The 114,656-nt window shown below is 63.9% G+C and carries 109 protein-coding genes, 2 tRNA genes and 2 pseudogenes (2 of these 113 cut by a window edge); 49 read left to right on the top strand and 64 right to left on the bottom strand.

The window, feature by feature from the left end; genetic code table 11:
• A protein-coding gene (locus P9255_RS25235) for a pyruvate, water dikinase regulatory protein (RefSeq protein WP_309765014.1) crosses the window boundary here: on the top strand, nt 1-670 show its 3' portion. The gene continues 149 nt to the left of window position 1, outside the view; the window shows 670 of its 819 coding nt (coding positions 150-819); the start codon falls outside the window, past its left edge; the stop codon is at nt 668-670.
• Here P9255_RS25235 and P9255_RS25230 read toward each other — a convergent pair whose 3' ends face one another.
• From P9255_RS25230 to rpsB, 16 genes are all read right to left on the bottom strand, one after another.
• Nucleotides 671-1,450, bottom strand: coding sequence for an RNA methyltransferase (locus P9255_RS25230; protein WP_309765015.1), 780 nt, complete (start codon nt 1,448-1,450; stop codon nt 671-673).
• A 23-nt stretch (nt 1,451-1,473) separates the two neighbouring features.
• Entirely contained in the window at nt 1,474-2,187 is a 714-nt protein-coding gene (rnhB, locus tag P9255_RS25225; protein WP_309790599.1) for a ribonuclease HII, read from the bottom strand.
• Complete coding sequence (gene lpxB, locus P9255_RS25220) at nt 2,187-3,353, bottom strand: lipid-A-disaccharide synthase (protein ID WP_309765017.1); 1,167 nt, start codon at nt 3,351-3,353, stop codon at nt 2,187-2,189. The genes rnhB and lpxB overlap by 1 nt, the downstream gene beginning before the upstream one ends.
• 12 nt (nt 3,354-3,365) lie before the next feature.
• A complete protein-coding gene (gene lpxA, locus P9255_RS25215; protein WP_309765019.1) occupies nt 3,366-4,154 on the bottom strand; it encodes an acyl-ACP--UDP-N-acetylglucosamine O-acyltransferase in 789 nt (262 codons plus the stop codon).
• 54 nt (nt 4,155-4,208) lie between these two features.
• Nucleotides 4,209-4,673, bottom strand: coding sequence for a 3-hydroxyacyl-ACP dehydratase FabZ (gene fabZ, locus P9255_RS25210; RefSeq protein ID WP_040049534.1), 465 nt, complete (start codon nt 4,671-4,673; stop codon nt 4,209-4,211).
• A gap of 128 nt (nt 4,674-4,801) precedes the next feature.
• A complete protein-coding gene (gene lpxD, locus P9255_RS25205) occupies nt 4,802-5,881 on the bottom strand; it encodes a UDP-3-O-(3-hydroxymyristoyl)glucosamine N-acyltransferase (RefSeq protein ID WP_309765476.1) in 1,080 nt (359 codons plus the stop codon).
• 30 nt (nt 5,882-5,911) lie between these two features.
• The gene (locus P9255_RS25200) at nt 5,912-6,436 is read right to left on the bottom strand and encodes an OmpH family outer membrane protein (RefSeq protein ID WP_309765020.1); all 525 of its coding nucleotides are present in this window, start codon (nt 6,434-6,436) and stop codon (nt 5,912-5,914) included.
• Nucleotides 6,437-6,522: 86 nt separating this feature from the next.
• Entirely contained in the window at nt 6,523-8,835 is a 2,313-nt protein-coding gene (gene bamA / locus P9255_RS25195) for an outer membrane protein assembly factor BamA (protein WP_309765021.1), read from the bottom strand.
• 77 nt (nt 8,836-8,912) lie between these two features.
• On the bottom strand, nt 8,913-10,295 hold the full coding sequence (gene rseP, locus P9255_RS25190) for an RIP metalloprotease RseP (RefSeq protein ID WP_309765022.1): 1,383 nt from the start codon (nt 10,293-10,295) through the stop codon (nt 8,913-8,915).
• Nucleotides 10,296-10,302: 7 nt separating this feature from the next.
• Entirely contained in the window at nt 10,303-11,520 is a 1,218-nt protein-coding gene (locus P9255_RS25185; RefSeq protein ID WP_309765023.1) for a 1-deoxy-D-xylulose-5-phosphate reductoisomerase, read from the bottom strand.
• Nucleotides 11,521-11,538: 18 nt separating this feature from the next.
• Entirely contained in the window at nt 11,539-12,348 is an 810-nt protein-coding gene (locus P9255_RS25180; RefSeq protein ID WP_309765024.1) for a phosphatidate cytidylyltransferase, read from the bottom strand.
• Nucleotides 12,342-13,124, bottom strand: coding sequence for a polyprenyl diphosphate synthase (uppS, locus tag P9255_RS25175; protein ID WP_309765025.1), 783 nt, complete (start codon nt 13,122-13,124; stop codon nt 12,342-12,344). The genes P9255_RS25180 and uppS overlap by 7 nt, the downstream gene beginning before the upstream one ends.
• An 82-nt stretch (nt 13,125-13,206) precedes the next feature.
• Nucleotides 13,207-13,767, bottom strand: a complete 561-nt coding sequence (gene frr, locus P9255_RS25170; RefSeq protein WP_309765026.1) for a ribosome recycling factor — start codon at nt 13,765-13,767, stop codon at nt 13,207-13,209.
• A gap of 101 nt (nt 13,768-13,868) precedes the next feature.
• Nucleotides 13,869-14,582 (bottom strand): UMP kinase, encoded by a 714-nt coding sequence (gene pyrH / locus P9255_RS25165; protein ID WP_035969505.1) that lies wholly within the window; start codon nt 14,580-14,582, stop codon nt 13,869-13,871.
• Between the two features lie 246 nt (nt 14,583-14,828).
• Nucleotides 14,829-15,710 carry a translation elongation factor Ts gene (tsf, locus tag P9255_RS25160; RefSeq protein WP_309790797.1) on the bottom strand — a complete coding sequence of 294 codons (882 nt, stop codon included), beginning with the start codon at nt 15,708-15,710 and terminating at the stop codon, nt 14,829-14,831.
• A 134-nt stretch (nt 15,711-15,844) separates the two neighbouring features.
• On the bottom strand, nt 15,845-16,597 hold the full coding sequence (rpsB, locus tag P9255_RS25155; RefSeq protein WP_061124623.1) for a 30S ribosomal protein S2: 753 nt from the start codon (nt 16,595-16,597) through the stop codon (nt 15,845-15,847).
• 386 nt (nt 16,598-16,983) lie between these two features.
• Here rpsB and map point away from each other — a divergent pair, with 386 nt between their 5' ends.
• The 5 genes from map to P9255_RS25130 all read left to right on the top strand — a co-directional run bounded on the left by map (nt 16,984) and on the right by P9255_RS25130 (nt 23,164).
• Nucleotides 16,984-17,793: a type I methionyl aminopeptidase gene (gene map, locus P9255_RS25150; RefSeq protein WP_309765028.1), complete on the top strand. Its 810-nt coding sequence runs from the start codon at nt 16,984-16,986 to the stop codon at nt 17,791-17,793.
• Nucleotides 17,794-17,846: 53 nt separating this feature from the next.
• Nucleotides 17,847-20,432 carry a [protein-PII] uridylyltransferase gene (locus P9255_RS25145; RefSeq protein ID WP_309765030.1) on the top strand — a complete coding sequence of 862 codons (2,586 nt, stop codon included), beginning with the start codon at nt 17,847-17,849 and terminating at the stop codon, nt 20,430-20,432.
• 235 nt (nt 20,433-20,667) lie between these two features.
• Complete coding sequence (locus P9255_RS25140) at nt 20,668-22,059, top strand: hypothetical protein (RefSeq protein WP_309790598.1); 1,392 nt, start codon at nt 20,668-20,670, stop codon at nt 22,057-22,059.
• Nucleotides 21,978-22,709, top strand: a complete 732-nt coding sequence (locus tag P9255_RS25135; protein ID WP_309790597.1) for an rRNA pseudouridine synthase — start codon at nt 21,978-21,980, stop codon at nt 22,707-22,709. Before P9255_RS25140 ends, P9255_RS25135 begins: the two co-directional genes overlap by 82 nt.
• 218 nt (nt 22,710-22,927) lie before the next feature.
• Complete coding sequence (locus P9255_RS25130) at nt 22,928-23,164, top strand: hypothetical protein (RefSeq protein WP_309765032.1); 237 nt, start codon at nt 22,928-22,930, stop codon at nt 23,162-23,164.
• Nucleotides 23,165-23,290: 126 nt separating this feature from the next.
• On the opposite strand, the gene def is transcribed toward P9255_RS25130, so the two are convergent.
• From def to P9255_RS25105, 5 genes are all read right to left on the bottom strand, one after another.
• Complete coding sequence (gene def, locus P9255_RS25125; RefSeq protein WP_309765033.1) at nt 23,291-23,824, bottom strand: peptide deformylase; 534 nt, start codon at nt 23,822-23,824, stop codon at nt 23,291-23,293.
• Entirely contained in the window at nt 23,821-25,899 is a 2,079-nt protein-coding gene (ligA, locus tag P9255_RS25120; RefSeq protein WP_309765034.1) for an NAD-dependent DNA ligase LigA, read from the bottom strand. The genes def and ligA overlap by 4 nt, the downstream gene beginning before the upstream one ends.
• Nucleotides 25,900-26,098: 199 nt before the next feature.
• A complete protein-coding gene (locus P9255_RS25115) occupies nt 26,099-27,367 on the bottom strand; it encodes a cell division protein ZipA C-terminal FtsZ-binding domain-containing protein (protein ID WP_309765035.1) in 1,269 nt (422 codons plus the stop codon).
• A gap of 174 nt (nt 27,368-27,541) precedes the next feature.
• Complete coding sequence (gene smc / locus P9255_RS25110) at nt 27,542-31,057, bottom strand: chromosome segregation protein SMC (RefSeq protein ID WP_309765036.1); 3,516 nt, start codon at nt 31,055-31,057, stop codon at nt 27,542-27,544.
• Nucleotides 31,058-31,177: 120 nt separating this feature from the next.
• Nucleotides 31,178-32,143 (bottom strand): DMT family transporter, encoded by a 966-nt coding sequence (locus P9255_RS25105; protein ID WP_309765037.1) that lies wholly within the window; start codon nt 32,141-32,143, stop codon nt 31,178-31,180.
• Between the two features lie 222 nt (nt 32,144-32,365).
• On the opposite strand from P9255_RS25105, the gene dapC reads away from it, so the two are divergent.
• From dapC to cls, 6 genes are all read left to right on the top strand, one after another.
• Complete coding sequence (gene dapC / locus P9255_RS25100; protein WP_309765038.1) at nt 32,366-33,592, top strand: succinyldiaminopimelate transaminase; 1,227 nt, start codon at nt 32,366-32,368, stop codon at nt 33,590-33,592.
• Between the two features lie 39 nt (nt 33,593-33,631).
• Nucleotides 33,632-34,459 carry a 2,3,4,5-tetrahydropyridine-2,6-dicarboxylate N-succinyltransferase gene (dapD, locus tag P9255_RS25095; RefSeq protein WP_309790596.1) on the top strand — a complete coding sequence of 276 codons (828 nt, stop codon included), beginning with the start codon at nt 33,632-33,634 and terminating at the stop codon, nt 34,457-34,459.
• 1 nt (nt 34,460) lies between these two features.
• Nucleotides 34,461-34,820, top strand: a complete 360-nt coding sequence (locus P9255_RS25090; protein ID WP_309765040.1) for an ArsC family reductase — start codon at nt 34,461-34,463, stop codon at nt 34,818-34,820.
• 104 nt (nt 34,821-34,924) lie between these two features.
• The gene (gene dapE / locus P9255_RS25085; protein ID WP_309765041.1) at nt 34,925-36,064 is read left to right on the top strand and encodes a succinyl-diaminopimelate desuccinylase; all 1,140 of its coding nucleotides are present in this window, start codon (nt 34,925-34,927) and stop codon (nt 36,062-36,064) included.
• Between the two features lie 30 nt (nt 36,065-36,094).
• On the top strand, nt 36,095-36,985 hold the full coding sequence (prmB, locus tag P9255_RS25080) for a 50S ribosomal protein L3 N(5)-glutamine methyltransferase (protein WP_309765042.1): 891 nt from the start codon (nt 36,095-36,097) through the stop codon (nt 36,983-36,985).
• Nucleotides 36,986-37,103: 118 nt separating this feature from the next.
• Complete coding sequence (gene cls / locus P9255_RS25075) at nt 37,104-38,597, top strand: cardiolipin synthase (RefSeq protein ID WP_309790796.1); 1,494 nt, start codon at nt 37,104-37,106, stop codon at nt 38,595-38,597.
• A gap of 4 nt (nt 38,598-38,601) precedes the next feature.
• On the opposite strand, the gene P9255_RS25070 is transcribed toward cls, so the two are convergent.
• Nucleotides 38,602-39,093, bottom strand: coding sequence for a glutathione peroxidase (locus P9255_RS25070; RefSeq protein ID WP_309765043.1), 492 nt, complete (start codon nt 39,091-39,093; stop codon nt 38,602-38,604).
• Between the two features lie 153 nt (nt 39,094-39,246).
• Between P9255_RS25070 and P9255_RS25065 the strand changes: the two genes are divergently transcribed.
• Together P9255_RS25065 and P9255_RS25060 are read left to right on the top strand one after the other, a co-directional pair.
• Entirely contained in the window at nt 39,247-41,193 is a 1,947-nt protein-coding gene (locus P9255_RS25065; RefSeq protein ID WP_309765044.1) for an ATP-binding cassette domain-containing protein, read from the top strand.
• Nucleotides 41,190-42,221: pseudogene (locus tag P9255_RS25060) on the top strand (CaiB/BaiF CoA transferase family protein). The gene P9255_RS25065 and the pseudogene P9255_RS25060 overlap by 4 nt, the downstream one beginning before the upstream one ends.
• On the opposite strand, the gene P9255_RS25055 reads toward P9255_RS25060, so the two are convergent.
• From P9255_RS25055 to alr, 3 genes and pseudogenes are all read right to left on the bottom strand, one after another.
• On the bottom strand, nt 42,218-42,481 hold the full coding sequence (locus P9255_RS25055) for a DUF2866 domain-containing protein (RefSeq protein WP_309765045.1): 264 nt from the start codon (nt 42,479-42,481) through the stop codon (nt 42,218-42,220). The pseudogene P9255_RS25060 and the gene P9255_RS25055 overlap by 4 nt on opposite strands.
• A 151-nt stretch (nt 42,482-42,632) precedes the next feature.
• Entirely contained in the window at nt 42,633-44,021 is a 1,389-nt protein-coding gene (gene radA / locus P9255_RS25050; RefSeq protein ID WP_309765046.1) for a DNA repair protein RadA, read from the bottom strand.
• Nucleotides 44,022-44,070: 49 nt separating this feature from the next.
• Nucleotides 44,071-45,142 (bottom strand): annotated as a pseudogene (alr, locus tag P9255_RS25045) (alanine racemase).
• A 305-nt stretch (nt 45,143-45,447) separates the two neighbouring features.
• Between alr and lplT the strand changes: the two are divergent.
• From lplT to thiD, 4 genes are read left to right on the top strand one after another with little or no spacing between them, the layout of a single operon-like run.
• A complete protein-coding gene (lplT, locus tag P9255_RS25040; RefSeq protein ID WP_309765048.1) occupies nt 45,448-46,755 on the top strand; it encodes a lysophospholipid transporter LplT in 1,308 nt (435 codons plus the stop codon).
• Nucleotides 46,756-46,789: 34 nt separating this feature from the next.
• Nucleotides 46,790-47,605 carry a hydroxyethylthiazole kinase gene (gene thiM, locus P9255_RS25035; RefSeq protein WP_309790595.1) on the top strand — a complete coding sequence of 272 codons (816 nt, stop codon included), beginning with the start codon at nt 46,790-46,792 and terminating at the stop codon, nt 47,603-47,605.
• 1 nt (nt 47,606) lies between these two features.
• Nucleotides 47,607-48,254, top strand: coding sequence for a thiamine phosphate synthase (gene thiE / locus P9255_RS25030; RefSeq protein WP_309790594.1), 648 nt, complete (start codon nt 47,607-47,609; stop codon nt 48,252-48,254).
• A gap of 8 nt (nt 48,255-48,262) precedes the next feature.
• A complete protein-coding gene (gene thiD / locus P9255_RS25025) occupies nt 48,263-49,075 on the top strand; it encodes a bifunctional hydroxymethylpyrimidine kinase/phosphomethylpyrimidine kinase (protein WP_309765051.1) in 813 nt (270 codons plus the stop codon).
• 18 nt (nt 49,076-49,093) lie between these two features.
• Here the strand turns inward: thiD and P9255_RS25020 are convergent, their stop codons facing one another.
• From P9255_RS25020 to tsaB, 4 genes are read right to left on the bottom strand one after another with little or no spacing between them, the layout of a single operon-like run.
• The gene (locus P9255_RS25020) at nt 49,094-50,050 is read right to left on the bottom strand and encodes a DUF1853 family protein (RefSeq protein ID WP_309790593.1); all 957 of its coding nucleotides are present in this window, start codon (nt 50,048-50,050) and stop codon (nt 49,094-49,096) included.
• Nucleotides 50,050-51,168, bottom strand: coding sequence for a uracil-DNA glycosylase family protein (locus tag P9255_RS25015; RefSeq protein ID WP_309765053.1), 1,119 nt, complete (start codon nt 51,166-51,168; stop codon nt 50,050-50,052). Before P9255_RS25015 ends, P9255_RS25020 begins: the two co-directional genes overlap by 1 nt.
• Nucleotides 51,155-51,646 (bottom strand): ribosomal protein S18-alanine N-acetyltransferase, encoded by a 492-nt coding sequence (gene rimI, locus P9255_RS25010; RefSeq protein ID WP_309765054.1) that lies wholly within the window; start codon nt 51,644-51,646, stop codon nt 51,155-51,157. Before rimI ends, P9255_RS25015 begins: the two co-directional genes overlap by 14 nt.
• On the bottom strand, nt 51,643-52,461 hold the full coding sequence (gene tsaB / locus P9255_RS25005; protein WP_309790592.1) for a tRNA (adenosine(37)-N6)-threonylcarbamoyltransferase complex dimerization subunit type 1 TsaB: 819 nt from the start codon (nt 52,459-52,461) through the stop codon (nt 51,643-51,645). The genes rimI and tsaB overlap by 4 nt, the downstream gene beginning before the upstream one ends.
• Nucleotides 52,462-52,605: 144 nt before the next feature.
• Between tsaB and P9255_RS25000 the strand changes: the two genes are divergently transcribed.
• The 3 genes from P9255_RS25000 (at nt 52,606) to aceA (ending at nt 56,655) form a co-directional block, all read left to right on the top strand.
• The gene (locus tag P9255_RS25000; RefSeq protein ID WP_309765056.1) at nt 52,606-52,875 is read left to right on the top strand and encodes an acyl-CoA-binding protein; all 270 of its coding nucleotides are present in this window, start codon (nt 52,606-52,608) and stop codon (nt 52,873-52,875) included.
• Nucleotides 52,876-53,309: 434 nt separating this feature from the next.
• The gene (locus P9255_RS24995; protein ID WP_309765057.1) at nt 53,310-54,944 is read left to right on the top strand and encodes a DEAD/DEAH box helicase; all 1,635 of its coding nucleotides are present in this window, start codon (nt 53,310-53,312) and stop codon (nt 54,942-54,944) included.
• A 403-nt stretch (nt 54,945-55,347) separates the two neighbouring features.
• Nucleotides 55,348-56,655: an isocitrate lyase gene (gene aceA / locus P9255_RS24990; RefSeq protein WP_309765058.1), complete on the top strand. Its 1,308-nt coding sequence runs from the start codon at nt 55,348-55,350 to the stop codon at nt 56,653-56,655.
• Between the two features lie 90 nt (nt 56,656-56,745).
• Here the strand turns inward: aceA and P9255_RS24985 are convergent, their stop codons facing one another.
• From P9255_RS24985 to P9255_RS24975, 3 genes are read right to left on the bottom strand one after another with little or no spacing between them, the layout of a single operon-like run.
• Nucleotides 56,746-57,180 carry a universal stress protein gene (locus tag P9255_RS24985; RefSeq protein WP_250451246.1) on the bottom strand — a complete coding sequence of 145 codons (435 nt, stop codon included), beginning with the start codon at nt 57,178-57,180 and terminating at the stop codon, nt 56,746-56,748.
• 41 nt (nt 57,181-57,221) lie between these two features.
• Nucleotides 57,222-58,130, bottom strand: a complete 909-nt coding sequence (locus tag P9255_RS24980) for a DUF3800 domain-containing protein (RefSeq protein WP_309765059.1) — start codon at nt 58,128-58,130, stop codon at nt 57,222-57,224.
• Nucleotides 58,131-58,143: 13 nt separating this feature from the next.
• Nucleotides 58,144-59,049: a LysR family transcriptional regulator gene (locus P9255_RS24975; protein ID WP_309765479.1), complete on the bottom strand. Its 906-nt coding sequence runs from the start codon at nt 59,047-59,049 to the stop codon at nt 58,144-58,146.
• A 139-nt stretch (nt 59,050-59,188) separates the two neighbouring features.
• Between P9255_RS24975 and P9255_RS24970 the strand changes: the two genes are divergently transcribed.
• The 3 genes from P9255_RS24970 (at nt 59,189) to P9255_RS24960 (ending at nt 62,033) form a co-directional block, all read left to right on the top strand.
• Entirely contained in the window at nt 59,189-59,935 is a 747-nt protein-coding gene (locus P9255_RS24970) for a haloacid dehalogenase type II (protein ID WP_309765060.1), read from the top strand.
• Between the two features lie 63 nt (nt 59,936-59,998).
• Nucleotides 59,999-61,609, top strand: a complete 1,611-nt coding sequence (gene aceB / locus P9255_RS24965) for a malate synthase A (protein ID WP_309765061.1) — start codon at nt 59,999-60,001, stop codon at nt 61,607-61,609.
• Between the two features lie 163 nt (nt 61,610-61,772).
• Nucleotides 61,773-62,033 carry a DNA-binding protein gene (locus P9255_RS24960; RefSeq protein WP_309765480.1) on the top strand — a complete coding sequence of 87 codons (261 nt, stop codon included), beginning with the start codon at nt 61,773-61,775 and terminating at the stop codon, nt 62,031-62,033.
• A gap of 24 nt (nt 62,034-62,057) precedes the next feature.
• Here P9255_RS24960 and P9255_RS24955 read toward each other — a convergent pair whose 3' ends face one another.
• Together P9255_RS24955 and bamC are read right to left on the bottom strand one after the other, a co-directional pair.
• Complete coding sequence (locus P9255_RS24955; protein WP_309790591.1) at nt 62,058-62,348, bottom strand: putative quinol monooxygenase; 291 nt, start codon at nt 62,346-62,348, stop codon at nt 62,058-62,060.
• 474 nt (nt 62,349-62,822) lie between these two features.
• Nucleotides 62,823-64,028, bottom strand: a complete 1,206-nt coding sequence (gene bamC, locus P9255_RS24950; protein WP_309765063.1) for an outer membrane protein assembly factor BamC — start codon at nt 64,026-64,028, stop codon at nt 62,823-62,825.
• Between the two features lie 419 nt (nt 64,029-64,447).
• On the opposite strand from bamC, the gene P9255_RS24945 reads away from it, so the two are divergent.
• Together P9255_RS24945 and P9255_RS24940 are read left to right on the top strand one after the other, a co-directional pair.
• A complete protein-coding gene (locus P9255_RS24945) occupies nt 64,448-64,915 on the top strand; it encodes a DUF2844 domain-containing protein (RefSeq protein ID WP_309765064.1) in 468 nt (155 codons plus the stop codon).
• 17 nt (nt 64,916-64,932) lie between these two features.
• Nucleotides 64,933-66,210, top strand: a complete 1,278-nt coding sequence (locus tag P9255_RS24940) for a DUF3443 domain-containing protein (RefSeq protein ID WP_309790590.1) — start codon at nt 64,933-64,935, stop codon at nt 66,208-66,210.
• Between the two features lie 84 nt (nt 66,211-66,294).
• On the opposite strand, the gene pcaC is transcribed toward P9255_RS24940, so the two are convergent.
• The 6 genes from pcaC to P9255_RS24910 are packed head-to-tail and all read right to left on the bottom strand — an operon-like array spanning nt 66,295 to nt 71,478.
• The gene (pcaC, locus tag P9255_RS24935; protein WP_309765067.1) at nt 66,295-66,687 is read right to left on the bottom strand and encodes a 4-carboxymuconolactone decarboxylase; all 393 of its coding nucleotides are present in this window, start codon (nt 66,685-66,687) and stop codon (nt 66,295-66,297) included.
• Complete coding sequence (gene pcaD, locus P9255_RS24930; RefSeq protein ID WP_309790589.1) at nt 66,684-67,478, bottom strand: 3-oxoadipate enol-lactonase; 795 nt, start codon at nt 67,476-67,478, stop codon at nt 66,684-66,686. Before pcaD ends, pcaC begins: the two co-directional genes overlap by 4 nt.
• 40 nt (nt 67,479-67,518) lie before the next feature.
• Entirely contained in the window at nt 67,519-68,877 is a 1,359-nt protein-coding gene (locus P9255_RS24925) for a 3-carboxy-cis,cis-muconate cycloisomerase (protein ID WP_309765069.1), read from the bottom strand.
• Between the two features lie 4 nt (nt 68,878-68,881).
• Entirely contained in the window at nt 68,882-70,084 is a 1,203-nt protein-coding gene (pcaF, locus tag P9255_RS24920; RefSeq protein WP_309765070.1) for a 3-oxoadipyl-CoA thiolase, read from the bottom strand.
• A 28-nt stretch (nt 70,085-70,112) separates the two neighbouring features.
• Nucleotides 70,113-70,769, bottom strand: a complete 657-nt coding sequence (locus P9255_RS24915; RefSeq protein ID WP_309765071.1) for a 3-oxoacid CoA-transferase subunit B — start codon at nt 70,767-70,769, stop codon at nt 70,113-70,115.
• Nucleotides 70,770-70,785: 16 nt separating this feature from the next.
• Complete coding sequence (locus tag P9255_RS24910) at nt 70,786-71,478, bottom strand: 3-oxoacid CoA-transferase subunit A (protein WP_309765072.1); 693 nt, start codon at nt 71,476-71,478, stop codon at nt 70,786-70,788.
• A 243-nt stretch (nt 71,479-71,721) separates the two neighbouring features.
• On the opposite strand from P9255_RS24910, the gene P9255_RS24905 reads away from it, so the two are divergent.
• The 6 genes from P9255_RS24905 to P9255_RS24880 all read left to right on the top strand — a co-directional run bounded on the left by P9255_RS24905 (nt 71,722) and on the right by P9255_RS24880 (nt 76,640).
• Nucleotides 71,722-72,525, top strand: a complete 804-nt coding sequence (locus tag P9255_RS24905) for an IclR family transcriptional regulator (protein ID WP_309765073.1) — start codon at nt 71,722-71,724, stop codon at nt 72,523-72,525.
• 7 nt (nt 72,526-72,532) lie between these two features.
• The gene (locus tag P9255_RS24900; protein ID WP_309765074.1) at nt 72,533-73,456 is read left to right on the top strand and encodes a LysR family transcriptional regulator; all 924 of its coding nucleotides are present in this window, start codon (nt 72,533-72,535) and stop codon (nt 73,454-73,456) included.
• Nucleotides 73,457-73,515: 59 nt separating this feature from the next.
• Nucleotides 73,516-74,409, top strand: coding sequence for a LysR family transcriptional regulator (locus tag P9255_RS24895; RefSeq protein ID WP_309765075.1), 894 nt, complete (start codon nt 73,516-73,518; stop codon nt 74,407-74,409).
• Nucleotides 74,390-74,614, top strand: coding sequence for a hypothetical protein (locus P9255_RS24890; protein ID WP_309790588.1), 225 nt, complete (start codon nt 74,390-74,392; stop codon nt 74,612-74,614). The genes P9255_RS24895 and P9255_RS24890 overlap by 20 nt, the downstream gene beginning before the upstream one ends.
• Nucleotides 74,615-74,710: 96 nt before the next feature.
• Nucleotides 74,711-74,787: transfer RNA gene (locus P9255_RS24885), tRNA-Pro, on the top strand.
• A 119-nt stretch (nt 74,788-74,906) separates the two neighbouring features.
• The gene (locus tag P9255_RS24880) at nt 74,907-76,640 is read left to right on the top strand and encodes a DUF6538 domain-containing protein (protein WP_309790587.1); all 1,734 of its coding nucleotides are present in this window, start codon (nt 74,907-74,909) and stop codon (nt 76,638-76,640) included.
• Nucleotides 76,641-76,651: 11 nt separating this feature from the next.
• On the opposite strand, the gene P9255_RS24875 is transcribed toward P9255_RS24880, so the two are convergent.
• Nucleotides 76,652-78,085: a hypothetical protein gene (locus tag P9255_RS24875; RefSeq protein WP_309790586.1), complete on the bottom strand. Its 1,434-nt coding sequence runs from the start codon at nt 78,083-78,085 to the stop codon at nt 76,652-76,654.
• Between the two features lie 292 nt (nt 78,086-78,377).
• On the opposite strand from P9255_RS24875, the gene P9255_RS24870 reads away from it, so the two are divergent.
• The 3 genes from P9255_RS24870 (at nt 78,378) to P9255_RS24860 (ending at nt 81,099) form a co-directional block, all read left to right on the top strand.
• Complete coding sequence (locus P9255_RS24870; RefSeq protein ID WP_309790585.1) at nt 78,378-78,869, top strand: hypothetical protein; 492 nt, start codon at nt 78,378-78,380, stop codon at nt 78,867-78,869.
• 1,156 nt (nt 78,870-80,025) lie between these two features.
• Nucleotides 80,026-80,694, top strand: coding sequence for a recombinase family protein (locus P9255_RS24865; RefSeq protein ID WP_309790584.1), 669 nt, complete (start codon nt 80,026-80,028; stop codon nt 80,692-80,694).
• A gap of 150 nt (nt 80,695-80,844) precedes the next feature.
• Nucleotides 80,845-81,099: a hypothetical protein gene (locus P9255_RS24860; RefSeq protein WP_309790583.1), complete on the top strand. Its 255-nt coding sequence runs from the start codon at nt 80,845-80,847 to the stop codon at nt 81,097-81,099.
• A gap of 1,252 nt (nt 81,100-82,351) precedes the next feature.
• On the opposite strand, the gene P9255_RS24855 is transcribed toward P9255_RS24860, so the two are convergent.
• Nucleotides 82,352-82,678 (bottom strand): BRO family protein, encoded by a 327-nt coding sequence (locus P9255_RS24855; RefSeq protein ID WP_309790582.1) that lies wholly within the window; start codon nt 82,676-82,678, stop codon nt 82,352-82,354.
• 247 nt (nt 82,679-82,925) lie between these two features.
• Between P9255_RS24855 and P9255_RS24850 the strand changes: the two genes are divergently transcribed.
• The 9 genes from P9255_RS24850 to P9255_RS24810 all read left to right on the top strand — a co-directional run bounded on the left by P9255_RS24850 (nt 82,926) and on the right by P9255_RS24810 (nt 87,968).
• Nucleotides 82,926-83,675 carry a hypothetical protein gene (locus P9255_RS24850; RefSeq protein WP_309790581.1) on the top strand — a complete coding sequence of 250 codons (750 nt, stop codon included), beginning with the start codon at nt 82,926-82,928 and terminating at the stop codon, nt 83,673-83,675.
• Between the two features lie 71 nt (nt 83,676-83,746).
• Nucleotides 83,747-84,166 carry a hypothetical protein gene (locus tag P9255_RS24845; RefSeq protein ID WP_309790580.1) on the top strand — a complete coding sequence of 140 codons (420 nt, stop codon included), beginning with the start codon at nt 83,747-83,749 and terminating at the stop codon, nt 84,164-84,166.
• A gap of 78 nt (nt 84,167-84,244) precedes the next feature.
• Nucleotides 84,245-84,712, top strand: a complete 468-nt coding sequence (locus tag P9255_RS24840) for a hypothetical protein (RefSeq protein WP_309790579.1) — start codon at nt 84,245-84,247, stop codon at nt 84,710-84,712.
• Nucleotides 84,713-84,732: 20 nt separating this feature from the next.
• The gene (locus tag P9255_RS24835) at nt 84,733-85,059 is read left to right on the top strand and encodes a hypothetical protein (protein ID WP_309790578.1); all 327 of its coding nucleotides are present in this window, start codon (nt 84,733-84,735) and stop codon (nt 85,057-85,059) included.
• On the top strand, nt 85,052-85,225 hold the full coding sequence (locus P9255_RS24830) for a hypothetical protein (protein WP_309790577.1): 174 nt from the start codon (nt 85,052-85,054) through the stop codon (nt 85,223-85,225). Before P9255_RS24835 ends, P9255_RS24830 begins: the two co-directional genes overlap by 8 nt.
• Before the next feature lie 11 nt (nt 85,226-85,236).
• Entirely contained in the window at nt 85,237-85,566 is a 330-nt protein-coding gene (locus tag P9255_RS24825) for a hypothetical protein (protein WP_309790576.1), read from the top strand.
• On the top strand, nt 85,566-86,264 hold the full coding sequence (locus P9255_RS24820; protein ID WP_309790575.1) for a hypothetical protein: 699 nt from the start codon (nt 85,566-85,568) through the stop codon (nt 86,262-86,264). Before P9255_RS24825 ends, P9255_RS24820 begins: the two co-directional genes overlap by 1 nt.
• 53 nt (nt 86,265-86,317) lie before the next feature.
• Nucleotides 86,318-86,491, top strand: a complete 174-nt coding sequence (locus P9255_RS24815; RefSeq protein ID WP_309790574.1) for a hypothetical protein — start codon at nt 86,318-86,320, stop codon at nt 86,489-86,491.
• A gap of 664 nt (nt 86,492-87,155) precedes the next feature.
• Nucleotides 87,156-87,968: a hypothetical protein gene (locus tag P9255_RS24810; RefSeq protein WP_309790572.1), complete on the top strand. Its 813-nt coding sequence runs from the start codon at nt 87,156-87,158 to the stop codon at nt 87,966-87,968.
• Nucleotides 87,969-88,405: 437 nt separating this feature from the next.
• Here the strand turns inward: P9255_RS24810 and P9255_RS24805 are convergent, their stop codons facing one another.
• From P9255_RS24805 to P9255_RS24730, 16 genes are all read right to left on the bottom strand, one after another.
• Entirely contained in the window at nt 88,406-89,662 is a 1,257-nt protein-coding gene (locus tag P9255_RS24805; protein WP_309790571.1) for a hypothetical protein, read from the bottom strand.
• Between the two features lie 204 nt (nt 89,663-89,866).
• Nucleotides 89,867-90,142 (bottom strand): hypothetical protein, encoded by a 276-nt coding sequence (locus P9255_RS24800; protein ID WP_309790570.1) that lies wholly within the window; start codon nt 90,140-90,142, stop codon nt 89,867-89,869.
• 317 nt (nt 90,143-90,459) lie between these two features.
• Nucleotides 90,460-90,843 (bottom strand): MerR family transcriptional regulator, encoded by a 384-nt coding sequence (locus P9255_RS24795; RefSeq protein WP_309765077.1) that lies wholly within the window; start codon nt 90,841-90,843, stop codon nt 90,460-90,462.
• Nucleotides 90,844-90,926: 83 nt separating this feature from the next.
• Nucleotides 90,927-91,334: an integration host factor subunit alpha gene (locus P9255_RS24790; RefSeq protein WP_309765078.1), complete on the bottom strand. Its 408-nt coding sequence runs from the start codon at nt 91,332-91,334 to the stop codon at nt 90,927-90,929.
• A gap of 63 nt (nt 91,335-91,397) precedes the next feature.
• Nucleotides 91,398-93,830, bottom strand: a complete 2,433-nt coding sequence (gene pheT / locus P9255_RS24785; RefSeq protein WP_309790569.1) for a phenylalanine--tRNA ligase subunit beta — start codon at nt 93,828-93,830, stop codon at nt 91,398-91,400.
• A gap of 83 nt (nt 93,831-93,913) precedes the next feature.
• On the bottom strand, nt 93,914-94,927 hold the full coding sequence (gene pheS, locus P9255_RS24780) for a phenylalanine--tRNA ligase subunit alpha (protein ID WP_309765080.1): 1,014 nt from the start codon (nt 94,925-94,927) through the stop codon (nt 93,914-93,916).
• 192 nt (nt 94,928-95,119) lie between these two features.
• Nucleotides 95,120-95,479 carry a 50S ribosomal protein L20 gene (gene rplT, locus P9255_RS24775; protein WP_008350196.1) on the bottom strand — a complete coding sequence of 120 codons (360 nt, stop codon included), beginning with the start codon at nt 95,477-95,479 and terminating at the stop codon, nt 95,120-95,122.
• A 28-nt stretch (nt 95,480-95,507) separates the two neighbouring features.
• Nucleotides 95,508-95,705 (bottom strand): 50S ribosomal protein L35, encoded by a 198-nt coding sequence (gene rpmI, locus P9255_RS24770; protein WP_004191477.1) that lies wholly within the window; start codon nt 95,703-95,705, stop codon nt 95,508-95,510.
• 230 nt (nt 95,706-95,935) lie between these two features.
• On the bottom strand, nt 95,936-96,463 hold the full coding sequence (gene infC / locus P9255_RS24765) for a translation initiation factor IF-3 (protein ID WP_084592761.1): 528 nt from the start codon (nt 96,461-96,463) through the stop codon (nt 95,936-95,938).
• A gap of 47 nt (nt 96,464-96,510) precedes the next feature.
• Nucleotides 96,511-98,418 (bottom strand): threonine--tRNA ligase, encoded by a 1,908-nt coding sequence (gene thrS / locus P9255_RS24760; protein WP_309765082.1) that lies wholly within the window; start codon nt 98,416-98,418, stop codon nt 96,511-96,513.
• A gap of 299 nt (nt 98,419-98,717) precedes the next feature.
• A tRNA-Val gene (locus P9255_RS24755) sits at nt 98,718-98,794 on the bottom strand.
• Nucleotides 98,795-98,916: 122 nt separating this feature from the next.
• Nucleotides 98,917-101,151, bottom strand: a complete 2,235-nt coding sequence (locus P9255_RS24750) for a bifunctional (p)ppGpp synthetase/guanosine-3',5'-bis(diphosphate) 3'-pyrophosphohydrolase (RefSeq protein ID WP_309765481.1) — start codon at nt 101,149-101,151, stop codon at nt 98,917-98,919.
• A gap of 47 nt (nt 101,152-101,198) precedes the next feature.
• Nucleotides 101,199-101,552, bottom strand: coding sequence for a RidA family protein (locus tag P9255_RS24745; RefSeq protein WP_035967012.1), 354 nt, complete (start codon nt 101,550-101,552; stop codon nt 101,199-101,201).
• A 63-nt stretch (nt 101,553-101,615) separates the two neighbouring features.
• The gene (locus P9255_RS24740) at nt 101,616-102,536 is read right to left on the bottom strand and encodes an alpha/beta hydrolase (protein WP_309765083.1); all 921 of its coding nucleotides are present in this window, start codon (nt 102,534-102,536) and stop codon (nt 101,616-101,618) included.
• 167 nt (nt 102,537-102,703) lie between these two features.
• Nucleotides 102,704-103,345 carry a CoA transferase subunit B gene (locus tag P9255_RS24735; RefSeq protein WP_309765084.1) on the bottom strand — a complete coding sequence of 214 codons (642 nt, stop codon included), beginning with the start codon at nt 103,343-103,345 and terminating at the stop codon, nt 102,704-102,706.
• Between the two features lie 2 nt (nt 103,346-103,347).
• Complete coding sequence (locus tag P9255_RS24730) at nt 103,348-104,052, bottom strand: CoA transferase subunit A (protein WP_309765085.1); 705 nt, start codon at nt 104,050-104,052, stop codon at nt 103,348-103,350.
• Nucleotides 104,053-104,238: 186 nt separating this feature from the next.
• On the opposite strand from P9255_RS24730, the gene P9255_RS24725 reads away from it, so the two are divergent.
• The gene (locus P9255_RS24725) at nt 104,239-104,784 is read left to right on the top strand and encodes a LuxR C-terminal-related transcriptional regulator (RefSeq protein ID WP_309765086.1); all 546 of its coding nucleotides are present in this window, start codon (nt 104,239-104,241) and stop codon (nt 104,782-104,784) included.
• Between the two features lie 3 nt (nt 104,785-104,787).
• Here P9255_RS24725 and P9255_RS24720 read toward each other — a convergent pair whose 3' ends face one another.
• Entirely contained in the window at nt 104,788-105,234 is a 447-nt protein-coding gene (locus tag P9255_RS24720) for an acyl-CoA thioesterase (protein ID WP_309765087.1), read from the bottom strand.
• A gap of 74 nt (nt 105,235-105,308) precedes the next feature.
• Entirely contained in the window at nt 105,309-106,082 is a 774-nt protein-coding gene (locus tag P9255_RS24715) for an SDR family oxidoreductase (RefSeq protein ID WP_309765088.1), read from the bottom strand.
• 213 nt (nt 106,083-106,295) lie between these two features.
• On the opposite strand from P9255_RS24715, the gene P9255_RS24710 reads away from it, so the two are divergent.
• Nucleotides 106,296-107,969 (top strand): electron transfer flavoprotein-ubiquinone oxidoreductase, encoded by a 1,674-nt coding sequence (locus tag P9255_RS24710; protein WP_309765089.1) that lies wholly within the window; start codon nt 106,296-106,298, stop codon nt 107,967-107,969.
• A gap of 49 nt (nt 107,970-108,018) precedes the next feature.
• On the opposite strand, the gene aroC is transcribed toward P9255_RS24710, so the two are convergent.
• From aroC to P9255_RS24695, 3 genes are all read right to left on the bottom strand, one after another.
• On the bottom strand, nt 108,019-109,125 hold the full coding sequence (gene aroC / locus P9255_RS24705; RefSeq protein WP_309765090.1) for a chorismate synthase: 1,107 nt from the start codon (nt 109,123-109,125) through the stop codon (nt 108,019-108,021).
• Nucleotides 109,126-109,182: 57 nt separating this feature from the next.
• On the bottom strand, nt 109,183-111,135 hold the full coding sequence (locus P9255_RS24700; protein ID WP_309765091.1) for an MFS transporter: 1,953 nt from the start codon (nt 111,133-111,135) through the stop codon (nt 109,183-109,185).
• 204 nt (nt 111,136-111,339) lie between these two features.
• Nucleotides 111,340-111,792: a CBS domain-containing protein gene (locus tag P9255_RS24695; RefSeq protein WP_040049333.1), complete on the bottom strand. Its 453-nt coding sequence runs from the start codon at nt 111,790-111,792 to the stop codon at nt 111,340-111,342.
• A 228-nt stretch (nt 111,793-112,020) separates the two neighbouring features.
• Between P9255_RS24695 and P9255_RS24690 the strand changes: the two genes are divergently transcribed.
• The 3 genes from P9255_RS24690 to P9255_RS24680 all read left to right on the top strand — a co-directional run bounded on the left by P9255_RS24690 (nt 112,021) and on the right by P9255_RS24680 (nt 114,591).
• Complete coding sequence (locus P9255_RS24690) at nt 112,021-113,352, top strand: O-acetylhomoserine aminocarboxypropyltransferase (protein WP_309765482.1); 1,332 nt, start codon at nt 112,021-112,023, stop codon at nt 113,350-113,352.
• Complete coding sequence (locus tag P9255_RS24685) at nt 113,349-114,179, top strand: alpha/beta hydrolase (protein WP_309765092.1); 831 nt, start codon at nt 113,349-113,351, stop codon at nt 114,177-114,179. The genes P9255_RS24690 and P9255_RS24685 overlap by 4 nt, the downstream gene beginning before the upstream one ends.
• 91 nt (nt 114,180-114,270) lie before the next feature.
• Nucleotides 114,271-114,591: an Mpo1-like protein gene (locus P9255_RS24680; RefSeq protein WP_309765093.1), complete on the top strand. Its 321-nt coding sequence runs from the start codon at nt 114,271-114,273 to the stop codon at nt 114,589-114,591.
• 19 nt (nt 114,592-114,610) lie between these two features.
• Here P9255_RS24680 and P9255_RS24675 read toward each other — a convergent pair whose 3' ends face one another.
• Nucleotides 114,611-114,656, bottom strand: partial view of a YihY family inner membrane protein gene (locus P9255_RS24675; protein ID WP_309765094.1) — the 3' portion only. It continues 1,262 nt past the right edge of the window; 46 of the gene's 1,308 nt are visible here — the last part of the coding sequence; its start codon lies beyond the right edge, outside the window — the gene reads right to left on this strand; it ends in the stop codon at nt 114,611-114,613.

Raw genomic sequence — 114,656 nt, 5'->3', positions numbered from 1 at the left:
GAAGATCAACGAGGCGGTATCGCTCGATGGCCGCCGTCCGATCGTCTTCACGACGCTCGTCGACAGCGAGTCCAATGAGATCGTAAAGCGCTGCAATGCGCTCGTGCTCGACATGTTTCAGACGTTCATCGAGCCGCTCGAGCACGAACTGGAAATCAAGTCGACGCACGCGATGGGCCGCGTCCACCAGAACGCCGATACCGAGGAATACAAGAACCGCATCGAGGCGATCAACTTCTCGCTCGCTCACGACGACGGTCAGTCGAATCGCAATCTCACCGAAGCCGATGTGATTCTGGTCGGCGTATCGCGCAGCGGCAAAACGCCGACGAGCCTTTATCTGGCGATGCAATACGGCGTGAAGGCGGCGAACTATCCGCTGATTCCCGAGGACTTCGAGCGCGGCAAGTTGCCGACGCCGTTGCTGGATCATCGGGAAAAGATGTTCGGGCTGTCCATCGACCCGCAGCGCCTCGCCGAAATCCGCAACGAGCGCCGGCCGGGCAGCAAGTACGCTGCGCTGGAGAATTGCCGCTACGAGATCAACGAAGCGGAAAGCATGATGAAGCGCGAGGGTATCAAGTGGCTCTCGTCAACGCACAAGTCGATCGAGGAAATCGCCACGACCATCCTGCAAGAGATCAAGCCCGAGCGGCCTTCCTACTACTGATCAGGCGCGCTGCTGGCGGCACTGCTCGAAAAGACAGATCGCCGCCGCAGCCGCGACATTCAGCGACTCCATGCCCCCCGGCTGCGGAATGGTCACGCGATGCGTCACGGCATCGCGCCAGACCTGCGACACGCCCGCGCCTTCGTTCCCGAAAACCCAGGCAAGCGGCGGCGACAGATCGCAATCGTAGATGGCGACGGCGCCGTGCGAATCGGTGATGGTGACCGGCACATCGAGGCGCGCGATCAGGCCGGACGGCCCGACGTCCTCGAAGATGTCGAGCAGGAAGTGCGCGCCCATGCCCGAGCGCAGCACCTTCGATGACCACGCATACGCCGTCCCCGGCGCGCAGAACACGCGTGTCACGCCGGCCGCTGCCGCGCTGCGCAGAATGGAACCGACGTTGCCCGCGTCCTGAACGCCGTCGAGAATCACGCAGGTTTCGCTCACGCGATCGGGCAACGCCGCGCCGATCTTCTCGACGAGCAACAACATGCCGACGCCGTGCACGACGCTTGAAAGCTGGCCGAAAAGCGCATCAGGCAAAACGACCACTCGCCTTTCTTCGATGCGCGCCACGATTTCACGCGCTTCGGCATGCGTCAGCGCGCCTTCGGTGACGACGCACGTTTCCGGCTGACCGGCGGTATCGAGATAAGCGGCGGCGAGATGCAGCCCTTCGAGCAGTGCGTGGCCGCTGCGCCGCTGTTGTGCGGTAGAGCCGGCGAGCGCTTTCAGGCGCTTGTAGAGCGGGTTGTCCCGCGAAGTGATGGATTTCACGTTGAATTCGGTCGCGGTCGCGGTCAGAACGCTAGCGCGTCCGAGTCGCCGTCTTGCGTCTCGGCGGCGTGCAGCACTTCGGGCGCGATGTCCGGCAGCACGGAGCCGAAGAACAAGGCATGCGCTTCACGCACAGGCGCAAACGACCGGCGATGATGCTCGCACGGCCCATGTTCGCGCAGCGCCTTCAGATGCTGCGGCGTGCCGTAGCCCGAATGCGCAGCGAAACCGTACACGGGATACGTCTCGTGCAACTCGACCAGCATGCGGTCGCGCGTGACCTTCGCAAGAATCGACGCGGCCGAGATCTGTTTGACGAGCGCGTCGCCGCCGATCACGGCCTCGCTGCGAATCGACAGCGTCGGGCAGCGGTTGCCATCGATCTTGACGAGCGTCGGCGCGACGGCCAGCCCTTCGACCGCGCGCTTCATCGCGAGCATGGTCGCGTGCAGGATGTTGATGGTGTCGATTTCCTCGACGCTCGCCGACGCGATGCAGAAAGCCAGCGCGCGATCGACGATCTTCTCGTACAACTCTTCGCGCTTTTTCGCGGTCAGCGCCTTGGAATCGTCGAGGCCGTTGATTCGGGGCCTGGCGGGATCGAAGATCACCGCCGCCGCCACGACCGGTCCCGCGAGCGGGCCGCGCCCGGCTTCATCGACGCCGCAGATGAGGTCCAGCGGCGAGCTGAAGTCGAGCCCGCTTTGCGCTTTCTGTCGACTGGCCTGAGTCGCCATTACCGCGCCCCTCGCGTTTCCAGCACCCGCGCGACCGCTTCAGCCGCTCGCTGCGACGTGTTCTGGCGCAGCGCGATGTGCATATCGGTGAAGATGTCGGTCAGCGTACGGCGGTTCGCGTCGTCGTTCAACTGTTTCAGCGTCGCGTCCGCGAGTGCTTCGGGCGTCGCGAAATGCTGCAGGATTTCCGGCACGACGAAGCGCCCCGCCAGAATATTCGGCAAGCCCACGTAAGGCAGGTAACCCTGCCGCTTCATGATCTGGCCGGTGAGCCAGGGCACCTTGTACGAGATGACCATCGGCTTTTTAAGCAGCGCCGCTTCGAGCGTCACCGTTCCACTTTTCACGAGGATGGCGTCGGCGGCGGTCATCGCGGTTTGCGCGCGGCCATCGGTAATGGTCAGCGACAGATGCGGATGCGCCTCCACGAGCGGCTGCAGCAGTTCGCGCAGCGCGGGGTTCGCCGCGGGCATCAGGAAACGCACGCCCGGCTCCCGAAGCTGCATCAGTTCCATGGCGTCGAAGAACGTCGGGCCGATCAGCGCGATTTCCGAGCGCCGGCTGCCCGGCAACACGGCAATCACCGGCCCGCCTTCTGCGATGCCCAACTCGCGCCGCGCACCCGCGACGTCCGGTTCCAGCGGAATTTCATCGGCGAGCGGATGGCCGACATACGTCGACGCCACGCCCGCCTTCTGCAGCAACGCGGTTTCGAACGGAAAGACGCACAGCATGTGATCGACCGCTTTCACGATCTTTTTGATGCGCCCGCCGCGCCACGCCCAGATGGACGGACACACGAAATGGACGGTCGGGATGCCCGCTTCGCGCAACGGCTGCTCGAGCCCGAAATTGAAGTCGGGCGCGTCCACGCCGATGAACACCGACGGCGGCTCCGCAAGCAATTGGCGCTTCAGTTCGTTGCGAATGCCGAGGATCTCGGGGATGTGCCGCAGCGCTTCGACATAGCCGCGCACGGTGAGCTTGTCCATCGGCCAGTGCGCTTCGAAACCCGCCGACGTCATGCGCGGCCCGCCGATGCCGCTATACCGCGTGTCGGCCGGCAAGCACTCGTGCAGGCCCTTCAGCAGCGATGCCGCGAGCAGATCGCCGGAGGGCTCGCCCGCGACCATCGCGATTCGCGGGGCAGTGGTGATCAACGTCATCGAAATACGCGTTCAGCGGATGATGCCGCGCTGCGACGCCGCGATGAAGTCTGTGAAAGCCTTGACGGGCGCATCGCCCTCGCCGCCCGCCACGCTCAGTTCGCGAAGCTGCGTCTTCGCCTCTTCGAGCGACAGGCCGCTCTTATAGACGATGCGATACGCCGAGCGCAGCGCCGAGATGGCCTCGGGCGTGAAGCCGCGCCGGCGCAGACCTTCGACGTTGATCCCGTGCGGTTCCGCCTTGTTGCCGGCGGCGATCACGAACGGCGGCACGTCCTGCACGAGCGCGGAAGCGCCGCCCAGCATCGAATGCGCGCCGATCCGCACGAACTGGTGCACGCCCGACATGCCGCCGACGATCGCGTGATCGCCAACAGTGACGTGCCCCGCCAGTTGCGCGTTGCTCGACATGATGACGTTGTTGCCCAGCCGGCAGTCGTGGCCGACGTGAACATAAGCCATGATCCAGCAATCGTCGCCGATGGACGTCAGGCCCTGGTCCTGCACCGTGCCTGTATGCAGCGTCGTGAATTCGCGGATGGTGTTGCGGTCGCCGATTTCCAGACGAGTCGGCTCGTCCCTGTACTTCATGTCCTGCGGACGCCCGCCGATCGACGCGTAATGGCCGATGCGGTTGTCCCGTCCGATCATCGTGTGGCCTTCGATCACGCTATGCGACCCGACGGTCGTGCCCGCGCCGATGACGACGTGCGCACCGACGATCGCGTACGGTCCGATCTCGACGGAATCGTCGATCTGAGCGCCCGGCTCGATGATCGCGGTGGGGTGAATGGTGGTCATGCGCCTCGCCTCTCAATGCTGTGTTGCGTATGCTGTCCGTCCGCTTGCGCTGCTTCAGGCGCTGGCGTCCGTATTCTTCACGGTACACATGAGTTCGGCTTCGGCGGCGGTCACGCCATCCACTTCGGCGCGCGCCTTGAACTTCCAGATGCCTCGCATGTACCGCTCGAAGTTGACGTTCAGGATCAGCTGATCGCCCGGTTCCACGACGCGCTTGAAACGCGCGCCGTCGATGCCGACGAAGTAGTAGAGCGTGGTCGTCGGGTCGTGCGGCTCTTCGGCGAACGTCAGCAGCGCAGCGGTTTGCGCGAGTGCTTCGAGAATCAGCACGCCGGGCATTACGGGCCGCGTCGGGAAATGCCCCTGGAAAAACGGCTCGTTGATCGTGACGTTCTTCAACGCTTTGATGCTCTTGTGCGGCTCGAGTTCGAGCACGCGATCCACGAGCAGGATCGGATACCGATGCGGCAGCAGCGTGAGGATCTTGTGAATGTCGAGGTTGATTTTTTCTGTGCTCATGGTCGTTCTGCTCGCGCGTGTCTTGCGCGGTAGTGACTGCGGGCGTCGAACGCCCGCATGAAATTCGTACTTGCCGGGCAGCTCCGCCAAACCGGCCTGTCCGGTTGCTTCCCGAATCTGCCGGGCGCTCAGGCTTCGCCGGTTTTCTTGTCGGCCAGCGCCGTTTCGAGCGCCTTGATGCGGTCGCGGAGCTTATCCAGATTGCGCACCAGCGCGGCGCTCTTGTTCCAGTCCGCATGGCTGACGGCCGGGAATGCGCTCGTGTACATGCCGGGCTTGGTCAGAGACTTCGATACGCCCGATTGCGCCGTGACGATCACGTAATCCGCCAGCGTCACGTGACCCGCAATGCCCACTGCCCCGCCGATCATGCAATGCTTGCCGATGTTCGTGCTGCCCGCGATGCCCGCGCAACCCGCGATGACCGTGTACGCGCCGATACGGCAGTTATGGCCGATCTGCACCAGGTTGTCGATCTTCACGCATTCTTCGATGACCGTATCCGCCATGGCGCCGCGGTCGATCGTCGTGTTCGCGCCGATTTCCACGTCGTCGCCGATCTGCACCGCACCGACTTGCGGGATCTTCACCCAGCTTCCGGTGCGCGCATCGCCTTCGCCGACGAAATCGGGCGCGAAGCCAAAACCGTCCGCGCCGATCACCGCGCCGGCGTGCACGATCACGCGCGCGCCGAGCTTGCAACCATGATAGACCGTGACGTTCGGATACAAATGGACGTCGTCGCCGAGCCTGACGCCAGCGCCGACGGATACGCCGGCGTCCAGCCTGACGCGTTCGCCGACGACCGCACCGGCTTCGACCGTCACATGCGGGCCGATTACCACGCTTGCCGCCACCTTCGCGGCGGGATCGACGAATGCGCTCGGATGGACGCCCGGTTCAACCTTCGGTGTCGACAACTCGATGAACGCCTGCGCCACGCGCGCGAAATAGGCGTAAGGATTCGGCGTGACGATGAAGTTGCTGCCTTCACGCGGCGCCGTCAGTTTGTCCAGGTCCGCCCGCGAGATGAGCACTGCGCCCGCGCGGGTCGACTCGACCTGCGGCAGGTACTTCTGATTCGCGAGAAACGCGAGTTGCGCCGGGCCAGCCTTGTCGAGCGGCGCAAGGCCCTCGACGCGATGCGCGCCCTGGCCCACGACTTCGCCGCCAAAGCGCCTGACCAGTTCGTCGAGCGTGATCGCCATGCCTGATGCCATGCGTATGAAGACTCCTCGTCAGTTCGGGCTCGTGCCGCCGCCCTGGCTCGTGGCCGCGAGCGCCTTCAGCACCTGATCCGTGATGTCGATGCGCGGACTCACGTACACCGCCTCCTGCACGATCAGGTCGTAGTGCTGCTGCTCTGCGATCTGCTTGATGACCTTGTTCGCGCGATCCAGCACCGCCGCGAGTTCCTCGTTGCGGCGCTGATTCAGGTCTTCGCGGAACTCGCGCTGCCGGCGCTGAAAGTCCGCGTCGAGCTGGGCGAGATCGCGCTGGCGCGCTGCGCGGTCGGTCGGCCCCATCGACGGGCCATTCTTGTCGATGTTGTCGGACATCGACTTGAGCCGCTGCGCCATGTCCTGCAAAGCTTTGTCCCGCTTGGAGAATTCCTGCTCCAGCTTGGACTGGGCGGCCTTCGCAGCCGACGACTCGCGCAGGATGCGGTCGGAATTCACCGCAGCGATGCGCGCTTCCTGCGCGTTCGCTTTCGCGACCGCACCGAGGCCGAGAAACATCGACAACGCAAGCGCCAGCGTCATGTGTTTCGAGAGCTTACCGGTTCGCAAAGTGTTCCTCACGTTACGTCGAAATGAATGAAGTCCGCGTTCTCAACGGGTGCCGGCGCTTAGAACGCCGTACCGATCTGGAACTGGAACTTCTGATACTGGTCGCCATCGTGTTTCTGCAGCGGGAAGCCGAGGCTCAGCTTGAGCGGGCCGATCGGCGAGATCCACGCAAGACCCAGACCGTAGCCGTAGCGCAGGCCGTTCGCGCCGGTGCTCGTGCCACCCTGGTTCGGATCGCCCCATACGTTACCGGCGTCGAGGAAGGTGAACACGCGCAGCGTGCGGTCATAGCCCGTACCCGGCAGCGGGAAGGTCAGCTCGATATTGCCCACCGCCATGCGCGAGCCGCCGATCGGGTCGTTCGTCTTGCCGTCGCGCGGCCCGAGCGAACTCGGCGAGTAGCCGCGCACGGAGCCGATACCGCCCGCGTAGTAGTTCTTGAAGATCGGGTACGTCTGACCTTGCAGGCCCTTGCCGTAGCCGCCCTGCAAGTTGAAGCCGAGCACGAAGCCGCGCGCGAACGAGTAGTAATACTGGAACTGCGCGTCGAACTTCGCGTAGGTCGTGTTGCCGAGCGGCGTGCCGTATTCGGCGTTCGACTGCAGATAGTAACCACGGCTCGGCACGAGCGCGCTGTCGCGATTGTCGCGCGACCAGCCGACCGTCAGCGGATAATTGTTCACTACGCGACCGAATTCCTTCACGTAGTTGATATACGACTGCGGCGTGGACGAATCGGTGTCCATCGTGTTCTGTTCGGCGCCGACGCCGAAGAACACCGTGTCCTGCTCGGAAAACGGGATGCCGAACTTCGTGTCCGCGCCCATCGTCACGATCTTGAAACTGGAATCCGTCGAGTAGTAAAGCGGCTGATAAGTGCGGTAGTAAGCGTCGGTGATGCGCTTGATGCCGTCGATCGTGAAATACGGATCGACCTGCGTGACCGTCAGCGTGCGGTACGTCTTCGCCGTGTTCACGTTCACCGCGAGGCTCGTACCGGAGCCGAACACGTTGTCCTGGGAGACGCCCGCCGACAGCACGACCTTGTCCGTCGACGAGAAACCCGCGCCCAGCGTGATCGCGCCGGTCGGCTTTTCGGCCACCTTGACGTCGACATCGACCTGGTCGTTCGTGCCTTCCACAGGCGTCGTGGTGACGTCCACGTCCGTGAAGTAGCCGAGACGGTTCACACGATCCTTCGACAGCGCAAGCCGGCTCGAGTCGAACCACGAGCTTTCGAGCTGGCGCATTTCGCGGCGCACCACTTCGTCACGAGTGCGCGTATTGCCGACGATATTCACACGCCGCACGTACACGCGGCGGCTCGGCTCGACGTTGAGCGTGAGCGCGACGGTGTGATGCGCCTGGTCGATTTCCGGCTGCGCGTTGACCTGCGCGAACGCGTAGCCGTATTCGCCGAGCTTGTCGACGATCGCCTTCGTGGTCGCCTGCAGCTTCTCGGCCGAGAACAACTGCCCCGACTTCACCGTGATCAGCTTGTTCAGTTCCGCTTCGCGGTCGAGCAGGTTGCCCGACAGTTTCACGCTGCTGACCTTGTACGGCTCGCCTTCGTGCACGGCGACCGTCAGGTACATGTCTTTCTTGTCCGGCGAGATCGACACCTGCGTGGAGTCGATGCTGAACTCGAGGTAACCGTGATTCAAGTAATACGAGCGGACGTTCTCGAGGTCGCCGGTCAGCTTTTCCTTCGCGTAAAGGTCGCTCTTCGTGTACCACGAGAACCAGTTCGGCGTGGACAGCTGCATTTCGCCGAGCAGCGTGCCCGTGCTGACCGCCTTGTTGCCGACGAAGTTGATCTGCCGAATCTTCGCGCTCGGGCCTTCGGCGACCGAGAAGAGAATCGACACGCGATTGCGGTCCACCGGCGTGACCGTGGTGGTCACTTCCGCCGCGTAGTAGCCGCGCGTCAGGTACTGGCGCTTCAGTTCCTGCTCGGCCTTGTCGAGCAGCGACTTGTCGTACGAGCGACCCTGCGACAAACCGACCGAGCGCAGCGCCTTCGTGATGGTGTCTTTATCGAACTCATGAAGGCCCGAGAACTCGATGTTCGAGATGGCCGGCCGTTCCTGCACCTGCACGACCACCACGTTGCCCTCGGTGGCGATCTGCACGTCGTTGAAGAACCCCGTTGCGTACAGTGCGCGAATCGCTTCGGAGGCCTTGTCGTCGGAGAACGTCTCGCCTTGCTTGATCGGCAGATAGGCGAATACGGAGCCCGGCTCGATGCGTTGGAGACCTTCGATCCGGATATCCTGCACGACGAACGGCGTGGTGGCGTGAGCCGCCATGCCCGTTGCGGCGAGCGCCGCGGCCACAGCCGACTTAGGAACAAAGCGATGAGGTTTGAACAACGTGCTTCCCCAGTATTTAAAGCTGCATTCGTTCCGGCGGTCGCTCGTATCGCGACGCCAGAGATTATCAAAATGGATCAAAAACGGATGAGGCGTGTCAGGTCGTTGAACAGCGCGATCATCGACAGAGCGACGATGCAGACGAGGCCCGCCCGTTGCAGGACCAGCTGCCAGCGATCGGACACCGCCTTGCCGGTAACGGCTTCAACCAAATAATATAACAGATGCCCACCGTCCAAAACGGGAATCGGTAACAAGTTCAACACACCGAGACTGATGCTGACGAGGGCCAGGAAAGAAATAAATGCCGTCGCGCCGAGACGCGCGCTCTTTCCGGCGTAGTCCGCAATCGTCACCGGCCCCGACAGATTCTTGAGCGACGCCTCGCCGATGATCATCCGCCCGAACATGCGCAGCGAATAGACACTGATGTCCCAGGTGCGGTTCACGCCCAGACGCAGGCTTTCGAGCGGACCGTAGCGCACGTCGACGGTCGGCAACTGATTGGCGAGCGCAGCGCCGATGCGGCCGATGTCCCGCCCCGTCGATGCATCGCGCTTCACGTCCGGCACGATCTGCACCGTATCGCGCCTGACCTGGCTGCCTTCGCCGCGCTCGATGACGAGTGCCACCGGCTTGCCGCCGTGCGCCTTCACGTAGTCGATGAAGCGCGTCGCGTTGTCGACCGGACGGCCGTCGACGGCGCGCAGCTTGTCGCCAGCGGCGAGCCCGCTTTTCTGCGCCGCACTGCCCGCCTCCACGCCCGCGACCGTCAGCGTGCCGCCGCCCGGCGTGAAGCCGAGCTTGTCCATGAAGTCCTGCTCGGCGTCCGCTTCGGTGATGCCTGTCACGGTCAGCGGGAAATCGAACGTGCCCTCGTGCGTCTTCGCGGTCAGCACGATGCGCCGATGATCGAACGAAGCGTCGAGCAGCTTCCAGCGCAGATCGGACCACGAACGAATGGGCTGCGTCTCGCCGCCTTGCGAATCGCGCATCGAGACGATCTGCTCGCCGCCCTCGAAGCCGGCGCGCGCGGCGGCCGTATCGGAGGCCGGCGCCGAAACGATGGCCTGCGGCTCCGTGACGCCGCCCGCGAAAACCGCGGCGAACAGCGCGATGGCCAGCAGGAAGTTCGCGACCGGCCCCGCCGCGACGATCGCGATGCGCTTCGACACCGGCTGGCGGTTGAACGCGCGCGGCAGGTCTTCCGACGGAATGCTGCCTTCGGTTTCCCGTTCGTCGAGCATCTTCACGTAACCGCCGAGCGGCAGCGCCGAGATGGTCCACTCGACGCCGGTCTTCTTGCTGACCCAGCGCACGAGCGGTTTGCCGAAGCCGACCGAGAAACGCAGCACCTTGACGCCGCACATTCGCGCGACGCTGTAGTGACCGAATTCGTGGACGACGACGAGCACGCCTATCGCGACGACGAAGGCGACGATTTCGGTCAGAAAGTTCATGACGGCCTCAATGGGCGATGGGTTCGGCGCCTGGCGCGCTCGCAGTGAGCGCTTCGACGAAGCCGGACGCGAGACGGCGGGCGTTCGCATCGGCGGCGAGCACGTCGTCGAGCGACGCGGCGCTGGCGTTCGGCAACGCGTTCAGCACGCGTTCGACTACACCGCCGATCGCCATGAAACCGATGCGGCGCGCGAGGAAGGCTTCCACGGCGATTTCGTTCGCCGCGTTCAGCGCCGCGCTGGCAATCCCGCCGGCCTCGAGCGCCTCGATGGCGAGCGCGAGACACGGAAAGCGCGCGAAGTCGGGCTTCTCGAACGTGAGCGACGCGATCTGCGCCAGATCGAGCGGCGCGACGCCGGAATCGACGCGCTCCGGATACGCGAGCGCATGGGCGATCGGCGTACGCATGTCGGGATTGCCGAGTTGCGCGAGCACGGAGCCGTCCGCGTAGGACACCATCGAATGGATCACGCTCTGGGGATGGATCAGCACGTCGATGCGCGAGCCCGGCAGATCGAACAGCCAATGCGCCTCGATGACCTCGAGACCCTTGTTCATCATCGTCGCCGAATCGACGGAAATCTTGCGGCCCATTGCCCAGTTAGGGTGCTTGCAGGCCTCGTCCGGCGTGACGTCGACGAGGGTTGCGGGTTCGCGGGTGCGGAACGGGCCGCCCGACGCGGTCAAAATGATCTTCGACACGCCGCCGTGCAGTTTCGCCTCGCTGTCCGTGCACACGGGCAGGCACTGAAACACGGCGTTGTGCTCGCTGTCGACCGGAAGCAGGATCGCGCCGTTGTCGCGCACTGCGTCCATGAAAATCTGGCCGGACATGACGAGCGCTTCCTTGTTCGCGAGCAGGATGCGTTTGCCGGCGCGGGCCGCGGCCAGCGTGGGCGCGAGGCCCGCGGCGCCGACGATGGCCGCGACGACCGTATCGCATTGCGCCGCGCGCGCGACTTCGACGAGCGCATCCGGGCCGTGCGTCACCTCGGTCTTGCTGCCCGCCGCGCGCAACGCCGCCGCGACGCGCGCAGCCGTTTCGGCGTCGCCGACGACGGCCACTTCCGGCTGAAAGCGCAGGCATTGGGCGACGAGTTTGTCGCCGTTACGGTGGGCGGTGAGCGCATAGACCGAGAACCGGTCCGAGTGCCGCGCGACGACGTCGAGCGTGCTGTCGCCGATCGAGCCCGTGGAACCGAGCAATGTAAGACGTTTTTGCATGGAATCTTCTCTGGCCGATCAGCCGAGCATCAGCAAGGCAATCGGCAATACGGGCAACAATGCGTCGATGCGGTCGAGAACGCCGCCGTGACCCGGCAGCAGGCCGCTCGAATCCTTGACGCCCGCCTGACGCTTCAGCAGCGATTCGAATAGATCGCCGACCACGCTGAACACGACCAGCACGGTCAGCGCGACGAGCGCGCGAACCCAGCCGAGATGGCCGACGAAAGCCGTGAACAAGGTGGGCGCGTAGGCGCCGGTGGCGGCGGCGATCGACCCGATCACCATGACGGCGACCCAGCCGCCGAGTGCGCCTTCCCAGGTTTTGCCGGGGCTGATCGACGGCGCGAGCTTGTGACGGCCCAGCGCTTTTCCGGCGAAGTATGCGCCTATGTCGGCCAGCCAGACGACTAGGAGAAGCGATAGCACGAACGCCACGCCCTGCATGCGCGCCTGAACGACCGCATGCCAGCAGGCGACGAACACGACGATTCCTGCGAACAGAAGGAACCCGCGCCACGCGCCTGCGGCCAGCACCGGCTTGCGGGAAAGCGCATACGGTCCCGCGAGCACCCAGAAGATCGCGGCCATCTGGAAGAGCGGCTTCGGTACGACGACGTAGGCGCTGAAAATCAGCGCGAGTCCCGCGACGAGCGCATACGCGACCGGGCCGGCGCCGTTGAGCTTGAGGAGCCGCCCCCATTCCCAGGCTGCGAACACGACGACGAAACCGATCAGCGCCGCGAACGCCCCGATGGGCGCGAACAGCGTGACCGGCACGAGGACCGCGAGCAGGACGATTGCCGTGATGACACGGGTCTTTAGCATGAAAGGGTGTCGGCCTTCTGCGATTGGGAAGCGAGTTGCGCGCTCGTGCGTCCGAAGCGGCGCTCACGGCCGCCATACGAAGCGATCGCGCGGTCCAGCGCGGCGGCGTCGAAGTCGGGCCAGTAGATGTCGGTGAAATAGAACTCGGTGTACGCGAGCTGCCACAGCAGAAAATTGCTGATGCGCTGCTCGCCGCCCGTGCGGATGAAGAGATCCGGCTCGGGTGCATAAGCCATCGCAAGATGCTCGGCGAACGATTCATCGTCAACGCGCGCCGGCGCGCCTTGTTCGAGCGATTGCGCGATGAGCTTCTTCGTCGCCTGCATGATGTCCCAGCGTCCGCCGTAGTTCGCGGCGATGGTCAGCGTGAGGCGCGTATTGCGTGCGGTCTTGGTTTCGGCGCGCTGGATAAGCGCGCGAATGCGGTCGTCGAACATGGAGACGTCGCCGACGACGCGCAGACGAATGCCGTTTGCGTGCAGCTTGCCGATCTCGCGCTCGAGCGCGGTGACGAACAGGCGCATCAGAAACGAAACTTCGTCGGTAGGACGGCGCCAGTTTTCCGAACTGAACGCGAACAGCGTGACGAACTCGACGCCACGCCGCGCGCAGCTTTCGACGGTGGCGCGCACCGCATCGACGCCGCGCGTATGACCGGCGACACGCGGCAAACGCCGTTCGGTCGCCCAACGGCCATTGCCGTCCATGATGATCGCGACGTGGCGCGGGACAGCCGCGACATCGGGCACGCGAACGGTAGAGCTGGTATAGGTCATGGCCGCTGAATCTTGTTATCGACGGGGGTGAAACGCCAGCCCTGGATCACGAGAGCCGGAGCTGGCAAGACCGGCTACGGCCTCACACCGTCATGATTTCGGCTTCTTTCGTCTGAACGAGCTTGTCGATTTCGGCGACGAACTTGTCGGTGAACTTCTGGACGTCATCGCTTGCGCGGCGCTCGTCGTCTTCCGAGATTTCCTTGTCCTTCACGAGCTTCTTCAGTTGCTCGTTCGCATCGCGGCGCAGATTGCGCACGGCGACTTTCGCGGACTCGCCTTCGCTCTTCACGACTTTCGTCAGCTCGCGGCGGCGCTCTTCGGTCAGAGCGGGCATCGGGACGCGGATCAGGTCGCCCTGGGTCGCCGGATTCAGGCCGAGATCCGATTCGCGGATGGCCTTCTCGATGACCGGCACCATCTTCTTTTCCCACGGCTGCACGCCGATGGTACGGGCATCGACGAGCGTCATGTTCGCGACTTGCGAGATGGGCACGTTCGAGCCGTAGTAATCGACCTGGATGTGATCCAGCAGGCCGGTGTGCGCGCGGCCCGTGCGAATCTTGGCGAGATCGGCCTTGAATGCTTCGATCGACCGCTGCATCTTCTGGTCGACGCCCTTTTTAATGTCAGCCACACTCATTTGAACCTCCAAAACCTTGGTTTACTGGCGATGCAGGCGCCTTCGCGATCTTCCGGCGCGTTTCCACGCCGGGTGCGGGCGGCGCCCGGTTACGCAAGAGTTTACACGTGGACGAGCGTGCCTTCGTCGTCGCCCTGCACGATGCGCTTCAGCGCGCCCGGCTTCGTGATGGAGAACACGCGGATCGGCAGCTTCTGGTCGCGGCACAGCGCGAATGCGGTAGCGTCCATGACCTGCAGATTGCGGCCGATCGCCTCGTCGAAGCTGATCGTGCTGTAGCGCGTGGCGCTCGGATCCTTCTTCGGGTCGGCGGAGTATACGCCATCGACCTTCGTCGCCTTCAACACCACTTCCGCGCCGATTTCCGAACCGCGCAGCGCGGCGGCGGTATCCGTCGTGAAGAACGGGTTGCCCGTACCGGCGGCGAAGATCACGACCTTGCCCTCTTCGAGCTGGCGAATGGCGCGGGGGCGGATGTACGGCTCGACCACCTGATCCATGCGCAGCGCCGACTGCACGCGCGCCTCGATGCCCGCGTGGCGCATGGCGTCTTGCAGCGCGAGTGCGTTCATCATCGTGGCGAGCATGCCCATGTAATCGGCGGTCGCACGGTCCATGCCGGCTGCACCGCCCGCGACGCCGCGAAAAATGTTGCCGCCGCCGATCACGACGGCCAGCTGTGTTCCCAACCGCACCACTTCAGCGACGTCCGCCACCATCCTTTCGATCGTTGCGCGATTGATGCCGAAGGCATCGTCGCCCATGAGGGCTTCGCCGGAGAGTTTGAGGAGTACGCGTTTGTAGGCTGTGGGCATATGAGGTTCCGATCGCGCCGAGGAGGGTTGCAACAACGTAGAACTGTAGGGGTGAAACGTTACTTACCGCAAGCGGGCCGGATCGGGCAGACGGGCGCGGCGCATGCGGGAAAAACCGAATATGCCGCGCCCGCCGCTCGCTGCGAACCGGATCGCAAAATTTCGATGCGGCGACAAGTCGCCGCCGGTACAACAGGTGATGCACGGCGCGCGCGCTTTCGACGACGCGCGCCCGGGGCTGCGTACTTAGCCCTGCTTGGCAGCTGCGACTTGCGCTGCGACTTCAGCCGCGAAGTCGTCCTGACGCTTTTCGATGCCCTCGCCCACCACGAACAGCGCGAACTTCTGCACCGAAGCGTTGGCTGCCTTCAGCATCTGCTCGATGGTCTGCTTGTCGTTCTTCACGAACGGCTGGTTCAGCAGCGACACTTCCTTCAGGTACTTCTGGATCGAACCGTCGACCATCTTCGCGACGATTTCAGCCGGCTTGCCCGACTCGGCTGCCTTCTGCTCGGCGATGCTGCGCTCCTTGGCGATCAGATCGGCCGGCACTTCGTCCGACGACAGCGACACCGGCTTCATCGCGGCGACGTGCATCGCGACGTCCTTGCCGACTTGCTCGTCCGCGCCCGTGAACTCGACGAGCACGCCGATGCGCGTGCCGTGCAGGTACGCGGCCAGCTTGTTCGCGGTTTCGAAACGCACGAAGCGGCGGATCGACAGGTTCTCACCGATCTTGCCGACGAGCGCGAGACGCACAGCGTCGACCGTCGTGCTTTCCAGCGGCAGCGCCGACAACGCGGCGACATCGGCCGGGTTGCTCTTCGCGACCAGTGCCGCGACGCCCTTGCCGAATGCCATGAAGTCGTCGTTCTTCGCGACGAAGTCGGTTTCGCAGTTCAGCTCGACGAGCACGCCCACGCCGCCCTCGACGTGCGCGACGACGATGCCTTCGGCCGTCACGCGCGACGCGGCCTTGCTCGCCTTGTTGCCGAGCTTCACGCGCAGCAGCTCTTCAGCGCGCGCCATGTCGCCGTCGGCTTCGGTCAGGGCCTTCTTGCATTCCATCATCGGCGCGTCGGTCTTCGCGCGCAGTTCTGCCACCATGCTTGCGGTAATTGCCGCCATCATTCGCTCCTTGAGTCTGTTTGATACGTGCCGCCGGCAGAAAACGCCCACGGCTGAAGTGCTTCGGAATCGCGCCGGCTTAAAAAAAAGGGGCCTTTCGCAAAGCCCCCTTTTGTACCGGCCACAGGGCTCGATTACGCCTCTGCGTTGACCTCGACGAACTCGTCGCCTTCGCCGTTGCGCACGGCCTGAACGACGTCGTTCACCGCATTGGCGCGGCCTTCGAGGATGGCGTCAGCCACGCCTTCGGCGTACAGCGCGACGGCCTTCGACGCGTCGTCGTTACCCGGGATCACGTAGTCGATGCCTTCCGGCGAGTGGTTCGTGTCGACCACGGCGATGACCGGAATGCCGAGCTTCTTCGCTTCCGTCACGGCAATCTTGTGGTAGCCGACGTCGATGACGAACATTGCGTCAGGAATGCCGCCCATGTCCTTCACGCCGCCGATCGACTTTTGCAGCTTGACCATTTCGCGTTCGAACAGAAGCGCTTCCTTCTTGCTCATGCGCTCGGTTTCGCCCGATTCCAGCGCCGCTTCCATGTCCTTCAGGCGCTTGATCGAGACCTTCAGCGTCTTGAAGTTGGTCATCATGCCGCCGAGCCAGCGGGCGTTGACGAAAGGCATGCCAGCGCGCGCTGCTTCCTGAGCGATGGTGTCGCGCGACTGGCGCTTCGTGCCGACGAAAAGGATCGTGCCGCGGTTCGCTGCCAGCTGACGCACGTACTTCAGCGCGTCGTTGTAGAGCGGCAGGGTCTTTTCGAGGTTGATGATGTGAATCTTGTTGCGATGACCGAAGATATAGGGGGCCATCTTCGGGTTCCAGAAGCGCGTTTGGTGACCGAAGTGGACACCGGCTTCCAGCATTTGACGCATCGTGACTGCCATGAAATTCTCCGCGAGGGTTGGGTCTTAAGCCGGCTGCCGCATCCCGCGCTGCATTGAACGCGCGAGACACCCTGGGTGCGCCGGCTTGAGTTTCGAAAAAGCGTCGAGGCGATATGAACCGCCGCCAACGCTCCAAGCCTTCGGTTCGTGCGTATATCCTGCCGACAAGCAAGCAGAGCGCGGACCGAGACTTAGCCCGTGAGTATAGCATGTGAGGATTGCGAGGCTCAAGCCACGCGACGACCGCCGCGGCATGCGCCACGCCCCCTGCGGACTCGCCGCGCGCGGGTCCGATCGCGCTGCGTCCCCTATCTCAAAGGTGCGATAATGCCGGTTTGGCGGTTTCCGCCCGCCTTTCACGCAATCCGCGCATCCCGAGCCAATCCATGTCCATTACGCTGAAAAACGATCACGATATCGCGCAGATGCGCGTCGCCTGCCGGCTCGCCAGCGAAGTGCTCGATTTCATCACGCCGCATATCGTTCCGGGCGTGACCACCGAAGAACTCGACCGCCTTTGCCACGACTACATGGTGAAGGAACAGGGCACGGTGCCGGCCCCGCTCAATTATCAGCCGCCGGGTTATCCGCCCTATCCGAAGGCCACCTGCATCTCGGTCAACGACGTGATCTGCCACGGCATCCCGAGCGAGAAGGTGCTCAAGAACGGCGATGCGCTCAATATCGACATCACCGTCATCAAGAACGGCTATTTCGGCGATACGAGCCGCATGTTCATCGTCGGCGAAGGGTCCATTCTCGCGAAGCGCCTCGTGCAGACGACGTTCGACTGCATGTGGCTCGGCATCGACCAGGTGCGCCCGGGCGCGCACCTCGGCGACATCGGCCATGCCATTCAGAAGCACGCCGAAGCACAGGGCTACAGCGTGGTGCGCGAATATTGCGGTCACGGCATCGGCCAGGTGTTCCACGAAGAGCCGCAAGTGCTGCATTACGGGCGTCCTGGCACGGGCATCGAGTTGCAGGCGGGCATGATCTTCACCGTCGAGCCGATGATCAACGCCGGCCGCCGCGATATCCGCACGATGCCCGACCAGTGGACCGTCAAGACGCGCGATCGCAGCCTGTCGGCGCAATGGGAACATACGGTGCTCGTCACGCCGGGCGGCTATGAAGTGCTGACGGTATCGGCCGGGACGCAGGCGCCGTCGCAACTCATCGCGGCCACGGCCTGATCCTGCCTCTTCGCTGAATCTCGCTGCTCCCTCCACGCCGACCGAATCGACTCATGAGCGCCACTGTCGCCGCCGCCACGCCCTGCGAAACGCTGCGCACCGCCTACAAGACGGCGAAGGCCGCGCTCATCGAACGCTTCAAGGTTGCCACCGGCGTCGAACCGCTGATGCACGCGCTCGCCCGCACGACCGACGACGCCCTCAAGGGCGCGTGGGCGGCTTGCGAGATGCCGGCGGACGCCGCGCTCGTCGCGGTCGGCGGTTATGGGCGCGGGGAGCTCGCGCCCTACTCCGACGTCGATATCCTCGTGCTCCTGCCCGATGCCGCCGCGCACGCCGATGACGCCGGGCTCACCGCGCGCGTCGAGCGATTCATCGGCATGGCGTGGGACCTCGGACTGGATATCGGCAGCAGCGTGCGGTCGGTCGAGCAATGCATCGCCGAAGCGAGCAACGATGTCACGGTGCTCACGTCCCTGCTCGAAGCGCGGCGCATCTGCGGCGACGCTCAGCTCTTTCAGCGCTTTTCCGAACGATACAAAGAGACGCTCGATCCCCGCGCATTCTTCCAGGCGAAGGTGCTGGAAATGCGGCAGCGTCACGCCAAGTTTCAGGACACGCCGTATAGCCTCGAGCCGAACATCAAGGAAAGCCCCGGCGGGCTGCGCGATTTGCAATTGATCCTCTGGATCACGCGCGCGGCAGGCTTCGGCTCGAGCTGGCGCGAGCTCGATGCGCGCGGCCTCGTCACCGAACGCGAAGCGCGCGAACTGCGCCGCAACGAAGCGTTCCTGAAGATGCTGCGGGCGCGCCTGCACGTGGTGGCGAAACGCCGTCAGGACATCCTCGTTTTCGACCTGCAGACGCCGCTCGCCGAGAGTTTCGGCTTCAAGGCGACGGCGGCCAAGCGCGCGAGCGAGCAGATGATGCGCCGCTACTACTGGGCGGCCAAGGCGGTCACGCAGCTCGCGACCATCCTTATTCAGAACGTGGAGGCCCAGCTTTTCCCGTCGACATCGGGCATTACGCGCGTGCTGTCCGACCGGTTCGTCGAGAAGCAAGGCATGCTCGAAATCGCCGACGACCATGTCTTCGAGCGCGAACCGCACGCCATTCTCGAAGCGTTTTTGCTGTACGAGCAGACGCGCGGCGTGAAGGGCTTGTCGGCGCGCACGCTGCGCGCCATCTACAATGCGCGCGAGCTGATGGACCGCAACTGGCGACGCGATCCCGAGAACAGGCGTCTCTTCATGGAGATCCTGAAGCAGCCCGAAGGCATCACGCACGCGCTGCGGCTCATGAACCAGACGAGCGTGCTGGGGCGCTATCTGATCAACTTCAGGCGCATCGTCGGGCAGATGCAGCACGACCTGTATCACGTCTACACGGTCGATCAGCACATTCTGATGGTGCTGCGCAATCTGCGCCGGTTCGCCATCGCCGAACACGCGCACGAGTACCCCTTCTGCAGCCAGTTGATGGGCAACTTCGAGCGCCCGTGGATTCTCTACGTCGCCGCGCTGTTTCACGATATCGCGAAGGGCCGCGGCGGCGATCATTCGACGCTCGGCATGGTCGACGCCCGCCGCTTCTGCCGCGAGCACGACATCGGCCGCGAAGATACGGAACTCGTGGTGTGGCTCGTGCAGCAGCATTTGACGATGAGTCACGTCGCGCAGAAGCAGGATACGAGCGATCCCGAGGTCATCAAGCAGTTCGCGTCGGTCGTCGGCACCGAGCGGCGGCTGACCGCGCTGTACCTGCTGACCGTTGCCGACATTCGCGGCACGAGCCCGAAGGTCTGGAACAACTGGAAAGGCAAGCTGCTCGAGGACCTGTTCCGCGCGACGCTCGCCGTGCTCGGCGGCGCCCAGCCGGACGCGCATTCGGAGCTCAAGTCGCGCCAGGAGTCGGCGCTCGCGCTCCTGCGGCTGGAAACAGTGCCGGAAGGCGCGCAGCGGCGCTTGTGGGAGCAGCTCGACGTCGGCTATTTCCTGCGGCACGATCCCGCCGATATCGCGTGGCAGACGCGCGTGCTGTATCGGCACGTCGAAAGCGAGCAGCCCATCGTGCGCGCCCGCCCCTCGCCGATCGGCGCGGCGCTGCAGGTGCTCGTGTATGTGAAGGACCGGCCGGACCTGTTCGCCGGCATCTGCGCGTACTTCGACAGGAACGGCCTGTCCGTGCTCGATGCGCGCATCACCACGACGCGACATGGCTACGCGCTCGATAACTTTCTCGTGGCGCATCCGGAGCACGATGGCAGTTACCGCGACATCGCCAATCTCGTCGAACAGCAACTCAGCGCACGGCTGACGGACGAAAGCATTCTGCCGGAACCCTCGAAGGGCCGCGTCTCGCGGCTCGTGCGCACTTTCCCGGTCACGCCGCGTGTGGATTTGCGTCCCGACGAGCGTGGCCAGTACTACATCCTGTCCGTGTCGGCAAACGACCGGCAGGGCCTTCTTTATTCCATCGCGCGCGTGCTCGCGCAACACCGGATCGGCGTCCAGGCGGCGCGCATCAACACGCTCGGCGAACGTGTCGAAGACGTGTTCTTGCTCGATGGCAAGAGCCTGTCGTCCAACCGTACCCAGATCCAGGTCGAAACCGAACTGCTGCGCGCGATCGCAGCCTGAGACTTTATGCGCGTCAAACTGACAGCCAAACATCCGCGTCCGACATCGGCGACGCGATCGCCGGTCCGCTCCGGCAGTTCCATCGGACGCAAGCCCGTGCGCGAGATAGCGCCGGATGAGGCGCTTGTGAAGCGCGGGAAGCCTGCGCAGGCGCGGGCGGGTTCTGGGGATCGGGGTCCGCGCGGTGACGAGCGACGCGGATCTGGTTCACGCGGTGATGACTTGAGACCCGGCTTTGGCGATCGGTCTTTCAAACCGCGTGGCGATGACTCACGTCCGGGCTTCGGCGATCGTGGTCCGCGTGGCGACGAGCGTCGGTCTTTCAAACCGCGTGGCGATGACTCACGTCCGAGCTTCGGCGATCGTGGTCCGCGCAGCGACGAGCGTCGCCCGTTCAAACCGCGTGGCGATGACTCGCGTCCGAGCTTCGGCGATCGGGGTCCGCGTGGCGACGAGCGTCGCCCATTCAAGCCGCGTGGTGATGACTCACGTCCGAGCTTCGGCGATCGGGGTCCGCGTGGCGAAGAACGTCGCCCGTTCAAACCACGTGGCGATGATTCACGCCCGAGCTTCGGCGATCGTGGCCCGCGCAGCGACGAGCGTCGCCCGTTCAAACCGCGTGGCGATGACTCGCGCCCGAGCTTCGGCGATCGTGGCCCGCGTGGCGACGAACGTCGGTCTTTCAAACCGCGCGGCGATGATTCGCGTCCGGGCTTCGGCGATCGTGGCCCGCGTGGCGAAGAACGTCGCCCGTTCAAGCCGCGTGGCGATGACTCGCGTCCGAGCTTCGGCGATCGTGGCCCGCGCAGCGACGAACGTCGCCCTTTCAAGCCGCGTGGCGATGACTCGCGCCCGAGCTTCGGCGATCGTGGTCCGCGCAGCGACGAGCGTCGCGCGTTCAAACCGCGTGGCGATGACTCCCGCCCGAGCTTCGGCGATCGTGGCCCGCGCAGCGACGACCGCCGCCCGTTCAAACCACGCGGCGATGACTCGCCCCCGAGCTTCGGCGATCGTGGTCCGCGTGGCGAAGAACGTCGCCCATTCAAACCGCGTGGCGATGACTCCCGCCCGAGCTTCGGCGATCGTGGCCCGCGCAGCGACGAACGTCGCCCTTTCAAGCCGCGTGGCGATGACTCGCGCCCGAGCTTCGGCGATCGTGGCCCGCGCAGCGACGAACGTCGCCCGTTCAAACCGCGTGGCGATGACTCACGCGCGAGCTTCGGCGATCGTGGCCCGCGCAGCGACGAACGTCGCCCGTTCAATCCGCGTGGTGATGACTCCCGCCCGAGCTTCGGCGATCGCGGCCCGCGCGATGACGACCGCCGCCCATTCAAAGCGCGCGGCGATGACTCACGCCCGAACTTCGGGCAACGCAACGACGACCGCCGCCCATTCAAAGCGCACAGCGACGACTCCCGCCCGAGCTTTAGCGAGCGCAAACCGCGCGCCGACGACCACCGCACGCGCGACGCCGATTCCCCCACACTGCAAACCGGCAACGCCCCCCGCCCCCATCACGACGGCCTCGTCCGCCTGTCGAAAGTCATGTCCGAACTCGGCCTGTGTTCGCGTCGCGAAGCCGACGAATGGATCGAGAAAGGCTGGGTGCTGGTCGATGGCGAAGTGATGGACACGCTCGGCACGCGCATTCGCCCCGGTCAGAACATCGAAGTCCTGCCGGCCGCGCATTCCGCGCAGTCGCAACTCGTGACCATCCTGCTGCACAAGCCCGTCGGCTACGTGTCGGGACAAGCGGAAGACGGCTATGAACCGGCGGTCACACTCGTCAACCCGTCGAATCACTGGGACGAGGACCGGTCGGGCATCCGCTTCACGCCAGGCCATCTGCGCACGCTCGCGCCGGCCGGACGGCTCGACATCGATTCGACCGGGCTGCTCGTGCTCACGCAGGACGGCCGCATCGCGAAGCAACTCATCGGCGGACATTCCGAAGTCGACAAGGAGTACCTCGTACGCGTGCAATACGGCGAGCACACTACCGACATCGACCGTCAGTTCCCCGACGAAAAACTCGCGCTGCTGCGACACGGCCTCGAACTCGACGGCGTGCCCCTCAAAACCGCGCAAGTCAGCTGGCAGAACGGCGAGCAACTCCGCTTCGTGCTGCGTGAAGGCAAGAAGCGGCAGATTCGCCGCATGTGCGAGCTGGTCGGGCTCGAAGTGGTCGGACTGAAGCGCATCCGCATGGGACGCGTGACACTGGGCGCGCTGCCGCCCGGACAATGGCGCTACCTCGGCCCGAACGAGAGTTTCTGACGCCTGGCCCATGTCGCAACGTCGCGAATCCGCGACGCTCGACGACAAAAACGGCGCGATCGGTCATCCGGTCGCGCCGTTATTTTTTGTTCGCATTTTGGCTAAAGAAAATGGCTCGTCGATCCGTTAGGCAGACAACGCGCGAGGACGCATCGTCCGGTGGACGCGCAAGGCTTCAGCAAAGCATCCGGCAATGAACGGCAAGGAGGATATTCGCCATGGCAGTTGAGATCATCGTTCGCGAAACGAAAACCGGTCTGGAAATCGTCAGTGGCCGGCGACGGCTCCACGCGCTGCTCGCGCTACAGGATGAAGTCGTCGTAACGAGTCCTGGCATCGGCGAAATGGTGATCGCCCGGTTGCCCGATGGCCGTCTGCAAGGGTCCGCCAAACCGGAGCATGTCGCGCTGTTTCGCCGGCAGGACACGAGCGGCAATCGGAGAACGTTCGCGTAATAGAAAACCCGCTCGTAAGGAGCGGGTTGCATCGCTTCGACCGCCATGCCGGTTGTACGCCGGTTGTACGCCGGTTGTACGCCGGTTGTACGCCGGTTGTACGCCAGTTCTACGCCGGCTCGTTAGTCAGTCGTCGCGCGACGGATCGAGTCCCGGAAACAGCACGTCCGTGAAGCCGAACTTCGAGAAGTCCGTGATGCGCATCGGATACAGCTTGCCGATCAGATGATCGCACTCGTGCTGCACCACGCGCGCATGAAAGCCATCGGCGAGCCGCTCGATTGCGTTGCCGTACTGATCGAAGCCCTGATAGCGGATCATCGAATACCGCTGCACCGCGCCGCGCAGCCCCGGCACGGACAGGCACCCTTCCCAGCCCTCCTCCATGTCGTGCCCGTTCGGCATGATGATCGGATTGATGAGCACGGTCTCCGGCACCGGCTGCGCTTCGGGATAGCGCTCGTTGTACCCGAAGCCGAAGATGACCACCTGCAGGTCGACGCCGATCTGCGGCGCCGCAAGACCCGCGCCGTTGGCGTCGCGCATCGTGTCGAACATGTCCTGCACGAGCGTGTGCAGTTCCGGCGTGTCGAAATGTTCGACAGGCTGAGCGATGCGCAAAAGCCGCGGATCGCCCATTTTCAGGATTTCTCGGATCATGGAGTGACTCCTTCCAATAGCTTCTTCATGCCGTCTTCGTCGAGAACGGGAACCCCGAGTTCCTCCGCTTTCGCGAGCTTGCTGCCCGCTTCCGCGCCCGCCACGACGTAGTCGGTCTTTTTCGATACGGAACCGGCCACCTTCGCGCCGGCCGCTTCCAGCATTTCCTTCGCTTCCTCGCGCGACAGCGTGGGCAGCGTACCCGTCAGCACGACCGTCCTGCCCGCCAGCACGCCCTGCGGCGCACGCGGCGCGGGCGGCCCTTCCGGCCACGACACCTTCACGCGCAACTGCTCGATCACGTGCTGGTTATGCGCCTCGCTGAAGAAATTGTGAATGGCCTCGGCGACGACCGGGCCCACGTCGTTGACTCCCAGCAATTGCTCGACGGACGCCGCGATGATCGGGTCCAGCGAGCCGAAGTGCTTCGCCAGATCTTTCGCCGTCGATTCGCCCACATGCCGGATGCCGAGCGCATAGATGAAACGCGCGAGCGTCGTGTGCCGCGCCTTGTCGATCGAATCGAGCAGGTTCTGCGCGGATTTGTCGGCGAAGCGGTCGAGCGCCGCCAGCGTCGAGAAACCGAGATTGAAGAGATCGGCGGGCGTGCGTACCAGATTCTGTTCGACCAGCTGGTCGATGATCTTCTCCCCCAGCCCGTCGATGTCGAGCGCGCGGCGCTGCGCGAAGTGCCAGAGCGCCTGCTTGCGCTGCGCCGGACAGAACAGGCCGCCCGTGCAGCGCGCGATCGCTTCGTCCGGCAGGCGTTCGATCTTCGAGCCGCACACCGGACATTCCGTCGGCATCACGAATTCCCGCGCGTCGTCGGGACGCCGGTCGAGAATCGCGCCTACCACTTCGGGGATGACGTCGCCCGCGCGCCGCACGATGACCGTATCGCCGATGCGGATGTCCTTGCGGCGCACTTCGTCCTCGTTGTGCAGCGTGGCGTTCGTGACCGTCGCGCCGCCGACGAAAATCGGCGCGAGGCGCGCGACCGGCGTGATTGCGCCCGTGCGGCCGACCTGCACGTCGATGGCGAGCAGTTCCGTCAGGGCTTCCTGCGCCGGAAACTTGTGTGCGAGCGCAAAGCGCGGTGCGCGCGAAACGAAACCGAGCTTGTCCTGCTCGTCGCGACGATTGACCTTGTACACCACGCCGTCGATGTCGTACGGGAGCTTGTCGCGCTTCTCGCCTGTCTGACGAAAGAATCCGAGCAAGCCCTCCGCGCCCTCGACGACCGCGCGCTCGGCATTCACCGGCAGCCCCATTTCCTTGTACCAGTCGAGCAGCGCCGCGTGCGTGTCGGGCATGTCCGCGCCGTCCAGCACGCCGATTCCGTACGCGAAAAACGACAGCGGCCGCTGCGCCGTCATCTTCGGGTCGAGCTGACGCAGGCTGCCCGCCGCCGCGTTGCGCGGATTCGCGAACTCGCGCTGACCGGCGTCGCGCTGGCGTGCGTTGAGGCGGTCGAAGTCACGCTTGAACATCAGCACTTCGCCGCGCACGTCGAGCCGCTTCGGCACGTTCCTGCCCTTCAGCGTCAGCGGAATCGAGCGGATGGTGCGCACGTTCGCCGTGACGTCCTCGCCCGTTGCGCCGTCGCCGCGCGTCGATGCCTGCACGAAGCGGCCGTCGTCGTAACGCAGCGAGATGGCGAGACCGTCGAACTTGAGTTCGCACGCGTACTGCACCGGCGCCGCGCCCAATGCATCCGATACGCGCTTGTCGAATGCCGCGATGTCCTCGTCCGCGAAGCCGTTGTTGAGCGACAGCATCGGCACGTCATGGACGACGGGCGCAAAGCCTTCGGCGACCTGTCCGCCCACGCGCTGCGTCGGCGAATCCGGCGTCACGAGATCCGGATGCTCGGTCTCGATGCCCTGCAGTTCCTTGAACAGCGTGTCGTATTCGGCGTCCGGCAGTTCCGGCTGGTCGAGCACGTAGTACGCGTAGTTCGCGCGTTCCAGTTCCGTGCGCAGCCACGCGGCGCGCTCTTCGGGCCGGTCGGCGCTGGGCACGGCGGCTCCGGAGTTCGCGGTGGCGGCGGATTCGGCTTGGGTCTTGGCGGACATGCGGCTTCTTGTAGAGAAAGGTAAGTCAGTCGATCGCCCGGTCGATTGTCTCAGAAGATCGGAAAATCGTGGCATCGGCCGGACGGCATAGGACGATTGAACGTGCGCTTGCACGCATCAACGGAAAGCGCCCCGTGGAAGGGGCGCGATCGATTCGGAAGCGCGCGCCGCCGATGCAGCGCGTCGAGGACAGAAACGCCTACTGGCTGAAAAGCCGGCGCGTGGCCGCCGAACCCGCCGGAATGCCTGCCTGTTCGAGCTTGGCGTAGAGCGTCATCAGCTGCTTTTCGATGGCGAGCAACGCCGATTCCGGCAACGGCCGGCGCTGATCGTCAACGACGCGCGCCCCGATGCGCTCGGATAGCGACTTCGCGTAATCGCACATCAGGCGGAACGGCAGGATGTCCTCGTCGGCGACGGGCACGTCGAGCACGAGCGTGATCATCTGCCCGCCCTTGTACGTAAGGTCGTCGCGCAGGAAATTGGTGTCGCCGAACTGGAGCATGAACACGGGGTTCTGCTTTGCGTCGAGCTTGACGAAGCGCGTGCCGTCGCGCGACAGCAGCAAGCCGTCCTGCGACGCGACCGCCTGCACGTAGTTGGCCGACCACGGCGCGCCGTCCGAGAGAATATTGATGGACAGTTGCGCGTCGCACTGGGCGGCGAAGGCGTCGAGTTCGCGCGCCATGCCGACGGTTTCCATCATGTCGGGGAATTCGGGTGCGCCATCGACGGCGTCGGCAAGGCGCTGCACGCCGGTCACGAACTCCGAGAACTCCAGTTCGTTGAGCGGGCCGCTGCGATTCGCGAGTTGCGCCGCCGCGCGCAGTTCGTCGTAGCGCACGCCGTGGCGCAACAGCTCCCACGTGCTCTCGCCTTCCGGCTTGCCTTCGATCGTCACCGGCTTCGTTCCCGCGCGGCGCAGCCGCTGCGCGAGCGGAATGACGCGATCCCCCGCGACGGGCGCGGCGAGCCGAACCGGCACCACGCAGTCGATGCGCCGGTCGACGACCGCAGGCGGCGCCGAAGAAATGGTCGTCGCGGCGGGCATGACCGGTTCGTTGCGCTCGTCTTCGTCGATGATGGCCGATTCGTCCGCGACGCCGTTGGCGGAGGTCGCCTCGGCCTGCAGATCGACGGGCGTATCCGCGGGTGCGACGGGCGGCGTCACGGCAGCGTGCGTTTCTTCCGATGCCGCCACGCCGCCGAAACTCGGCTCGACGCGCACGTCGCGCGGCGCTTCGTCAGGCGCATCGCCCGCGACCGGTTCGCGACGCGCCGGGCGCACCGGCTCGATGAACGGATGCTCGTCGTCGGTGTCCTGGCGCGCGAGCGCATCGGCGGTTTCGTCAGGCATCGGACGCGGCATCTTGCGCCGCACCTTCGCGCTCTGCCACGCGTTGTACACCACCACACCGCCGACCACCACGGCTCCTGCTCCGATCAACCCGAGTGTCAACTCGTCCATGCACGCTCCACAATCTTTTGAGTTAGGAAGCGCCGCGCGATCTGTCGCACGCATCTGCCGCGTTCCGGCTTTCGCCGCCGCCTGCCCGATGCACGCCACTCCGCGCCTGCGCGCCTGGCCGGGTCATCGCCCGGCCGCCGTTCAACCATTCAAAATTCGCATGACGCTGAGGCGTCAGCCATTCTGCGCAAAGCCCGCAGCGGCTTCCATGTCCACCGCGACGATGCGCGATACGCCCTGCTCCTGCATCGTCACGCCGATCAATTGCTGCGCCATCTCCATCGCGATCTTGTTGTGCGAGATGAACAGGAATTGCGTCTTGGCCGACATCGCCCGCACGAGGTTCGCGAAGCGTTCGGTATTGGCGTCGTCGAGCGGCGCGTCCACTTCGTCGAGCAGACAGAACGGCGCGGGATTCAGCTGGAACATCGCGAAGACGAGGGCCGTCGCGGTGAGCGCCTTTTCGCCGCCCGAAAGCAGGTGAATCGTCGAATTTTTCTTGCCGGGCGGCTGCGCCATCACCTGCACGCCGGCATCGAGGATTTCGTCGCCGGTCATGATGAGCTTCGCCTGACCGCCGCCGAAAAGACGCGGGAACAGTTCGCCGAAGTGACGGTTCACTTCGTCGAACGTGCCTTGCAGCAACGCGCGCGTTTCCTGGTCGATCTTCTGGATCGCGTCTTCCAGTGTGCCGATGGCGTCGTTCAGGTCGGCCGATTGCGCGTCGAGGAAGTGCTTGCGCTCGGTGGCCGCCGCGAGTTCTTCCAGCGCGGCCATGTTGACCGGACCGAGCGCGATGATCGCGTTGTTCAGGCGCGTGACTTCGCCCTGCAGATACGACGGCTTCATGTCCGGCGTGAGCTTCGCCTGCAACTCCGCTTCGTCGACGCCCGCCGCCTGCAGTTGCTCGACGAACTGTTCGCCGCTGATGCGCGCCGCCTGTTCCTTCAACTGCAGTTCGTTGATCCTGTCGCGCAGCGGCTGCAGCGAGCGTTCCGCGAAAAGACGCTGTTCGTCCGCCTGACGCAGCCGCGCCGTGAGATCGTCCAGTTCGATGCGCGCCGCATGAAGCGCTTCCTCGCGCGCCGCGCGCACTTCGAGCGCATCCTGTAGACCGGTTTCGGCCGTCTGCTCGTTGATGGTCTCGAGTTCCGCACGCGCATCTTCCAGCGCGCCGGCGACGCGTTCACTCTGATCCTGCGCCGTCTCGATGTTGCGCTCGTACTCGGCGATCTTCGCGGCGAGACCGCGCACCGCGAAGCTCGCGTCGCTCGCGGCGCGTTCCAGCTCGCGCAGTTCGTGGCGCGCGCCGGTGAGCGCTTCGTCGAGCGATTCGAATGCGAGCTGGTTGTCTTCGAAGCGCGCCTGCAATTGCGCGATTTCCGCGTCGTGCTGCTCGAACGCGGCTTCGGATTCGGCCCGCAGCGCGCGCTGTTCGTCGATCTGCGCGGCGATTTCTTCCAGTTCCTCGCCGATCTGCGTGCTCCGCTGCGTATAGCGTTCGTGCGCCTGCGCGAGCTTCAGCACGTCGAGTTGCAGCGCATGCACGCGCTGCGTGGCGCGCTCGGCGGCGGAGCGGGCATCGGCAAGTGCTTGCGATGCCTGCGTATGCGCGGCGTCGGCGCGAACCGCATTACTCTTCGCTTCGTCGGCGAGCAGCGTCTGCGCGCGCGCCTGCCGCGTGAGATTTTCGATTTCCTGCGCGCGCGCGAGCATGCCGGACTGCTCGGAATCGGATGCGTAAAGCTGCACGCCGACCCGCGTTACCGTATGCCCCGCCTTCACGACGAACGCGCCGCCGTCCGGCAGCTGATTGCGCATGGCGAGCGCCTGCGCGATGTCATCCGCGATGAACGTCGCGCCGAGCCACTCGTTGAGCACCGCGCGCAAGCCCGGATCGTCGATCCGCACGAGCGACAACAACGGCCGCAAGCCCTGCGGCGCGTCGAGCGGCTTGCCCGCGACCGGCGGCGAATAGAACGCGAGCTTGGCGGGAGGCGCATCGGTGGCGAACGCCTTCACCCAGTCGAGATTCGACACTTCCAGCGCCGCGAGCCGCTCGCGCAGCACCGCTTCGAGCGCCGCTTCCCAGCCCGCTTCGACATGCAGCTTCTTCCACAGACGCGGCAGCGCGCCGAGTTCGTGCTTGTCGAGCCACGGCTGGATCTTGCCCTCGGTCTGAACGCTTTCCTGAAGCTGTTTCAACGCGCCGAGGCGCGCTTCGAGCTGGTGAATCTGCGCGCTTTCCGCCTGCACGCGCTCTTGCGCCGCACGGCGTTCGCCGTCGAGGCGCGGCAGGGTTTGCTGGGCATCGGCGAGACGCGCCTGCGCTTCGGCCAGCACTTCTTCGTTCTCGGCAAGCTGCATGCGCAGTTCTTCGAGCTGCGCTTCGTCGGGCGCGTCGAGACCGCTCGCTTCGTTCTTCAGACGTTCCTGGCGCTGTTGCAATTGCTGAAGCTGCTGATCCGCGTTGCGCTGATGCGCCGCCTCGAGTTTCAGCGCCTGTTCCGCCCGCGCGATGCCCGCGCGTTCCTCGTTCAGTTGCGCCTGCGCATCGCGCCAGCGGGCTTCGAGCTCCGGCAATGCGTCGTGCTTGGCGGCGGCGTTTTCCTGCGCGATGGCGGCCTTCTCTTCGCCTTCGGCCAGCGCCTCCGATGCAGTCTCGATTTCGTCCCGCGCCTTTTGCGCCTGCATCTGCCATTGCTCGCGCTGCGCGGCGAGCGCGGCGATCTGCGCCTGCACGCGATTGCGCGACTCGACGATGAATTTGATCTCCGCTTCGAGCCGGCTCACTTCGGCGTTGGCCTCGTAGAGCGCGCCCTGTGCGCCCTGCATCGCGTCGCTCGCGCTGTAATGGGCGACACGAAGCGTTTCCAGCTGCGCTTCGACTTCACGCAGACGCGCGGTCTGCGCTTCGAGCTCGACCTGCGCTTCGCGAATGGCGCGCTGCTGCCGCTCCGCCTCGTTGCCGGCTTCGTTCTTGCGCAGCAGCCAGAGCAGCCGCTGCTTCTCTTCGCCTTCGGCCTGCAGTTCCTTGTACTTGGTCGCGACGATCGCCTGCCCTTCGAGCTTCTCCAGATTCGTCGTCAGTTCGCGGACGATATCCTCCACGCGCGTGAGATTCTCTCGCGTGTCGTGCAGGCGGTTCTCCGTTTCGCGGCGCCGTTCCTTGTACTTCGACACCCCCGCGGCTTCCTCGAGAAACACGCGCAGTTCTTCCGGCTTCGCTTCGATGATCCGCGCGATCATCCCCTGCCCGATGATCGCGTAGGCGCGCGGACCGAGGCCCGTGCCGAGGAAGATGTCCTGGATGTCGCGGCGTCGCGCGGGCAGGTTGTTGATGTAGTAACTGGACGTGCCGTCGCGCGTGAGCACACGCTTCACGGCGATCTCGCCGTACGCGCTCCACTGGCCGGCGGCGCGGCCATCGGCGTTATCGAAGATGAGTTCGACGCTCGCGCGGCTGCCGGGCTTGCGCGCGGTCGATCCGTTGAAGATGACGTCCTGCATCGACTCGCCGCGCAATTCGGATGCGCGCGATTCGCCGAGCACCCAGCGCACGGCGTCGATGATATTGGACTTGCCGCAGCCATTCGGCCCGACGACGCCGACCAGCTGGCCGGGGACCTGGAAATGCGTGGGATCGACGAAGGACTTGAAACCAGCGAGTTTGATCGAAGTCAGACGCACGGCGATATCGCTGTTTGAAGTGGATGACGGAGGATGAAAGGCAGACAGGCGGCAGCGCCCGTCGCGTGTGATCGTGTCATGCCCGCGAGAGCCTTTCCGCCCGGTCGCGAGCGGACACCATCATACCATCGCGCGTGTCGATTTCTTTTCGCCTGGCGGGTCTTGCGGCCGCGCCGGCGATGCTTCATCGCCCTTTCGCGCCTGCCGATGCACCCACGCCGACAGCAAGCACGCGGCCACGATGCACGCCCCGCCCGCCCATTCGCGCGGCCCCGGCGCCTCGCCCGCGAAGAGCCACGACGACAGCGCCGTCACGACCAGTTCGAACAGCATGATGATCGACGCGCGATTGGCCGGCACGCGCGCAAGCCCGATCTGCACGATGACGTTGTTCACCGCGAGCACGGCGCCCAGCCCGATCACGATGAACGCGACCGTACCCATCTGCGATGCGGCGGGCGGCGCGGGCATCGGCTCGAAAAGGCTCGCCACGCTTGCGACGACAGCCGCGCCGCCGAAGATCACCGCCGTGCGCATTTCGGGCTTCATGCGCGGCATCGTCCGCGTGATCCTGACGACGAGCACGTTGCTCATTGCGAAGCCCATGCCGCCCATCAGCCCCGCCCACTCCGCGAGATTCGCGGGCAGCGGCAAGCCGAGCGCGGGCGACCAGAGCATCGTGACCGCGCCCGCGAGCGAGAGCAACGACAAGGCGGCGTCCGCGCGCGTCAGGCGATCGTTCAGGATGAAATGCGCGAACACCGCCGTCCATGCGGGCGTCAGATAAAAGAGCAACAGCACGCGCATCACCTGACCGTGAATCGCGCCCCATACGAAACCGACGCTCGTCATGCCCGCCGCGAGGCCGAGCGCGACGAGCAGCCAGTGCCAGGAAATCGTGCTGATCGAGCGGCGTCTGAGCAAGAGGACGCACAGGCACGCCGCGCCGCTCGTCGTCGCGCTCGCGAGGGTGCCGGTGAGCCCCATCGACGCAAGCACGCGCATCGGATACCAGACGAGGCCCCAAACGGACGCGCCGAGCATGATCGCGAGCGTCGGCAGCGCGTCGTGCAGACGGCGGGTCATGGGCGGGCTCGTCGGGTGGAATGCGGGATCGTCATGCTGTGTCGTTCGTTGCCCTGCAGCCCTTTGCTGCAAAGGCGCGGGGTATAATCGTGCGCTTCATCGATGTCTCTATCGTGCCGCCGCAGCGGGTCGTCCAATGGCCTGTTCTCGCCGGCGTGCATGGCGCTGCGCCGCCGCCCCGACCATCCGTTCACTCGTCGCTCATCGCTTACCGGTCACGCCGTGAATCCACTTCTTCAGAAACTCCAGCCGTATCCGTTCGAAAAGCTCCGCGCGCTCTTCAAAGGCATCGAGCCGCGCGCCGGATTCACGCCGATCAGCTTCGGCATCGGCGAGCCGAAGCATCCGACGCCAGCGCTGATCCGCGACGCCGTCGTGAATTCGCTCGACGGCCTCGCCGCCTATCCGCCGACGCTCGGAAGCGAACCGCTGCGCGAAGCCATCGCCACATGGACGAAGGCGCGCTACGGTCTCGCATCGCTCGATCCGGCCACGGAGGTGCTGCCCGTGTCGGGCTCGCGCGAAGCGCTGTTCGCGCTGGCGCAGGCCGTCATCGACAGCCGCAGCACGCCTGAACTGCGCGAAGCCGAACCGCCGATCGTACTCTGTCCGAACCCGTTCTATCAAATCTACGAAGGCGCGGCGCTGCTCGCGGGCGCCGAGCCGTACTTCGTGAACAGCGATCCGGCGCGCAACTTCGCGTGCGATTACTCCGCCGTGCCGGACGGCATCTGGGCGCGCACGCAACTCCTCTATGTCTGCTCGCCGGGCAATCCGACGGGCGCGGTGCTGACGCTCGACAACTGGCGCGAGCTCTTCGCGCTGTCGGACAAGCACGGCTTCGTGATCGCGTCCGACGAATGTTATTCGGAGATCTACTTCGACGAAGCGCATCCGCCGCTCGGCGCTCTGGAGGCCGCGCGCCTGCTGAACCGCGGCTTCGAGCGCCTCGTGATGCTGTCGAGCCTGTCGAAGCGATCGAACGTGCCGGGCATGCGCTCGGGCTTCGTCGCCGGCGACGCCGCCATCCTCAAGCAATTCCTGCTGTATCGCACGTATCACGGCGCGGCGCTGTCAACGGTTTTCCAGCGTGCAAGCATCGCCGCCTGGCAGGATGAAACGCACGTGCGCGACAACCGGGCGATGTATGTGAGCAAATTCCGGACGGTGACACCCATGCTCGCGGAAGTGCTCGACGTCCGTCTGCCCGATGCCGCGTTCTACCTCTGGGCCGACGTTTCGCGCACCGGGCTGTCCGATACCGGGTTCGCGGCGCGTCTCTACGCCGACTATAATGTGACGGTTCTGCCGGGCTCCTATCTCGCTCGTCCGGCGCATGGCATGAATCCCGGCGAAGGCTTCGTGCGCATCGCGCTCGTGGCGGGGACCGAGGAATGTGTCGAAGGCGCCCGCCGCATCGTCGAATTCTGCCGCACGCTCAAGTCCTGACGGGCGCTGCCGGTCCATCACTCCATCCTTGAAATCACTATGTCGCAACAACTTCAGAGCATCATCGACAACGCCTGGGAAAACCGCGCCGAGCTTTCGCCGAAAGCGGCGCCGGCCGAAGTCCGCGACGCGGTCGCGCACGCCATCGAACAGCTCGACAAGGGCGCGTTGCGCGTGGCCGAAAAGCGCGACGGCGAGTGGGTCGTCAATCAGTGGCTGAAGAAGGCGGTTTTGCTGTCGTTCCGCCTGGAAGACAACGCGCCGATGGCCGCCGGTGGTTACTCGCAGTTCTACGACAAGGTGCCTTCGAAGTTCGCCGGCTACACCGCCGAGGACTTCGCGGCGGGCGGCTTCCGCGTGGTGCCGCCGGCCATCGCGCGCCGCGGCTCGTTCATTGCGAAGAATGTCGTGCTGATGCCGTCGTACACGAACATCGGCGCTTACGTCAACGAAGGCACGATGGTCGACACCTGGGCCACCGTCGGCTCGTGCGCGCAGATCGGCAAGAACGTGCACCTGTCGGGCGGCGTGGGTATCGGCGGCGTGCTGGAGCCGCTCCAGGCGAACCCGGTCATCATCGAGGACAACTGCTTCATCGGCGCGCGCTCGGAAGTGGTGGAAGGCGTGATCGTCGAAGAGAACTCGGTCATTTCGATGGGCGTGTACCTCGGCCAGTCGACGAAAATTTACGACCGCGAAACAGGCGAAGTCACGTATGGCCGAATTCCGGCCGGTTCGGTGGTGGTCGCGGGCAATCTGCCGTCGAAGGACGGTTCGCACAGCCTCTACTGCGCGGTCATCGTGAAGAAGGTCGATGCCAAGACGCGCGCGAAAGTCGGCCTGAACGAACTGCTGCGAGGCGACTGAGTTGGCCAAGACGACTGTCGTGTACGGCATTCCGAACTGCGACTCGGTGAAGAAGGCGCGCGTGTGGCTGGAAGAGCGCGGCGTGCCGTTCGAATTTCACGACTTCAAGAAAGCCGGCGTGAACGAGAAACTGCTTCAGGACTGGTTGAAGGACGTGCCGCTCGATCAGCTCATCAACAAGCGCGGCACGACCTGGCGCGGGCTGTCGGACGTCCACAAGGCCGAAGCCGACACCACGGCCGGCGCCATCGCGCTGATGATCCACAAGCCGTCGATCATCAAGCGGCCGGTCATCGTCGTGAACGGCCGCGTGAAGACGCTCGGCTTCTCGGCCGAGCAGTACGAGACGCTCTTCGCGTAATGCGTGGCGATGGCTCTCACGGACGCCATCGCTCGCCTCGATACAGAACCGCTTGCCGGCCGCCGCGCCGGCATTTTTTTGTCTTTCCAGACGCAGGTCCAACCATGTCCGGCACACTCTCCCTTACCGAAGCCCTGATCGCACGCGCGTCCGTCACGCCCGACGATCGCGATTGCCAGTCGCTGATGACCGAACGTCTGTCCGCTGCCGGCTTCGTGTGCGAAACCATCGCGTCGGGCGGCGTCACGAACCTGTGGGCAGTCAAACGCGGCGCGGACGGCGCTGCGGGCAAGCTGCTCGCGTTCGCCGGACACACCGACGTCGTGCCGACCGGCCCCGTCGAGCAATGGAACTCACCGCCCTTCACGCCGACGCATCGCGACGGCAAGCTCTACGGGCGCGGCGCAGCCGACATGAAGGCGTCGCTGGCGGCGTTCGTCGTGTCGAGCGAAGAGTTCGTCGCGAAGCATCCGGCGCATCGCGGTTCGATCGCGCTGCTCATCACGAGCGATGAAGAAGGCCCCGCCACCGACGGCACCGTGAAGGTCGTCGAGGCGCTGCAGGCGCGCGGCGAGCGACTCGACTACTGCATCGTCGGCGAGCCGACTTCGAACGAAACGCTCGGCGACATGGTCAAGAACGGACGGCGCGGCTCGATGACCGGCAAGCTCACGGTAAAGGGCGTTCAGGGGCACATCGCGTATCCGCACCTTGCGAAGAATCCGATTCATCTGCTCGCGCCGGCGCTCGCCGAACTCGTCGCCGAACGCTGGGACGACGGCAACGAATACTTTCCGCCGACCACGTGGCAGGTCTCGAACCTGCACTCGGGCACGGGCGCGACGAACGTGATTCCCGGCCATGCCGAGCTCATATTCAACTTCCGGTTCTCGACGGCGAGCACGGTCGAGCGCCTGCAAAGCCGCGTCCACGCGATTCTCGACAAGCACGCGCTCGACTACGATCTCAAGTGGTTCGTCAGCGGCCTGCCGTTTCTGACGCCGCGCGGCGCGCTGTCCGACGCGCTCGAAAGAGCGATCCGCGAGGAAACCGGTGCACAGCCCGAACTGTCGACCACCGGCGGCACCTCGGATGGCCGCTTCATCGCGCGCATCTGCGAGCAGGTCGTGGAATTCGGCCCGCCGAACGGCAGCATCCATAAAATCGACGAACATATCGAAGTGCGATTCATCGAGCCGCTGAAGAACGTGTATCGCCGCGTGCTCGAAGAACTGATCGCCTGAATTCATTCGCACAACAACAAGGAGCCTTCGATGGCGCTACCCTTTCTCACCGTGCGCGACCTGCTGCGTTTCGGCGTCTCGCGCTTCACCGAAGCGGGCCTCTCGTTCGGCCACGGCTCGACCAATGCCTATGACGAAGCCGCGTATCTCATCCTCCACACGCTGCATCTGCCGCTCGACACGCTCGATCCGTTCCTCGACGCGCGCCTGCTCGACAGCGAAATCGACGCCGTGATGCAGGTGATCGAACGCCGCGCGAAAGAGCGCGTGCCGGCCGCCTACATCACGCAGGAAGCGTGGATGCACGGTCATCGCTTTTATGTCGATGAGCGCGTGATCGTGCCGCGCTCGTTCATCGGCGAATTGCTGCAGGACGGCTTGCAGCCGTATGTGGCCGATCCCGACCACGTCACGCGCGTGCTCGAACTGTGCACCGGCTCCGGTTGCCTCGCGATTCTGGCCGCGCAGGCCTTCGAAAACGCCGATATCGATGCAGTCGACATCTCCGCCGATGCGCTCGCGGTCGCGCGCCGCAACGTCGACGACTACGGCCTGCAGGATCGCGTGACGCTGCACGAAGGCGATCTTTACGCGCCGCTGTCCGGCGCGCGTTACGAGGTCATCATCACGAATCCGCCGTATGTGAACGCCGGCGCGATGCAATCGCTGCCCGCCGAATACCGCCACGAGCCGGAACTCGCGCTCGCGGGCGGCGAGGACGGCATGGACATCGTGCGGCGCATCGTGCGCGACGCGAGCAAGTGGCTGACCGAAGACGGCGTGCTCGTCGTCGAAATCGGCAACGAGCGTGCGAACGTCGAGGCTGCGTTCGGCGGCCTCGATCTCGTCTGGCTTTCGACAAGCGCCGGCGACGACAACGTGTTCCTCGTTCAGGCAGCCGACCTGCCTGCGCAAGCCTGACGCGCGACGCGTTTCGGACCAGGAAGGTTGGGTAAGATGACGCATCGCCGCCGACGCGGCGCTCGTCATCCCGGTCCGCGCGCCCGAGCGCGGAACGTATCGAACCTTACGCATGCCTATGCAAGCAGCAGACTGGCTCCACGTCGGCACGCTCGTGATGGCCGCGCATGTGCTCGGCGTGATCGCCGCCGTGCACGCGGTCATCCATACGCGCACGTCTCAAGGCGCGGTCGCGTGGGCGGTATCGCTCGTCGCGATGCCGTATCTCACGCTCATCCCTTACCTGTTCCTCGGCCGCAGCAAGTTCGCCGATTACATCGACGAGCGGCGGCTCGAAGTCGAAATATTGCGCCATCGCACGAAGCCGGCCGAGTGGGAATCGAAGGAGCGCAGCGACGCGCCCGAAACAGGCATGGCGCTGCTCGATTCCCCGGGCGCGCGGGGCGAGCTCTCGCCGGGTCCGGCCGAGTATCTCGGCAATCCGACGATTCGCACGCTCCAGCGTCTGTCGGGCATGCCTTTTCTGCGCGGCAATTCGGTGCGCGTGCTGGTCGACGGCGACGCCACGTTCTCCGCGATTCTCGAAGCGATCGAAGCCGCCGAGCGTTATATCGTCGTGCAGTTTTTCATCGTGCGCGCGGATGCGCTCGGCGACATGCTGCGCGATGCGCTCATCGCGAAGGCGCAAGCGGGCGTGCGCGTCTACTTTCTCTACGACAGCATCGGCAGCTTCGATCTCCCGCATCGCTACGTGCACGCGCTGCGTGCGGGCGGCGTCGAGGCGCATCCGTTCGCGACCAAGCGCAAGTTCGTGCATCGGTTTCAGATCAACTTCCGCAATCATCGGAAGATCGTGGTCGTCAACGGCAAGCGCGCGTTCGTCGGCGGGCACAACGTGGGCGTCGAATATCTCGGCGGCAATCCGCGGCTTTCGCCGTGGCGCGATACCCACGTGGAAGTGCGCGGCCCGGCCATCACGAGCATCCAGTTCGTCTTCACCGAAGACTGGTACTGGGCGACGCAGCGCCTTCCCGAACTCGGTCCCGCGCCGCACACCGGCGACAACATGCACTGCATGGTGCTGTCGAGCGGCCCTGCCGACAAGCAGGAGACCTGCTCGCTCTTTTTCGTCGAGGCGATCAACGCGGCGCGCGAACGCATCTGGATCACGTCGCCCTATCTGATCCCCGACGAAGCCGTTTTTTCCGCGCTACGGCTCGCGGTGATGCGCGGCGTGGACGTGCGCATCCTGATTCCGAGCCGGCGTGATCATCACGTGGTGTTCGCGGCGTCGCGGCTTTATGCGTACGATCTCGTGCAGGCCGGCGTGCGCATCTTCCGCTACAAGCCGGGCTTTCTGCACCAGAAAGTCGTGCTCGTGGACGATATCGCCGCGTCGGTCGGCAGCGCGAATCTGGACAACCGCTCCTTCCGCCTAAACTTCGAGATCACCGTGCTGACCGTCGATCACGACTTCGCACGGCAGGTGGAAAGCATGCTGCTCGTCAACTTCGCGCACGCGTATGAGATCGACGACACCGATTATCTCGGCTTCCCGTTCTGGCATCGGATGGCGATGCACGTCGCGCGGCTGTTCTCGCCGATACTCTGACGCGCTACAGCAGCTTCTCGATGTCCGCCGCAATGGCCTCCGGCTTCGTGATCGGCGCATACCGCTTCACGATGTTCCCCTTCCGATCCACGAGGAACTTCGTGAAGTTCCACTTGATGGCCGCAAGCCCGAGCACGCCCGGCTCCTTCTCGGTCAGGTACTTGTAGAGCGGATGCGCGTTCGCCCCGTTGACCTCGATCTTCGCGAACATCGGAAAGGTCACGCCGTAGTTCTTCTCGCAGAATCCCCCGATCTGCGCCGCATCGCCCGGTTCCTGCTTGCCGAACTGGTTGCACGGAAAGCCGAGGACCTCGAAGCCGCGCGACGCGAGCCGCGCGTACAACTCCTGCAGTCCCTTGTATTGCGGCGTGAAACCGCATTCGCTCGCCGTGTTGACGATCAGCAGCACCTTGTCGCGGTACGTGTCGAGACCGACGGTCGCGCCGTCGAGCGTCTCCGCCGTGAAGCCGTAGATGCTGTCGGAAGTTGAACGCATGGCATGTTCCCCGCTGAAAGTTTGAATTCAGGCGATGCTACTACCGCCCGCGATCGGCCGCCATTGGCCGAACGGACGATCCGTTGGCGGCGGCGCGGCCGGTCTAAAATAGCGCTTTCCTCTCAAGCCCGCGCCCTTCGCCGCCATCCCGACGTGATCCGCTTCAACCAGTTCAGCCTGTCCCGCGGCACGAAGCCGCTTTTCGAAGAGACGAGCTTCACGCTCAATCCGGGCGAGAAAGCCGGTCTCGTCGGCGCGAACGGCGCAGGCAAGTCCACGCTCTTCGCCGTGCTGCGCGGCCAATTGCACGCGGACGGCGGCGACTTCTCGATGCCGCCGTCCTGGCGCATCGCTCACGTCGCGCAGGAAACGCCGGCGGTGGATCGCACCGCGCTCGACTACACGCTCGACGGCGACACGCACTTGCGGGCGATCGAAGCGCGCATCGCCGCCGCGTCCGCTGCGCACGACGGCGCCGAGGAAGCCGAAGCCCACGCCGCTTTCGCCGATGCCGACGGCTACACCGCCCCCGCACGCGCCGAAACGCTGTTGCTGGGCCTCGGCTTCACGCTCGCGCAGACGCGCGAACCGGTTTCGAGCTTCTCGGGCGGCTGGCGCATGCGCCTGAATCTCGCGCAAGCGTTGATGTGTCCGTCCGACCTGCTGCTGCTCGACGAGCCGACCAACCACCTCGACCTCGACGCCATCGTGTGGCTCGAAGACTGGCTGGCGCGCTATCCGGGCACGCTCGTCGTGATATCGCACGACCGCGAATTCCTCGATTCCGTTTGCAACGTCACGCTGCATTTGGAAAACCGGCAGGTGAAGCGCTACGGCGGCAACTATAGCCAGTTCGAGATTTTGCGCGCTCAACAGCTCGCGCTGCAGCAGAGCGCATTCGAGAAGCAGCAGAAGACCGTGCAGCATCTGCAGAGCTTCATCGACCGCTTCAAGGCCAAGGCGACGAAGGCGAAGCAGGCGCAGAGCCGGGTGAAGGCGCTGGAGAAGATGGAACTGATCGCGCCGGCGCACGCGAGCTCGCCGTTTACGTTCGAGTTCCGCACGCCCGATGCCGCGCCCAACCCGATGATGGTCATGGAAGGCGTGCGCTGCGGCTATCACGGCGATGACGGCGCGGAAATTCCGATCGTCGAAGGCGTCACGCTGTCGATCCAGAGCGGTCAGCGCATCGGCCTGCTGGGTGCGAACGGTCAGGGCAAGTCGACGCTCATCAAGACGCTCGCGGACACGCTCGAACCGCTGTCCGGTCACGTGCGTCAGGGCAAGGGCCTGCAGATCGGCTACTTCGCGCAGCATCAGCTCGAAACGCTGCGTCCGGACGATTCCGCGCTTCAGCATCTCGCGCGCCTCGCGCCGGACACACGTGAGCAGGAGTTGCGCGATTTTCTCGGCAGCTTCAACTTCTCCGGCGACATGGCGACCGCGAAAATCGCGCCCTTCTCGGGCGGCGAGAAGGCGCGGCTCGCGCTCGCGCTCATCATCTGGCAGAAGCCCAATCTGCTGCTGCTCGACGAACCGACCAACCACCTGGACCTCGAAACGCGTCACGCACTGACGATGGCGCTCGCGCAGTTCGAAGGCACGCTGATCCTCGTGTCCCACGACCGGCATCTGCTGCGCGCGACGACCGACACGTTCATGCTGGTCGCGAAGCATCGGCTGAGTCCGTTCGATGGCGATCTCGACGACTATCGCGACTGGCTGCTGCAGCACGCCGCCGAAACGCGCGCGGCGGCGAAGGAAGCGAGCGGCGCATCGTCGGCGGTGGGCGTCGCGCAGGACAGTGCGGTCAATCGCAAGGAGCAGCGCAAGCAGGAGGCGCAGGAACGGCAGAAGCTGTCGCATCTGAAGAAGCCGCTGCAATCGCGCATCGCGAAGATCGAGAAGGAAATGGATGCGCTGAACGCGGAGAAGTCGACGCTCGATGCGTTCGTCGCCGATCCCGCCAGCTACGACGCCGCGCTAAAGGCGAAGCTCACCGAGACGATTCGCCGTCAGGGCGAAGTCAGCGCACGGCTCGAGACGCTGGAACTGGAGTGGCTCGAAGCGCACGAGGAACTCGAACAGATCGGTTCATGACGCCTCCGCCCGCCCTCGCCGGCCTCCGTGTACTCGACCTGACGCGCCTGCTGCCCGGTCCGGTCGCGACCTTGCGGCTCGCGGAACTGGGCGCGGACGTGCTCAAGATCGAGCCGCCGGGCGAAGGCGACTACGCGCGCACGATGTTGCAGACGGAAGCCGAGCGCCGAAGCGGTACGCCGAGCGCGTTCTATCGCATCGTGAATCGCGGCAAGCGGACGGTCACGCTCGATCTCAAGACCGAAGCGGACCGCGCGAAGCTGATCGATTTGGTGCGCAATGCCGATGCGCTCGTCGAGAGCTTTCGGCCATCGGTGATGGCGCGGCTGGGCGTCGGCTATGACGTCCTGCGTCAGGTGAATCCCAAGCTCGTCTATTGCGCGATCACCGGCTTCGGAAGCAACGGCCCGTTCGCGGACAAGGCAGGCCACGATATCGACTACATGGCGTATGCGGGCGTGCTCGATCAGCTCGCCGCGCCGGATGGCACGCCCGTCGCGCCGAATTTTCAGCTGGCGGACTTGCTGGGCGGCGCGCTTTGCGCCGTGACCGAGATGCTTGCGGCGCTCTGGCATGTCGCGCGTGGCGGCGAAGGACGTCGGGTCGATGTTTCCATGACCCACGCGGTTCACGCACACAACGTGATGGCGCATGTCGCGCTCACTCGCGGCGACGACGCGAGCACGCGCGCGGGCGCCGGCTTGCTGAACGGCGGCGTGCCGTGCTACGACGTGTATCGCACGCGGGATGACCGGTTCATCGCGGTCGGCGCGCTCGAACTGAAGTTCTGGCAGACGCTGTGTCACGCACTCGGCCGCCCCGAGTGAGCCGCGCGGCACTGGAGTCTGGGACAGGCAATCGGTGGCGCGGACGCGAAGGAACTGTCGGCGCAAGCGGCGGCGTGCTTTCGCGAGCGCACGCGCGACGAATGGATCGCGCTGCTGGAGCCGCTCGACTGCTGCGTCGCGCCCGTGTTGACGCCGGCCGAAGCGGCGGCGCATCCGCTCTTCGCGGATAGGCAAGCCTAACGGCGCGGCAAGGTCTGACGCGGCTGACTTTCGTCGTCAACGAGCACATGCTTGCGCCCGGTCACGTGACGGCGGATGACGGCGACGACTTCATCTTCCGTGACATCCGCAGCCACGGCGCGCCGCGAAATCTGTCCCTCGCCGTCGATCCATTCGATGATCCGGCACCCGCTGCCCCACGGCTGCTGCAAGGGCGCCGACACGCGACATCCCCGCAGATGGAACGCGGGCTTGGCTCGCGTTGATTTGGCGTGCTTCAAGGCGTGGTCCTCTCGATGCTTGCGGCCGCTCCTGTCCACGAAGCTGCCGGGTCCCTGGCCAGAAGAGCATAGGCAAACGAAACCCGCCTTGGGTTACACGCGATGAGGGGTTTTTTACGGCTCGTTACGCCGGCGCCGATCCGTCGGCGCGTTACTCGAGGTCGCGCACGCGGTCGATCGCTTCCTCGATGCGATCCACGGCGATGACCTTCAGTCCGTCGATCGCCTGCTTGGGCGCGTTCGCCTTCGGAATCAGCGCGACGGAGAAGCCGAGCTTGGCCGCTTCCTTCAGGCGATCCTGCCCGCGCGGCGATGGGCGGATTTCGCCCGCGAGCCCGACTTCGCCGAACGTGATGAGACCCTTCGGCAGCGGCTTGTTGCGCATGGACGAATGAATCGCGAGCAGCACGGCGAGGTCGGCGGCGGGTTCCGTGATCTTGACGCCGCCCACTGCATTGAGAAACACGTCCTGATCGAAGCACGCAATACCCGCATGCCGATGCAGCACCGCCAGCAGCAGCGCGAGCCGGTTCTGTTCGAGGCCGACTGCGAGCCGCCGCGGATTGGGCACGTGCGCGGTATCGACGAGCGCCTGCACTTCGACGAGCAGCGGCCGCGACCCTTCCTGCGTCACGAGCACGCACGAACCCGCGACGCTCTGCTCGTGCTGCGACAGGAAAAGCGCCGACGGATTCGCGACGCCGCGCAGCCCTTTCTCCGTCATCGCGAATACGCCGAGCTCGTTGACCGCGCCGAAGCGGTTCTTGAACGCGCGCACGAGCCGGAACGACGAGTGGGTATCGCCTTCGAAGTACAGCACCGTGTCAACGATATGCTCCAGCACGCGCGGGCCAGCGAGACTGCCCTCCTTCGTGACGTGTCCGACCATGATGATCGACGTCCCCGTCTGCTTCGCGATGCGCGTCAATTGAGCCGCGCATTCGCGCACCTGCGCGACCGAGCCGGGCGCGGACGTCAGCGCTTCGGAGTAAATGGTCTGAATGGAGTCGATGACGGCGACTTCGGGACGCTGTTCATCGATGGTCGCCTGAATCTTTTCGAGCTGAATCTCGGCGAGCAGGCTCAGATCGGCCACGGCGCTGTCGTTTCCGCCGATCAACCCGAGCCGCTGCGCGCGCAACGCGATCTGCGCACCGGACTCCTCGCCGCTCACGTAGAGCGCCGGACGCTCGCGCGCGATTTCAGCGAGCGACTGCAGCAGCAGCGTCGATTTGCCGATGCCCGGATCGCCGCCGATCAGCACCACGCCGCCGGGCACCAGCCCGCCGCCGAGCACGCGATCGAACTCGCCGACGCCAGTCGTGAAGCGCGGCACGTCCGACGCTTCGATGTCGGCGAGACGCTGCACCGCCGAACTCTTCGCGAGCGCCTGGAAGCGATGCGCCGACGGCGCCTGCTCCACTGATTCCACCAGCGTGTTCCACGCTCCGCACGCCGCGCACTGCCCTGTCCACTTCGGCGCCTGCCCGCCGCACTCGCTACAGATGAAGAGCGTTTTCGCCTTTGCTGCTTTCGCCACGTATTGCCTTGTCAGAGATTCGATTCGTTCCCGCGCCCACCGGCGCTGCTTACTCGGCCCGCACCGGCACGCGCTGCGCGATCGCGCACATCAGCTCGTAGCCGATGGTGCCGCACGCGCGCGCGACATCGTCGATCGGCAGGTTGGTTCCCCACAACTCGACGCGCGAGCCGATGCCCGCGTTCGGGCACGGCGTCAGATCGACGGTGAGCATGTCCATCGACACGCGGCCGACGAGCTTCGTCATCACGCCGTCGAACGATCACCGGCGTGCCTTCTGCCGCGATCCGCGGATAACCGTCCGCATAGCCGCACGCCACCACGCCGATACGCATCCCCTTCTCCGCGCGAAACGTCGAGCCGTACCCGACGCTCTGGCCCGGCTGCACCGTCTGCACGGCGATGAGTTCGGACGAAAGCGTCATGGCGGGCTTGAGGCCGGTCCCGGCGATATCGGCCGTCACACCCGACGGCGACGCGCCATACAGCATGATGCCGGGCCGCACCCAGTCGAAGTGCGCGGACGGATGCCACATCACCGCCGCCGAATTGGACAGGCTGCGCGCCCCCGCGATACCTTCCGCACCGCGCTCGAACGCCTCCAGTTGATGCGCGATGCCGCGCTCGCTGTCGGCATCGGAAAAATGGGTCATCAGCGTGATCTGGCCGATGCCCTGGCAGGCGCGCGCCCGCTCCCAGGCGGCGCGAAAACGCTCCGGCGTGTAGCCGAGCCGGTTCATGCCGCTATTCATCTTCAGCTGAATGTTGACCGGCTTCGACAGGCGCGCCATCTCCAGCATGCGCAGCTGTTCGTCGCAATGGACGGCCGTGGTCAGGCTGTAGCGGTCGATGACATCGATGTCCGTCGGCCTGAAGAAGCCTTCCAGCAGAAGAATCGGTCCTGCCCATCCCAGTTCCCGCAACTTTGCCGCCTCTTCGAGGTCCAGAAGGCCAAAGCCGTCCGTTGCGCGAAGTCCGGGGAACGCTCGCGCGAGTCCGTGGCCATACGCATTGGCCTTGACGACAGCCCAGATCTTGGATTTCGGCGCGAATTTGCGCGCGACGGCGAGGTTGTTGGCGAGTGCAGGCGTGTGAATGGTTGCTGAAAGGGGGCGCGGCATGAGCGTTTGGGTGGAATCACGGTTCGGGCGGAAAGACGAGAAGCATACGCCAGCGAAGCGAGCGGCCGCTTCGTCGATCAAGACGCCTTGTGAATCAGGACCTTATAAAAAATCCCGGGCGCGGGCGCCTTGACGGATCAGGCGGTTCGCGCGCGATCGAGATTACCGCTAGTCAGAATGCGCCTATTTTCGTGTTATAAAGCCCTGCGCACAACCCATTTCGAACGGCATAAGCCCGAACGCATGACAGCAGCACGAGCAGCGTCCGGGGCGGATCACCCGCAGTGAGGAAAGCTTCGGATCAGATGAAAAAAGGTTTTTACACCATCATGGCCGCGCAGTTTTTCTCATCGCTGGCCGATAACGCACTACTGATCGCTGCCATCGCACTGCTGAAAGACCTTCACGCGCCGAACTGGATGACGCCGCTGCTGAAGCTGTTCTTCGTGCTGTCCTATGTGATCCTCGCGGCATTCGTCGGCGCTTTCGCGGACTCGCGGCCCAAGGGTCATGTGATGTTCGTGACCAATACCATCAAGGTCGTCGGCTGCATCACGATGCTGTTCGGCGCGCATCCACTGCTCGCGTATGGCATCGTCGGCTTCGGCGCGGCGGCCTATTCGCCCGCGAAGTACGGCATTCTCACCGAACTCCTGCCGCCCGACCGGCTCGTGGCGGCGAACGGGTGGATCGAAGGCACGACGGTCGGCTCGATCATCCTCGGCACGGTCATGGGCGGCGCGCTCATCAGTCCGCATATCGCGAGTCACCTGCTGAGTCTGCATATCCCGCGTATCACCACGCCCGCCGAAGCCGCGATGCTCGTAATCATGCTGATGTACGTGATCGCCGCCATCTTCAATCTGCGCATTCCCGATACCGGCGCGCGCTATCCGAAGCAGGAAACGCGGCCGATAAAGCTCATCACGGATTTCGCCGACTGCTTCCTCACGCTCTGGCGCGACAAGCTGGGCCAGATTTCGCTTGCCGTCACGACGCTCTTCTGGGGCGCGGGCGCGACGCTGCAGTTCATCGTGCTCAAATGGGCGGAAGTGTCGCTCGGCATGACGCTCTCGCAGGCGGCCATCCTGCAGGCGGTGATCGCGGTCGGCGTGGCGGCGGGCGCGGTGCTCGCGGCGGCGCGCGTGCCGCTCAAGCGCTCGCTGTCGGTGCTGCCGGTCGGCATCATGATGGGCCTCGCCGTCATGCTCATGGCGTTCTACACGCGGCATCTGTTTCCGGCGCACTGGGGCATCTACTTCGGCAAGATGCACTTCCCCGGCTATCTGCTCGTCGCGTATCTGTTCCTGATGATCGTCGGCGGACTGTCGGGCTTCTTCGTCGTGCCGATGAACGCGCTGCTGCAGCATCGCGGACACGTGCTGCTCTCGGCCGGACACTCGATCGCCGTGCAGAACTTCAACGAGAATCTGTCGGTGCTGGTGATGCTGTGCCTGTACGCGGTGCTCGTGTGGCTCGACATGCCGATCCAGTTCGTCATCGTGATGTTCGGCTCGTTCGTGTGTCTGATGATGTACTTCGTCATGCGCCGTCATCAGGCGAATCAGCGCGCGTTCGATTCCGTCGCGCTGATCGGCGAGGCGCGGCACTGACCGCTCGCGCGCCGTCGGCTAGTCTTTACTCATCATGCAATCAGCCGATCTCTTCTCGTTCGTCACGCGCGTGCGCGATACCGCGCCGCTCGTGCATTGCCTGACGAACCTCGTCGTCACGAACTTCACCGCGAACGTGCTGCTGGCCGTGGGCGCCGCACCGGCGATGGTCGTCGCGCGCGAGGAAGTCGCCGAATTCGCACCGGTCGCCAATGCGCTCTCGGTGAACCTCGGCACGCTCGATGTGCCGCAGTCGCGCGCGATCCGCGCCGCCGTCAACGCCGCCAACGGCGCCGGCAAGCCGTGGGTGCTCGATCCCGTCGCCGTGGGGCCGCTCGCGTTTCGCACGGAGTTCGCGCTCGAATTGCTCGATGCGAAGCCGGCGGTGATTCGCGGCAACGCGTCGGAAATCATCAGCCTGTCGGGCGGAACGGCGAGCGCGCGCGGCGTGGACAGCACCGCCGCGACCGATGCGGCGCTGGAAGCCGCGCAAATCCTCGCGCTGAACACGCAGGCGGTCGTCGCCGTGACGGGCGAGACCGACTACATCACCGATGGCCGCCGCGTGACCGGGCTGTCGAACGGCTCGCCGCTGATGACGCGCGTGACCGGCGTCGGCTGCGCCCTGTCCGCGACGGTCGCCGCATTCGCGGGCGTGGCACGCACGCGCGACGAGCATTTCATCGCGACGGTCGCGGCCATTGCCTATTCGACCGTGGCCGGGGAACTCGCCGCCCGCGACGCGGCGTTGCCCGGCAGCTTTGCGGTAGCGTATCTGGATCGCCTCGCGTCGCTGGACGCGCACGCGTTCGACACGACGCTCGTACAGCGCGACGTCGCGCTTTCATGACATGCGGCATTCCTTCGATCTTTCGCTTTATCTGGTGCTCGATCCGGTGCAATGCGGCGGTCACGGGGCGGCGCTCGACGTCGCGCGCGCGGCGCTGGAAGGCGGCGCAACGGTCGTGCAGTTGCGCGCGCCGCAGTGGCACAAGCGCGCGTGGCTCTCGCTCGCGCTCGACCTCTTGCCGCTGACGCGCGCGCACGGCGTTCCGCTCGTCATCGATGATCACGTCAACGTCGCGCTTGCCGCCGGTGCGGATGGCGTGCACATCGGCCAGCGCGATCTGCCGGCGGACGTCGCGCGGCGGCTGATGGGACCCGGCGCGCTGATCGGCCTGTCGGTATCGAATCTGGCGGAAGTCGCGCACGCGAACCAATTGCAGGGCGTGGTCGATTATCTCGGTGCGGGACCGGTGTACGCGACCCCCACGAAAACCGACGCTTCCGCGCCGTGCGGCATCGGCGGCCTCGCCGAAATGTGCCGTGAAGCGCGCTTTCCGACCGTCGCGATCGGCGGCATTCAGGCGCGCAACGCCGCCGACGTGATGCGGGCGAAACCGGCTGGCCTTGCTGTCGTATCCGCGATCTGCAAGGCGGCGAATCCGCGCGAAGCCGCCGCGGCATTGCGCGCGACGATCACCCGCGCACGAACCTGATTCTTCCGATGACTTCGACGAAACGCATTCCCAACGCGCTCACCATCGCCGGCTCCGACTCGGGCGGCGGCGCGGGCATTCAGGCCGACCTCAAAGCGTTCTCGGCGCTCGGCGCATACGGCGCGAGCGTCATCACGGCGCTGACCGCGCAGAACACGCGCGGCGTGACGGCGGTCCATGCGCCCGATCCCGGCTTCGTCACGGCCCAGCTCGACGCCGTGTTCGACGACATCCGCATCGATGCGGTAAAGATCGGCATGCTGGCGAACGCGGGCATCGTCCGCGCGGTGGCGGATGCGTTGCGGCGGCATCGTCCGATGCATGTCGTGCTCGACACCGTGATGATTTCGAAGAGCAATCACGCGCTGCTCGCGCCGGAAGCCGTCGCCGCGCTGCGCGACGAACTGCTGCCCCTCGCGACGCTCGTCACGCCGAATCTGCCGGAAGCGGCGGCCTTGCTCAGCGTCGAAGCAGCGACCGATGAAGACGCGATGGTGCGCCAGGGCGAAGCATTGCTCGCCGCCGGCGCGCGTGCGGTGCTGATGAAGGGCGGGCATCTCACGTCTTCCGACAGCCCCGACTGGCTGATCGAGGCTTCGGGCGCGCTGCGGCTTTCCGGCGCGCGCGTCGCGTTGAAGAACACGCACGGGACGGGATGCACGCTCTCGTCGGCGATCGCCGCGCTGATCCCGCAGACCGATGATCTGGCGAGCGCGACCGCCGAGGCGAAGCGCTATCTCACCGGCGCGATCGAGGCGAGCGCGCGGCTCGACGTGGGACATGGCGTGGGCCCGGTCCACCATTTCTATCGATGGTGGTGAGCGCCGGGCCGATGGCGCTCACAGCGCCGACGCCGCGAACGCCCTCGCCCGCTCCGGCCAGTCGTCCGGCACGATGAAGCCGCGCGATTCCTCCGTCCAGCCGCCCGCGCCGTCGCGGATGTAGGACGCCACCATCGTCGGCGCGTCAGCCGCTTGCAAGCGCGTGTGGATCGCGGCGGATTCGGCTATCAGCGATCCGGCGTCACCGGCGCGCAGGCGGCGCGAGGCAAGCCAGGCAAGGCGCGGCTGCACGACCCAGGCGCGCGCATCGTCGATTGCGTCGTGACGGGCACGCCATTCCGACGCCGTCAGCCACCAGCCGCGCACGTGCCGCGCGCCGACTTCGGGCGCGGGGAGCACGGTGTCGTCGTGGTAGAAAAGCCGGCCCTTGATGAACAACTGCGCGTCCCACGGCCCGCCGAGCCCGAGCGCCGCGAATTCCGCGCGCGAGGTCAGCCCGAGCTGATGAGTAAGCAGCCGCGCGTACTTGAGGTCGAAGCGGTCCTGCAGATTCGGCCCGACGTAATCGGAAAGCCGGGCCGTCCGTGTCGCGCCATCGCCGATATGCAGGTAGAACTTCACGGCCAGTTCCCAATGCAGCCGCGCGCCGCCCGCCGTCTGGAGCAGGAAATCGCATTCGCCAATGGTGCGCCGCTGCCTTCTCAGCGGCACGTTCGCCGCGATCAGGCGCGCGGCGGGACCGTGCGCCAGGAAAAACTCGAGCAGGCTCTCGGCATAGATGCCGAGGCGCGTCAACCTGGGATTGCGTGAGCGGACGTGCAGCGCATCGGGGGCGGCGTCGAGCGCCTGCAGCCATTCGAGCGTCGCATCGCGGTCTGCCGGCGATGCGAACGGCTGAGCGAGTTCAGCGCCGGCTTCCCCGGCGCGCAGCAGATCGGGGGCAAAAAGCAGCCACGCCAGGTCACGCACCGTCGCGTCCTCGAATCGATCGACGAGACGCGACAGCCCGCTCATCAACGCGCGCCCTTCCCGGCTCCCGGTTGCACGCCGAGCGCGGCGAGCGCGTCCTGATACGTCTTGCGCGCGAGGCACAGATCGGCCCATGCCTTCGCCTTGTCCGGCAAGCTGCGCAGCAGATACGCCGGGTGATACGTGACGACGACCGGCACCCCGCGATACTCATGCACCCGCCCGCGCAGCGACGCGATGCTGCCATCGCTCTTCAGGAGGCTCTGCGCGGCGAAACGCCCCAGCGCGACGATCACTTTCGGCTTCACGAGTTCGACCTGACGTTGCAGATACGGCTCGCAACGCGCGACTTCGTCGGCTTCGGGATTGCGGTTGCCGGGCGGCCGGCATTTGATGACGTTGGCGATATAGACATTCGATTCACGCGACAACGCGAGCGAGCGCAGCATGTTGTCGAGCAGCTTGCCCGCCTGTCCGACGAACGGCTCGCCCTGCTTGTCTTCGTTTTCGCCGGGCGCTTCGCCGATGAGCATCCAGTCGGCCTCGCGGTCGCCGACGCCGAAGACCGCGTTCGTGCGGCGCTCGCATAGGCGGCACCTTTCACACGTCGAGACGCGGTCGGCGAGCGTAGTCCAGTCGAGGGTACGAACGTCGTCGGCGGGTTCGGGCGCAGCGGGCGGCGCGAAAGACGGCGCGTCGTCGGTCCAGGGAAGGTCGTCGTAGGCTTCGAAGGGCGGCGCATCGAAGTCTTGCGGCGCGGCTTCCGGTTGCTTCGAACCGGATGATCGCGGCGCGGCTTCGTCGGCGGGCCGGTCGACGGGAGGCTCGTTCGCGGACCGGCTCGCCGGCGAATCGACGCCGTGCGTATCCGCCGATCGCACTGATTGCACCGGCGCCCGCTGCCCGGCCGCCGTTTGCGCGGGAACGTCTGCGAGCGTCGATGGCGTTCGCTCGAAGCCGCCTGCGTCCACCGGTGGCGAGGCCTCCGCGTGCGAGCCGCCGGCATCCGCCGATACGCGCGACGAACGCGTGACCGCTTCGCTTTGCTCGCTCGCCGGCTCAGGCGACGTTTCGCGCGGCGCCGAAACCGACGCGCCCGTACGCCGCCGCACCCACACCGGTCCGAATCCCAATTCCTCGACCAGCAGTTCATCGAGCGCCATGCGCATTCTCCTTGAACGAAAGACGCATGACGATTGCGTCCTCGCGCGACCGATGCCGCGCGGGATAGTAATTCTTGCGCCGCCCGATGGCCGTGAAGCCGAAGCGTTCGTAAAGCTGAATCGCACGCGGATTCGACGGCCGCACTTCGAGCAGCATCCCGTCCAGCTTTTCGGCGTGCGCGATGCGCACCGCCTCGCGCAGCAGCGTCAGCCCTGCGCCCGCGCGCTGGGCCGCCGGCGCGACGCACAGATTCAGCAAATGCATTTCGTCGACGACCGGCATCAGCACGCAATAGCCGATGAGCGTGCCCGTCACATGACGAAGACATACGCCGTAGTAACCGTTGCGCAACGAATCCTGAAAATTGCCGCGGCTCCACGGAAATTCATACGCGAGCCTCTCGACGGCGGCGACTTCGTCGAGATCCGCTTCGGTCATCGGCGTGAGATACCGATCCGCGAGCAGCACGCCGCTCACCGCAGCGCCTCCTCGCGGGCCGCGCCGGCGTCTCCCTTGCCTGCGGCGGCGCGTGCCTCCATCCGCTCGGCCGTCGTCTGTGCGACCTTGTTGCGCACGTAGTCGGGCGCGGCCAGTTCCGGCGCGACTGCACGCCCGGCGCGCAGCGCGCGCAAAGCCAGCAGCGCGACCGGCAACGCGTGAGGCAGCGCGTTCGTGTCGACATGCGCAGCCGCCGCGAGCGCCGGCAGGCGGTCGCCGAAGGCTTCGGCCGCATTGCCCGCAAGCGCGAAAGGCGCATCGGGAAGCGGCAGCGCGGCGGGCGCATCGAGCGATGCCGGATGCACGATGCGCCAGTCGGCGCCCGCGGCATCGGCGTGCAATTCGTAGTCCGCCCAGTACACCTCGTCCATCCGCGCATCGAGCGTGGCGAGCACACGCGGCGGCAGCAAAGGGTCGCGCAAGCGCGCGGCTTCCGCGCACGCGAGCAGCGTGCTCACCGGCGCTACCGGCACGTTCAGTCCGAACGCGAGGCCCTGTGCGACGCCTGTGGCGGTGCGAAGGCCCGTGAACGAGCCCGGCCCTGCGCCGAAGGCGATCGCACTGCAATCGGACAGGTCGAGGCCGGCTTCATCGAGCAACTCCCGCACGGCGGGCAACAGGCGCGTGCTCGATACCGCGCCGGTCGCTTCGTGGCGGAACCACACGCGCGTGGCGCCGCTTTCGTAATGCGGCGCGGATCGGCAGGGATGTTGCGCGGCGGGATCGTCGAGCAGCAGCGCGACGGAACAGAATTCCGTCGAGGTATCGAGGGCGAGCAGGATGGTGCGGGTCATGGCCGACATTGTAATGCGGGACGGGCCATGCTTTTGCACGATGCTTGCGGGCGGCGCATCGGCGATTCGAGGAAAGCCTCGACAGGCGCAGCGCGTATCGCTTGCTAAGATCGTCGGCCAATCACGATGCAAAGGACCCGACGCATGACCGACATCGACCAGCAATTCGCCCAGGCTCAGATCGACGTAAAGGAATTGCCCGAGCGTCCCGGCAATCTCACGCTGCTGCGTCTTTACGCGCTTTTCAAGCAGGCGAGCGTCGGCGACGTGCAAGGCGAAAAGCCCGGTTTCACCGACATCGCCGGGAAATACAAGTATGAAGCGTGGTCCGCCCTGAAGGGCACGCCCGCCGATACGGCCAAGCAGCACTACGTCGAGCTAGTCGAATCCCTGAAGCGCGGCGACGCGAGCTGACGCGATATTTCTGAATTCGCGCCGTCGATGCCCGCCGATGGCGCGGGAATGCGTCAACATGTGGCGCGGTGCAGCAAATTCCGATATACTGCTGTTCAAGCAGCGTGACTGTGAGCTGCATGCATAAAGCATGCGGCACACAGGAAGCCGCTTCGTAGCGTTTCGCTCCAATCCAGTTTAGAAACTGTCCCTTCCCTGCTAGGCCGTAGCGCAGTTTGCGCGCTGTTTGTTCCGCGGCCCGTCATGCATCAGGCTGACGTCAGTGCTCCCCGAGCCTGCCGTATCCGATACAGCTTCTAACAACATTACTCGCCTTTCCGTTGCGCGAGTTGCCCCCGTTTTTCGATTTGCTCGCTGTTTCTTCGCTCGCTGAATCCAACGACTTGGGTATGCCGATTGGCGCCGACGCCTTATCTTCCGTTTCAAGGATCGACATGACTTCGAGTATCACCCCTAGCCCGTTGGACAACATCGCAGCACAGACGCTCGGCATCGCGCCCATCGTGGATGCAGCCGCAGCAACCGCAGCCCCGGCCGTCGAAGCGCCCGCCGGCCCGACCTTCGAATCCCTCGGCCTTTCCGCCGACATCGTCACCGCCCTGACCGCCGCCGGCTATCAGTCGCCGACGCCCGTGCAGCAGCGCGCGATTCCCGCCGCGCTCGCCGGCCGCGACCTGCTCGTTTCGAGCCCGACCGGCTCCGGCAAGACCGCGGCGTTCATGCTGCCGGCCATCGAAAAGTTCGCGCAACTCGAAAAGCTCCAGGCGCAACAACCGCGTCAGCCGCGCGATCCGAACGCGCGTCCCGGCCGCCGTCCGCAGCCGGTTGCACGCCCGCAACTGCTCGTGCTCACGCCGACGCGCGAACTCGCAATGCAGGTTTCCGCCGCCGCGACCACGTACGGCCGTCACCTGCGCCGTCTGCGCACGGTCAGCATTCTGGGCGGCGTCGCCTACGGTCAGCAATTGATGCTGCTCGCGAAGAACCCGGAAATCCTGGTGGCGACGCCGGGCCGTCTGATCGACCATCTGGAACGCGGCCGCATCGACCTGTCGAACCTCAACATGCTCGTGCTCGACGAAGCCGACCGCATGCTGGACATGGGCTTCATCGAAGACATCGAGACGATCGTCGCCGCTACGCCGGCCACGCGTCAAACGCTGCTTTTCTCGGCGACCATCGACGGCAAGATCGCGTCCCTCACGGGCCGTCTGCTCAACGACCCGGAGCGCATCGAGATCGTGCAGAAGCTCGAAGCGCGCAGCAACATCGCGCAGACCGTGCATTACGTCGATGACCGGGATCACAAGGATCGCCTGCTCGATCACCTCTTGCGCGATGCCGGCCTCGATCAGGCCATCGTGTTCACCGCGACGAAGAGCGACGCCGATCTGATCGCCAATCGTCTCGCCGATGCCGGTTTCGAATCGGCCGCGCTGCACGGCGATCTGCCGCAAGGCGCGCGTAACCGCACGATTCGCGCGCTGCGCGAGCGTCGCGTGCGCGTGCTGGTGGCAACGGATGTCGCCGCGCGGGGTATCGACATCCCCGGCATCACGCACGTCTTCAACTACGATCTGCCGAAGTTCGCGGAAGACTACGTGCACCGCATCGGCCGTACGGGCCGCGCGGGACGCAGCGGCACGGCGGTGAGCCTCGTGCATCACGCCGAGACCGGTGCGCTGAAGCGGATCGAGCGCTTCGTGCGCGCGCCGCTGCCGGTGAACGTCGTCGTCGGTTTCGAACCGCGCAAGTCGCCGCCGAAAACCGGCTTTGGCGGTCGTGGCCGTCCGGGTGGCGGTAACGGCGGGCGCCGTTTCGGCAGCGGCAGCAGCAACGGCGGTGGCCGGGGCTACGGTGCGGGCAACGCCAGCGGTTACGGCAACAAGCCGAGCACGGGTTCGCGCGAAGGCGGCTATCGTGACGGCGGCTATCGCGGCGCGAGCAGCGGAGCCGGCGATCGTGAAGGCGGTTATCGCGGCGGCAATCGTGATGGCGGCTACGGCCAGCGCGACGGCTACAGCGCGCGCCGGAACGACGGCCCGCGCGCACCGCGTCGTGGCAATTAAGCGCTGATCGCGTGAAGCAATAGCAGGTGGCGTCACACGCCGCCTGGCGCTGCAAGAAGAAACCGATGCCTCGCGCATCGGTTTTTTTTCGTCCGTCGCCATATTTCACGATGCGCAACGGCTTTTTGTTTCGCAAAAGCCTTGCTGCGCGGCACAACCGTAAATCTTGCAGGATGGGAAAAGCCGTTTCTCAATGCAAAATCTGAGCCGTAAGTTGCTGTTTCGACAGTGCTATTTTCTCGTTCGATTTCTCCAGGCAACGCTGTTCCGTATCGTCGCGCGCGCTTAGACTCTTATATAAGAGTTGAGCAAATGCGGGCCGCCAAGTGCGGCGCCTGACTGCTCGAATCGCGCGAAGCATCGATACCAGTTCGTCGTACAGCCAATCTAAAGGAGAAACGCCATGACCTCCCGTCAGCAACAAGCTCAGCAACTCCATCAGCAATGGGAAACCGATCCGCGCTGGAAAGGCATCAAGCGCGGTTATTCCGCCGAGGACGTCGTGCGTCTGCGCGGCTCGGTGCCGGTCGAGCACACGCTTGCGCGTCGCGGTGCGGAAAAGCTGTGGTCGCTGATTCACCACGAGCCGTTCGTCAACGCGCTCGGTGCTCTGACGGGCAATCAGGCGATGCAGCAGGTCAAGGCCGGCCTCAAGGCCATCTACCTGTCCGGCTGGCAGGTCGCCGGCGACGCCAACATCGCGGGCGAAATGTATCCGGACCAGTCGTTGTATCCGGCGAACTCGGTGCCGCTCGTTGTGAAGCGCATCAACAATACCTTCACGCGCGCCGATCAGATTCAATGGTCCGAAGGCAAGAATCCGGGCGATGAAGGCTATGTCGATTATTTCGCGCCGATCGTCGCCGATGCGGAAGCGGGATTCGGCGGCGTGCTGAACGCGTTCGAACTGATGAAGGCCATGATCGAAGCCGGTGCCGCGGGCGTGCACTTCGAGGATCAACTGGCGTCGGTCAAGAAGTGCGGCCACATGGGCGGCAAGGTGCTCGTGCCGACGCGCGAGAACGTCGCGAAGCTGGTCGCCGCGCGTCTCGCTGCGGACGTGTGCGGCACCCCGACGCTGCTCGTCGCGCGCACCGATGCCGAAGCGGCGGATCTCGTGACGTCCGATATCGACGACAACGACAAGCCCTTCCTCACGGGCGAGCGCACGGTGGAAGGCTTTTATCGGACGCGGCCCGGGATCGACCAGGCGGTATCGCGCGGTCTCGCCTACGCGCCCTACGCCGATCTGGTGTGGTGCGAAACCGGCAAGCCCGACCTCGAATACGCGAAGCAGTTCGCCGAAGCGATCCACAAGGAGTTCCCCGGCAAGCTGCTGTCGTACAACTGCTCGCCTTCGTTCAACTGGAAGAAGAATCTCGACGACGCGACCATCGCCAAGTTCCAGCGCGAACTCGGCGCGATGGGCTACAAGTTCCAGTTCATCACGCTCGCGGGCTTCCACGCGCTCAATTACGCGATGTTCAATCTGGCGCATGGCTATGCCCGCACGCAGATGAGCGCGTTCGTCGAATTGCAGCAGGCCGAGTTCGCCGCCGCCGACAAGGGTTTCACGGCGGTGAAGCATCAGCGCGAAGTGGGCACCGGCTACTTCGACGCGGTCACGCAGACGGTCGAGCGCGAAGCATCGACCACCGCGCTGCATGGATCGACGGAAGACGAGCAGTTCTTCGACAAGAAAGTCGCATAAGCGACTGCAGGTTGAATCAGGGAGAGCGGTGAAAACAGCGGCGGCTGTGACGCGGCAGTACGAGGTGCGTCGCGGCCGCCGCTCGAAACATCACCGGTACACGATGACGGGAATCTTGGTGTGCGTGAGCACGCGCTGCGTCTCGCTGCCTATCAGCAGGCTTCCGAGCCCGCGCCGGCCGTGCGAAGCCATCAGGATAACGTCGCAGCCGTTCTGCTCCGCCGCGTCGATGATGCCGATGTACGGCGCCGCTTCGATGCTCGTGACGCTTGCGCACGGCACGCCGGCGCCTTCGGCCGCGCGTTCGACGGCGCGCAGGTGGTCCCGCGCTTCGCGTTCAGCGCGCGCGTGGAAGTCGTCGGGCGGCTCGACGGCGACATCGGCGAATGGCGAGTATGGATACTGAGGCAGGCACGCGTAGGCGGTGATGCGCGCGCCGACGGATTGCGCGAGATCGATCGCGCCGTCGATGGCCTTTTGCGACAACTCCGAGCCGTCGGTCGGCACGAGGATGTGCTTGAACATGGCGTCCTCCTTCGGAACGTCGGGGCACGCTTCAATTGTAGTCAGGCAGCGCATTCCGCGACAGCTTCCGATGCGCTGGCAGGTGCGGCATCGGGAAACAGGTAAAGGCCGTGCGCGACACCGCCGTCGCTGTCGAAACGGTGCTTGATGATGTCGTAGAACTGGTGGTCGTCGTATTCGTGAGAGCGAAAGAGCGCGAAGGCGACGAGATCGGCGAGTTGAATCAGGCGCGAAGAGCGGGAGTCGAGAAACACCGGCACTTCGGCATAGTTGCGCGTCTTGCCGTACGTGTGGCCGATGTACTTGAAATCGCGCGCCAGCGTCTGCACGCGCCGCTCCGTCGACGACTTGTCGAACAGGATCAGCCCCCGCTGGGCGTCGCCATGCTTGCGATAACGGCGGAGCAGAAACAAATCGAAGCGATTGGCGAGTTGTTCGAACGCTAGTTCGACCGCGTCCTGCTTTTGGAGCGATGCTTTGCTGATGATCGCTCCGAAGAGCCGGACATTGGCAGGAGACTGCGCCTCGATGCCGTCATTGAGCGCGTCTTTCATCGCCTGAACGCGGTCGCGCAAGGGAAAGCGCTTCCAGCCGTCACGCCCTGAACGCATCGGTGAGCCGTGGAGCTCGAGCAAATGAGTGTTCATCGGCTCGAAGCGCTCCGCGATGGCGTTGAGCTTTTGCTCGATCCAGTGTGTCGTCCCGCTCGAATGCGCAGACGCCGGCGAGAACGAAATATCGATGCTGCGGATCAGCAGCCGAACCCGATTCGTCAAGATAGAGCAGATGCATAGGAATCCGTAGCAAGGACGCTGAAACAGAAACGGGCCACCTGCAGGTAGCCCGTTCCGAGATAGGTAAGACGGGTGGAACAATCGCCCAGGCGCATCGATTAATGGTCGACACTCCCGCCTCAGAAGCAAGTGTATCAGAAGACCGGCCCCGATCAACTAGCCGGACGGCCTACTCGCCCCAATACCCGGACGCGTGATACGTATGTTTGAGCAAATCGAGAAACAGGCGCACTCGCAACGGCAAATGCCGCCGCTGCGGAAACACCGCATGAATGCCGATAGGCGGCGCGGCGAACGCGTCCAGCACGCTCACGAGCCGTCCCGCGTGAATATCCTCCCCCACTTCCCACCAGGACCGCCACGCCAGACCGCGCCCTTCCAGACACCACTCGTGAAGCACCGCCCCATCCGAGCATTCCATCGTGCCGGAGACCTTGATCGTCACCACCTTGCCGTCGTGCTGAAACATCCAGCCGCGCTGCTGGTTCGCCGATGCTCCCAGCGCCAGGCAATTGTGATGCGCGAGCGCCGCCAGATTCGCCGGCTTGCCGCGCTTCGCGAGATAACCGGGCGACGCCACGCAGACGCGCCGGTTCTCGCCGAGCTTGAGCGATACGAGCGACGAATCCGGCAGCTCCCCGAGACGCACCGCGCAATCGAAGCCTTCGTTGACGAGATCGACCATGCGGTCGGTCAAATCGAGGCTCACGGAGACATCCGGATGCAGCGTCGTGAACTTCGGCACCAGCGGCGCGACGTGGCGTCTGCCGAAGCCGGCCGGCGCGGACACGCGCAGGTGCCCGCTCGCCTTCACGCCGCCCGCCGAGACGCTCGCTTCCGCGTTCTGCATGTCGTTGATGATGCGCTGACAGTCTTCGAGAAACGCCGATCCTTCGAACGTGAGCGTGATCTTGCGCGTCGTGCGCACGAGCAACTTGACGCCGAGCCGCTCTTCGAGCGCATCGAGCCGCCTGCCGATGACGGCCGGCGCGATGCCTTCCGCCTGCGCCGCAGCCGAAAGGCTGCCCTTCGCCGCCACAGCCGCGAACGTCTCGATCTGCTTGAACCGATCCATGCCTTTTTCTTCGTCGTCTTCGATGCCCGCGTAGAGATTAGATATCGAAAAGTGAAAGATCAAGTGATTCCGCGATGCTTTTTCACTCACTTCGATCACCAATAGAATTCGTCCCGACCTCTTCCAGGAGTGCAAGGCTATGTCGGCCATAACGACACACGCATCGTCATCCCGTTCGACCGCAGTTCCCCGAGCCGTTATCTTCGACGCCTACGGCACGCTGTTCGACGTGCATTCCGTCATCGCCGCCGCCGAGCAGCTGTTCCCCGGCAACGGCAACATGCTCTCGCAGCTTTGGCGGCAGAAGCAGATCGAATACACGCAACTGCGCACGCTCGCCGATCCTGCCGGCAGTCATTACGCGCCGTTCCGGGACATCACCATCGATGCGCTGCGCCACGCCGCGGCGCGCCTCGGTCTCGCGCAGTCGCTCACGAGCGCTGCCGAGAAGCGCCTGATGGACGAATACGCGTGCCTGTCCGCGTTCCCCGACGTGCTTCCCGCACTAAACACGCTGCGCAATCGCGTCTGCCTTCCGCTCGCGATCCTGTCCAACGGCAATCCGCCGATGCTCGACATCGCCGTGAAAAGCGCCGGCATGACCGGTGTCTTCGATCACGTCCTGTCCGTCGATGCCGTTCGCGCGTACAAGCCCGACGCCCGCGCCTATGAGCTCGGCACCCGCGCCTTCGGCATCACCGAAGCGGCGGCGCGCGAGATCGTGTTCGTGTCGTCGAATGGATGGGACGTCGCCGGTGCGGCGTGGTTCGGCTACACGACGTTCTGGCTCAATCGCACCGCCCTGCCCGTCGAGAACCTCGGCGTCGCGCCGCATCGCACGGGACGCGACATGAGCGAGCTTGTCGCGTTCATCGAAGGCGCGTGAGAAACGCATCGCCACAAAGTAAAACCCCAAGCAGAACCGTCTGACCGACCAAGGAGAAAACACATGACGCAACCGTCGAATCCGCTCTCGCTGCCCGAAGGCGTGGCAATCTCGGCCGATATCCAGCCCGGCTTCGAAACGATCCTCACGCGGGAGGCGCTCGCTTTCGTCGCGATGCTGCATCGCCGCTTCGAGCCGCGTCGCCAGGAACTGCTCGCGGCGCGCGTCGAACGGACAAAGCGGCTCGATGCAGGCGAGCGCCCCGGCTTCCTCGAAGCAACGAAGGCCATTCGCGAAGGCGACTGGACTGTCGCGCCGCTGCCGCGGGATCTGCAATGCCGTCGCGTCGAGATTACGGGGCCGGTGGAGCGCAAGATGATCATCAACGCGCTCAACTCCGGCGCTGATTCGTACATGACCGACTTCGAGGACTCGAACGCGCCCGTTTGGGAAAACCAGATCGCCGGCCAGATCAACCTCGGGGAAGCCGTGCGCCGCACGATCTCGCTGGATCAGAACGGCAAGTCGTACAAGCTGAACGACAAGGTGGCGACGCTGATCGTGCGCCCGCGTGGCTGGCATCTCGATGAAAAGCACGTGACCGTCGACGGCCAGCGCGTTTCCGGCGGCATCTTCGACTTCGCGCTCTTCCTGTTCCACAACGCGCACGAACTGATCGCGCGCGGCAGCGGCCCGTACTTCTATCTGCCGAAGATGGAAAGCCATCTCGAAGCGCGCCTGTGGAACGACATCTTCATCGCGGCGCAGGAAGGCATCGGCATCCCGCGCGGGACGATTCGCGCGACGGTGCTCGTCGAAACCATCCTCGCCGCGTTCGAGATGGACGAGATCCTGTACGAGTTGCGCGAACACAGCTCCGGGCTCAACGCGGGCCGGTGGGACTATATCTTCTCGGCGATCAAGAAGTTCAGGAACGATCCCGACTTCTGCCTCGCGGACCGCTCGCAGATCACGATGACCGTGCCCTTCATGCGCGCCTATGCGCTGCAATTGCTGAAGACGTGCCACAGGCGCAACGCGCCGGCGATCGGCGGCATGGCCGCGCTGATTCCGATCAAGAACGATGCCGCCGCGAACGACAAGGCGATGGGCGGCGTGCGCGCCGACAAGGCTCGCGACGCCACCGACGGCTACGACGGCGGCTGGGTCGCGCATCCGGGCCTCGTGCCTGTCGCGATGGAAGAGTTCGTCAAGGTGCTCGGTGAAGCGCCCAACCAGATCGGCAAGCAGCGCGACGACGTGCAAGTGACCGCGCACGACCTGCTCGATTTCCGTCCCGAAGCGCCGATCACCGAAGCGGGCCTGCGCAACAACGTGAACGTCGGCATTCACTATCTGGGTTCGTGGCTCGCGGGCAATGGTTGCGTGCCCATCCACAACCTGATGGAAGACGCCGCGACCGCCGAGATTTCGCGCTCGCAAGTGTGGCAATGGATTCGCTCGCCGAAGGGCAAGCTGGACGACGGCCGCAAGGTGACGGCGCCGATGGTGCGCGAGATCGTCATCGACGAACTGGAGAAAGTGAAGCTGAGCGTCGGCGGCTCGGGCAGCGATACGAAGCCGTATGAGCGCGCAGCGAAGATCTTCGAAACGATGTCGACGTCCGACGAGTTCACCGACTTCCTGACTTTGCCGCTGTACGAGGAAATCTGATCGCGCTTTGGACGCACCGTGATGAAACGGCCCGCGAGTTCGCGCTCGCGGGCCGTTTGTTCATCCGACGCGCGCCCACGGATGGAGCACGGCGTGTGCTACATTGCGCATCGTCTTTTTCAACGATTCAACCGTGGAGCGCACTCACCGTGCGAACGACAGCATGAGCAATATCCAGCTCGATATCGAATGGACCGAAGCAGCATCGCGCAAAATCGAAAAGCTGATGCCGCGCAATGCCAATAAAGACGCGTTTCTCGCGTTGCCGCCGATCGAATGCCTCCCGATGGAAGGCGACGTGCTTTTTCTGGGACCGGATGGAAAGCAGCAGCCTTTCATCGTCGCGGAACGCCAGTATCACCATGACGGCGAAGCGGACTGGACCATCATCCTCATTCTCGACGTCCCGCAGTCAACGCATTGAGCGCGCGGCGTTCGCGCTGCGTCGTCAGAGCAGCCTGGTCGACACGTGCACTTCGCCATGCTCGACGAACTTGGGCGACCGGGCGCGAAACGCCTGGATATGCGCCGTCTTGCCGTGCTCTTCTAGCGCGGCTTCGCTGGCCCAGCGCTCGACGAAGATGAAGCGGCGCGGCTCCTTGATGTCCCGATGCAGATCGTACTGAAGCGCGCCGGGCTCCCGGCGCGTCGGCTCGACATTCGCTTCGGCGAGTTGTCTGAGTTCTTCTTCCTTTCCCGGCTTGGCGACGAAAATAGCGACGACGGCGACTTCTTCCACGAGCGGTTCTCCCTGTTTTCAGTAAACGTTAAAAGCGAAGCATAAACGTCCGCCATAAAGTCTGCCTGAAACGCATATCGCAGGTTAAAAGAAAAAGCCCGCGCTTGGTTAAAGCGCGGGCAAAAGCCGTCGCCCTACGAGGATAGGCGACGGGGCCATCGGGGCTCGCGCGCGAGCCGTTGTCCGGGAAAGGTGTATCGATCACGGCTTTATCAGGGCCGTGCGGCGCAGTCGTCTCGCCATGCACGCAATGTAATGGTCGCGCGCCAATTTTTATAAGCTATTGCGCACATTCGACGATAGAAACAATCGTCAGCGCAATAAATGTGTGCGGTTTATATCGCCCGCACTGCTGGCTGTCTTTTAATTGGGTTATTGGTCGCTTGCACGCGGTGAGAGCGTCGCAAAAAAAAACCGCCTCGCGAAGAGGCGGTTTGCATGCGGTACAACCTCCACGTTCCGTGGAGGAGTCGCTCAGCTGATCTGGCCCGCGAGCAACGCCATGATCTGACGCGCTTGCGGCGACGAATCCACTTCGCCCTTGTCGTCGACGATAGCGACCCGCGTTTGCGCTTCCGTGATCGCCCGCACATTTACCTGATACTGCTTCGCCACGATTTCCTTGCGGCCGTGGAAGACCTGGCTCCAGAAGCCCTGCTCGCGTGCGGATTTGTCGTTCGGGTCCACGTAGCGGACGTAATAGACGCCGCGCGCGCGGTCGCGGTCGTCCACCGTGAAGCTCGCGCGATCCAGCGCCATGCCCACGCGCAGCCAGGCGCGGTCATACGCTTCGGGCAGCGTCAGTTGCGCCGACGTGGCTTCCGGCACCGTCTCGTTGCGGATCGCGCTGTTTCCGGCGTTGGCCGCGTTCTGTGCGGCCACGGCGGCGGCTTTCGAATCGCCGCCCTTGGCCGGTCGCGCTTTGGCTGCATTCGCCGATGGCGCGCTCACATCCGCCGCGCCCGATGCCGTGCGCGAATCCGCCATTGCCAGCGACGACATCAGCCGCTTCAGATATTCGTTCTCCAGCGCGGGATCGTTCGGCCGTGCCTGCCACTGGCTGGAGTCGTTATTGACGCCCGTGAGGGCCTCGCGCATGCCCTTCTGGCTGATGAACACGTAGGTGCCGCCGGTGGGCGCGGCTTCGAGACGCGTGCGGTACTTGTTGCGCTCGGCGGTGACATACGAGTTGCCGGTGGCTTTCGCGAGCGTGTCGCGGATCAGGCCGTCCGAAATCTGCGGATGCGTTTCGTTCCAGTCCGTTTCCATCACGCCCTTGTCGCGCGAATCGACTACGAGCAGAAAGCCCTGCTCTTGCCAGAAGCGGCGAACTTGCGGCCAGACCTGATCCGGCGCGCGGCCGTCGATGACGAGCCAGCGTTCCGCGCCGTCGCGCTGAATGCGCATGCCTGATACGGGCGGCACGACGGTCGGCGCGTTCGGCGCGACTTTCTGAACCTGCTGGAGGTCGGAGAGCGATGCCTGCCCGCTTTGCGGCGGAAGCGAGCGCTGATCGCCCGCTTCGTCGAGAAGGTTCGGCGGAACGGCGAGCGACGACTGCTTCGAGCGCTGGTCGCTCTTGTAATTGATCGCGGTGGGGGAAGACGTGCCGCATCCCGCCACGATCCCGGCCACCGTCAAAAGCGCAGCCATCCGCTTGGTCACACGAAAATCTGTCATGTCTGGAAAGTCCTTCCGCTACGCCACGGCGTTCGCCCGTGGATCAACCCAGCATTTTACCGGTCCGGCGGACCGCCGTGCAAAAAGAGGCATCGAGGGCGGCGCATGACCCGCATGTCGTCGAACGCTGCGCTTGATCAGCCGAAAACGGCGATGCACTGGCTGTCAGCAGTTCACGATGCAACACCGCCTGACGAGTGATGCTTTCCGCCCGATTTTGACAATTTATGACAGTCGCGACAAATCATCGCCGCTTCCCGTTCGAACGCACGCAACCCCTTGTTTTATAGACGCTTCTTTCGCTTGCAACGCACTTTCCCAGCGGCGCAAACGACACGGCACCCCCGCCTCCCTGTGTCCCATTCATCCTAAAATTCAATCTCAAAAATAGGAATAATCCCAAGAAGTCGGAGAGCAAAATGAAGAAGTTAAGACATCCTCATCGCGTAGCCGGGGCCGCCATCGCGATGACAATCCTGTCGGGCGTGAGTCCGCTGTCGCATGCACAACTCGGCGCGACGGGGCGCACCGCGGACGCATCCGACGGAGCGGTCGTCAACCGTTCCGGGAGCGGGCTCGTGACTTACCGCGAGACGACCGACGCGCATGGCGTCGCCGTGCGGCAGTACGTCGATTCGACGGGCGCCGTGTACGCCGTGTCCTGGCGCGGCCCCGCGATGCCCGACGTGCAGGCGCTGCTCGGCGCGTATTTCCAGCGCTTCAGGGAGGCCGCGAACGCGTCCGCCGGCGATGCGGGCCTGCACACGTCGCGCGTGATGGATGGCGAACTCGTCGTTGAAAATCGCACGCGGCTGCGCGAGTTCAGCGGCCGCGCGTGGCTCGCGAGCGCGCTGCCGCCGGCCGTATCCGCTGCGGACATCGAATGAGCGCGGGGAGACCAACCATGATCATCCGCAAGCTACTTTGCGTGCCCGCGATCGCCCTTTGCGTCCTGCTTCACGGATGCGGCGGCGGTGGCGGTTCGGACGCCGGCTCACCCACGCCGGCCAGCACGCCGACGGCAGCAAGCACTCCTGCGGCAGCCAGCGCGCCGGTCGCAGCGAGCGCGCCGGCGCCCGCCAGCAACGTCGTCACGCAGTTGACGACGCTCAACGTGCATCCGATCCGCGTCACCGCGCTCGCGAACGGCACCCGCAACATGCTGCAAACGAGCGTGACGCTCTGCGTGCCCGGTACCGACACCTGCCAGACCATCGACAACATCCAGGTCGATACCGGCTCGCAAGGTCTGCGCGTGCTCGCATCGGCGCTGAATCCGTCGATTGCGCTGCCGATCGTCGCCGGCAACACGGCAAACACGGCAATGGCGGAATGCTCCGTGTTCGGCTCCGGTTATACGTGGGGCGCGGTGCGACAGGCCGACATCAGGCTCGCTGGCCACGTCGCGCGTTCGACATCGGTTCAGTTGATCGCCGATACCGCCGTGCCCGGCGCGGCGGCCGATTGCAGCCAGTCGGGCCTGCCGATGCTCGATGCGGCGAAGCTGCGTGGCAACGGCATTCTCGGCGTCGGCCCGTTCACTGCCGACTGCGGCGGTGGCTGCGCGAATTCCGCGATGCCGCGCTGGTACTACAGCTGTACGTCGGCGGCCTGCTCGCCGAGCGCGCTCGCGGCTGCGCAGCAAGTGACCAATCCGATCGCGCGCTTCGCCGCCGATAACAACGGCGTCCTGATCGATCTGCCCGCCGTGCCGCCGGAGGGCGCATCGTCGGTGGCGGGAACGATGACGTTCGGCATCGGATCGCAGGCGAACAATCTGCTCGGCGCAGCGACCGTGCTGAAGTCCAGTTCGATCACGGGTTTCGTATCGACGAGCTTCAGCGGCAGCCAGTACGGATCGAGCTTCATCGATAGCGGATCGAACGGACTCTTCTTTCCGTCGGCGACGCTTGCGACGTGCGGCGTATGGTTCTGCCCGGCGACGACGCAGGCGCTGAACGCGACACTCAGTTCGACGACCGGCGTGACCGCCGACGTATCGTTCAGCGTCGCGAAATCGACGACGCTCTTCGCGACAGGCAATTACGCGTTCAACAATCTCGCGGGGCCTGCGAACGGCTTCTTCGACTGGGGATTGCCGTTCTTCTATGGCAGGCGCGTGTTCACCGCGCTCGAGGGACGCCCGACGCCGGCGGGAACGGGGCCGTACTACGCGTTCTAGACGCGCGAAAGCCGTCTTTCTGACATCGAAAGACGGCTTTCTTCACGAGCCGACGAGCCGACGACCCGACGACCCGCCGAGCGCTTACTGCCCGCCCGCCTTGCTTTCCTCGTCGAAAATCTTCTGCGCCAGATGGAACGCCGAGTTGGCCGCCGGCACGCCGCAATAGACGCCCGTCTGCAACAGCACTTCCTTGATCTCGTCCTGCGTCACGCCGTTGTTCTTCGCGGCGCGCAAGTGCAGCGCGAGTTCTTCGCTACGGTTGAGCGCAACCATCATCGCGATGGTAATGAGGCTGCGCGTGTGGCGCGGCAGACCGTCGCGCGTCCAGATTTCGCCCCAGGCATAGCGCGTGATGAAGTCCTGGAATTCGGTCGTCAGTTCCGTGCGATTCGCGAGCGACCGGTCCACGTGCGCGTCGGACAGCACGGCGCGGCGCACCTTCATGCCGGCTTCGTAGCGTTCGTCGTCAGTCATTGTGCTTCTCCGAGAAAGTCCAGCACGGCGCGCGTGTACGCCTCGCGCTTTTCGATGTTCGACAGATGCGCCGCGTCCAGTTCGACGTAGCGCGAGCCTCCGATATACGCGGCCAGTTCGCGGCCCTGCTCGGCCGTCGTCAACAGGTCGTGCGTGCCCGCGATCACGAGCACCGCCAGCGCGATGGTCTTCGCTTCGTCGCGCAGATCGGCGTCGCGGATGGCTTCGCAATTCGATGCGTAGCCGTCGCCCGACGTGTGACGGAATACATCGCGGATATTGGCGAGCGCGAGCGGCTCACGCTCGATGAACGGCGCGGTGAACCAGCGGGCGATGACGGCATCGGTGAGCGCGGCCATCCCGCCTGATTCGCGCGCTTTCGCGGCGCGCGGGGTCCACAGGGCGTCCGATCCGATCAGCGCCGCCGTGTTCGACAGCACCATGCGGGAAAAGCGCTGCGGATGGCGCGCGGCGAGACCGATGCCGGTCAGCCCGCCCATCGACAGGCCGCAGTAGTTCGCGCGCTCGATGCCGAGATGATCCATCAGGCCGATTACATCGCCGATCAGCTGGTCGATGGTGTACGGGCCTTGCGGCGCATCTGAATGACCGTGACCGCGCGTGTCGTACCGCACGACGCGATAGTGCTGCGCGAACGCTTCGATTTGCGGCGTCCACATCGACACATCCGCGCCGAGCGAGTTCGACAGCACGAGCCAGGGCGCAGCGTCGCCGGCCGTCGAGTCGATGCGATAGTGGATGCGGGTTCCGTTTACAGCGGCGAGTGGCATGTTGGTGATGCTCCTTCGGGTTGGGATGGCGCAGGCGCCGTCATGCGCTCGCGCGATGCTGCCCGAGCGCGGCATCGACGAAGGCCTGCGCCTGACCGACATAATTGGCCGGGTCGAGCAAGGGCTTCAGTTGCTCGGGCGATAGGTGGCGCGCGACGGTTTCATCCGCGGCGAGAACGTCGTACAGCGATTGCCCGCTCGCGACCGCCGCCTTCGATGCGCGCTCGACGAGCTTGTGCGCATCCATCCGGCCGATGGCGTCGCCGAGCGCGAGCATCACCGCTTCGCCGAGGACGAGTCCGTTGGTCGCGTTCAGGTTCGCGGCGAGGCGATCGACATTCACCTCCAGGCCCGGCACGATACCCATCACGTTCGCAAGCGCGCCGGCGGTCAAGCGCGCCAGATCGGGCAGCGCTTCCCATTCGGCCTGCCAGCCGCCGAGCGCGCGTTCGTGTTCCTGGACCATGCCGGCGAAGATCGTCGCGACGAGGTTCGGCGCACGCGTCGCCGCCGTCAGCACGGCTGCGCAGCCGACCGGATTGCGCTTGTGCGGCATCGTCGACGAACCGCCCTTGCCTGCCGCCGCCGGCTCGGCCACTTCGCCGAGTTCGGTCTGCATCATCAGCGAGATGTCGCGCGCGATCTTGCCGAGCGTGCCCGTCAGCATGCCGAAGAAAGAAGCGGCTTCCGCGATGCGATCGCGCTGCGTGTGCCACGGCAGTGCGGGCAACGCGAGACGAAGATCGTCGGCAAGCGCCTGCGCAACCGGCAGCGCCTTGTCGCGCAGGCTCGCGAGCGTGCCCGCCGCGCCGCCGAACTGCAGCACGAGCGCGCGCTCGCGCAAGTCGGCGAGACGCGTGCGATGGCGCGTGATCGCATCCAGCCATTGCGCGAACTTGAGGCCGAGCGTGATCGGCAGCGCCTGCTGCAGCCACGTGCGGCCGATCATCGGCGTCGCGCGATGCGTCTGTGCCTGCGTGGCGAGCGACGCGGCGAGCGCGCGCAGGTCGGCATCGAGCAGGTCGAGGGCGGCGCGAAGCTGAAGCACGACGCCCGTATCGATGATGTCCTGGCTCGTCGCGCCCCAGTGCACGTACTTCGCGGCCTGTTCGTCGCTCGCCTTCACCACCGCTGTCAGTTGCCTGACGAGCGGGATCGCGAGATTGCCGCCCGCGGCCGCGCCGGTCATCAGCGCGGCCGCGTCGATGGTGTCGGCGCTGCACGCGGCGACGATCGCATCCACCGCGCTCGCCGGAATCACGCCCGCTTTGGCCGACGCCCGCGCGAGCGCGGCTTCGACGTCGAGCATCGCCTGAACGGTCGCGCGCGGCGACCAGACCGCATTGGCTTCGGCGCTTCCGCAGATCAGATCGGTAAGCCGTCCGGTCGATGAAAACATGAGCTCAGACCCGCTCGATGATCATCGCGATGCCCTGTCCCACGCCGATGCACATCGTGCAAAGCGCGTAGCGCCCGCCGGTGCGGTGCAGCTGGTACGTCGCCGCCGTCACGAGCCGCGCGCCGGACGCGCCGAGCGGATGACCGAGCGCGATCGCGCCGCCGTTCGGATTCACGCGGGCGTCGTCATCGGCGACGCCGAGCATGCGCAGCACCGCGAGCCCTTGCGACGCGAAGGCTTCGTTCAGCTCGATCACATCCATCTGGTCGATGGTCATGCCGAGGCGCGCAAGCAGCTTCTGCGATGCCGGCGCCGGACCGATACCCATCACGCGCGGAGGAACGCCCGCCGTCGCCATGCCGAGAATGCGCGCGCGCGGCGTGAGGCCGTGACGCTTCGCGTTTTCTTCGTCGGCGATCAGCATTGCCACCGCGCCGTCGTTGACGCCCGACGCATTGCCGGCCGTCACCGAACCATCGGGACGCACGACGCCCTTCAGCTTCGCGAGCGCTTCGAGGCTCGTTTCACGCGGATGCTCGTCCTGCGTGACGACGATCGCATCGCCCTTCTTCTGCGCGATCGTGACCGGCGTGATTTCCTGCGCGAGCGTGCCGTCCTTCTGCGCGCGCGACGCCTTCTGCTGCGAGCGCAGCGCGAACGCATCCTGATCGGCGCGGCTGACCTTGTAATCGTCGGCGACGTTCTCGGCGGTTTCGGGCATCGAATCGACGCCGTATTGCTTCTTCATCAGCGGATTGACGAAGCGCCAGCCGATGGTCGTATCGAAAATCTCCGCCTGGCGCGAGAAGGCGGTCGCGGCCTTGCCCATCACGAACGGCGCGCGGCTCATGCTTTCGACGCCGCCCGCGATCAGCAAGCCGGCTTCGCCCGATTTGACCGCCCGCGCCGCGATGCCGACCGCATCCATGCCCGAGCCGCACAGGCGATTCACCGTCGAACCGGGCGTGCCGACCGGCAGCCCCGCGAGCAGCGCCGACATGCGCGCGACGTTGCGATTGTCTTCGCCTGCCTGGTTCGCGCAGCCGTAAATGACTTCCTCGACCGCTTCCCAGTCCACTTCCTTGTTGCGCTCGACGAGCGCGCGCAGCGGCACCGCGCCGAGATCGTCGGCACGCACGGACGACAGCGCGCCGGCATAGCGGCCGATCGGCGTGCGGATCGCATCACATACGAAGGCTTCTTTCATCGCTTGCTCCAGTTTTCGGTAGTGTCTCTCAGGCCGCTTCGGAAATCGGCGCGTATTGCAGCGGCACGTTCGCCAGCTTCTGCAGTTCGTCGAACGACAGGCCGTCAACAATTTCACGCACGACGAAGCCTTCCGGCGTCACGTCGAACACGGCGAGGTCCGTGTAGACGCGGTCGACGCACTCCACGCCCGTCACCGGATAGGAACACTCGGCTACGAGCTTGCTTTCGCCCTGCTTGGTGAGCAGTTCCATCATCACGTAGACCTGCTTCGCGCCGATGGCGAGATCCATCGCGCCGCCGACAGCGGGAATCGCATCGGGCGCGCCGGTATGCCAGTTCGCGAGGTCGCCCCTGGCCGATACCTGAAACGCGCCGAGCACGCAGAAATCGAGATGGCCGCCGCGCATCATCGCGAACGAATCCGCATGATGGAAGAACGCGCCGCCCGTCAAGAGCGTCACATGCTGCTTGCCGGCGTTGATCAGTTCGTCGTCTTCCTCGCCCTTCGCGGGCGCGGGGCCCATGCCGAGCAAACCGTTTTCGCTGTGCAGGAAAATTTCGCGATCCGCCGCGAGGTGATTGGCGACGAGGGTCGGCACGCCGATGCCCAGGTTCACGTACGCGCCTTCCGGAATGTCGGCGGCCACGCGCTTGGCCATTTCGTCACGAGTCAGTTTCTTCATGGCTTTCCGTCCTTCCTCAGGCAGCGAGTTCAGCTTGATGCACGGCTTGCGGCACTTCCACGACGCGCTGCACGAAAATGCCCGGCGTGACGATGTTCTCAGGGTCCAGTTCGCCGAGCGGCACGACTTTCGACACCTGCACGATGGCGGTCTTCGCGGCGCTCGCCATGATCGGCCCGAAATTGCGCGCCGTCTTACGATAGACCAGATTGCCCCAGCGGTCGCCCTTATAGGCCTTCACGAGCGCGAAGTCGGCATGCAGCGGCGATTCGAGCACGTAATGCTTGCCGTCGATCTCGCGGGTTTCCTTGCCTTCCGCGAGCTTCGTGCCGTAACCGGTAGGCGTGAAGAATCCGCCGATGCCCGCGCCCGCCGCGCGAATGCGCTCTGCCAGATTGCCCTGCGGCACGAGTTCGAGTTCGATTTCGCCCGCGCGATACAGCGCGTCGAACACGTGCGAATCCGTCTGGCGGGGAAACGAGCAGATGATCTTGCGCACGCGCTTCGCCTTGAGGAGCGCGGCGAGACCGGTGTCGCCGTTTCCTGCGTTATTGTTGACGATGGTCAGATCGCGCGCGCCTTGCTCGATGAGCGCATCGATCAGTTCGGACGGCATGCCCGCCGTCCCGAAACCGCCGATCATGATGGTAGCGCCATCGTGGACGTCGGCCACCGCCGACGCGAGCGAATCGAAAATCTTGTTGATCATTTGCACTCTTCTCCTGTGACCAGAACCGGCTGGTCGCCGCGGTCATCGCCTTTGTGAAGCGGTCAGCGCGTTTCGCGCTCGAAGCCGGGTATACCCGCTGCCGTGCCCTCTTGCATCGGAATGTTCGTCATGCGAACATGGATTCGTTTAGCGAACATCGGCATGTTAGTCCGGCGTTCGTTGCCATGTCAACGAAGGCCGCGCGATTCGCGGGTTTGTACCAAGTCTTCTTACCCGGAACTCATGGACACTTTCTCTTCGGACGCGCAAGACGCGCCCTCCCGCCCCGGCGATGCCTACGTGCAGTCGTTCGCCCGCGGACTCGCCGTCATCCGCTCGTTCGACGCCAACCGCCCCGCGCAGACGCTGACCGAAGTGGCCGCCGCGGCGGGTCTCACGCGCGCCGGAGCGCGGCGCATCCTGCTGACGCTGCAGACGCTCGGCTACGTCGAGGCGGACGGGCGGCTTTTTCAGCTGACGCCGAAGATTCTCGACCTGGGCTTTGCCTATCTCACGTCGATGCCGTTCTGGAATCTCGCCGAGCCGGTCATGGAAGACCTCGTCGAGCAGGTTCACGAGAGTTGTTCGGCGGCCGTGCTCAACGGCGCGGAGATCGTCTACGTGCTGCGGGTGCCGACGCACAAGATCATCACGCAGAACCTGTCGATCGGCAGCCGCCTGCCCGCGTTCTGCACGTCGATGGGCCGCGTGCTGCTGTCCGCGCTCGACGACGATCGGCTCGACGCGGTGCTCGACGCCAGCGATATCGTCGCCCGCACGCCGCATACGATCGTCGATCGCGCGGCGCTGAAGGAAGCGATCGTGGCCGTGCGCCGCCAGGGCTGGGCGATCGTCGATCAGGAACTGGAGGAGGGCCTGATATCGATGTCGGCGCCGATCCGCGACCGGCAGGGGCGCATCATCGCGGCGCTGAACATCAGCGGCAACGCGCAGCGCAAGAACGCGAAGCAGATGGTGAAGGCGTTCCTGCAGCCGTTGCAGGAGGCGGCGCAACGCGTATCCGACATGGTCGCACGGCGCGGCTGAGCGCAGCATGAACGACCTCGATCTGAACCTCATCCCCTTCCTCGTGGCGATCGAGGAAACGCGCAACGTGAGCCGCGCGGCCGAACGGCTCGGCGTCAGCCAGCCGCGCGTGTCGACGGCGCTCGGGCGGCTGCGCGAGTACTTCAACGATCCGCTTTTCGTTCGCACTTCGCGAGGCATGGAACCGACACCGCGCGCGCTCGCGCTCGTGCCCGCCGCCCGCGACGCGCTCGGGCGCATCGAGCGCGGCCTGCTCGATACGCAGCACTTCGATCCCTCTTCAAGCACCGATACTTTTTCGATCGCGCTATCGGATGTCGGCGAGATCGTGTTTCTTCCGCGCCTGTTGCAGGCGTTCGCGAAAGACGCGCCGCGCGCGAATCTGCGCTCGGTGTCGGCATCGCATGGGGATGTGGAGCGTGGGCTCGAAGCGGGCGACATCGATCTTGCGGTCGGCTATTTTCCCGACCTGCGCGGCAACAATTTTTTCCAACAGCGGCTCTTCTCGCATCGCTTCATCTGTCTGATGCGGCGAGATCATCCGTATGCAAACGAGCCACTGACGCTCGAACGCTTCGTCGAATGCGGACACGCCGTCGTGCGTGCCGAAGGACGAAGCCAGGAAGTGCTCGAGAACTATCTGGACAAGGAACGCGTCCGACGGCGCGCCGTGCTCGAAACGCCCCACTTCATGAGCCTGCCGTTCATTCTTTCGCGCACGGACCTCATCGCGACGGTGCCGCACGCGATCGGCTTTGCGTATGTGGCCGAGCACGCGTCGATCACGCTCGCCGAGCCGCCGCTTCCGTTGCCGCGCTTCGATCTGCGGCAGCACTGGCATCGCAAGTTTCATAACGATCCGCGCACGACGTGGCTGCGCGGCATCGTCGCGTCACTCTTCAACGATGCACTCGACGAATGGCCCAAGTAAGCGTTTCCCGGTGAATTGGCGCTAACATCGCCGTTTTCTTTCCTGGAAGGAAACGAGCGATGGATGCGCTGACCAGTTTGCGCGTGTTCCGCGAAGTCGTCGATGCGGGCAGCTTTGTCAAAGCCGCAGAGCGTCTCGACATTTCGACCGCGATGACGAGCAAGCACGTCGCCAACCTGGAGCGGCAACTCGGCGTGCGTCTGCTCAACCGCACGACGCGGCATCTGAGCCTGACCGAAGCCGGCAGCGTCTATTACGAACAGTGCAGCGAAGCGCTCGACATTCTGAAGGCGGCCGAAGCGGCGGTCGGCATGCAGACGGCGCAGCCGCAAGGCGTGCTGAAGGTGACGGCGCCCGGCTGGTTCGCGAACCGGCGGTTCGCGGATTTGCTCGTCGCGTATCAGGCGCGGTATCCCGGCGTGCTCGTCGATCTGCGCCTCGAGAACCGCTTCGTCGATCTGGTCGAGGAAGGTTACGACATGGCGCTGCGCGCGACATCGGAGCCGTCGCCCTCGCTGATCGTACGGCCGCTGTGCAAGACGCCGTTCGTGCTGGTCGGCTCGCGCGCCTATCTGGATCGGCACGGCGAGCCGCGCCATCCGGAGGATATCGCGCGCCATCGCCTAGTCCTGCCGACTTACACGAACATCGAGTCCGTCACGCTGACGGGCCCGGACGGCGTCTTTTCGGTGAAAAATCATGCGGTGCTGAAAACCAACGACAGCTCGATGGTGTTGCAACTCGTCCACGCCGGCATGGGGCTCGCCTACGTGCCTGTGTGGATGATCGACGAGGAACTGGCGTCGGGCGCGCTCGTGCACTTGTTGCCCGAGTATGGGGCGTTCGCGCCGTCGGTCTACGCCGTGTACACGAGTCGTAAATATATGACGACGAAGGTCCGTACGTTCATCGACTTCCTGTCCGAATCGCTCGGTGAGCGCCCAAATTGTTAGGAACCATACGCAGTATGAAAGCGTCGCGTCGCGCATGGCCTGGGCCGGGCGCATTTTCGGTTATCTGATTCCGTGCGCCGTGGCGCTCGTGATGGCGATGCGTTTTCGCAAGCGCCAGCAGTCGGCGGCCTCGCCTGCGCGTGCGGTCGATGAGACCGAGGACGCGGTGACCGCCGGCGAGGCATCGGCTGCCGCGGCTTCGTGATCCCTGGCGCGTCGAAGGTGGATTTTGCGACGTTTGCAGCAAAAATCGCCGAAGCAGTTCTACTATTCGATTCGCTCTGATATACTTTCGCTCTTTCGGGGCGTAGCGCAGCCTGGTAGCGTACCTGCATGGGGTGCAGGTGGTCGGAGGTTCAAATCCTCTCGCCCCGACCAGAAATAAGGCCCGGAGAACCGCGCCAGTATTGGGAAGCCAGTACTGACAAGGCTCTCCGGGCTTTCTGTTTTTCGGGTGTGTCGTTCTAGTGTGTCAATCGCCGTGTCAAAATACGGAGATGACCGATATGCCCGTTGCCCTTCCCGCTGGCGTCTACCTTCGCCCCGGTTCCGCGATCTTTCAGCTTCGCATCGGGGTTCCGAAAGACCTGCAGCAACACTTCCGCGACCCAAAGACCGGCAAGCCGAAAACCGACGCCTACCGTAAAAGCCTTGAGACGTCCGATCGTGACGAGGCAATCACGCGAGCGCTCCGCATCATTGCCGAGTACCGAGAACGATTCCAAGCCCTCCGGGACAAGTCACGGCCTGCGCCATTCGTGGCTCTTACCCCTGCCCTTGAGGCGTACATCACGCGAGACGTAGAGCGGTTCGTATTGGAACTCGATGACTACGCGCGGGCGAACCCCCGAATCCACACCAGCCGAAAGTTTGCCAAGCGTCTGAAGGTCACGGCGGCGCTGGAGAATCGAGACTCATACAGCGGCTGGGACGCGGGGAGCCAGCGCATGACGCCCGGGCAGCTTGAGATCGTTGCTGGATTGAACCTAGATCAACGCAAAGCGCTTCAGCTTGCAGCCGCTACCGGAAACACGGACATTGCCCGTCGCTTCGCCGACGAGGCATGCGCCGCGCTTTCAGTCCGAGTCGAATGGGATACCGAAGACGGCCAATTGGCCCTTCAGCGCATCATGCGGGCGCTCGTTCGGGCGTGGCAGGGAATCACGCAGCGGGATCAAGGGGAGCCGGTGGATACGCCGCCCGAGCTTCCGCCGCCCGATGACATCCCGAAGGCGTCCGAGGAACCCGCAACGCCCGTAGAACCCGCCGCGCCCCCGGTGACTCTTCGCGACGTCCTGCCGTCATGGAAGACACGAACGTCCGCCAAGCCGAACGCGATTAGCCGCGCAGAGCATGCACTGAAACTGTTCGAGCAGGCCGTGGGCGCAGTCCCGGTGACGGAACTAACGAAGGCATCCGGCGCGATGTTCGTGCGTTTCCTGCTCGATGAGAAGGCTCGGGGCTTCGGGCGGAAGACCGCCAACAATCACGCGTCCGCCATATCGGCCTTGATGAACATCGCTGTTAAGGACGATCTCATTCCGCTCAATCCGTTCGATCTTTCGATTGACGCAAGCGTCGGCGCAGAGAAGCGCGAGCCGTGGACCGATGAGCAGCTTAAACGCATCTACTCGCACAAGTTGTTCAGCGACAGCATGAGCGATACGCCACGATGGCACGACGTTGACCCGGCAGACGGTCGCGCCCTGCTTCTAATGCTTCTGCATACGGGCGCACGCATCGGCGAGATTGCGCAGCTTCGTCGCGAAGACTTCTTGACGCGAAATGGCATAGTCGCCATCAAGATCACCGCAGAGGCCGGGACCGTGAAAACGCAAGAATCCGAACGCGTCGTCCCGCTCGCTGGGCATCTCCTTGCCGACCCGTGGTTCTCGAATTGGCTAGAGGGCGTCATGGGGCACACGGGAGACGCCATGCCAAGCATGTGCGGACGCGCACGAGGCCCGAGTGATACGGCCGGTCAGTGGTTCCGGTACTTTCGCAAGGCGGTCGGCTTGCCGTCGGGGCCGCTTGAGGGATCGCACAAGTTCCGACACTGGATTCGCTCCGCACTCGCTGAGAAGCATGTGGGCGAAGCGACTGCCGATGCAATCACGGGGCACGCCGCGACGGGTTCGAGCGGCCGGAAGGTGTACACAGCCACGGCAAGTCTGAGGGCCATGAGAGAGGCACTAGACCGGCTCGAATATCCGGGGGCATCCCCAAGCTGACGAACCGGGCGCTATTCGCGTTTGCTCGCTGACTCCTTGCGCGAGGCGTCTACTACGATAATCTCGGACGCAGCCTCGCCTGCCGCAAGTCTCTCGTCTCGAATATGCTCGATCGTTGCGAGCTTCGCTCCCAACCCGCCGTAGTCGATAATGACGAAAATGCCGTGCGAGGTACGCGCCGCGTCCTTATAAATCTCCAGTTGCCGCTCGTAGCCATGCTTTACCGCGCCCTGTGATCGCTTCATTTCGACGAGTACTCGGACCTCATAGCCATTGCTGAATTTGAAGTCGATTGGTCCGCCGCCCATATTGGCTTCGGGCGAGATGTCGATGTTATTTGCTTTACAGAAGGAATCTGCAATAGCAAAGAAAAGGAGTTGAGAGGCCCGCTCGCGCTTTGGGGTATCACCAGCCCATAGCGCCTCCCACAGGTTTCCCTTCTCGACGTGATGCTTGAACATTTCGAGGCACTGTCGCACCACGTCGATGACTTTGTCCGGTCCGCTGGTCAGGTCAAACTTCTCTGCGACCTTGAACGCGCCGACGTCCTGTAGGAGCATCTCCTTGAGCTTCACATAACCGAGCACGTCCTCTTGTTGGCTGTAGGAACGCGCGAACTCCTTAACGACCTTCAAGAAAAGCGCAAACAGGTCGGCAGATTCAAGCGCGGCACTCCTCATCGCCGCCTTCCGTTCGGCCAGCGAGTGCCGCGCCCCCTCGCCAAGGAAAGCGTTCACGCGATCACGAATTTTCGCGTTCTGCGACGCCGCCTCATATATTTCGGAGACGTCGTTGGCCATCGGCAGTTCGCGCACGATGTCACTGGGTACCAAAATCACAGATTTCCGCTTACCGTTTCCCAAATCGAAGAACGGCAGACTGAAGTCATCCTCACCGTCTCCATCAGAAGTCGGAACGCCGTTCGAGACGCAGAATTGCTCTGTCAAGGTCGCCAATTGCTTCACGATGGCGCGAGTGGTGAAGTCGCTGATTGTGTCCGAACCAACGTCCTCCTCGAAGAATCCCATTAAAGCTAGCATTTCGGGGTCTTTGCTCCCGAGCCTCATGATTTCTTTGGACGTGCGCATGATTGCATCGCGAACAGCGTCCGGCCGCGAGGATCCTCCGCGACGGCTTCCGCCATATCCCAGTCCGTTATCTGGCGGTTCGCTCAGGTCCAATACTCGTTCAGCGGCCTTCCATGCCGCATCGCCTTCCCGTTCCGACATCTGGAGCAAGCGAAGGAAACTGTCAAAGTGCTTGCGAAAGGCTGCAAGAGCATCAACGCGAATGACTTTGTGCCCAGACTTCGAGAGGAGAATCGGATCGATGAATAGCGGAGTGTCGACATTCAGGAAGGGGTCCAGCAACCCCGCCGCTTCCAACACTCCCGGCTTGATGCCGAACTGGGACGAAAACAGAATTGGGTTTTTAACTTTCGACAAGCAAGCCTCTCTCGGTTTCTCTCTTGTGCGCCTCGACGCCTGTGTGATGTCGCAGCCCGGACATCGCCTGCCCGACTATGGCAGCGCATATCACGCGGCAACAGCCTATCAGGGCTAAAGGTCAGACACAATGCAACGAGCACCCACGCCACCGGGACTTGACACGGGCATTACCCCCAGCACACGCAATCAGACAGTAATGACCATCGGATAACCCGACTGCGACGAAGGGACTCCTGCAACACTTTGCTTCCGCCTGCCGATACTCCGCGAATCAAAGAGGACAAGCACCGTGAAGACACTCGACGACATCTCAATTACTGACACGGCGGCGATCGTCGCCCGTGGGCAACAGGCATGGGCGACGATCAAAGCAACCAATCACGTCAGGCGAGCGGAGTGGTACACGCTCGGCCTGGCGCTTCGCGTCGGACGGCTTCAGTCCGTCAGCGAGTCAGCATTCCATCGCTGGTGCGACTCCCACGACTTCCGGGACCTTCCACGTAAGATGCGCCTGACTGCGGAAAGCTGGGCAGAGTACAAGCTGAAACCGCCTAAGCATGGGGCTGTTCCCGTGGAGATGCGCGAATGGTATCGCGAGCGGATCATGGGACGGCCTGCGACGCCTAAGCCGCGCCGGAATCTCACCGTACCGGTAAAGCCGCAGTCTGTGGATCAGGCCCGCCTCGCCGCCGTTCTCCTCGAATCCGCCGACGCCCTCCAGCGCAGCGCCGATCTGATGCGCGAGGCGTCGCGATTGTTGCAAGTGAGGCCCCGCGAGTAGTGTGACCCGACGTCCCGAACCGTAATAGCTAAAGCGGCATAGCGACGGTATAGAGACGTTCCGGCGACGCTGGGAGATTTGCTGAGTTCCCGGACGTCCCATTGCCACCGTGCAGGATCGCGACAAGCTCCGGAAAATACACGTCGCATCGTTCGTGATGCGCGGACGCTGATCGTCGCGTGCAGTTTGCTAATTCCGCGCCGAGATCGGTCAGCGGGAAGTCCGCCCCATAAGTCGCCACAAGCCGCGCTGTGGTGTACCTACCGCGCCGAACGCAACGCGAACACGCAATGACGAGCCGCTGAGTCCTAGCGGCGACTTCTGATAACGGTACGGCTCCGGGTGTTGTCATGCTGTCTGCCCTTCTTGCTTTGAAGTTATCTGACGATGCGATGACTTATAGGCCGCGAGGAAGACACCGGCTGTCCCGAAATTCTGAAAAATTTTGGTAGACGGCCGAAGCAACGGAAGCTAACCCGTGCCGGCAAGGGATGGCGAAAGAGTCCCAGGGAGGACTCCTGCTTATTTTTTGGCCCAGAGATGCGAGATAAGGTTTGTTCCGCCGCGCAACGAAAATTCCCCCGGTGGCCCCGCCTAGGCTTTTGACCGCGACCATCCGGGAATGCTCGCTGACACAAGGCTTAGACATGTCGGCGACTGCGGATTCGCGGCCTGCTCGTGTAGGCCCGCAGGCGGACGCCTCGCCCTGCTGCTTTGCCGAATCGTCTCGACATCCAACAGCGCGGTTGTATGTAAGCCCGCGAGAAGCGTCGCGCATTCATTAAGGCTTTCGACCGTCTGAAGCAGAGCGGCAAGCACTTCCTCGTCGCCCGGCGCAGGCCGATCGGCTGTAAATCGCAAACGCGTTAGGGCGAGTTCCACCGTTGCCATGCTCGTTTCAATTCGACCTAATGTACGCAGAGCGTCCTCGACGGTTCGCATAACCACCTCCCCAATGCATACAAGACCTTCCCAGGGAAAGCGTACTTCGTTGAGTCAGAAAAGCAAGATTGGATGGTCCGCGCTGGCTGGTACGTTAGGGCATACCGAACCGTTGCTACTTGACCGGGTAGCGTACTGGTTACGTAACTAGCCTATTGACTGCCTTTCCATTACCGGTTACGATCCGCTCACTCAAACGTAACCGGAGCAGTGCATGACAGTCCGCGCATACCTCCGCGCATCGACGGCAGATCAAGACGCCAGCCGTGCGCGTGAGTCCTTGACGACCTTCGCCGCCGATCATGGCGTGAAGCGCCTGACCTTCTACACGGAGAACGCAAGCGGCGCGAAGCTCGAACGCGCAGAGCTTGACCGGCTGATCGACGAATCGGAACCCGGTGACGTCTTATTGGTAGAAGGGATTGACCGGCTGTCCCGGCTGACCCAGGACGACTGGGAGACGCTGAAGCGACGCCTACGCGACGCGGGGCTTCTGATCGTCGCTAAGTTTGTCCCGATGACCTGGGACGCCTTGAAGGCCACACAAGCCCAGAGAACCGACTGGACCCATGACGCGATCAAGTCGGCATTGCGTGACCTAATGATCGAATTGGCCGCAGCTAAAGCGAGGGAAGATTACGAGGTACGTCGGGAGCGGGCTGCGCAGGGCATAGCGAAGCGCCGAGAGCTTGAAGAGTCGGGGGCCGTTCCAAAGGCATACGCCGGCCGCAAAGCGGACGCGGATATGCACCGTCGAATCGTCGACCTACGCACGCGGGGAATGAGCTACAGCGAGATCGTCGACACGCTGCGGACAACTCGACCGACCGTCGCGCGTGCCCTTCGGGCTGCTGGAATGATTAGTTCAGAAAAGGAGGAGTGACCCGCACGAACAAGTAAGAGACAGCACTACCGCCAAGCAGAACCTTTCATTAGTCGCCCGGACGAGTCACCGGGCACACGATAGCAGGTCAGCGATCCCGGCGAAAGCGCCGAACGTTGCCCGCATCGCATAGCCATAAGAGATAACAACATGCAAACGAATCAGATCGACGCTCCTGCCAAGGTCATCGCTCAAGTGAACCGTGCTGCTCAGACGGCCGCTAAGACGCTCAAGCGGGACTTTGACCTCGAAGTGACCAGCGACAACCTGCGCGAGTATGGCGTCGCGATCATCGCCGAACAGACGGTGCTGACTGGCGGTCGTCACCCCGAGACGCCGGAAGCCCTCGCGACGCTCCGCACGATCCTGCGCGACATGATGATCGCCCACGCGACCGCACACTGACACGCCCCGCTCCGTAGTCTCTGGCCCGCCTCGCGCGGGCTTTTTCGTATGGGCGATTAAAACCGCACAGGGTGACGCTCCGAGGCCGCTAGACCTCTAAGAGACGGCCTGAGCCGTCCTCGACCAATATCAAAATGGTTTCCTTGGTGCGGTATCCAGTGTCGTCCAAGCGATTCGCGGCGACGTCCGATGATCTCGAAGAGTTCGCCGCACTGGCCTGAGCGTCGCTGACTACTGCCGCTCGAAGAGCGCTATGGTCGATTTCCTGCGGCCGTCCATCGTGTCACATTATCTATTCTAAGCAACACGTCGGAACCCTTGTCTCATAAGGCTTTCGCCCCTCAGAAAGTGGATGGCGCTCCAGTGTCCCGGACACTTCTCAGTAGCGGACACGCTTAAACGCACCCGCGAGCACGCGCCCGTCGCCGTCCCGACCGAAACGTCTCAGCGACTCCCAGCGACCTCCCGCGCATCTCTGTATTAAATCTAGAGCACGCGCTCGGAACCCTTGTCCCGTAAGGCTTTCACCCTTCAGAAAGTGGATGACCTTCCCGCTTTCCTCCAGTTTGCCGCCCATTCTTCCCTCATTCCATGCCCCTCTCCCGCTGGCAACCGCCGCCCACAGATCGCACATGCCGAAAGTGCGGACGCCACAAGGCCATTTCCGAGTTCTACCGACGCCGCGCCGATTCCGAATGGACGGCATCGGCCTACTTCCTCGACTGCAAGGAATGCACACGCGCCGCTCGCCGGTCCCGCTACCATGACGACCCAGCCGCCGACATTGCCGCATCAAAAGCACGGAAGCAGACGTACAAGAATCGCCGCGATCCGACTTGGACACAGCTCCATTGCAACATGACGCCCGCCGCCCTCGCAGCGACACACAAAGCCCGCCAAGACGCCCGAGACCGCGCACTAATTGAGAAGCAAGGCCGTCTCCGACGTCTCGCGCAACTTCCTTTCCAGTGGGCAGGTAAGGACGGCGAACGCCACTGGGTGAAGCGAAAAATTCGGGCGTGGAGGGAGGACCATATGCGAACGTACCTGCGGCCGGTCACGCATCCCGAGACCGTCGAGGAGACGCCCGACGACCCTTATGCCCCGCCCTCGACTGCCCATGCCGCCGTCCTCGCAGACGAGACACTCACGCCAATGGAAAAGCTACAGAAGCTCCGGGCGCTGAACCTTGACGCTGGACAGGTGCGGGACAGTGAGTGAGTTCCCGTGAAGGGAAGTCGCACCACTCGCCCTAGACGTATGCACCGTCGCGGCGAATCGCCGGGAGGACCACGGACGTCACCCACTTACGGAAGACTCGGGCTTCGGGTCTACGCGATTTGAGGACCAAGCTGTAGAAGCCTGACTCGCTGACTGCGACGGCCCCGCGATTCGGCAAACCCGGATACTGTCCGGCATTGAGTAGAACGCGCTCGTCATCGTCCAGCGTCTTGCGCGAATCTGAGACGTCGAGTCCCAGCGCGTCGCAAACGTCCTTCGCTACAAACCACGGCTCACCCTCGATCTCGACGACGCGGAGGTTCATGCCGGGGGCAAATTCAAAAGTCTTCGTGTTCATGGTGTCGCTTAACCCGGGCGAGGCAGCGGGCCGATCCGTGGATGGTCAATAAGCTCGTACATGATAGGCGACCCTGTACGAGCGCCAATTAAACCCGCACAGGGTGACGACCCTAGAACGTGTCGCGGATAAAACCGCACATGGTAAGAGGACCCTAACGTTCCCCCTGCGTCTCGGAGCGGCCGGTAACGGTTCTCCCCCTTTTCGCCGGACACATCCGTCCGCGCAGCCCCCTTCCTTTTTTCCCATGAAACCGACCAACGACCCCAAGGCCGTCGCCTGCCTTCGCCCGTACACCATCGAGGCCAAGTGGCGAAAGCTCGACTACCCCATAACGCTGGGTTCCGGAAACGGCGCATCGGTTATCGGGAAGGCGAAGCGCAAGCGCGTCGAGAGATATCTTGCTCCAGTAGTAGTCGAGTGGTTCGACGAGAAAACCGGCGAAATTCTCAGCGACTCAGAAGCCCGCTCACGCGCCGACTACCGTTATCCAATCCGCACCAGTGAACGCCAGCTTCAGCGGGGATTCATCCTCTCGGAACTCCGTCCGGAGGTCCGCGCCTTCGCTCTGTTTGCCTTGAAGTTCCGAAATCGTCGTCGGGGCCTCACTCCCGGCATCGACCAGTTGGCGCGGTGGTATGCGCAATTGACCGGCAAGCAGACGGGCCACGTTCGCCGCTATATCGCCAAGCTGGAGGAAGTAAAGATCATCGGCGGGCGCACAAGCTCGGTTCTTTATCCCCTCTGGCAGCTTGGCGGGGCGAGCACATTCCCCGTCGATCACCTCAGCGAGGACGTCTACTCCGAGGCGCTTTTCATGACTCTCCTCAACACAGCCCGTGCCGCCGACGTCATCGCAGCGAAGTCGCCGGGATTCAAACGCAGCCCTACACCGTCAGAATGCACACCACCCTCCAAACTAAGCGATGTCGCAAGTGTGGCGTCGATAAGCCATTCGCCGACTTCTATCGCGACGCGACCCGCCGCGATGGCTTGAAGTCCCTATGCAAGCTCTGCGACGCCTCCGCGTCGGCAGCGTGGCGCGAGACCAACCCCAAGCGTCACGCCTTGAACGCCCTTCGCTGGCGGAAAACGAACCCAGAACGCCGTCTCATCGCGGACGCCCGATACGCGCAAAAGCACTGGGCCGCAATTGACATCAGGGACGCCCGTAAGCGTGGCCCGGTGACCGATTTAACGCCCGCATACCTTGAGTCGATCCAGACCGGCGCATGTGCGTGTTGCGGCGCTCGTCCTTCCGACTTTCGTAAGCTGCATTTAGATCGTATCGACGTCGCGCTGCCCTATCAACAAGGGAACACTGCGTATCTCTGCCGGACATGCAACACCCGCAAAAGTGCCCTAGGCTTCGACGCCCTGCTCGCCCGCTTCGAGCGTGACATGGGGCGCGGTGTTCCGATCGCGGCGCATGACCTCCTCTTGGCTCTGTACATCGGACGCCAGAAACGCAAGTCCCACCTGCTGTAACCCTATCCCGCTTGCCCGATCGACACGGGCCGCAACATCTCTAACCCGCTGACTCAGGCGGGTTTTTCCTTTTCCACCATGACTCACCATAAAGACCATCCGTTCTTCCGCGTTCCGGCAGGCTGCGCACCGCTGACCCCGGAACAGACCGCGCAACGTCTGGGAGCAATCGAGACCCAGAAGGCCCTCGACGCCCTCCGCGCAGCCGATACCCCGAAGGCTTACAACGCCGTCGCGGACACCCTCGAAGCCCTCAGTCCGTCTTATCGCACGCGCGTCGAGACGCTCCGCTTTGCTGCATCGTCCCTCGAAAAGAACAAGCGCGATCCCGTCGCCTTCACGGCGATTCACGTACTTGAAGAAGACCTGACGCGGGCTATCCGCTGGGCGACGAGTACGTTCAGCGGTGGCGTCGAGCCGCCCACGCAACCGGAATGCGCTGCCGATTACGCAAAAGCGCGAGTGCAGCGCGAGACCGACGAGTGGGCCGCGTATCAGCGCCGCCACGAGACCGATAACGTCCACCCGATTAACCGCATTCGCTAACCCCTCTACTGGAAACCAACATGACTTTCTTTCTTCGCGACCCGAACGCCGTCCTCGCCGGAAGCACGGACGCCGCCCCGACTGTGATCGGTGACCATACGGGCAACCCTCAATACATCGGCCGTGCGCCTGATGGCCGCTTCGTGACGCTCAATGCTGACGGCGTACCGCTTCGCGACGACCAAGGCCGCATGGAAGTCTGGCGCGATCCCGCAACGTACTCGCCGGAACAAATGCGGGCCATCTGGCGTGGCACGGACCCGCATGTGACGCACATTCAGGCGAGCATGGATGAAGGTGCAGCCGCTCGCGCCGAACTCATCAAGCGCGGGCTGATTAATGGCTGATGCCCCAACGCGTGACGTCGCCGCGAGCAATCGCGGCTTCGTGACGCCGATCGTCTATCGACTCGACGGCCCAGTGACGATCACGGCAGACGGCGAGACCGCAGAGATCATCGACGAGAACGGCATCGTTCGCGCCGTGTTCCACCTGAAGCAAGCGGGCGACTGATGCCGCAAGGTATGAAAGTGTGGGACGCAAGCGGTAACGTCATCTGGGACACCAGCGACTTTATCGGTCGCTACATCGGCTCCACGCAGATCGGCTACGGGACAGGCGTTATCACCAGTTCCCTATTCAGCAACGGAATTCCGTGGTGCATTCCATTGCTGGACACCTCGACGCAGATCAACGCTAACTCAAACACGGAAGGCCACGTCAACATCAACGCGTGGATGACCTGCCCGTCCTTCTACTTCTCCGGCAATAACCTGTACTGGACGCGATCGCAGGGTTCTTACCCTTCGTACTGGCCCGCGCAGGTCTGCACGCTCGTCTATGGGGTTCGCTGATGCCTGCCGGTATCCAAGTGCGGAACGACAGCAACGTCCTACAGGTAGACGGCCAGTCGATGCATATGGTCCTGCTTCGAAAGGCCACCGTGACCGGGACGCAGATACCTAACGGCCTCAATTCCGGCTTCTGTCAGGTAGACATTCCGCTGAACCCCGGCGAGATGCTTGCGTTCAATACGCCATACGGAGCAGCGATGGCGGGGCGATGGACAGGCAACGGCTGCATGCAGGTCCACTTTCAGGGGCTACCCGGAACGACCTTGTCTTACTGGGTGTATGGGCCATATCAGCCGTCGGGCCTGAACTACGGCATGCAGATTCGCGGCGACGCGAACCAATTGCTTTACGACACCGGCCGCATGCCGCTCCGGTACGTCGCAGACATTCAGGGAGTAGGCACATTCCCGAGCGTCGCGAAGTACGCAGGCCAGCAACTCGCCCTCATCGCGTATCAGCAGTACTGCCGCATGGAGATTCTGAACCCGGCCCAGAACCCGAACGGGTCATGGCAGGGCATGCAGCAGTTCACGACCGGCTTCGCGCGAATCAATTCGGATGGCACCGTGACCGTTCGAAACATCGCGTATACGGTCAACCCCTACGGCCCCGCTTACCCGCCCTCCGACTTCGCCAACGGCTCCTGGTCGAACAACATCAACAACGGTTACGCCGTCATCGACGTGACGCACACGTGACCGCCTAGTCGCGCAAGCGGCGCTCACCTCTCAATCTCAGGAACACACCAACCATGAATTACCCCGTTCTTCTCGTCGCGAATGGCGACAACATCGTCACCGGCATGCTGCTGCTCGATGAATCGTGCATGGGCTGCATTTCAACGAAGCCCGGCGAGACGGCATATCGCTATCACTCGCCGGTCGAAATTGGCAAACCACTGCCGGCCGACGCTGTCGCGGAGTGACTTCGATCAATTCGGCACGGCCCTATGGCGCGGTCAGTCTCCAAAGAGAACTTGGCTCCCCGGCAAACTACCTATTCGTAAAAAGCCCGGCGCAAGGCCGGGCAAGTTTGCCGAGAGGGCAAGCGCGTGATGCGATACGCGCCGGGGAATGTTCTCGCTGCCACGCGACTCCTGCAAGAGTCCTTTGTGAAGCAATGCGTTGCGTCCGCCGAAACTCTTCCGCTGACCTGAAAAGATCGCAGGGCGCACTGGACGGCGAAGCGGTCGAAGCGATCAACGGGAAGGTCCACGACCTTCGCCGCTCCAATCTCCGCGTCGCCGCCGAGGCTGTGACGTAATGGCCTGTAGCTGGAAGACTGAGCCGCGCCCTGTCCCGCCCTACGGCGAGCGCCGCTTCGCTTGGCTTGGCCCGGAAGGACAAGAGATCGGCCCCGCCCCCGATCCCACACACAGCCCCGGCTCGTGGCCCGAAGCGACATTCCGACAGGAAGCCCCGGGACTCCCGTGGATTCAAGTTGACGGCCCGCGATTCGAAGAGAGGCCCGCGCCGTCGCTGCAACACTCTTACCAACTCCCGCGCCCACTCCAAGCCGACCCGATGACCCCGCGTTCTGCGATGGGTCTGGGGCCGCGCTATCGGCGCACAACAGACTGAAAAACAACCATGATCCAAGTTGCTCCCAGCGAATTCGCTTCGAAGCTCGCGCCGTTTCTAGACGTCGCCCGAGTCACCCGCTCTCGCAAGCACGAGACCCCGCTGACCACTCCCGAGAAGCAAGCGATTCGCCGCGACCCCTTTGCCCACGTCGAGTCAGGCGGGGCCATCGACCACCGCGCGATTTACCTACCCTATTGCCGCGATGGGCGACAGTACGTTCCGATTGACGGACGCCCCGATCTTGCAGCAGTCCTTAAACGGGAGCATTACGCAAAGCTCTGTGAGGCTGGCTATCGTCCGACCCGGTGGCATCTCGTGGACGGTCAGGTGCGTCTCGTTAAACAGGGCGACGACGATTCCCGCTATTCGGCAGTCGCCGTCCTGTATGACCTGACGGACGGCGATACCTACCACCATTGCGACGGCAACCCCCTGAATCTTCTGCGCGGAAACCTCAACATGCGCCGGAAGACCCCCGGCGTCGCGGCGAAGCTGTGCCTCGGCTGCAATGCACGGCTTCCGGCCCCGTCGTTCAAGCGCGACAGCCGCAGCAAAGACGGCCTGATGGCGCGATGCGCTGGATGCACGAACGCCAGTCGCCAGAACCGTGCATTCATGCAGAAAGGCATGGAGGCGTGGCGTGAGCAGCAAGCCGCCCATGCCGCACAACGCGAAGCCGACCGCGCAGCGGGCATCAAGCCGCGTCGAAAGACACGCGCCGAACTGAAGGCGCAACGCGAAGCCGAACTCGCGAGCATCCCGAAGACCGGGAAGGCGTTCGGTATGCTGGCCCGATTCGGGGCCCGCCAATCCCTGTAACTCACAACCATTCCCGGATCGACACCGGGCAAAGAGAAACCAATGACCGTATCTTCGAAAATCTGTACGTGCTGCCGGGAATCGAAGCCCTTGATCGACTTCTACTCAAAGGCCGATCATCGTCTCGCGGTTAGAGCCACTTGCAAGGTGTGCGACAACTGGAACCGACAAGCCCGTCGCGACGCAAAGCTACTCGCGGCGAATACTGTAACCACTGAACAGTTGGTTGCCGCCATCCGGCAGGCGTCAACCCGCCGGGACGCCCTCCGTCTTGCGCGTATCCTCGCCTTGAAGAATAAGCACGGCGAACGGGAATGAACTTGGCAAGCCGAGCAGCGCGGAAGAGTATGTCGGCTGTGGTCTCGCAGGCCGTTATCGATCCCTGCGTTCTAGATACACCCGTTCGGGAATGACTCTGCGTTCGAATCGAGTCACGATCAATCGGCCGAAACCTCGCTACCATCATTGGCGGGCTGCCGCTTGTTCAGTACTCTCGTTAGTTGTGCCACGTCCGACACTTTCTCCGACGTCGTCCACTCCAGCGTGAGTAATCGTCTCGTCGGCGTTGAAAGGATATCCGCATAGATCGTGATGTGGACGCTAATTGTGCAGTCTTCCCACGCCCCGATGAATGCATCGAAAGTTAAGTCGATCGTCCGCTGAGGCTGCATAGACCCCACGTCTTTTTTTAACTCCCACGTTTCTGATCTCTCGTGCACCGCGACAACCTTATTCGCTGACCACGCATTTGTCGTCGCAGGCCGAGACAGCACTAGGTCCTTTTCTTGAACTACCGAGATCGGCTTATCGCTAACGATTTCGACCTCGAAGTAGACGTCTCTAGCCCCCATAGTGCCTGCGTTGCGGATCGCCAAGCCAAGTTTCCTGAAGGCAGCCCCATCTCGTAGCCAAGCCGCCACTTCGCGATAGTAATTAACGTTGACAAGCGTCATTGCGCCGGCCAAAAGACCGAGCGAGCCTGGATTCGTTGACGCTTCGTCGCTGGAAGAAGAGACGAAGTCAGGGATGGTTTCCGGAGCCGCGATTGTGACGAATTTTGTCGTCACATGGCCTGTCAGACCGTCGGCTGCAACGCCGTCCAGTTTCATCGCCTGCCCGTCGAGGCGGACCTCTATGTCCGCTTGAGGCGAGGTTGCGCCTCCAGTGTCAACGCCTGTCTCATCAGTCATCAGTTGCCGAACCTGTGCTTCGATGTGCCGTACGACCAATTCTTTGAATTCATCGACAGAGCGATAAGTCTGCACAAGCGCACGATTTTGTACTGCACTTCTGAAGCCACGTAGCTTGACGAGTTGGTCGACGTCGATGTGGTCTGGACTCTGCGGCGCAGACGAAAAATAAAGCATCGCCGGCTTTCCGGCTGCCACTGTTCGCTCTATCTCTTCCAGCGTGCCGCTTTCCGCGATGCCCGTGCTGGTGCCGATGCGCGTCCAAAAAACACCAATCAACGCGTCGCAGCCATCGACGATTTGATCATTCAACAGCGATTGAGGGCGGCCGAAATCCGGGCGGGAGTGCGTTTCCCAACGGACAGGCAACACCGTCACAGCAAGCTCGGCAGCGTTCCGATTGTTCCAATCCTGAATTGCGCGAACAACGACGTCGCGCTCTTCACTAACGTCAGACGGCGACGCTATCAAGAAACGGTAAACGCGGGCATTGAACGCCATCATTGCCTCAAAGAGAACTGATTGTGGAGAAGATCGCTAGACGGTCGAGCGAACGCATAGCCCGGCCGTCGATCACCAAGATCGGGCATTTTAACCATGTTCGACTCGCATCGTTCGCTATGCAGTCCGCATGGAGTCGCGTGCTATACTCGCGTCGACTGTGTCAATTTGCTCTGCGATTTGCACTGACTCACTTCCCGCAAAGCCTTATTTCACCGTGGGTTCAAGGAGGTTCAAATCCTCTCGCCCCGACCAAATTAAAAAGCCCACGCGAGTTTCATCGCGTGGGCTTTTTGTTTTTTCGGCCCGTACTTCTTCGAGCCGCCAGGCATCCTTCCCGAGACGCCAAAACAACACCAAATACTTGCTTGTCAGCAACTTAAACTCTATTCTTCGCGTGACACTTAAGGAGCGGCACTGCAATGCCTTCGTCAGCTCGCGGATCGGTATCGCGACGCCGAGTTCAGCCTGATCGTCCCTCATCCTCACTCCGCGCAGAAATCGAAAGATGGTTCAGCGCGGCAAGTGCTGCGCGCGTCGCGCGTTTCGGCCGCATCTATCCGGGCGGCAGCCGGTACGTCTGCGTCAGCGCACCCAATCGTCATCGCGGCGGACTCTTCGCGCTCTACTTCTTTCATCATGGCATCGACGATTGGCGGATCTATCCGCCATCAGGCGTCGGGCCGAGCATCGTCTATTGGTCGTCGGCTGGCGGACCTTCGCAAAGCGCGCGCGTCGCACCGGGGTAATGCGCCCCGTCAGGCGAAAAAAACCGCGATGCGTGATCGCGGCTCTTCTTGTCACCCGCCCAGCAAGCCGATGACCTGCAGCAACTCCTTGCGCAACTGCTCGACATCGACCGCCGGTTGCTGCGGTTCCGCTGCAGCCTGAGCGTCGGCGTTCGCGGCGTCGTCATCGATCGCGCGCCCCTGCGAATCCAGCCGGTTGCGCGCGCCATTGATCGTGAAGCCCTGCTCGTACAGCAACTCGCGGATGCGCCGGATCAGCAAGACTTCGTGGTGCTGATAATACCGACGATTCCCCCGCCGCTTCACCGGCCTCAACTGCGTGAATTCCTGCTCCCAATAGCGCAGCACGTGCGGCTTGACACCGCACAGCTCGCTGACTTCGCCAATCGTGAAATAACGCTTGGCCGGGATCGGAGGCAAGACGACTTTTTCCATCGTCGATCAACCATCGTTTGAGTGATGTCGATTGAAGCGCGGCGGTCGAACTGCAGGGAGCGCCCATCGGCGCACGGAACGCGTCAACGAGTGAGGCTCGTCTCCGCGCCCGTTTCGACCAGCGCCTTCAGTTTCTGGCTTGCATGAAAAGTGACGACCCGCCGCGCTGCAATCGGAATGGCTTCACCGGTCTTGGGATTGCGCCCGGGGCGCTGAGGCTTGTCGCGCAACTGGAAATTGCCGAACCCCGACAGCTTGACGCTGTCGCCGCTCTCGAGCGCGTCGCGGATGACTTCGAAGAACGCTTCGACCATGTCCTTCGCTTCGCGCTTGTTGAGGCCGACGTGGTCGAACAGCATTTCAGCCAGTTCGGCCTTCGTGAGCGTCGGCGTGTCGTTCGACATCGCGCCCGAAGCAGTGCTGTCTCGGGTCATGGCGCTGCGCTGCGCCGAAAGAAGGGCTTCGAAATCACTCGAGTTCATTTGGTTCATATCGGTAAAACGGCGCGAAACAAGTTTTGACTTGGCGATCCCTGCGGACGGGCCAACTGCAGGCTATCCACGCAACCGCGCGCCGTGTACTCGAGCCAGGCGATCCACCAGCGTCCTGATCGCCGTGTCGACCGTTTCGTCCTGAAGCGTGCCGCCAGTATCTTGCAACGTTACACGGAAGGCAAGACTTTTCTCATGCTCTCCCAAACCACCGGAAGTGTTTGATTTTGGACGGAATTCGTCGAAAAGCGCAACCCTCGTGACGTGCTTGCAGGCGGGCTCGGAACGGGCATTTTCGAGCTCGTCCAGCAGCGCCTGGACCGGCACGGACTGGTCAACGACGATCGCAATATCGCGCCGCACCGGCGGAAATTTCGATACTTCCGACGGCACCGGCAGCGCGCGTTCCATCAACGCTTCGGCTTCGATTTCGAAGAGGATGGGCGCGTGCGGCAAGTCGTATGTCTGCAGCCAGCGCGGATGCAGTTCGCCGATCCAGCCGACCGCGCGTCCCGCCACTTCGATGCGCGCGCTGCGCCCCGGATGCAGTGCCGGATGCTCGGCCTTGACGAAGCGTGGCACGACGGGCGCGAAGAGCGCTTCGACATCGCCCTTCACGTCGAAGAAGTCGACGTTGCGCGAAGCCGCGCCCCACTGTTCCTCGATCGCCGGACCATACGCGAGACCGCCGATCATCTTCGGCTGTGCGAAACCTTCGACCGCCAGCTCGCCCGCCTTCACGGATGCGTCGCGCAAAAACACGCGCCCCGCTTCGAACACGCGAATGCGGTCGGCACGGCGATTCAGGTTGTAGCGCAGCACGTCGATCAGGCTGCCGAACATGGTCGTGCGCATGACCGAGAGCTGGCTCGCGATGGGGTTGATCAGCTTCACCGGAATCTCGTTGCCGGCGAAGTTCTTCTCCCACTCGGCATCGACGAAGCTGAAGTTGACCGTCTCCGCATAGTCACGCGCGGCCACGGCGTGACGCAGCACATGGATGGAGCGCTTCGTTTCGTTCGTGCGGCGCATCTCGCTTGCGGCCACCGGCGGGCGCGCCGGAATCTTCTCGAAGCCGTAGATGCGCGCGACTTCCTCGATCAGATCTTCCTCGATCTCGATATCGAAGCGATACGGCGGCGGCGTGACCCTGAAGGTATCGCCATCGCGTTCGAACGCAAGATTGAGCCGCGTGAAAATCTGCGCGATCTCTTCCGCACCGATTTCCACGCCGATGATGCGATGCGCGCGCGATACGCGCATCGACACCGGATGACGCTCGGGCACGTTCGCGATCTGGTCGTCGACGGGACCGGCCTGGCCGCCGCAGATATCGACAATCAGCTGCGAGATGCGCTCGATGTGCTCGACGGTCGTCGAATAATCCACGCCGCGTTCGAAGCGATGCGCCGCGTCCGTCGAGAAGTTGTACTTGCGCGCGCGCCCGCGGATGGCGTCCGGCCACCAGAACGCGGCTTCGAGATAGATGTTCGTGGTGTCGAGCGAGACGGCCGTGCTGTCGCCACCCATGATGCCCGCGAGACTTTCGACGTGCGAGTCGTCCGCGATGACGCCGACGGTTTCGTCGAGTTCGACGGTGTTGCCGTTGAGCAGCTTGAGCGATTCGCCCTTCTTGCCCCAGCGCACTTCGATTGCACCGTGAATCTTGTCGAGGTCGAACACGTGCGACGGGCGGCCGAGTTCGAGCATAACGTAGTTAGAAATATCCACGAGAGCCGAAATGCTGCGCTGGCCCGCGCGTTCGAGGCGCTCGATCATCCATTGCGGGGTCTTCGCGCGCGCGTTCACGCCGCGAATCACGCGACCCGAGAAACGCCCGCACAGATCCGGCGCGAGCACCTTGACCGGCAGCTTTTCGTCGAGCGTCACGTTGACGGCCGGCATGTCCGGCGTCTTCAGCGGCGCGCCGGTGATCGCGGCCGTTTCGCGCGCGACGCCGAACACCGAGAGGCAATCCGCCTTGTTCGGGGTGAGCTTGATCTCGAAGACCGTGTCGTCGAGATTCAGCGCCTCGCGGATGTCCTGGCCGACCTTCGCATCGGCGGACAGGATCAAAAGACCGCTGTGATCTTCCGACAGCTTCAGCTCGCGCGCCGAACAGAGCATGCCCTGACTGTCGATGCCGCGCAGTTTCGTCGGCTTGATCGCGAACGGCTCACCGCCCGCTTCGACCGGCGGGAGCACTGCGCCGATCAGCGCCACCGGCACCTTGATGCCCGGCGACACATTGGGCGCGCCGCAGACGATGTTCAACTGCTCGCCCGTGCCGGCATCGACCTGGCAGACGTTGAGCTTGTCGGCGTTCGGATGCTTCGCCACTTCCAGCACTTGCCCGACGACGATCTTCGTGGTCGGCGGCGCAACGGCGCGCAGGTCTTCGACTTCGAGACCGGCCATCGTGAGCGCGTGGGCGAGTTCGTCGGTGGACAGTTTGGGATCGACGAAGCTGCGAAGCCAGGATTCGGGGAATTGCATGTGTGTCTACGTTCGAAATGTGAGGTTCTCTCGTTCGGCTTCTTGCGACATTGCGCTGCCGAACGCCGCGGGCCGTGCGTCTTTCAGGCGAACTGTCGCAGGAAACGCAGATCGTTTTCGAAGAACAGGCGCAGGTCCTGCACGCCGTAACGCAGCATCGTGAGACGCTCGAGGCCGCTGCCGAATGCGAAGCCGATATACCGCTCCGGGTCCAGACCCATGTTTCGGATGACGGTCGGGTGCACCTGCCCGGAGCCCGAGATTTCCAGCCACTTGCCGGCGTTCTTGCCGTGTTCGAACATCATGTCGATTTCGGCGGACGGTTCCGTGAACGGGAAATACGACGGACGGAAGCGCACGAGGATGTCGTCGCGCTCAAAGAACTTCTTGAGAAAGTCGGTATAGACGCCCTTCAGATCCGCGAAGCTGATGTTCTCTTCAATCCACAGGCCTTCGACCTGGTTGAACATCGGCGAGTGCGTGGCGTCGCTGTCCACACGATACGTGCGACCCGGCACGATCACCTTGATCGGCGGCTTGTTCATGCGCGCGTAGCGAACCTGCATCGGGCTGGTATGCGTGCGAAGCAGCAGCGGTCGGCCTTCGGCGTCCTTGCCGTCGACGTAGAAGGTGTCCTGCATCGAACGCGCCGGATGATTCTCGGGACTGTTCAACGCGGTGAAGTTGTACCAGTCGGTTTCGATTTCCGGACCGTCGGCCACGTCGAAACCGATGGTCCCGAAAATCTGCTCGACGCGCTCCCACGTGCGCATGACCGGATGCAGCGTGCCGACGCCCGCGCCGCGCCCCGGCAGCGTCACGTCGATGGCCTCGGCCGCGAGCCGCTGATTCAGGAGCGCATCGGCCAGCGCCTGACGGCGCGCGTTGAGCGCCGCTTCGACCTGCTGCTTCGCCACGTTGATGCGCGCGCCTTCGGTTTTCTTCGCGTCGGGATCGAGCTTGCCGAGGCCCTTCAGCAGCTCGGTGAGCGCGCCGGATTTGCCCAGGAAGCGCGCTTTCTCGTTCTCGAGCGTGGCGGCATCGTTGGCGTTTTCAAAGGCGCTTTTCGCGTCGGTGACAATCTGGTCCAGATCCATTGATCCCATCTTTTCAACGTCGAAGTTCTAACTGAATTACGGTTTTGCGCGTGCCCTGCCAGAGCGTGCTCAAGTCATGCGCAAAACCGTCCGTCCAACGAAAACGGGGCTCGGTGAGAGCCCCGTTTTCTGCTTGAACGCCGCCGTTGGTACGGCAACGTTCAGGCGAACCACGCAGTACTAATTTCGCAATTAGGCTGCAACGGCGGCTTTCACCTGCTTGACGATCGCAGCAAAAGCAGCCTTGTCGAACACAGCCATGTCAGCCAGCACCTTGCGGTCGAGTTCGATCGAAGCCTTCTTCAGGCCGTTGATGAACACGCTGTACGTCATGTCGTGCTGACGCACCGCCGCGTTGATACGCGTGATCCACAATGCGCGGAACACACGCTTCTTGTTGCGGCGATCGCGGTAGGCGTACTGGCCTGCGCGCATGACCGCCTGCTTGGCGATGCGATAGACGTTATTGCGACGGCCGCGGTAACCCTTGGCCAGACGGATGATCTTCTTGTGACGGGCCCGTGCGGTAACCCCACGTTTTACTCGAGGCATGTTGCGCTCCTTGGAGTGTTAGTTGAGGTTAGGCGAACGGCAGCATTGCGCGGACGGAGTTCAGATCGGAATCATGAACAGCCGTGGCGCCACGCAGATGGCGTTTGTTCTTGGTGGTTTTCTTGGTAAGAATGTGGCGCTTGAAGGCCTGACCGCGCTTGACGGTACCGCCCGGACGCACCACGAAGCGCTTTGCAGCACTCTTCTTGGTCTTCATCTTCGGCATGAAACTACTCCAGTTTATTAGATGGTCATGGGTGTGCGGCTGATCCTTCCGTACTGGCCAGAACCGCTTTCCGCCCTTCGAAACCCACGCTCCACTTGTGTGCAGACGGCCTTTTCAGGCCGCCGCTTTTCATGAGCAGCGCCGCAGATACGGCGCCTCTCTGAAATTTCCGACGATGCCGCGCCTGCCGCCTTGCGACGGCGCGCGATCCATCGTCTTGCTGCTCGTGCTTACTTGCCCTTCTTCTTGGGCGCCAGCACCATGATCATCTGACGGCCTTCCATCTTCGGCATCTGCTCGACCTGACCGACTTCGTCCAGATCCGTCTTCAGACGTTCGAGCATGCGCATGCCGATTTCCTGGTGCGCCATTTCGCGACCGCGGAAACGCAACGTGATTTTCGTCTTGTCGCCGTCTTCGAGAAAGCGCGTGAGGTTGCGCAGCTTGACGTTGTAGTCACCGTCATCCGTGCCGGGGCGGAATTTGACTTCCTTCACCTGCACGATCTTCTGCTTCAGTTTCGCCTCGTGCTGCTTCTTCGCTTCCGAATACTTGAACTTGCCGTAATCCATCAAACGGCAGACAGGCGGCGAAGCCTGCGGCGCAATTTCGACGAGATCCACGTCGAGCTGTTCCGATTGACGGAACGCTTCGGCCAGCTTCACGATTCCGAGCGGCTCGTTGTCCACTCCGACCAAGCGCACTTCCGGTGCCGTAATTTCACCGTTGATGCGATGTGACGACTTATCAGTAGCGATGTTACGTTTCCTCTAAAAATGAAAAAACAAGCCGCGCTGCGAGTGACTTACTTGAACGCCCGCACTTCCTGCTGCAGACGTTCGAGGAACGCGCCGACCGGCATCACGCCCAGATCGACACCGCCACGAGCACGCACGGCTACGGTTTGCGCCTCACGCTCCTTGTCCCCGACGACCAGCAAATACGGAACCTTTTGCAGCGTGTGCTCGCGTATTTTATAGCTAATCTTCTCGTTGCGCAAATCGCTCTCTACTCTAAGCCCTTGTTTTTGCAACGATTGGGTCAAAGACGCCGCATATTCCGACTGACTTTCGGCAATATTCAGCACGACGGCCTGCACCGGCGACAGCCACGGCGGCATGGCGCCGGCGTGATGCTCGATCAGAATGCCGAGGAAACGCTCCATCGAACCGACGATCGCGCGGTGAAGCATGACCGGGCGGCGGCGGCTGTTGTCCTCGGCAACATACTCCGCGCCGAGACGCTCCGGCAGCACCATGTCGAGCTGCAGCGTGCCGCACTGCCACGAGCGGCCGAGCGCGTCCTTGATGTGGTATTCGATCTTCGGACCGTAAAACGCGCCCTCGCCCGCGAGCTCTTCCCACTGCAGCCCGCACGCGGTCAGCGCCTCACGCAGCCCTTGCTCCGCGCGATCCCAGATTTCATCGGTGCCCGCGCGCTGTTCGGGGCGCAGCGACAGCTTGATGTCGATGTGATCGAAGCCGAAATCCTTGTACACGCTCATCGCGAGCGTATTGAAGGCGATCGACTCCGCGATGAACTGGTCCTCGGTACAGAAGATGTGTGCGTCGTCCTGAACGAAGCCACGCACGCGCATGAGGCCGTGCAACGCGCCCGAGGGCTCGTTCCGGTGGCACGAACCGAACTCCGCATAACGCAGCGGCAAGTCGCGATACGAACGCAAGCCGTGATTGAACACCTGTACGTGGCCCGGGCAGTTCATCGGCTTGATGGCGTAGTCGCGCTTTTCCGATTCGGTCGTGAACATGTTTTCACGATAGTTCTGCCAGTGGCCGGACGCTTCCCACAGCGAACGGTCCATGACCATCGGGGTCTTGATTTCCAGATAGCCGGCTTCGTTCACGCGGCGGCGCATGTACTGCTCGACCTGCTGCCACAGCGACCACCCCTTCGGATGCCAGAACACCATGCCCGGCGCTTCGTCCTGCAGATGGAACAGGTCGAGCTGCTTGCCGAGCTTGCGGTGATCGCGCTTCTCCGCTTCCTCGAGCATGTGCAGGTACTGATCCTGGTCTTCCTTCCTCGTCCAGGCAGTGCCGTAAATGCGCTGCAGCTGCTCGTTCTTCGAGTCGCCGCGCCAGTACGCGCCCGCGACCTTCATCAGCTTGAAGACCTTCAGCTTGCCGGTGGACGGCACGTGCGGGCCGCGGCACAGATCGATGAAATTGCCGTGCGAGTAAAGCCGAATCTCGTCGCTTTCCGGAATCGACTGGATGATCTCGGCCTTGTACGCTTCGCCGATGCTCTTGAAGTACTCGACCGCCTCATCGCGCGACACGACGCGACGCGACACCGGCTCGTTCTTCTGCGCGAGCTCCTGCATGCGCTTCTCGATTTTCTCGAGGTCTTCGGGCGTGAAAGGACGGTTGTACGAGAAGTCGTAATAGAAGCCGTTGTCGATGACCGGGCCGATGGTCACCTGCGCCTCGGGGAACAGGTCCTTGACCGCGTACGCCAGAAGGTGCGCGGCGGAGTGACGAACGACATCGACGCCTTCCGGGTCCTTGTCCGTCACGATGGCAAGCGACGAATCGTGGTCGATGAGATAAGAGGTATCGACGAGTTCGCCATTGAGCTTGCCGGCGAGCGCCGCCTTGGCCAAGCCCGCCCCGATCGATGCCGCGACTTCCGCGACGGTCACCGGGTGGTCATATTGGCGGACCGACCCGTCAGGCAAACGTACCGAAACCATTTCGTTCTCCAAGACGCCGGCCGAGGCCCGGCGAGTTCGACTAAGCACTGCCCCGCGATACCGATATCAGAAACCGAGGGACAAAAAAAATGCGGCCCCGCTATCGAGGGGCCGCATTCACTTTTCACACATACCGCAGATCGAAAAGGGCAGAAGGCGAAAGAGGTCCTCGACTAGCGTCGCTCCGAATGTGTTTCGGTCAACGTTCGAAGTGCCATTTCGCTATTCGCCTTTTGCGCCTGAGCGCTTCTGCGGAGTGAAACTTCGTGAACCGGGATTCGCCGAAGTCTCGTTTTCGTTGGTAGGCTCGATTGGACTCGAACCAACGACCCCCACCATGTCAAGGTGGTGCTCTAACCAGCTGAGCTACGAGCCTGAAAGAAGTGAGATTATATGGAGCGTTTCGAATCTTAGCAAGTGTTTCTGCGCAACGAAACGAAAAAGATTCGTCGATCGTTCACTTTTCACGGCGTCGTTCAAGCGCGGTTCAAGTGCGGCTCAAGCGCGCCGCGATGCGCGAATCACGCCCTGCACTTCGCCGAGCAGCGTGCACGCGCGTTGAATCTGCGCTGAATTCGACACCTCGACGGTGAATTGCATATACGCGATGTTTCGCCGGCTCTGGCTCTTCACGCCGATCACGTTGATCTTTTCACGCGCGAACACTTCGGAGATGTCGCGCAGCAGCCCCTGCCGGTCCGCCGACTCGACAGAAAGGTCCACCGGATACACCGACGATCCGCGCCCGCCCATCACTTCGGCCGACCACGTCGTATGCAGCACGCGTTCGGGCGAGCGCTGCGCCATGCGCTGGAACGTCGTGCAGTCCGCGCGATGGATCGACATGCCTTTACCGCGCGTCACGAAGCCCGCAATCGGATCGGGCGGCGCGGGACGGCAGCAGCGCGCGAGCTGCGTCAGCAGGGCATCGACGCCGACGACCAGCACGCCCGTCGATGCGCCCTGCGCGACGCTTTGCCCGCTGCTGCGCTTTTCGAACTGCGCGGGCGCTTCCGCCTCCGGCTCGGGCGGCGGCGCGTCCGAAAGCGCATGTTCGATGTTCCGCACGCTGAACTCGTCCTTCGCGACGACCGCGTACAGATCCTCCGGCGCCTTGAAGCCGAGCTTGGCCGCGAGCTGATCCAGGTTGACCGACGTCTTGCCTTCGCGCTGCAGCGTCTTTTCGACGATCGCGCGGCCCTGCGCCAGATTCTCCGCGGCATCCACTGCGTTGAACCACGCGCGCACCTTTTGCCGCGCCCGCGGGCTATGCATGTAGCCGAGCTGCGGATTGAGCCAGTCCCGTGACGGCCCGCCCTCCTTCACCGCGATGATCTCGACCGTCTGCCCGTTTTGCAGCGGCGTGTTGAGCGGCACCATCGCGCCGTCAACACGCGCCCCCCGGCAACGATGCCCCAGTTCGCTATGCAGGTGATACGCGAAATCGACGGCCGTCGCGCCGTGCGGCAGCGCCACCACGCGCGCCTGCGGCGTCAGCACGTAGATGTGGTCGTCGTCGAGCGTGGCGTCGCGCAGATGCTGCCAGCCGCGCTGTTCGCCCTGCCCCTCGCCTTCGACGTCGTCCTTCCAGGCGAGCAGCTGGCGCAGCCACGCTATCTTCTCGTCGTATTTCTCGCTGGCGGTGACCTGCCCTGCGTAGCCGCGCGCGCCCGCTTCCTTGTAGCGCCAGTGCGCCGCCACGCCGTACTCCGCGAACTGATGCATTTCGTGTGTGCGAATCTGCACCTCGAACGCGCGGCCATCGTCGCCGACGACGACCGTATGCAGCGACTTGTAGCCATTCGGCTTCGGCCGCGATATGTAGTCGTCGAACTCGCGCGGCACCGGCTGCCACAGGTTATGCACGATGCCGAGCACCGTGTAGCAATCCTTGATGTCCCCGACGATCACGCGAAAGGCGCGCACGTCGTTCAGTTCGGAGAAGTCGAGCTGCTTGCCGCGCATCTTCTTCCAGATGCTGTAGATGTGCTTGGGCCGGCCGCTCACTTCGGCCTTGATATGCGCGGTGTCCAGCTCCTTCTGCAGCCGGGCGATGGCACCGGTCACGTACGATTCCCGCTCGACGCGTTTTTCATCGAGCAGTTTCGCGATCCGCTTATACGTGGCGGGGTCCTCGAAGCGAAACGACAGGTCCTCGAGTTCCCACTTCAGTTGCCAGATGCCGAGACGATTCGCGAGCGGTGCGTAGATTTCGAGGGTTTCGCGCGGCACGTCGGGCGATGGCTCGATCTTGTGCGCGGCGTAGTAGCGCAGCGTCTGCAGCCGGGACGCGAGCCGAATGAGCACCACGCGTATGTCCTGCGCGAACGCGAGCAGCATCTTGCGCAGCGATTCGACCTGCGCACGCCGCGCCGCCTGCGCATCGCGCGTGTTTTCCGGCACCGCCGCGAGCGTCGCGCGCGAACTGACGGAGCCGAGGCGCAGCAGCTTGCGCACATCCGCGACGAGCCGCTGCACTTCCGTCCCGAAGCGCTCGGCGATCAGCTTGTCGGGATCGTCGAGATGCGGCGCGAGCGCGAAGAGCGCGGCAGCGGCGATCGCGTAAGGATCGACGTTGAGCGTCTGCATGATGCGCGCGGTGCCGGCCGCGTGATCCACCAGCAACTCGCCCGTCGAGACCCGCGCGTCCTTCGCGTGCTCGCGCACGAACGCGAGCGCGTCCTCGATGGACGGCTCCGGCAGCGTGTCGGCGGGAACGGCGGTCTCGGTCATACGGATCAAGCGACTGCTCGTTGGCTCAATGACGGCTCAATGACGGCTTAGCTGCGCTGAGCCGCCACCACGACGACCTCGACCAGGCAGTCGGGGTTGGCCAGCTTCGCCTCGACGGTGGCGCGCGGCGGCGTGTTGCCTGGGGCGACCCATGCATCCCATACGGCGTTCATGCCGGCGAAGTGCACCATGTCGGAGACGTAGATTTGCACCGACAGCAGATGCGACTTGTCGCTGTTCGCCTCTTCCAGCAACCGGTCGATGTGACCCAGCACTTCGCGCGTCTGGCCCGTGATGTCCTGGTTGGTGTCCTCGGCGATCTGCCCGGCGAGATACACCGTGCCGTTGTGAATCGCGATCTCGGAAAGCCGTGCGCCGACGTGGTGACGAGTGACTGCCATGTGTATATCGATCCTTTGAAGTGGTCCAAAAACGAGACAGAGCGTCAGGCGCTCAGCCCGATATTATGCCCCGCTGACATTGTTTTCGAGAAAGAACGCCCGAGCGGTGGAGATCTGCTCGTGCGAGAGAAACGCAGGCGCATGGCCGGCGCCGGGCGCCTCGACGCTCGATACGGCCTGTCCCGTTTCGACCATCTTTCGGACGGTTTCCCGCGACAGCAGGTCGGAGCTTTCGCCACGCACGACGAGCACCGGCGTCGCGATGGACGCGAGCGAGCGCCACATGAACGCCTCGCCGGCCGCGTTCTGCTCCTCCGTGCTCGCGGAAAACGGCGCGGCGATGCCGGGGTCGTAGCGGAACGTCCACGCGCCATCGCGCTCGTGCAGGAGCGGCGTGTTGATGCTCGTCCATTCCTCGTCCGTCAGCGGGCCGAACGATGCCGCGAGCCTGGCCGCATGCCGCACGCCTTCCTCGAGCGATGCGAAGCGCGCCGGCTTGCCGAGATAATCGCGGATGCGTTCCAGCGCGACCGGCTCGATATGCGGTCCTACATCGTTGAGCAGCATTCTGCGGATCGGCGTGCCGGGCAGTCCGCCGAGCGCCATGCCGATGAGTCCGCCCATCGACGTGCCGAACCAGTCGACCGTTTCCACGTTAAGCCGCGCGATCAGCGTGACCATGTCGGCCACATACTGCGCGACGCCGTAATAGCGCGAATCCGCGAGCCAGTCCGACAGCCCGCGCCCGACGACATCCGGACATACCACGCGATACTCGCTTGCGAACGCCTTCGCGAGCCTGTCGAAGTCGCGGCCCGAGCGCGTGAGGCCATGCACGCACAGCAGCACGCGCGGGTTGGCCGGATCGCCCCACTCGGTATAGGCGATGCGATGCAGCCCGGCCGGACTCGCGCACTGCACGAAGCGCTGGCGGGGTTCGTCGAGCGTGTAATGCGATGCGTCCGCAACGATGGATGCGCTCATGAAATGTCCTCGTGGAAGGTGTCTGAACGATTGTAAAGCGCCGCGCCGGCCGCCGAACGCACGTTAGCCGAACGGACGATGGCCAGCGATGCGAGCGAGCGCGCAAAAGCAAAGCGGGCGAAGCCTCGCAGCTTCGCCCGCCTCGCGGAACGCTGATCAGCGCCGCGTCAGCTCACGCTGCTCACATCGAGCGGCGCGCCCGTCTTGCGCTGGATTTCCTCGACGGTGACGCCGTCGGCCAGCTCGACCAGCTTGAGCCCGCTTTCGGTGACGTCGATCACCCCGAGGTCGGTGATGATGCGATCCACGACGCCCACGCCCGTCAGCGGCAGCGTGCACGATTCGAGAATCTTGTGCTGATCGCCCTTCGCGACGTGCTCCATCAGGACGACGACGCGCTTCACGCCTGCAACGAGGTCCATTGCGCCGCCCATGCCCTTGATCATCTTGCCGGGGATCATCCAGTTGGCGAGATCGCCCGTCTTGCTGATCTGCATCGCGCCGAGGATCGCCAGGTTGATATGCCCGCCGCGAATCATCGCGAACGAATCCGCCGACGAAAAGATCGACGAGCCCGGCAGCGTCGTCACCGTCTGCTTGCCGGCATTGATGAGATCGGCGTCAACTTCTTCTTCATACGGCGACGGCCCGATGCCGAGCAGCCCGTTCTCCGACTGCAGCCACACTTCGACGCCCTGCGGCACGTGATTGGCCACGAGCGTCGGCAAGCCGATGCCGAGGTTTACGTAGAAGCCGTCCTGCAGTTCCTTCGCCGCGCGCGCGGCCATCTGGTCACGATTCCAAGCCATGGTCATTCTCCTTTCGCGCGGACGATGCGTTGTTCGATGCGCTTTTCCGGATGCGCGTTCAGGACGAGCCGTTGCACGAAGATGCCCGGCGTGTGGATCGCGTCCGGGTCGAGCTCGCCGACTTCCACGATCTCCTCGACTTCCGCGACGGTGATCTTGCCGGCCATCGCGCACATCGGGTTGAAGTTGCGCGCCGTGCGGCGATAGATCAGATTGCCGGACTTGTCGGCCTTCCACGCCTTCACGAGACCGACGTCCGCCGTCAGCGAATGTTCGAGCACGTAGTGATTCTCGCCGAACTGACGCGTTTCCTTGCCTTCCGCGATGACCGTGCCGTAGCCCGTGTTGGTGAAGAACGCCGGGATGCCCGCGCCGCCCGCGCGCAGCTTCTCGGCGAGCGTGCCTTGCGGCGTGAATTCGAGCTCCAGTTCGCCGGCGAGGTATTGCCGCTCGAACTCCTTGTTCTCGCCCACGTAGGACGAAATCATCTTCCTGATCTGGCGCGTTTCCAGCAGCAGGCCGAGCCCGAAGCCATCGACGCCCGCGTTATTGCTGATGCAGGTGATGTCCTTCACGCCCGAATCGCGCAGCGCCGCGATGAGCGCTTCGGGAATGCCGCACAGCCCGAATCCGCCGACGGCGAATGTCTGCCCGTCCTTGACGATGCCATCGAGCGCCTCTTTCGCGCTGGGATAGACCTTGTTCATCTGTTCGTCCCTTCCATGTGTGAACCCGACTGAAAACCGGTTTTCGTCGCCGTCCGATGCCTGCCCGGCGGCGCTTTGATTGGCGAAAAGAGTACGCTGTGCGGTCGATCCGGCACAATACGCAAAAATACATAAGTCTTTGCCCGCGCGCGTTGGTTCCTCGATCCGCCGGGCGCCCGATTCCACATGCGTGCACTGGATTATCAAACCGCGTTTCATCTCGCGCCCGTCGGCCTCGTGCTATCGCGGGAGCGCATCATCGAGGACTGCAACGAGCAAGTCTGCGCGATCTTCGGATCCGCACGGGAAGCGCTCATCGGCAAGTCGTTCGAGGTGCTGTATCCGACGCCCGACGAATTCGCGCGCATCGGCGAACGCATCGCCGCGCATATCGTGGATCGCGGCACGTATGGCGACGATCGCATCATGAAGCGTTCGAACGGGGAACTGTTCTGGTGCCACGTGACCGGCCGCGCGCTGGACCGCGCCGCGCCCCATGCGGCCGGCGTGTGGACTTTCGAGGACCTGAGCGCGACACGGCGCGTCGCGATCGAACTGACGCCGCGCGAGCGGGAAATCGCCGCGCAGCTGGTGACGGGCAAGACGAGCAAGCAAATTGGCCGCGTGCTCGATATCAGCCCGCGCACGGTCGATATCTACCGCGCGCGGCTCATGCGCAAATACGACACGGGCAACGCGACGGAACTGCTGCAGCGGCTGCTCGGCAACTGAAGCTTACTGGGCGACGGACGCGCCCGTCTCGATGATCCGACGCAACAGGTCGGGAATCGGCACGGACTTGGCCGCCGCATAGTCGATCCAAACGATCTTCGCCGCGCCCCGCGCGTAAAGCACGCCGGGCGCGTCCGCGCGATACAGCTCGAAGTGCGTCTCGAAGCTGCTGCGGCCTGGCTTGCCGGCCGACATACGCGCGATGACGTCGCCGGGATAATGCAGTTGCTTCAGAAATTCCATCGACGCATTGACGACGACCGGTCCCTGCCCCTCCCCGTTGCCACCCGCGATGCCGATTTGCTCGAACCACGAAATCCGCACCTGCTCCATGTAGCGGAAATAGACGGTGTTGTTGACGTGGCCGAAGGCGTCCATGTCGCCCCAGCGGATCGGCATGGACAATTCGAAAACGGTGTGAAAGTCGCTGTCGTTGTTCGTGTTGCTCATCAGTTGATGTTTCCAGTGTCAGGAGGGGCGTCGCGCCGCGGCACCGGAGAATAAGAAGCCGTGCACCCGGCGCGTCAGAGCGAGAATCCGTCGTCCGCCGATATCACGGAGCCGTTCATGAACTGCGATTCGTCCGCCGCGAGCAGCAGCAGCAGCCCGTCGAGGTCCTCGGGCGAGCCGACGCGGCGGCGCGGCAGCATCGAAACGAGGCGCTGCCCCTGTTCGGTTTTCCAGTGATGATGGTTGATCTCGGTATCGATATAACCCGGGCAGATCGCGTTCACGTTGATGCCGTGGCGGCCCCATTCGAGCGCCATCGCCTTGGTCATCTGCACGACGGCGGCCTTGCTCATGGAATAGAGGCCGATCTGCGGAAACGCGCGCAGGCCCGCCACTGACGCGACATTGATGATCCGGTAAGCCGGCTTGGCGGCGCCGTTGCCGCGCATGATCATGCGCTTGGCCACTTCCTGCGCGACGAAAAACGCGCCGCGCACGTTGGTGCCGAATACGAATTCGAAGTCGGCGGGCGTGGCCTCCGTCAGCTTTTGCGTGGTCGAGACGCCCGAGTTATTGACGAGAATGTCGATGGTACCGGCTTCCGTCTCGGCGTGCGCAACCGCCGACTTCACGCTCTGGTAATCGGTGACATCGAGCGCGACGACATGCGCCGCGCCGCCCGACGCCTCGATTTCCGCGCGCAGTTCCTTGAGGCGCTCCGTGCGGCGGCTGGCGAGCACGACTTTCGCTCCCGCCTGCGACAACACCTGTGCGAAACGCTTTCCGAGTCCACTGGACGCGCCGGTGATCAGCGCGACCTTGCCTTCCAGGTTGATCGAACGGCCCATTGTCCTTCCTTGTTGTACGGTTGGTTCAGCCTCGGCGATTGCGCCGTCAGCCCGATTTGCGACGCCGCGGCACTTCGCGCAGATACCAATACCACGGCATCACGCAAAATAGTACGATCGTGCCAAATGAGTGACCTTCGGTTGCAGCCCGCCTGACGTTCGCTGACAATACGCGATCTTGAGAGGCCATTCTAACGGTAGAGAGGAGCATTGATGACCCCGGCGAGCCTTATCGAGCAGTACGGTCCCCGCGAATCGATGGAATACGACGTCGTGATCGTCGGCGGCGGGCCAGCCGGTTTGTCGGCTGCCATTCGCCTGAAGCAACTGGCCGAGGAGCGCGGCGTCGAGATCGGCGTCTGCGTGCTGGAAAAAGGCTCGGAGATCGGCGCGCACATTCTGTCGGGCGCCGTCGTGGACCCGCGCGGCCTGTCGGAACTGATTCCCGACTGGAAGGAAAAAGGCGCGCCGCTCGACGTCGAAGTGACCGAAGACCGCTTCCTGTTCCTGTCGCCGACCGGCGCGAAGCAGGTGCCCAACTGGCTGCTTCCCGACAACTTCAAGAATCACGGCAATTACGTCGTCAGCCTCGGCAACGTCACGCGCTGGCTGGGACAACAGGCGGAAGCGCTCGGCGTCGAGATTTTCCCCGGCTTCCCGGCAGCCGAAGTGCTGTATGGCGACGACGGCGCGGTGAAAGGCGTCATCACCGGAAACATGGGCGTCGGCAAGGACGGCGAGCCGACCGAAAACTTCCAGCTCGGCATGGAGCTGCACGCGAAATACACGATCTTCTGCGAGGGCGCGCGCGGGCATCTCGGCCGTCAGCTGATGGAGAAGTTCAGGCTGAATCAGAACGCCGATCCGCAGGTGTACGGCATCGGCATCAAGGAGCTCTGGGAGATCGACCCGGTCAAGCACAAGCCGGGGCTCGTGATCCACACGGCCGGCTGGCCGCTCGATCCCGACACGTACGGCGGCTCGTTTCTCTACCACATGGACAACAACCAGGTGGTGGTCGGCTTCGTCGTGGGGCTGGGCTATTCGAATCCGTATCTTTCGCCGTTCGAAGAGTTCCAGCGATACAAGACGCATCCGTCGATCCGCGCGTTCCTCGAAGGCGGCAAGCGCATCTCCTACGGCGCGCGCGCGATCACCGCGGGCGGGCTGATGTCGCTGCCGAAGCTCGTGTTTCCGGGTGGCGCGCTTGCGGGCGACGACGCCGGTTTCCTGAATGCATCGCGCATCAAGGGCAGTCATGGCGCGATCAAGTCCGGCAAGATGGCCGCCGAAGCTGCGTTCGATGCCGTCCAGGCCGGCCGTCAGGGCGACGAGCTCACCGCTTACCCGGAAGCCTTCGACAGTTCGTGGCTCAAGACCGAACTCTATCGCGCGCGCAACTTCAAGCAGTGGATGAGCAAGGGCCTGTATCTCGGCACCTTCATGGTCGGCCTGGAGCAGAAAGTGATGGGCGGCAACGTGCCGTGGACGCTGCATCACCAGCATCGAGATCACGAGATGCTCAGGCCCGCGTCACAATGCAAGCCGATCCTCTATCCGAAGCCGGACGGCAAGCTCACGTTCGATCGTCTCTCGTCCGTGTTCATCTCGAACACGAATCACGAAGAGAATCAGCCCGCGCATCTCACGCTGAAAGATCCGAGCGTGCCCGTCAACGTCAATCTGCGCACGTATGCCGGCCCGGAAGCACGATACTGTCCGGCAGCCGTCTACGAGTTCGTGAAGGCGGACGACGGCGGCGAGCGTCTGCAGATCAACGCGCAGAACTGCGTGCACTGCAAGACCTGCGATATCAAGGACCCGACTCAGAACATCGTCTGGGTGACGCCTGAAGGCGGCGGCGGGCCGAACTATCCGAACATGTAAACGATAAAGGGCGCCGGTCGATCAGACCCGCGCCCTTTCTTTTTCTGGCTTACTTGCCCGGGGCGTGCGCCGCAATCTTGGGCGTGCCGACGACCACATCGCCGCATTGCGCGCGATGCCGCAGTGCGTGATCCATCAGCACCAGCGCGAGCAGCGCTTCGGCGATAGGCGTCGCGCGAATGCCGACGCACGGATCGTGGCGACCGAAGGTTTCGACGGTCGCGCTCGCGCCCGCCTTGTCGATGGAATGGCGCGGCGTGCGGATGCTCGATGTCGGCTTGATGGCCAGCGACACCGTGATGTCCTGCCCGCTCGAAATACCGCCGAGGATGCCGCCCGCGTTGTTGGTGGCGAAGCCTTCGGGCGTCATCTCGTCGCCGTGCTGCGAGCCCCGTTGCGCGACGCTCGCGAAGCCCGCGCCGATCTCGACACCCTTCACCGCATTGATGCCCATCATCGCGTGGGCGATGTCGGCGTCGAGACGATCGTAAAGCGGCTCGCCCAGACCGACCGGCACGCCGCTCGCGGCCACCTCGATGCGTGCGCCGACCGAATCGCCATCGCGGCGCAGGGCGTCCATGTACGCTTCGAGTTCCGGCACGACATCGGCATTGGGCGCGAAGAAAGGATTCTCGGGCACGTGCCGCCAGTCGACGAACGGAATGGGAACTTCGCCGAGCGCACTCATGTAACCGCGCGTCTCGATGCCGAACTTCTCGCGCAGCCACTTCTTCGCAACTGCGCCCGCCGCGACCGTGGGCGCAGTCAGCCGCGCCGATGACCGTCCGCCGCCGCGATAATCGCGCACGCCGTACTTCTGCCAGTAGGTGTAATCCGCGTGACCGGGACGGAACGTCTCGACGATATTCCCGTAGTCCTTGCTGCGTTGATCGGTGTTTCTGATCAGGAGCGCGATGGGCGTACCCGTCGTCACGCCTTCGAACACGCCCGACAGAATCTCGACCTGATCCGGTTCCTGCCGCTGCGTCACGTGCCGCGACGTGCCCGGACGACGGCGATCGAGTTCGATCTGAATGTCGGCCTCGGTGAGCGCCATGCCCGGCGGGCAGCCGTCGATCACGCAGCCGATCGCCGGACCATGTGACTCGCCGAAATTCGTGACGGTAAAGAGCGTGCCAAGGGTATTGCCGGACATGAGCGTCGACCTGAGAGGAGTGTCGGGGAGACCGCTATTATGCCAGCGGCCCCGGTTTCATCGCCTCGCTCCGCGCAGTTCGGACACCCGTTCCTGCAGATGCTGCGGCGTGGCTTCCGCGGGCGAAATCGGCTCGCCGACGGCCAGCGTCAGCCGCGTCATCACGCCGCGCTTGACCGGGCGCGGCCAACGGGCGTCCTCGTGACGCGAGAACACGCTGCCCCATAGTCCGCGAAGGGCCATCGGCACGACGGGCGCGGGATGGCGTCGAAGAATCTCCGAGACGCCGTGCCGGAACGGATTGATATCGCCGGTGCGCGTGAGCTTGCCTTCGGGAAAGATGCAAACGAGTTCCCCCTCCTCCAGCGCACGCTGACACGCCTGATACGCGCGTTCCAGCATGTTGGCGTCCTCGTGCGCGGGCGCGATCGGAATTGCCTTGACATGCCGGAACAGCCAGCCGATGAACGGCGTGCGGAAAATGCGATGGTCCATCACGAAGCGGATCGGGCGCGGGCTTTCGGCCATGATGACGACGGCATCGACAAAACTTACGTGGTTGCAGACCAGCACCGCCGCGCCTGCCGATGGGATGCGCGCCGCATCGACGAGCCGGATGCGATAGAACGTGTGCACCAGAATCCACGCCATGAAGCGCAGCAGGAACTCCGGCACCAGCGAATAGATATACACGGCGACCACGACATTGAGCAGCGCCGTGACGAGAAAGAGCCCGGGAATGCCGACGCCCATCGAGGTGAGCGCGAGCGCCAGCAGCGCCGAGGCGATCATGAACGCCGAATTGAGGATGTTGTTCGCCGCGATGATGCGCGCCCGGTGCGTCGGCTGACTGCGCGCCTGGATCAGCGCATAGAGCGGCACGCTGTAGAAGCCGCCGAACATCGCGAGGAGGAAGAGGTCCGCGAGGATGCGCCAGTGGGGCATCGCGAGCAGGAATTCCCTGACGCCGAGCAGGTGCGACGCCGGCGCGATGCGATGGCTCGCGAAGAACAGGTCGATCGCAAACACGCTGATGCCGATGGACCCGAGCGGCACCAGCCCGATCTCGACGCGGCGCTTGGACAGCCGCTCGCACAACAGCGACCCCGTGCCGATGCCGAGCGAGAACGTCGCGAGCAGGATGGTCACGACATCGGGGTTCGCCGACAGCACGTCCTTCGCGAAGTTGAAGAACGAGGTAAGAAACGTCGCGCCGACGAACCACAGCCACGAAATGCCGAGCAGGCTCAGGAACACCGTGCGATCCGACCTGGCGAGCCTGAGATTACGCCAGGTCTCCGAGACCGGATTCCAGTTGATGCGCAAGTCCGGCTGCGCCGCCGCCGACTTCGGCACGAACGCCGACGCGACGCGCCCGACGACCGCCAGCGACAGACACGCCACCGAGAGCAGCAGCGCGCCGTGATCGGACGCGCCCGCCGCCGCGCCGCCGATGATCGTGCCGATCAGAATGGCGACGAACGTCCCCATCTCGACGAGCCCGTTACCGCCGACGAGTTCCGACGCATGCAGATGCTGCGGCAGATACGCGTACTTGACCGGCCCGAACACGGTCGAATGCACGCCCATCAGGAATGTGCAGAGATAAAGCAGCGGCGCGCTATGAAGCAGAAAGCCCGCGCCGCCGATCAGCATCACGACGATCTCGAAGCTCTTCACGAAGCGCGCGAGCACGGCCTTGTCGTATTTGTCGGCGATCTGCCCGGACGTCGCCGAAAAAAGCACGAAGGGCACGATGAAGATCGCGGAGATGAGGAACGCGGCAGTCTTCGGGTCGACGCCCGAGAAGCGCGCGGCCTGAAACGTCACGAGCGACGTGAAGCCGACCTTCAAGACGTTGTCGTTCATCGCGCCGAGAAACTGCGTCCAGAAGAACGGCGCGAAGCGGCGCTCGCGCAGAAGGCCGAACTGGCCCTCACCTTCTTCGTGCGACCGGCGGGAAGCGCGCGCCGCCTGGTCTTGCGGGGCGTGCAGTGGATTGTCACTCATGAATGTCGATGCGGTTGATCCGGCGTTGATCGCCAGCGCGATCGAATCCGGATGGTCATGAAATGAGATTGCGAAGAAAAGACCGCAAGGTCGAATGTGTCTTTATGTGTCCTGGCTGCGGACGAAAAAAAGCGCGCCGCTCGGGCGCGCTGCACGTTGCCGGTTCGGGCATCGCTCAAATCGCTTGAAGGACGCCCTGGCGTTTCAGCGAGCGTCCTGCTGCTCTTCCGGCCAGTCGCGGATATACGCCTTCAGCATGCGATTTTCGAACCCCTGCTCCTCGACGACAGCCCGCGCCACGTCATAAAAGGAAATCACGCCCATGAGCGCGCGGTTTTCCATGACCGGCAAGTAGCGAACGTGATGCTCGAGCATCATGCGGCGGACTTCGTTCACGTCCGTTTCCGGCGTGCAGGTAAGCGGATGATCGTCCATGACCTTGCGGATGGTCGTGGTGCCGACGCCGCCGCCGTTGTCGCGCAGCGTCAGGATGATCTCGCGGAATGTCAGCATGCCGACGAGATCGCCATATTCCATGACGACGAGCGAGCCGATGTCGTGCGCGGCCATGACGTTGATCGCGTCGGAGAGCGGCGTATCGGGCGTAACGGTGAATAGCGCGTTGCCCTTCACCTTCAGAATGTCGCTGACTCGCATCACTTTCTCCTTGCGAAATGCCTGTCCGAATGCCAAAGCGTTTGTGAAACCATGGGTCGATGCTATCGGAAAGGCCCGCAAAAGGAAAGCAAGGCAAGCCGGCATTGGCCTTTCGGATAAGGCTCTGCAGCCGGGCGCGCGCGTTCGCCCTAGTTCGCGCGCGCAAAGCCCGATGCTACGATGACCGACCCCCATTCCGCCGGACGCCAGGCGCTCCGGCCGACGACGATGCCAGCCAACCGTTTTGATACGCTCGCGCTGCATGCGGGCGCAGCGCCCGACCCCGCCACCGGCGCCCGGGCGACGCCGATCTATCAGACCACCTCGTTCACTTTCCGCGACACCGACCACGCCGCCGCGCTCTTCAACATGGAGCGCTCGGGCCACGTCTACTCGCGCATTTCGAACCCGACGGTGGCCGTGTTCGAGGAGCGCGTCGCGGCGCTGGAAGGCGGCGTCGGCGCGATCGGGACCGCGAGCGGTCAGGCGGCGCTGCATCTGGCGATCGCGACGCTGATGGGCGCGGGATCGCATGTCGTCGCGTCGAGCGCGCTCTACGGCGGCTCGCACAACCTGCTGCACTACACGCTGCGGCGCTTCGGCATCGAAACGACCTTCGTGCCGCCGCACGACCTCGACGCGTGGCGCGCGGCGGCGCGGCCGAACACCCGGCTCTTCTTCGGCGAGACGCTCGGCAATCCCGGCCTCGACGTGCTCGACATCGCGGGCGTCGCCGAGATCGCGCACGCGCACGCCGCGCCTTTACTCGTCGATTCGACCTTCGCGACGCCCTATCTGCTGCGCCCGTTCGAGCATGGCGCGGACCTCGTCTATCACTCCGCGACGAAGTTTCTCGGCGGTCACGGCACGACCATCGGCGGCGTGCTCGCGGATGGCGGCACATTCGATTTCGCGGCGAGCGGCCGCTTTCCCGAATTCACCGAGCCTTACGACGGCTTCCACGGCATGGTGTTCGCCGAAGAAAGCACGGTCGCGCCGTTCCTCTTGCGCGCCCGCCGCGAGGGCCTGCGCGACTTCGGCGCGTGCCTGCATCCGCAGGCTGCGTGGCAACTGCTTCAGGGCATCGAAACCTTGCCGTTGCGCATGGACCGGCATGTCGCGAATACGCGCAAGGTGATCGACTTCCTGCTCGGCTCGCCGGCGGTCGAGGGCGTGGCTTATCCCGAACTGCCGACGCATCGCGATCACGCGCTTGCCCGGCGTCTGTTGCCGCGCGGCGCAGGCGCGGTGTTCAGCTTCGATCTGCGCGGCGGGGTGCCGGCGGCGCGCCGGTTCATCGAATCGCTGACGCTGTTTTCGCATCTGGCGAACGTCGGCGATGCGCGCTCGCTCGTGATTCATCCCGCTTCCACGACACATTTCCGCATGGACGCCGCCGCGCTGGCTGCGGCGGGCATCGGGCCGGGACGGATCCGGTTGTCGATCGGGCTCGAGGATCCGGACGATCTCATCGACGATCTGAAACGCGGCCTCAAAGCGGCGCAAAAAGCCGTCGAGACCGGCGATTCCAACCCCGCACCGCTCGGGAGCCGCGCATGATGCTCGATATCGGCGGCCATCGCGCCTATGCCTACACCGGCGGCAAGCCGTTCGACCCGGCGCGCCCCGCCATCGTCTTCATTCACGGCGCGCAGCATGACCATAGCGTATGGGCGCTGCAGACACGGTATTTCGCGCATCATGGCTTCGGCGTGCTGGCGGTGGACCTGCCGGGCCACGGCCGCAGCGACGGCCCCGCGCGGCGCGACATCGGCTCGATGGCCGACTGGCTGATCGGCCTGCTTGATGCGGCCGGCGCGCCCAAAGCGATTTTCGTCGGCCACAGCATGGGCTCGCTCGTCGCGCTGGACGCCGCCGCGCGTTATCCCGAGCGGGCCGCGGGCCTCGCACTCGTCGCCACCGCCGCGCCGATGACCGTCTCCGACGCCCTGCTCGATGCCGCCCGCGAGCGAGAGCCCCAAGCCATCGCCATGGTGAACCAGTGGTCGCATTCGACGATCGCCGCGAAGCCTTCGAGCCCCGCGCCCGGCTTCTGGCTGCAAGGAATGAATCAGCGGTTGATGGAGCGCATCGGCGTGCTCGGTGAAGCGCAGCTTTTTCACACGGATTTCAGCGCGTGCAACGCCTTCACCGATTCGCTCGATCGCGCCGCTTCCGTGCGCTGCCCGGTCTGTGTGATAAGCGGCAAGCGCGATGTCATGACGCCGCCGCGCGCCGCGCGCCCGCTCGTTGATGCGTTGCGCAAAGCCGGCGCATCGGTGCGAACGGTTGAACTGGAAGGCGGGCATGCGCTGATGTCGGAAGAGCCCGATACGGTCCTCGACGCGCTGTTTTCGTTCGCCCTCGGCTGCGCGAAACCTGGCTGACCGCGCCGCTTGCACGCCTGCCCGCGCCGCCGCAGAATGAAAGTTGCTGACGTCATCGCGTCATGCAGGACATGTCGCACGGGAGGCCGTCATGGCGCACACCGCACACGGCGAGCATTTCGCCAGTTTCGCCGAGTTCTACCCGTACTATCTCGACGAGCATCGCAATCTGGCTTCGCGCAGGCTGCATTTCATCGGCTCGCTCGGGGTCGTCGGCTGCCTGGCGATGGCGGTCGCGACCGGCGACTGGTTATGGCTGCCGGCCGCGGTCGTCTGCGGATACGGCTTCGCGTGGATCGGCCATTTCTTCTTCGAAAAGAATCGTCCCGCGACGTTTCGCCATCCGCTCTACAGCCTGATGGGCGACTGGGTGATGTTCAAGGACATCTGCGTCGGCAAGATTTCGTTGTGACCTGCCGCGCACTTTCGGCTCACGCCGGTTGCTGGGGCATCGGCGAAGGCGGCGCTTCGCGCAGT

The sequence above is a fragment of the Caballeronia sp. LZ019 genome (assembly GCF_031450825.1).
Taxonomy (GTDB): domain Bacteria; phylum Pseudomonadota; class Gammaproteobacteria; order Burkholderiales; family Burkholderiaceae; genus Caballeronia.
The sequence above is the reverse complement of the archived record's forward strand: the minus strand, read 5'-3'. Positions and strand labels throughout refer to the sequence as shown.

Coding starts and splice junctions, on each gene's coding strand:
- rnhB (WP_309790599.1), bottom strand. CDS start 2,187: ATGGCGACTCAGGCCAGTCGACAGAAAGCGCAAAGCGGGCTCGACTTC.
- lpxB (WP_309765017.1), bottom strand. CDS start 3,353: ATGACGTTGATCACCACTGCCCCGCGAATCGCGATGGTCGCGGGCGAG.
- lpxA (WP_309765019.1), bottom strand. CDS start 4,154: ATGACCACCATTCACCCCACCGCGATCATCGAGCCGGGCGCTCAGATC.
- fabZ (WP_040049534.1), bottom strand. CDS start 4,673: ATGAGCACAGAAAAAATCAACCTCGACATTCACAAGATCCTCACGCTG.
- lpxD (WP_309765476.1), bottom strand. CDS start 5,881: ATGGCGATCACGCTCGACGAACTGGTCAGGCGCTTTGGCGGCGAAGTC.
- P9255_RS25200 (WP_309765020.1), bottom strand. CDS start 6,436: ATGACGCTGGCGCTTGCGTTGTCGATGTTTCTCGGCCTCGGTGCGGTC.
- rseP (WP_309765022.1), bottom strand. CDS start 10,295: ATGAACTTTCTGACCGAAATCGTCGCCTTCGTCGTCGCGATAGGCGTG.
- P9255_RS25185 (WP_309765023.1), bottom strand. CDS start 11,520: ATGCAAAAACGTCTTACATTGCTCGGTTCCACGGGCTCGATCGGCGAC.
- P9255_RS25180 (WP_309765024.1), bottom strand. CDS start 12,348: ATGCTAAAGACCCGTGTCATCACGGCAATCGTCCTGCTCGCGGTCCTC.
- uppS (WP_309765025.1), bottom strand. CDS start 13,124: ATGACCTATACCAGCTCTACCGTTCGCGTGCCCGATGTCGCGGCTGTC.
- frr (WP_309765026.1), bottom strand. CDS start 13,767: ATGAGTGTGGCTGACATTAAAAAGGGCGTCGACCAGAAGATGCAGCGG.
- pyrH (WP_035969505.1), bottom strand. CDS start 14,582: ATGCCCACAGCCTACAAACGCGTACTCCTCAAACTCTCCGGCGAAGCC.
- tsf (WP_309790797.1), bottom strand. CDS start 15,710: ATGGCGGCAATTACCGCAAGCATGGTGGCAGAACTGCGCGCGAAGACC.
- rpsB (WP_061124623.1), bottom strand. CDS start 16,597: ATGGCAGTCACGATGCGTCAAATGCTGGAAGCCGGTGTCCACTTCGGT.
- map (WP_309765028.1), top strand. CDS start 16,984: ATGTCCATTACGCTGAAAAACGATCACGATATCGCGCAGATGCGCGTC.
- P9255_RS25145 (WP_309765030.1), top strand. CDS start 17,847: ATGAGCGCCACTGTCGCCGCCGCCACGCCCTGCGAAACGCTGCGCACC.
- P9255_RS25135 (WP_309790597.1), top strand. CDS start 21,978: ATGTCCGAACTCGGCCTGTGTTCGCGTCGCGAAGCCGACGAATGGATC.
- P9255_RS25130 (WP_309765032.1), top strand. CDS start 22,928: ATGGCAGTTGAGATCATCGTTCGCGAAACGAAAACCGGTCTGGAAATC.
- def (WP_309765033.1), bottom strand. CDS start 23,824: ATGATCCGAGAAATCCTGAAAATGGGCGATCCGCGGCTTTTGCGCATC.
- ligA (WP_309765034.1), bottom strand. CDS start 25,899: ATGTCCGCCAAGACCCAAGCCGAATCCGCCGCCACCGCGAACTCCGGA.
- P9255_RS25115 (WP_309765035.1), bottom strand. CDS start 27,367: ATGGACGAGTTGACACTCGGGTTGATCGGAGCAGGAGCCGTGGTGGTC.
- P9255_RS25105 (WP_309765037.1), bottom strand. CDS start 32,143: ATGACCCGCCGTCTGCACGACGCGCTGCCGACGCTCGCGATCATGCTC.
- dapD (WP_309790596.1), top strand. CDS start 33,632: ATGTCGCAACAACTTCAGAGCATCATCGACAACGCCTGGGAAAACCGC.
- dapE (WP_309765041.1), top strand. CDS start 34,925: ATGTCCGGCACACTCTCCCTTACCGAAGCCCTGATCGCACGCGCGTCC.
- prmB (WP_309765042.1), top strand. CDS start 36,095: ATGGCGCTACCCTTTCTCACCGTGCGCGACCTGCTGCGTTTCGGCGTC.
- cls (WP_309790796.1), top strand. CDS start 37,104: ATGCAAGCAGCAGACTGGCTCCACGTCGGCACGCTCGTGATGGCCGCG.
- P9255_RS25070 (WP_309765043.1), bottom strand. CDS start 39,093: ATGCGTTCAACTTCCGACAGCATCTACGGCTTCACGGCGGAGACGCTC.
- lplT (WP_309765048.1), top strand. CDS start 45,448: ATGAAAAAAGGTTTTTACACCATCATGGCCGCGCAGTTTTTCTCATCG.
- thiM (WP_309790595.1), top strand. CDS start 46,790: ATGCAATCAGCCGATCTCTTCTCGTTCGTCACGCGCGTGCGCGATACC.
- thiE (WP_309790594.1), top strand. CDS start 47,607: ATGCGGCATTCCTTCGATCTTTCGCTTTATCTGGTGCTCGATCCGGTG.
- thiD (WP_309765051.1), top strand. CDS start 48,263: ATGACTTCGACGAAACGCATTCCCAACGCGCTCACCATCGCCGGCTCC.
- P9255_RS25020 (WP_309790593.1), bottom strand. CDS start 50,050: ATGAGCGGGCTGTCGCGTCTCGTCGATCGATTCGAGGACGCGACGGTG.
- P9255_RS25015 (WP_309765053.1), bottom strand. CDS start 51,168: ATGGCGCTCGATGAACTGCTGGTCGAGGAATTGGGATTCGGACCGGTG.
- tsaB (WP_309790592.1), bottom strand. CDS start 52,461: ATGACCCGCACCATCCTGCTCGCCCTCGATACCTCGACGGAATTCTGT.
- P9255_RS25000 (WP_309765056.1), top strand. CDS start 52,606: ATGACCGACATCGACCAGCAATTCGCCCAGGCTCAGATCGACGTAAAG.
- P9255_RS24995 (WP_309765057.1), top strand. CDS start 53,310: ATGACTTCGAGTATCACCCCTAGCCCGTTGGACAACATCGCAGCACAG.
- aceA (WP_309765058.1), top strand. CDS start 55,348: ATGACCTCCCGTCAGCAACAAGCTCAGCAACTCCATCAGCAATGGGAA.
- P9255_RS24985 (WP_250451246.1), bottom strand. CDS start 57,180: ATGTTCAAGCACATCCTCGTGCCGACCGACGGCTCGGAGTTGTCGCAA.
- P9255_RS24975 (WP_309765479.1), bottom strand. CDS start 59,049: ATGGATCGGTTCAAGCAGATCGAGACGTTCGCGGCTGTGGCGGCGAAG.
- P9255_RS24970 (WP_309765060.1), top strand. CDS start 59,189: ATGTCGGCCATAACGACACACGCATCGTCATCCCGTTCGACCGCAGTT.
- aceB (WP_309765061.1), top strand. CDS start 59,999: ATGACGCAACCGTCGAATCCGCTCTCGCTGCCCGAAGGCGTGGCAATC.
- P9255_RS24960 (WP_309765480.1), top strand. CDS start 61,773: ATGAGCAATATCCAGCTCGATATCGAATGGACCGAAGCAGCATCGCGC.
- bamC (WP_309765063.1), bottom strand. CDS start 64,028: ATGACAGATTTTCGTGTGACCAAGCGGATGGCTGCGCTTTTGACGGTG.
- P9255_RS24945 (WP_309765064.1), top strand. CDS start 64,448: ATGAAGAAGTTAAGACATCCTCATCGCGTAGCCGGGGCCGCCATCGCG.
- P9255_RS24940 (WP_309790590.1), top strand. CDS start 64,933: ATGATCATCCGCAAGCTACTTTGCGTGCCCGCGATCGCCCTTTGCGTC.
- pcaC (WP_309765067.1), bottom strand. CDS start 66,687: ATGACTGACGACGAACGCTACGAAGCCGGCATGAAGGTGCGCCGCGCC.
- pcaD (WP_309790589.1), bottom strand. CDS start 67,478: ATGCCACTCGCCGCTGTAAACGGAACCCGCATCCACTATCGCATCGAC.
- P9255_RS24925 (WP_309765069.1), bottom strand. CDS start 68,877: ATGTTTTCATCGACCGGACGGCTTACCGATCTGATCTGCGGAAGCGCC.
- pcaF (WP_309765070.1), bottom strand. CDS start 70,084: ATGAAAGAAGCCTTCGTATGTGATGCGATCCGCACGCCGATCGGCCGC.
- P9255_RS24915 (WP_309765071.1), bottom strand. CDS start 70,769: ATGAAGAAACTGACTCGTGACGAAATGGCCAAGCGCGTGGCCGCCGAC.
- P9255_RS24910 (WP_309765072.1), bottom strand. CDS start 71,478: ATGATCAACAAGATTTTCGATTCGCTCGCGTCGGCGGTGGCCGACGTC.
- P9255_RS24905 (WP_309765073.1), top strand. CDS start 71,722: ATGGACACTTTCTCTTCGGACGCGCAAGACGCGCCCTCCCGCCCCGGC.
- P9255_RS24900 (WP_309765074.1), top strand. CDS start 72,533: ATGAACGACCTCGATCTGAACCTCATCCCCTTCCTCGTGGCGATCGAG.
- P9255_RS24895 (WP_309765075.1), top strand. CDS start 73,516: ATGGATGCGCTGACCAGTTTGCGCGTGTTCCGCGAAGTCGTCGATGCG.
- P9255_RS24880 (WP_309790587.1), top strand. CDS start 74,907: ATGACCGATATGCCCGTTGCCCTTCCCGCTGGCGTCTACCTTCGCCCC.
- P9255_RS24865 (WP_309790584.1), top strand. CDS start 80,026: ATGACAGTCCGCGCATACCTCCGCGCATCGACGGCAGATCAAGACGCC.
- P9255_RS24860 (WP_309790583.1), top strand. CDS start 80,845: ATGCAAACGAATCAGATCGACGCTCCTGCCAAGGTCATCGCTCAAGTG.
- P9255_RS24855 (WP_309790582.1), bottom strand. CDS start 82,678: ATGAACACGAAGACTTTTGAATTTGCCCCCGGCATGAACCTCCGCGTC.
- P9255_RS24850 (WP_309790581.1), top strand. CDS start 82,926: ATGAAACCGACCAACGACCCCAAGGCCGTCGCCTGCCTTCGCCCGTAC.
- P9255_RS24840 (WP_309790579.1), top strand. CDS start 84,245: ATGACTCACCATAAAGACCATCCGTTCTTCCGCGTTCCGGCAGGCTGC.
- P9255_RS24835 (WP_309790578.1), top strand. CDS start 84,733: ATGACTTTCTTTCTTCGCGACCCGAACGCCGTCCTCGCCGGAAGCACG.
- P9255_RS24830 (WP_309790577.1), top strand. CDS start 85,052: ATGGCTGATGCCCCAACGCGTGACGTCGCCGCGAGCAATCGCGGCTTC.
- P9255_RS24825 (WP_309790576.1), top strand. CDS start 85,237: ATGAAAGTGTGGGACGCAAGCGGTAACGTCATCTGGGACACCAGCGAC.
- P9255_RS24820 (WP_309790575.1), top strand. CDS start 85,566: ATGCCTGCCGGTATCCAAGTGCGGAACGACAGCAACGTCCTACAGGTA.
- P9255_RS24815 (WP_309790574.1), top strand. CDS start 86,318: ATGAATTACCCCGTTCTTCTCGTCGCGAATGGCGACAACATCGTCACC.
- P9255_RS24810 (WP_309790572.1), top strand. CDS start 87,156: ATGATCCAAGTTGCTCCCAGCGAATTCGCTTCGAAGCTCGCGCCGTTT.
- P9255_RS24805 (WP_309790571.1), bottom strand. CDS start 89,662: ATGATGGCGTTCAATGCCCGCGTTTACCGTTTCTTGATAGCGTCGCCG.
- P9255_RS24800 (WP_309790570.1), bottom strand. CDS start 90,142: ATGAGGGACGATCAGGCTGAACTCGGCGTCGCGATACCGATCCGCGAG.
- P9255_RS24795 (WP_309765077.1), bottom strand. CDS start 90,843: ATGGAAAAAGTCGTCTTGCCTCCGATCCCGGCCAAGCGTTATTTCACG.
- P9255_RS24790 (WP_309765078.1), bottom strand. CDS start 91,334: ATGAACCAAATGAACTCGAGTGATTTCGAAGCCCTTCTTTCGGCGCAG.
- pheT (WP_309790569.1), bottom strand. CDS start 93,830: ATGCAATTCCCCGAATCCTGGCTTCGCAGCTTCGTCGATCCCAAACTG.
- pheS (WP_309765080.1), bottom strand. CDS start 94,927: ATGGATCTGGACCAGATTGTCACCGACGCGAAAAGCGCCTTTGAAAAC.
- rplT (WP_008350196.1), bottom strand. CDS start 95,479: ATGCCTCGAGTAAAACGTGGGGTTACCGCACGGGCCCGTCACAAGAAG.
- rpmI (WP_004191477.1), bottom strand. CDS start 95,705: ATGCCGAAGATGAAGACCAAGAAGAGTGCTGCAAAGCGCTTCGTGGTG.
- thrS (WP_309765082.1), bottom strand. CDS start 98,418: ATGGTTTCGGTACGTTTGCCTGACGGGTCGGTCCGCCAATATGACCAC.
- P9255_RS24750 (WP_309765481.1), bottom strand. CDS start 101,151: ATGACCGAGACCGCCGTTCCCGCCGACACGCTGCCGGAGCCGTCCATC.
- P9255_RS24745 (WP_035967012.1), bottom strand. CDS start 101,552: ATGGCAGTCACTCGTCACCACGTCGGCGCACGGCTTTCCGAGATCGCG.
- P9255_RS24740 (WP_309765083.1), bottom strand. CDS start 102,536: ATGAGCGCATCCATCGTTGCGGACGCATCGCATTACACGCTCGACGAA.
- P9255_RS24735 (WP_309765084.1), bottom strand. CDS start 103,345: ATGGCTTGGAATCGTGACCAGATGGCCGCGCGCGCGGCGAAGGAACTG.
- P9255_RS24730 (WP_309765085.1), bottom strand. CDS start 104,052: ATGAACAAGGTCTATCCCAGCGCGAAAGAGGCGCTCGATGGCATCGTC.
- P9255_RS24725 (WP_309765086.1), top strand. CDS start 104,239: ATGCGTGCACTGGATTATCAAACCGCGTTTCATCTCGCGCCCGTCGGC.
- P9255_RS24720 (WP_309765087.1), bottom strand. CDS start 105,234: ATGAGCAACACGAACAACGACAGCGACTTTCACACCGTTTTCGAATTG.
- P9255_RS24715 (WP_309765088.1), bottom strand. CDS start 106,082: ATGGGCCGTTCGATCAACCTGGAAGGCAAGGTCGCGCTGATCACCGGC.
- P9255_RS24710 (WP_309765089.1), top strand. CDS start 106,296: ATGACCCCGGCGAGCCTTATCGAGCAGTACGGTCCCCGCGAATCGATG.
- aroC (WP_309765090.1), bottom strand. CDS start 109,125: ATGTCCGGCAATACCCTTGGCACGCTCTTTACCGTCACGAATTTCGGC.
- P9255_RS24700 (WP_309765091.1), bottom strand. CDS start 111,135: ATGAGTGACAATCCACTGCACGCCCCGCAAGACCAGGCGGCGCGCGCT.
- P9255_RS24695 (WP_040049333.1), bottom strand. CDS start 111,792: ATGCGAGTCAGCGACATTCTGAAGGTGAAGGGCAACGCGCTATTCACC.
- P9255_RS24690 (WP_309765482.1), top strand. CDS start 112,021: ATGCCAGCCAACCGTTTTGATACGCTCGCGCTGCATGCGGGCGCAGCG.
- P9255_RS24685 (WP_309765092.1), top strand. CDS start 113,349: ATGATGCTCGATATCGGCGGCCATCGCGCCTATGCCTACACCGGCGGC.
- P9255_RS24680 (WP_309765093.1), top strand. CDS start 114,271: ATGGCGCACACCGCACACGGCGAGCATTTCGCCAGTTTCGCCGAGTTC.